This is a genomic window from Nocardia coffeae (genome assembly GCF_019890715.1).
In the GTDB taxonomy this organism is placed as follows: domain Bacteria; phylum Actinomycetota; class Actinomycetes; order Mycobacteriales; family Mycobacteriaceae; genus Nocardia; species Nocardia jiangxiensis.
Map to the genome: position 1 here is coordinate 56,239 of NZ_JAINZY010000007.1, position 114,737 is coordinate 170,975.

The window sequence follows — 114,737 nt, forward strand, 5'->3', positions numbered from 1 at the left end:
ACAGCCCGCGTCCGATCGTGCGGTGCTGACCGGTGAATTGAACGGCCACCCGGTGAGCATCACGCTCGAACACCTCGACGCGGACCGGTTGCCGTTGCGCAGCACCGGATTCCGCTGGGTCCAGAACAATCCGCGGCACCCCTGACGCAGCGAGCCGACGTGCGGGGCCGAGTCCGCCCGGAGGTCCCGGCCGCGATCCGCCCGGTTCGACACGCAGACGACACAGCGTCGGGAATTCCGTTGCGGTGCGCCGGGTTCGCTCTCGATATGACAGCCGACTTCTCCGAGAACCTGAAAAAACTCCTGGACGACACCGCCGTCTTCGCGACCCTGGCGACCGTCGGCCGGGACGGACAGCCACACCTCACCGTGATCTGGCTCGAACGTGACGGTGGCGAACTGGTCTACTCCACGACCGTCGATCGGCAGCAGTACAAGAACATCGTGCGCGACCCGCGGGTGACGGTCATGATCGTGCCGCCGGGCGACCCGTATGTCTACGCCGAGATCCGCGGCAGCGTCACCGTGACTCCCGACACCGCCCGGGAGCTGCCGGATCGGTTGTCGCACAAGTACACCGGCAAGCCCTACGCGGAGTTCAACCCCGCTTCGGTCAACGACGGTGAGCGGGTGATCGTGCGCGTCACCCCCACGGCGGTGCGTGGACGTCTCTGAGCGGCGCCGCCGCGGGTCGTGGGTGGTTGCCGGGTTCACACGCGCGGGCCGTAGGCTCGAAACTTGTGCCGAACACGCAGGACGACCAGCAAACAGGTGACCCGAACTATGTCGTCGGGCTCGATCTCGCGGGCCGCCGCGTCGTCGTCGTGGGCGGCGGCTCGGTGGCCCAGCGGCGGCTCGGGCTGCTGATCGCCTCCGGGGCCGATGTCCGCGTGATCAGCCGGACCGTGACCCCGGCCGTCGAGGGGATGGCTTCCTCGGGTCAGATCGGCCTCGAATTGCGCGACTACGCCCCGGGCGACCTCGACGGCGCGTGGTACGCCGTCGCCTGCACCGACGAGCCCGAGACCAATGCCGCGATCGTCGCCGAGGCGACCGAGCGGCGCATCTTCTGCGTGCGCGCCGACAACGCCCGGTTGGGCACGGCGGTCACGCCGGCCACCGCCCGGTACGACGGTATGACTCTGGGCGTGCTGGCCGGGGGACGTCATCGTCGCTCGGCCGCGGTGCGTAACGCGCTGCTCGAGGCGTTGCAATCCGGTGTGGTGACCGGTGATTCCGAACCCGCCGCTCCCGGTGTCGCACTCGTGGGCGGCGGGCCCGGCGATCCGGATCTGATCACCGTGCGCGGAAGGCGTTTGCTGGCGCGCGCGAATCTTGTTGTCGCCGACCGGCTCGCACCGCCGGAACTGCTCGCCGAACTCGCTCCCGACGTCGAGGTGATCGATGCGGCGAAGATCCCGTACGGCCGGGCCATGGCCCAGGAGGCGATCAACTCCGCACTCGTCGAGGGCGCCAAGGCCGGGAAATTCGTGGTGCGGCTCAAGGGCGGTGACCCGTACGTGTTCGGGCGCGGCTACGAGGAACTCGAGGCGTGCGTGGCCGCGGGTGTTCCGGTGACGGTCGTTCCCGGTGTCACCAGCGCCATTTCGGTGCCCGCGTTGGCCGGGATCCCGGTCACCCATCGTGGCGTGACGCACGAATTCGTGGTTGTCAGCGGCCATATCGCGCCCGATCACCCGGATTCGCTGGTGGATTGGCCGGCGCTGGCGCGGCTGCGCGGCACGCTGGTGCTGTTGATGGCGGTCGAGCGGATCGAGAAGTTCGCGGCAGCGCTCCTGGAGGGTGGCCGCCCGGCCGATACGCCCGTCACCGTGGTCCAGGAGGGCAGTCTGCGCACCGAGCGCGTCCTGCGCGCGGATCTGGCCACGGTCGCCGAACGGGTACGCGCGGAGGGCATCCGTCCGCCCGCGATCATCGTCATCGGCCCGACCGCCGGTTTCGATGCGGCGATCCCGGACTCCGCCCGGACCGCGGCAGCGGAGTAATCCTCGCCGAGTATTGCGGCAGGCCAACGGATTTCGCCTGCGATCAGCGGTTATGTCCGCGTCATCGCGAATTCTCGCGGTTTTCGGGGCGGCATTGTACGACCAGATTTCTGTGTGACATGGATCACATATTCAGTTGTGTCAGACTCGCCACAACGCGAGGTAACCGGGTTACTGTGTGATCGGTAGATTCCCCCGTGGGGCGATGCGGCGCTACGGTCACCAGCCCTGACCTGCCGCACACTCTTCGGTGCGATCCCGGTATTGCGAGTGACCCCCACCCCCGGTGGAGGCTCGTCGAGCATGCCGGTCGTCGCGACGGCGGGGCGCTGCGTTGTGGCCCGGCCCAAGGACCTGCCGCGATCTTCACGTTCGAGAAGCGGGATGGAAATATGGCTGTTCGTTCTGTCGATCCCATTGACCGAGGTGTCTGGGAGGTTGCCCGCTGGCGGGCTCATGTACGTAGGCATCCGTTGCGCTACCACCTGGTCGTCATCGCGCCGACCGCCGCGGAGGTGGTCCGGTACGCGGGCGGGTGGGTGTTCGACCGGGCGAGCGCCGGTTGGGAGGTGACCGCCCTGGTCGCCGAGTGCTCGAATGTCCGCCCGCTCGGAATCCTCGGTGCGACGGTCCTGGACCTGGAGCAGGCGCTGACCGTCCTCGAGCGTGATATGCACCCCAATGCGGTCGCGGTGGCCTCACAGACGTATCTGTCCGACGACCGAGTGTGCGCCGGTGTGCACGAATATCTCGACAGCCGGCCCGTCGAGGTCGCGCTGTGGGGGGAGGGGTTGCCGACGGAACTGGACGACCGGATCGAGCCGGTGTCCCATCGAATGAGCAACGCGGCGCGGGTGTTCAAGACGTGCGCGTTGGCCGCGGCGGGTTTCCCGGGTGAATCGCCCGAGCAGACCGAGGCGTTCCGCACTCGCGAGTTGCCGCCGCCGAGCTGTCGATACGACGGAGATCTCGTCTCCGCCAAGTGAATTCGCGGGATAATCCCGCAATGTCCTTGTGCCCGTGTCCAGATGGCGTTCGCGTTGTCCGGTAGCGGGTCGGGATCGGCCGTGTGACCGATCGCCCCGGTACTGCTGTGCCGGGGCTACCGGTTTTTGTAATCCCTTGTTGCCGAAGGCTATTCGCTATCGCGCCTGAGGTCGGGCCGCGTGCTCTCGGATGTCGTGAGAGCGGTGGTGCGTGACCGGGCACGCTGACACATGTCACTGAGAAATGATATTCTCGCCCACGAGAATCAAACTTCCATTCCGTAAGAGTGAGGTACTGCGATGACGTTGCAGTCGGTATTGGACGATCTACGCAAGCTGCCCGGTACGGGTGAGGTCATCCCGGTCATCGATCCGGTGACCGAGGAGCCGATCACCGAGTTCACCGATTGCGGGCCGGAGGCCGTCGACGAGGCGGTGTCCCGGGCGCGGGCGTCCTTCGAATCGGGCGTCTGGCACGCCATGCCCGGCCGCGAGCGCGCGAAGATCATGTGGCGCATCGCAGATCTGATGGACCACTACGCCGAGGATCTGGCCCAGCTGGATTCGCTCAATACGGGTATGCCGCTGGCACAGGCGCAGATGATCGTCCCCACCTGCGCGGAATTCTTCCGCTACTACGCGGGCTGGTGCACCAAGGTCAACGGCACCGCGCACGAAGTGCAGATGACCGGCGGAATCTCCGGCGCCTACGCCGATATGCACGCCTACACGCTCAAGGAGCCCTACGGCGTGGTCGGGCTGATCTTCCCGTGGAACGGTCCGGTGTTCAACGCGTGCGCCAAGATCGCTCCGGCGCTGGCCGCGGGCTGCAGCAGCATCGTCAAACCCGCCGAGGAGACGCCGCTGTCGGCCCTGCTGCTGGACCGCATCATCGCCGAGGCCGGGGTGCCCGAGGGCGTGGTCAACCTGCTCAACGGTTACGGCTACACCGCGGGCGCGGCGCTGACCGCGCACCCGGACGTGGAGAAGATCGCCTTCACCGGTTCGACCGAGGTCGGCAAGGAGATCGTGCGGGCCTCGGCGGGCAATCTGAAGAAGGTCATGCTCGAACTCGGCGGGAAGTCGCCGGTGCTGATCTACGACGACGCCGATCTGGACATGGCCATCATGATGGCGGCGATGGGCATCTTCATCCACTCCGGTCAGGGATGTGTGTGCGGATCGCGGATCTTCGTGCAGCGTGGGGTCTACGAGCGGGTCGTGGAGGGCATCGCGACGGTCGCGAAGAACCTCAAGCTCGGCGGGCCCAAGGAAGAGGGGGCCATGATCAGCCCGCTCATCAGCGCCAAGCAGCTCACCCGCGTGCTGGGATACCTCGATGAGGGCAAGCGGGACGGTGTCGAGATCGTCACCGGCGGCGAGCGGCTCGATCGGCGCGGCTACTTCGTCCAGCCGACCGTGCTCACCAACGTCGACCCCGCGACCAGCCGCCTCTACAAGGAGGAGATCTTCGGACCGGTGGTGACGATCCTGCCGTTCGACGACGACGACGAGGCGGTGGCGCTGGCCAACGACACCACCTACGGTCTGGCCGCGACCGCCTGGACCACCAACCTCGGCCGCGCCCATCGCATCGCCAAGCGCCTGCAGGCGGGCACGGTCACGCTGAACTGTCAGCTGGTCTTCGACCACGCGGTGCCGTTCGGCGGGTACAAGCAGTCCGGTTGGGGGCACGAATTCGGTCGCGAGGGCATCGAGGCGTACATGCAGACCAAGTCGGTCTGGGCTCAGCTGTAGTGAATTGCGCCAACGGTCCGTCCCCGTTCGTTGTGAGCCGGGACGGACCGTCGGCGTGTGCGGAGTTGCGTGTCGTGTGCAACCGGTGCGATGGTGCCGGGATGCTGGAGGAATGGGAGCCGAAAGTGGCGCATGCGGCCGGAACTGGCTCGTTTTTGACATGGCCGGTATCGGTTACAGTGGCTCACTGTGCCAGATAACCCCGCTGCGACGATGGACCATCCGATGACCCAGCGGGCTTTCGGGCTGCCGATTCTGATCCTCAGCGGGTTGAATCTGATGGTGATCCTGGACGGGACCATCGTGATCCTCGCGCTGCCCCGGCTGCAGGAGCAGATGGGGTTGTCGAGTTCGGGCAGCGCCTGGACGGTGACCGCATACGGTCTGACCTTCGCCGGACTCATGCTGCTCGGCGGACGGATCGGAGATCTGTTCGGGCGCAAGCGAGTTCTGATGGTCGGCGTGGCGGTGTTCACGATCTCCTCGCTGGTGTGCGGGTTGGCGCAGGACGAGATCATGCTCATCCTCGCCCGCGGTGTCCAAGGGATCGGCGGTGCGATCGCGGCGCCCTCGGCGATGGCTCTGGTGGTCAGTACCTATGCGGCCGGTCAGGTGCGCACGCGGGCGATCGCGATCTTCGGTTCGATGCAGGCCATCGGTTCGGTCGGCGGATTGGTGATCGGTGGTGCGCTCACCCAGCTGAACTGGCGGCTGGTCTTCCTGATCAACGTGCCGATCGGAATCCTGATCGTGCTCGGCGCGATTCTCGTGCTCCGCGATACCGAGCATCACCGGTCGGCCCTGGATGTGCCCGGGTCCGTGCTCGGAACCGCGGCCTGCGGTGCGGTCGTCCTCGGCGCCACCGAAGGCCCCAACTGGGGGTGGACGAGTCCGGTGATCCTCGGTTCGCTGATCGCGGGGGCCGTACTGTTCGTGGCTTTCATCGTCGTGGAACGCTCCGCGGAGAATCCGGTGTTGCCGCTGTCGCTGTTCAAGAATCGTGACCGGTCGGTGACATTCGTCGCGCTGCTGCTCGGATCGGGCGTACTCGGTGGCATGACCTACTTCGTCGCACAGTTTCTCCAGAACGTCGTGGGTTACAGCCCGCTGATCGCGGGTGTGGCTTCGATTCCGTTCACCCTGGGGGCGGGCATCGGCACGGGTGCGGCATCCAAGGCCGTCGTCATGGTCAAGCCGCGCTGGTTGCTGGTGCTGGCGGGAGTCTTCCTCGCCGCCGCGGGTATCTACGGATCGACGCTCGACGGCAGTGTCCAGTACTGGCCGACGCTGCTGATCCTGTTGCTGGCGGCGGGCTTCGGCGTCGGGATGGTGATCGTCACCGGACCGCTGTGCCTGCTGGTCGGTGTCCCGGTCGCCGAGATCGGTCCGCTCTCGGCGATCGGCCAGATGATCTTCGCCCTGGGCACGCCGCTCTCGGTCGGCATCCTGACTCCCATCGCTGCCTCGCGCACCCTGTCCATGGGCGGGCGTACCGGCCGGGTGGCGTCGATGACCGCCGATGAGATCAACGCGCTCAGCAGCGGCTACACCCTGGTACTGCTGATCTGCGGCGTCTGTGCGTTCGTCGTCGGCCTGATCGGCTTCACTCTGCGATACACACCCCAGGAGCTCGCGCTGGCTCAGGATGCCGAAAAGGAATCGCAGCAGACCTAGGGGTTCGATGTCGCACCCTTTTCCGGTGGACGCACCCGATGCGTGGCGGTGTATCCGGCAAGTCGTTGCGTAAGAGGTGCGGCTGTGGATCGGTGCTGGTCGGGGGCCGTTGGGTGCGGTTAGGGTGGGGCCTGTCGGGGGAGTCGGCCCTCGCGCAGGGGATGGAGGGGACGATGTCCGTGGGGATGATTGCCGGTGAGTTCGGCGAGCAGTCGCAGCTCGAGCGGGGCGGGTGGTCCTGTGCGCAGCTGAGTGCGCTGGATCCGCCGTACGAGTGGGAGCTGGTGGAGGGGCAGGTCGTGGTGCGCGGCCGAATCGGCTACCGGCACAGACTTGTTCGTGATGCGCTGGTGCGTGCGTTGGGGTCGGCGCGGCGCGCGCCGTATGCGGTCCATGCCGATCAGCGCATGGCGCTCGGCGAGTTCAGTGTCCTGCGACCGGATGTCGTGGTGGTCGACGAGTCGGCCGTCGAGATGTATGCCGCCGACGGAATTCCGGCCGCTGCCGCGGTGCTCGTGGTGGAGATCGTCCCGGACGATTCCCGAGGAGACGACTGGTACCGCACGCCGCGGTTGTACGCCGATGCGGGGATCGCCAATTTCTGGCGGGTCGAGCGTGGGTGGGACGATCGCCCGATCGTCTATCAGTACTGGCTCGATCAGGAATCGCACGGGTACGTCCCGGCGCCTACGCCGATCCACAGCGGCACGCTGTCCACCGCGGTGCCGTTCCCGGTGCGGGTCGACCTCTCGGCGATCTACACGCCCAGGCCGGATGGGCGCGCGTCGCGCGGGTCCGGTGGTCGTGGAGCGTCGGTGCGGCCGGGTTCCGGAGCCGGATGCGTTGGCGGACAACGGTATCCGGCCGCGTCGCTTACGTCCCGGCGGTGAGTGCGAATGTCGCGGCGATCAGGGAGCGAGCCGGACCACGGCGATCGCGGACTCGGCGAGGCTGCTCAGGTACAGGGTGCCGTCTCGTTCGGCGACTCCGGTGACCATCGCATAGGGATCCGCTTCGCGCTGCAGATCGTGGACCAGCGCGCCGTCGAAGTCGAATGCCTGCACCCAGGCGGTGCGCACGGGTTTGGGCTGCAGTCCCGCCGGTATCGCCCAGACCAGTCGGCGCAGGATGCCGGGCAGCGGAAGGAGCATGTCCAGCAACGGATTTCGCGGTGTGACCAGGGCGACCCAGATCAGTCCGTCGCTGCCCAGGCCCATGTTGTCGGGGAGTCCGGGCAGATTCTCGACCAGGTAGTCCGAGGTTCCGGCCTGTGGACCGGACAGGTGGTACCGCGCGATGCGATAGGCCGCGGTTTCGGCGACCAGCACCTGCGAGCGGTCCGGGGACAGGACGATGCCGTTGGCGAATTGCAGTCCGTCCACGAGGGTTTCGACCCGGCCGTCGGGTGTGCGGCGGAACAGTCGTCCGGTACCGGAATGCTCGAAGAAATCGCCCAGATAGTCCTCGAACGAGTATCGGCGGGTGGAGGCGGAGAAGTAGATCGTGCCGTCCTCGTCGGCGACGACGTTGCTGGCGAAGGTGAGCCGCTCCCCGTCCACCTCCTCGACCAGGACCTCCAGCGTCGCGTGCGGTGCGCTCAACCGCAGCAGCCCGCGTTCGGAATCGCAGATCAGCAGGGAGCCGTCGGGATCGGCGTGCAATCCCAGCGGCCGTCCACCGGTGTCGGCGATCTGCTCGACCGCGCCGTCGCGCGGATCGACCGCCAGGATCGCCCCGCCGCTGATCCCGGTCACGAGTCGGCCGTCCGGCGCGAGCACCACGTCCTCGGGGACGGCGCCGGGCAGGTCGATCAGCCGGGGTTCGGGCATCGGCGGCGTGCTGCGGCTCTGGCGGGCGCGCGGGGTGGCCTTCGGCGGCGTCCAACGTTGGGGGCGGAGCGGCATAGCCGAACCGTACCGCCCCGATGGTGGGCGGCGGTGCGTTTCCTGTGTCCGAGCGGAACTCAGGCGGCGTGTGCGTCGGCCAGGGTGAGTGCTTCGTCCAGGATCGCCAGCCCTTCCTTCGCCTCGGCCTCGCTGATCGTGCACGGCGGCACGATGTGCAGGCGGTTGGCGTTCACGGCCAGAAGGAGTCCGGCCGCGCGGCAGGCCGCGTCCACCTCGCGCAGCACGGTCGCGGCGCCGCCGAAAGGCACCAGTGGTTCGCGGGTCTGCTTGTCGCGGACCAGCTCCAGAGCCCAGAACACGCCGAGGCCGCGCACCTCGCCGACGCAGCGATGACGTTCGGCGAGCTCGCGCAGCCCGGGGCCGAGCACCCGCTCGCCCATCTCGGCGGCATTCTCGACGATGCGTTCCTCGGCCATCGCCGTGATGGTCGCCACGGCAGCCGCCGTGGCCAGCGGGTGCCCGGAGTAGGTCAGCCCGCCGGGGTACACGCGGTCGTCGAAGGTCGCCGCGATATGCGGAGCGATCGCGACGCCGCCCAGCGGTACGTACCCGGAGTTGACACCCTTGGCGAAGGTGAGTAGATCCGGAACGACCGCGCCGGATTCCCTAGTAGCGGAGGAGGATTGGGCAGCATGTTCGATGGCGAACCATCGTCCGGTACGCCCGAAACCGGACATCACCTCGTCCGCGACGAAGACGATTCCGTAGCGATCGCACAGCTCACGGACTCCGGCCAGATATCCCGGCGGTGGCACCATGATCCCCGCGGTACCCGGGACCGACTCCAGGATGACCGCCGCGATCGTCTCGGATCCTTCCAGCAGGATCGTCTGCTCCAGGTGCTCGAGCGCGCGTTCGCATTCCTGCGCATCGGATTCCGCATGGAACTGCGAGCGGTACCGGAACGGCCCGTGAAAGTGCACCACTCCCGCAGCGCCGCGATCATTGGGCCAGCGTCGCGGGTCGCCGGTCAGATTCACCGCCAGATCCGTCCCGCCGTGATACGAGCGGTACCGGGCCAGCACCTTGGTTCGGCCGGTATGCAACCGCGCCATCCGCACCGCGTGCTCGACCGCGTCGGCGCCGCCGTTGGTGAAGAAGATGCGGTTCAACTCGCCCGGGGTCCGCTCGGCGACGAGCCGGGCCGCCTCCGATCGCGCCGCATTGACGTGCTGCGGCGCGATCGTGCACAGCTTGGCGGCCTGTTCCTGCACGGCGGCAACCACTTTCGGATGCTGATGACCGATGTTGGTGTTCACCAGCTGCGAGGAGAAATCCAGCAGGCGATGGCCCGCACCGTCCCAGACATAGCAGCCCTGCGCGGCGCTGATGGTCATCGGATCCAGCTGCCGCTGCGCCGACCAGGAGTGGAAGATGTGCCTGCGGTCCAGCTCGTAGGCGCGCTCGGCCTCGGCGCGGGCGGCGGTGATGCTCAGGCCGTTGGGCAGCGGTGTGTCCGCGATCGGTGTGGTGTCCTGCGTCATCGTCCGGGATTCTCCTCTCGGTGGTCAGCTGTTCTGCGGGAAGCCGAGATTCAGGCCGCCGTGACTGGGATCGGGCCAGCGGGAGGTGATGGCCTTGGTCCGGGTGTAGAAGTGCACCCCGTCCGTGCCGTGCGCGTGGGAGTCGCCGAACAGCGACGCCTTCCAGCCGCCGAAACTGTAGTAGGCCATGGGAACCGGAATCGGCACGTTGATGCCGATCATGCCGACCTCGACCTCGTTGTGGAACCGTCGGGCCGCGCCGCCGTCGTTGGTGAAGATCGCGGTGCCGTTGCCGTACGGGTTCGCGTTGATCAGCGTCAGCGCCTCGTCGTAGGTCGCGACGCGGACCACCGAGAGCACGGGGCCGAAGATCTCGTCGGTGTAGACGCTCATCCCCGGTGCGACGTTGTCCAGCAGGGTCGGTCCCAGCCAGAACCCGTCCGCTCCACCGTCGGGCTGCACATCCCGGCCGTCGAGCGCCACCGTCGCACCCTCGGACTCGCCGGCGGTGATGTAGGCGGCGACCTTGTCCCGGTGCGCTCGGGTCACCAGCGGGCCCATATCGCTGTCGCGGGTGCCGTCGCCGGTCTTGATCGTCCTGGCGCGCTGGGTGATCCGCGCGATCAGGTCGTCGGCGATCTCGCCGACGGCCACCAGGACGCTGATCGCCATGCAGCGCTCACCGGCCGAGCCGAACCCGGCGTTGACCGCGGCGTCGGCGGCCAGATCCAGATCGGCGTCGGGCAGCACCACCATGTGGTTCTTGGCCCCGCCCAGGGCCTGTACGCGCTTGCCGGCGGCGGTGCCGCGCTCGTAGACGTAGCGGGCGATCGGCGTGGAGCCCACGAAGGAGACCGCCTTGATCGCCGGATTGTCCAGCAGTTCGTCCACGGCGGTCTTATCGCCCTGGACCACGTTGAACACCCCGTCGGGCAGGCCCGCCTCGGCCCACAGTTGCGCGAGCCACAGCGCCGCCGAGGGATCCTTCTCGCTCGGCTTGAGCACCACGGTATTGCCCGCCGCGATGGCGACGGGGAAGAACCACATCGGCACCATGGCCGGGAAGTTGAACGGCGAGATGATCGCCACCGGGCCCAGCGGCTGTTGGAGCGAGAAGATGTCCACCTTGGTGGACGCGTTCTCGGTGAAGCCACCCTTGAGCAGATGCGGTATGCCGCAGGCGAATTCGACGACCTCCAGGCCGCGGGTCACCTCGCCGAGCGCATCGGAGAGCACCTTGCCGTGTTCGGCGGTGATGATCGCGGCCAGATCCTGCTTGCGCTCGTTGAGCAGTTCGCGGAAGCGGAACAGGATCTGGACCCGTCGGGTGAGCGAGGTGTCGCGCCACGCCGGGAACGCCGCGGCGGCCGCCTCGACCGCCACCCGGACATCGGCGGTGTCCGCCAGCGAGACCTGACCGCTGACCTGACCGGTGGCGGGATTGGTCACCGGCGCGGTCGCCTCGCTGGTACCGGCGAACGGCTTGCCGTCGACCCAATGCGGGATGGTCTGCATATCTCTCCTCGAATCCGGACCGGACTGATGCTTCCACTGTGTCCCGGCGCGACCGGAATGGCGACCGACGAAATGTCGGCTTCGAGACCGGATGTATTACGATTCGTCGATGTTGCCCACCGTCGCGGAAATTCTCGACATGCCCGTGGTCCAGGCCGGAGAACCTCGGGTGATCGGCGGCGCACAGGGCCTGGGCCGGCCGGTGCGCTGGGTGCACGTCAGCGAGACCGCCGATCTGGCCACCCTGGTCTCGGGCGGAGAGCTGATCCTGACCACCGGCCAGCCGCTGGCCTACGGCGTACCCGCGACGGGCGCCTACCTGGAATCGCTGGCCGCGGCCGGAGTGGCGGGGCTGGTCGTGGAACTGGGCCGATACGTCACCGAACTGCCGACCTTCGTCGCGACCGTCGCCGATCGGCTCGGGTTACCGGTGGTCGCGTTGCGGCGGATCACTCGATTCGTAGAGGTCACCGAGGCGGTGCACCGGATGATCGTGGCCGACCAGTATGCCGAGCTGGAGTTCGCCCATTCGGTGCACGAGACGTTCAGCACCCTCAGCGTGCGCCGCGCATCGCTCGAGGAGATCGTGAAAACCGCTGCGACCCTGCTGGATTCGTCGGTGGTGCTGGAGGATCTGGCGCATCGGGTACTGGCGGTCTCGGCCCGGGGCACCTCGGCGGCGGCGCTGCTGGAGAACTGGGAGACCACCTCGCGCATGCTGCCCGACGATGTGGACAGCGCCGTCCCGGTCGGCCCGCACACCCAGCGCTGGGGGCGGCTGCTGCTGCGCTCGGAGAGCATTCCCTCGGCCAGGGCGCGGATGGTCCTGGAGCGGGCCGCGCAGACGCTCACCCTGCACCGGATGATCGAGAAGGATCGGTTCGGGTTGCACAGCCAGGCGCAGACCGGGCTCATCGAGGATATGGTCGCCGGCCGGGTCATCGACGAACAGGAGGCGGTGGCCCGCGCCGCGACACTGGGTCTGGCTCGCCGCGCCCGCTACGTACCGGTGACAGTGCGGGTGGCCGCGGTGAGCGAGCCGGATCCGGTGGCCCGGCAGCGCCGCGCGGCAACACTCCTGGACGCCGCCGGTCACGGCGTGGCACTGAGCCGGGCGACCGCACTGAGCGCGGCAGACGAACAACAGCTCACCCTCATCCTGGGCATCGGCAGGGACGGCGAGCTGGACCCTCGGCTGGAGCAGGTCTGTGCCGCGCTGGCCGCGGAGTTGCGCCGCACCGACGGCGTGCAACGGATCGCGGTCGGGGTGGGCGCGGATTCGGAATCGCTGCTGGACGCGGCGCGCGAACTCGCCCACGCCGCGCACGTCGCCGAAATCGCGTTGGCACTGGAATCGACCGCGCCGCGCGCGTTCTACCGCAGCGGCGATGTGCGGCTGCGCGGGCTGCTGTCGCTGATCCGCAACGAACCCGGCGTCCAGCGTTTCGCCGAGACGGAGCTGAGCGCACTGCTGCGCCACGACATCCGTCACCGCGGCGACCTCACCCCGACGCTGCGCCGATTCCTGGATCTGGCGGGTAACAAGACCGAACTCGCCCGGCGGATGAACATCTCGCGCCCGGCCCTGTACGACCGGCTGGCCCGCATCGAGCGCATCCTCGGCGTGGATCTGAACGACGGCGAGATCCGCACATCGCTGCACACCGCCTTGCTGATCCGCGATCTGACCGCAGGGTCCGGCGAGTCATGAGACCAACCACCGGACCGTGACCGGCGACCGGTAGGGCAGCATGAGCTTCATGATCACCGCCGAACGCATGCTGGACGTAGCCATCGAACAAGCCCGGCTCGGGCTGTCGCAGGGCGGCATTCCGATCGGAGCCGCACTGTTCGACTCGGAGGGAAATGTCCTGGGCCGCGGGCACAATCGGCGGGTGCAGGACGACGATCCGAGCCTGCACGCGGAGACCGTCGCATTCCGCGATGCCGGGCGGCGACGGGACTACCGCGACACCGTCATGGTGACCACGCTCTCGCCGTGCTGGTACTGCAGCGGTCTGGTGCGGCAGTTCGGCATCGGCGCGGTGATCGTCGGGGAGTCGCGGACCTTCACCGGCGGCCACGATTGGCTCGCCGAACACGGGGTGTCGATCACGCTGCTCGACGATCCGCGCTGCGTGGACATGATGACCAGCTTCATCGCCGAGCGCCCGCAACTGTGGTTCGAGGACATCGGCGTGACGCAGTAGCGCTCACCGATCGAGGAGAGCGAGGTGGCACCCGGCGGCTTTGCCATCCGCCGGGCGCCGTGGTGCCGCCCAGTTCGCACTCGGACGATGCGGGAACGGATCAGGTTCTCGGCGACGCGTCCTACCGTTGGACCACCTCCGCATGAGAGCGCGGAGAGCCGGAGATGAGCCGGCACCTCGTCGCGGTCGTCCGTATCCCTGCATCCTCGAGTTCGGCGGCGAATACTCAATCTGGAGCGAGAGTCTGAGCTTGTTGCGGCTGCCTCTACCGATTGGGCTACCCGGACCCGTGCCCGGGGCGGGGTTCGAACCCGCACTGATACCGCGAATCAGATTCATGTTCAGTTTGAGCTTTGCGCTCCTCGCGCTTCCCCCGCCTACGAGGCGGGGGAATTCCGTGGGGATCCGGGCAGGCCCGGATCCGGTACTAGCGGAACAGATACCCGAACACGACCTCACCGACCTTGCGGTCGGTCACCTCCGTCGCGTTGGCCTCCTCGCGGGCGAATTGCACTGCCTGACGCAGCTTTTCGATCCGGTCGGCGAGCTCGTTGACGCGCCGGGCGGGCAGTGCGCCGGAGAACTTGGTCGTGGTCCAGTATCCGATCGCGATGTCCTCGTAGTACACCTCGACCTGGGCCGGGTGCTTCTCGGTGGCCTCGGCCTTGACGTGGTTGCGCGGCACCTTCTTGGTGCGGATCGTGCGCACCGCATCGGTTCGCCAGGTGTCCGAGGAGTCGTCGAACACCCACGCCTCGGCGGCATCGAGCACCGGCAGCTTCTTGGTGAAGGTCAGCAGTTCGCCGAGCTGCTTCTCCAGGAACAGCAGGTAGGTGACCGGAACGTCGCGCAGCAGCGTCTCGCCCTCGACGGTCACATCGGCCGTGGCCTGGCAGTTGGTCCAGTCCTTGGTCGCGGTGACGTCGAACAGTCGGGTCAGGGTGTCGGCCGTGCGGCGCAGCACATCCTCCGACTTCAGTTGCACGCGAGTCGATTCGGGCGGCAGCTGCTCACCTTCCTCGTCCTTGGGCTGGTAGGACCGCGAGATACCGGCCAGCAGGGCCGGCTTGTGCAGTCCGGACTGCACCTCGGCCAGTTCGCGCAGCGCGCCGCCCTTGACGCCCTTCTCCACCGCGATGATCTGATTGAGCTTGGTCATGATGATGCCTCCCTCCGCACCGTTCTCGTACCGTGCAGCAGTCGTCGGAAAACCTTGTGCCACACCTGGAGTCATTACCGAGTGCGAGCGACGAACAGACGGTACGCCGAACCGCGCGAGGGGCGCATCCGAATTATCGGACCACGATCATCGGATCGGGTGCGGAGGGTCAGTTGTAGGCCCGCGCCACGCCGTCGAGCAGATGCTGCAGGGTGTCGTAGCTGGGCGTATCGACCACATCGACCACCTGCGGGGTGACCGGGGCGTGGTATTCGGTTGCCACCGAGGCGAACTGGGCCGGATCGCCGGTGCGGAAGCCGTGTTCGGCGGCGAGCTGCTGGAGTTCGGGATCGGTGGACAGCAGCTTGCCGAGACGGTCGCCCTCGGTGTTCAGCGGTACCAGGGTGTGCCGGGACAGCACCGTCGGTGACGGGTACATCAGCACCATGTCGGGGGTGATCCTGCCCGCTACCGACGCCTCCACGAACTGCGCCTCGTAGATCAGCACCATGGGCGTCGGGCCCATGCCGCCGGACAGGTACTCGTCGAACGGTCCCTTACTTGAATTATCCGAATAGCCCTGGCCGACAAAGAGTTTGGATACCTTCTGCACCGCGTTGTCCTCGGCGGTGGCGCCGCGCACGATCGTGTTGTCGTTGGCCACGTAGCTGGCGATCGCCAGATACATCGCGGCGGAGTTGGAGCTGCGCGGGTCGGTGGTGGAGACCAGGATGTTCTTCGGCACCGGATAGGTGGTGTTGCCGGGCAGCTGATTCCACTGCGTCCCGGTGCCGACCAGATCCAGATAGCGCTGCATGTCCAGGGTGGGCACCGGGCCGGGCCGCACGACACCGGCTGCGGTGAGCAGATCCACGATGGGCTTGAAGGTCGCGATCGCCATCGGCGAGGAGAAGGGCGTGTACCGGGTGGTGATGTTGCGTTCGCGCAGAATCACTTCCGCCGCAGGAGTACTCGACGGGAAGGCGAAGTCGAACTTGTTCAGGTCGACCGACGTGGCGATCTGGCGCGACCCGGCCGGTTCGACGTGTACCCGCAGGCCGTGGCGGGCCAGTTCGGAGACCACCTTCGGGTCGTTGAAGTAGGCGAGCTTCTCCGAGCCGATCACGCCGTGCAGGGTCGTCACCGAAGGTGTTGCGGCCGTGGTGGATTGGTGTGATCCACCGGTGCCGAAGGCGAGCGCCACCACGACCACGACGACGATCGCCGCGGCGACCGGGCCGATCAGATTGCGTCCGCTCCAGGGCGGCGGGAGCAGATCCATTGCCGCGGAACGCAATCGGTCCGCGATGCCGGATCCGGCGGTCCGCGGTGCACTCGATTCCTGTTCGGCCTCCGTGGGCCCGGCGCCGGGTTCGGGCTCGCCGTCCAGCGATCGGCGTGCGACGCGCTCGACCAGGATCGGGACGAAGTCGCGGATGGCGTGCCCGTCGAAACGACTGCGCGCGGCGCCGATCGCGGTGTGGACATCCTGCTCGGCATGGGTGTCCGTATAGTCGGCGACCAGTCGATCGGTCAATTGCCGCAGTGCTTTGTCTTCGCGTTCGCGTGCGACCTTGTCTTCACGTAGGGAATGGGTACCCACGCCGAGCTCCTCGACATCACAGGGAATGAATGCGCGGCATTATCCGGTGCGTCCCGGAGACATTACGGCACAAACGCTGCCGTTCCCAAGCGAGACAATAAGTTACGCGGCAGTTGCTGCGGAAATGCCTGCATACTTTGGCATTTCGCGAGAATAGTTGCGTTTTCCGATGTGCCACGTTCAATTTCGCGATACCGGAAATTCATCTCAGGTGAGGACGAGGAGTTCTGTGGAGGAGGCGATTTCGATACGCAGTCCCGCTTTTTCGGCGATCCGTGCCAGACCCGCGATATCGGTGGGCTCGGCGCGGCTCAGGATCAGCGCGCGGGCCAGCAGGCCCTTGTGATGCTTGTTGAAGTGACTCACCACCGTGCGGCTGCCGTCCGGACGTTCGGTGAGCACGGTCGCGGTGACCGCACCGGGAACGCGGCCCAACTGCTGATAGGTGCCCGAGCGCAGATCCACGACCAGCTGCCCGGCGGCCTCCTCCCGCAGCGCGGGAGTCAGCGCCGGTTTCCACAGCGAGGCCAGTGTCGCCATCCCGGGTAGCTTGGATCCGCCCGAGAGGCGGTAGGCCGGAATCGGATCACCTGCCCGCACCACGCCGAACAGTGCCGAGCCGATGGCCAGGCGGGCACGGGCCTTGCCGCGCTGCGCGGAGGTGAACGCTCCGGCATCGAGCGCGTCGTAGAGCACTCCGGTATAGCGCTCGAGCGCGGGCCGGGTGGGCGAGGTGCGCAGCGCGGCATTGCGCGCGATCTCCGTATCGGCGGCTTTGCCCAGGCCCAGGGCCGCACGGGCAGCGGCGGGGTCGGCGGCCAGCTCGACAAGGTGGGTGATCAGCTTGTCGCGCACGGCGGTCAGCTGCGGCAGGGACAGCTCGTTCAGGTCGAGCGGACCGAGTTTTCCACCGTCGGACTTGGTTTCGGAGGGAGGCAGCAGCACCAGCACGAGCCGATACGGTACCGGCGCGCAGCGCGGGCGTGGGGAGGGGAGTGGCTCGCCGATCCGCGTGGCCGGAGCACGGTCTACTCTGTGCATCCGTGATCACCCGTCTCTCACACCTGTTCCTGCGCACCCTGCGTGACGATCCCGCCGACGCCGAGGTGCCCAGCCACAAGCTTCTCGTCCGTGCCGGATACGTCCGCCGGATCGCGCCGGGCGTCTACTCGTGGCTGCCGCTGGGGCTGCGGGTGCTGCGCAAGGTGGAGCAGGTGGTGCGCGAGGAGATGGACGGTATCGGCGCGCAGGAGATCTCGCTGCCCTCGTTGTTGCCGCGCGAACCCTACGAGGCCACCAATCGCTGGACCGAATACGGTGACGCGCTGTTCCGGCTGCAGGATCGCAAGAAGGCCGATTACCTGCTCGGGCCCACCCACGAGGAATTGTTCGCCCTCACCGTGAAGGGTGAGTACAACTCCTACAAGGATCTGCCCGTCACGCTGTATCAGATCCAGACCAAGTACCGCGACGAGGAGCGCCCGCGCGCCGGAATTCTGCGCGGCCGCGAATTCGTCATGAAGGATTCGTACTCGTTCGATCTGGACGAGCAGGGTCTGCGGGCCAGCTACGACGCGCACCGCCAGGCATATCAGCGAATCTTCGACAGGCTCGGGGTCAGCTATGTGATCGTCGCGGCGACTTCCGGGGCGATGGGCGGCAGCGCGTCGGAGGAATTCCTGGCCGACAGCCCCGTCGGCGAGGACACCTATGTGGTCTGCCGCGAATCGGGATATGCCGCGAATGTCGAAGCGGTGATCACTCCCGCGCCCGCGGCGATTCCGCTCGACGGGCAGCCCGCTGCGCAGGAGCACGACACTCCCGGCACCCCCACCATCGCCTCGCTGGTCGACTGGGCGAACGGCGCCGGGATCGGCGAACAGTACGGGCGGCCCGTCACCGCCGCGGACACGTTGAAGAACGTCATGGTCAAGCTGCGTCACCCGGACGGCAAGACCGAGATCCTGGGCATCGGCGTGCCGGGTGACCGCGAGGTGGACGACAAGCGCCTGGGCGCCGCGCTCGAACCCGCCGAGGTCGAACTGCTCACCGAGGACGACTTCAAGGCAAACGCCTTCCTCGTGAAGGGTTACATCGGCCCGAAGTCGCTGCAGGCCAACGGTGTTCGTTATCTGGTCGACCCGCGCGTGGTCACCGGAACCGCCTGGATCACCGGTGCGGACTCGCCCGGACGCCATGTGGTCGGACTGGTCGCCGGACGCGATTTCACCCCCGACGGCACGATCGAGGCCGCCGAGGTCCGCGACGGCGATCCCTCGCCCGACGGCCGCGGCACGCTGGTCGCCGCGCGGGGTATCGAGATCGGGCACATCTTCCAGCTCGGCTACAAGTACACCGACACCTTCGAGGTCGATGTCCTGGGCGAGAACGGCAAACCGGTCCGGCTGATCATGGGCTCGTACGGCATCGGCGTCTCGCGCATGGTCGCGGTGCTCGCCGAACAGATGCACGACGACAAGGGCCTGCGCTGGCCGAGCGAGGTGGCCCCCTTCGACGTGCACGTGGTCATCGCCAACAAGGATGCGGGTGCTCGCGCCGGTGCGGAACAGGTTGCCGCCCAACTGGATTCGGCCGGTCTCGAGGTCCTGCTCGATGATCGCACCGCATCGCCCGGAGTGAAGTTCAAGGACGCCGAACTCCTCGGCATGCCCCTGGTCCTGGTCGTCGGCCGCGGCTGGGCCGACGGCAAGGTCGAACTGCGCGACCGCTTCGCCGGAACCGGTGACGAGATTCCCGCGCAGGACGCGGTTCAGGTGGTCCTGGACAAGGTGCGCGGCTGAGAACTGCCGGTCGATGCCCCGGTCCGGTCGTAATCGACGAGGCCGGGGCCCGGATCTAGCTCTGCGTAGGTCTGCCCGGGAACGCCACCGTGGCCGGATTCGTGCCCAGGATCTTCTGCCAGGTGGCCAGGCGCACCGAGCACTCGGTCAGGGCTTCGGTGCCGGTGCGGCGGACGGCCGGGGAGTCGGCGCGTTCGATGGCCGAGCGCCAGGCGATCGCGGTATCGGTTTCGACCGTGACGGCGAATTTGGCCGCCGGGATCGGATCGTTCACCGTGAACGGCGGCGGGTAGGCCGCGGCGGGGCCGGGGACCGACGCCCCGGTGGCCTTCAGCGCGTCGATGGTGGCGTCGCGGCGGGCGCGGTGGGCCGCGGTGAAGTCGACGACGATCTGGTTGCGGTCCGCGGCCGCGTAGGCCGAGATGACGCCGTAGGCGTAGACGGCGGCGTATTCGGCGTTGAGCGCAGCGGTCAGCACCTGCTGATCGGCGGTACTCATGGCAGCAGAACCTCCACGTGGGCGGCGCAGGACGCGCTGATCGAGGCCAGCAGCCCGGCGCGGTAGGCGGAATTCGTCGACGCCGCGTCGGCGGCCGACTTCTGTGCCGTGGCGATCCGGGTGCGCACGGCGTCGACGGTCGGTGGCGGCGACGGGGCGACCGGGGGCGTGACCGGCGGGCTGGCCGACTTCGGTTTGGTGCCGTCGCCGTACAGGCCGATGGCTCGATCGATCTCGGCGCGCAGGGCGTCGGCGTGGGCGGTGCGCTGGGTCGCGATGACGGTCAGCGCGGCCGCCTTGTCGGGTGCGGTGGCCGCGGCGGCCTTCGCCCACACCGCGTCGGTGCGAGCCGAAACCTCGTGCGGCAGTAGCGCGTCCGGCTCGAGCGGCTTGTCCTTGGCACAGGCCGCGGCGCTCAGGGACATGATCGCGAACGCACCGCCGCCCGCGACGCGCAGCAGCGCCCGGCGGTCGAGTGCGGCGGTCCGAATTCCCGCATCGGCGGCGGGTGGTGCGGAACTGCCGGGGGGATGGACGCGATGACTGGTCGGCACGCGTACATCGTGCCAGTCATCGTCCCGACCGGGGACGGCGGGCGCGTCGCGGCGCGCGGCGACGACGCCGAGCCGACTCTCGTCCGGTCCGGAGCGGGTTCGCTGTGCGGATTCGCGCCCGAAGCGGCGAACCGGGCCGACGAGGCCTCGCGGCGGCCGCTGTGAGCACGGGAAACCTGAGAACGCCGGCTGGTCCTTTACACTCTTCCAGCGCGTTACGCTAGACCTCCGGTGGAGTATTCCGCCGACGCCACGCGCCGACCATGCTCGACCAGGACCGATACCGACAACTACACCCCGCCACAACTGAACCAGGAGCCGCCCCACATGCCGATGCCGACCGAGGAAAGGGTGAGCCAGCTCGTTGCTGAGCTCGTCGAGAGTCGAGGGTTCGATCTCGAGGGCGTTGCTGTGTCGGGCGCGGGCAAGGACCAGGCACGAGTCGTGGTCACCATCGATAGCGATGCCACCGTCGATCTGGACGCGGTGGCGGATCTGAGCACCGATGTCTCCGAAATCCTGGACGAGACGGGTGATTTCGGTGAGACCCCGTATCTGCTCGAAGTCACCACACCCGGGGTGGACCGTCCGTTGACCCATCCACGCCACTGGCGCCGCGCTCGCGGCCGCAAGGTGCGCATCACCCTGCGACCCGATGCGCCCGTTCCCGAGGACAGCGGGAAGTTCGAGGCCCGAGTCGGCGAGACCACCGACACCGAGGTGGCTCTGGTACTCGGCGGACGGCGAAAGCCCCACCGCGTCCACATCCCGCTCGCCGATATCGAGCGGGCCGTGGTCCAGGTGGAATTCTCCGCGCCGGGCGCGGCGGAGATGGAACTCGCCGGGGGAGTCGCCCCCGGACGCCCGGCGCCCGGGGCACAGGACGACCAGGGAGCAATCCAATCAGCGCCAGCTTCGACCGAAGGGACCATGGCATGAACATCGAAATCGAAGCCCTGCGCGCGATCGTCGCGGACAAGGGCATCGCGATGGAGACCGTGATCTCCGCGATCGAGTCCGCCCTACTCACCGCCTATCGGCACACCGAGGGTCACGAACCCAACGCGCGCATCGACATCAACCAGAAGTCCGGTGTGGTGCGGGTGATGGCTCGCGAACTCGACGCGGACGGCAACGTCATCTCCGAATGGGACGACACCCCCGAGGGGTTCGGGCGCATCGCCGCGACCACCGCGCGTCAGGTGGTGCTGCAGCGGTTGCGCGATGCGGAGAACGAGAAGTCGTTCGGCGAATTCTCCACGCACGAGGGCGATATCGTGGGCGGCGTCGTGCAGCGCGACGCCCGGATGAACGCCCGCGGAACCATCGTGGTGCGGATCGGCAGCGAGGCGCACGGAGCCGAGGGGCTGATCCCGCCCGCCGAACAGGTGCCGGGGGAGAAGTACGAGCACGGCGATCGGATCAAGTGCTACGTCGTGGGCGTCTCGCGCGGGCCGCGTGGTCCGCAGATCACGCTCTCCCGCACGCACCCGAACCTGGTGCGGCGGCTGTTCGCGCTGGAGGTGCCCGAGATCGCGGACGGCTCGGTGGAGATCGTCGCGGTCGCCCGCGAGGCCGGGCACCGCTCCAAGATCGCCGTGCGCACCACCGTGTCGGGCGTGAACGCCAAGGGCGCGTGCATCGGCCCGATGGGCCAGCGCGTGCGCAACGTGATGAGCGAGCTGGCGGGCGAGAAGATCGACATCATCGACTACGCCGAGGATCCGGCCACGTTCGTCGGGAATGCGCTGTCCCCGTCGAAGGTTGTCTCCGTCACGGTCGTCGACGAGGAGGGCCGTGCCGCGCGGGTGGTCGTCCCGGATTTCCAGCTGTCGCTGGCGATCGGCAAGGAGGGGCAGAACGCCCGCCTGGCCGCGCGCCTGACCGGCTGGCGGATCGATATCCGCAGCGATGCGGCGCCGGATCCGGCTGGTCCGATGCGTTCGGAGGCCCAGCGCGGGTGAGAGATTTCTCGCACGGGATGACAGGTTGGTAGCTAACCAGAGGGCTGGATGCGGGGTTCCGGACATGACAGCGGTACAGTGGACGTTGGCTCAGCGCGAGTCTTCGGCACCACCGCGCACCGGACCCGTCCGGACGTGCATCGGATGTCGGAAACGCGAGCTGGCCGCCGATCTGTTGCGGATCGTGGCGCAGACGTCCGGAACGGACAGCGTTGCGATCGTTCCCGATCCGCGGCGCAGACTTCCCGGAAGGGGTGCCTGGTTGCACCCCTCATCGGCTTGTCTGAGCAATGCGGAACGGCGTCGATCGTTCGGCAGAGCACTACGAGTGTCCGGAAAACTGGATATCTCAGCCCTGGAGCACTACCTCGAGAACAGGCACGAGCACTCATGAGCACACCGTGAAGTACCAGCGATGAACGTCCATCGGAGATAACCCGAGGTCGTGCGGGCCACCCGTCCACAGGTGACGGGCTGCCACGCTCGACCTCTCAGTGAGGAGAGCAGTGGCAGGCAAGGCCCGCGTGCACGAGTTGGCCAAAGAACTCGGTGTCACGAGCAAAGAACTACTCGCAACGCTCAAGGAGCAGGGCGAGTTCGTGAAATCGGCGTCGTCGACGGTGGAAGCACCCGTCGCGCGTCGTCTGCGGGAATCGTTCGCATCCAAGTCCGCGCCGGCCAACGGCAGCGGCAAGTCCGGCGGTCCCCGTCCCGGCCCGGGACAGTCCGCGCGTCCGGGTCCCAAGCCGTCGTCCGGCGCGACGCCCGGTCCCCGTCCGGGACCGCGTCCCACCCCGGCGCCCGCTCCGGCCCCCGCGCAGCAGCCCGAGGCTCCGGCCGCCAAGGCGCCGGCGCCGGCTCCCCGGTCCGAGAACGCTCCGGCCGCCAAGCCGGGTCCCTCGGTGAAACCGGGTCCGGCCGCCAAGCCCGCGCCGCAGGAGCACGCTCCGCGTCCGGGTGCGGATCGGTCCGGTCAGCGTCCGGCTCCCGGTGGCCCGCGTCCGGGTCAGCAGCAGCGTCCGGCCGCCGCGCAGGGCGGTGGCCCGCGTCCCGGTGGCCCCAAGCCCGGCCCGAAAACCCCTCGGGTGGGCAACAATCCGTTCTCCTCGGCGCCTGAGCGGCCCGCGCCGCGTCCGGCTCCCGGGCCCGGTGGCCCGCGTCCGGGTCCGTCGCAGGGCGGCGGTCCCCGGCCGACGCCCGGTCAGCGTCCCGGCCCCGGTCAGGGCGGTCAGCGTCCGGCTGCGGCGCAGGGCGGCGGTCCGCGTCCCGGTGGTCCGCGTCCCAGCCCCGGCTCGATGCCGCCGCGGCCGAATCCGGGTGCGATGCCGCAGCGCGCGGCACGTCCGGGTCCGAGCGGCGCCGGTCGTCCGGGTCGTCCGGGCGGTGGTCCCGGTGGCGGCGGCGGTCGTCCCGGTGGCGGCGGTGGCGGTTACCGCGGTGGCGGTGGCGGCACCGGTGGTCCCGGTGGCGGCGCGGGTGCCGGTGCGGGTGCTCCCGCGGCCGGTGGCTTCCGGGGACGTCCCGGTGGCGGCGGTCGTCCCGGTGGTCCGGGTGGTCGCGGCGGTGCCGCGGGTGCCTTCGGACGTCCCGGTGGCGCGCCGCGTCGCGGCCGCAAGTCCAAGCGGCAGAAGCGCCAGGAATACGACTCGATGCAGGCGCCCGCCGTCGGCGGCGTGCGGCTGCCGCGCGGTAACGGCGAGATCATCCGGCTCGCCCGCGGCGCGTCGCTGTCCGACTTCGCCGAGAAGATCAACGCCAACCCGGCCTCGCTGGTCCAGGCGCTGTTCAACCTCGGTGAGATGGTCACCGCGACCCAGTCGGTGAACGACGAGACGCTCGAGCTGCTCGGCGGCGAGATGAACTACGTCGTGCACGTGGTCTCCCCGGAGGACGAGGACCGCGAGCTGCTGGAGAGCTTCGACCTCACCTACGGCGAGGACGAGGGCGGCGAGGAGGACCTGCAGGTCCGTCCGCCGGTGGTCACCGTCATGGGCCACGTCGACCACGGTAAGACCCGACTGCTGGACACCATCCGCAAGACCAACGTCCGCGAGGGCGAGGCCGGCGGCATCACCCAGCACATCGGCGCGTACCAGGTCCTGACGAACGTCAACGACGAGGAACGCCTGATCACCTTCATCGACACCCCGGGTCACGAGGCGTTCACCGCCATGCGTGCCCGCGGTGCGAAGTCCACGGACATCGCGGTCCTGGTGGTCGCCGCCGACGACGGCGTCATGCCGCAGACGGTGGAGGCGATCAACCACGCGCAGGCCGCGGACGTGCCGATCGTGGTGGCGGTAAACAAGATCGACAAGGAGGGTGCGAACCCTCAGAAGATCCGTCAGCAGCTGACCGAGTACAACCTGGTGGCCGAGGAATTCGGCGGCGACACCATGTTCGTCGACATCTCCGCCCGGCAGAACATCAACATCCAGGGTCTGCTGGAAGCGGTCGTGCTGACCGCGGACGCGGCGCTGGATCTGCGGGCCAACCCGGACATGGACGCGCAGGGTGTCGCCATCGAGGCGCACCTGGACCGCGGTCGTGGTCCGGTGGCCACGGTGCTCATCCAGCGCGGCACCCTGCGGGTCGGCGACTCGATCGTCGCGGGCGATGCCTACGGGCGTGTGCGCCGCATGGTCGACGAGCACGGCGAGGACGTCGATGCGGCCCTGCCCTCGCGGCCGGTCCAGGTCATCGGCTTCACGTCGGTGCCCGGCGCGGGTGACAACCTGCTCGTCGTCGAGGAGGACCGCATCGCGCGGCAGATCGCCGACCGCCGCAATGCGCGCAAGCGCAATGCACTGGCCGCGCGCAGTCGCAAGCGGATCAGCCTGGAAGATCTGGATGCCGCTCTGAAGGAGACCTCGGAGCTGAACCTGATCCTCAAGGGCGACAACTCGGGTACCGTCGAGGCGCTCGAGGAGGCCCTGCTGGGCATCGAGATCAGCGACGAGGTGCGCCTGCGGGTCATCGACCGCGGTGTCGGTGGCGTCACCGAGACCAACGTCAACCTGGCCTCGGCGTCGAACGCGATCATCATCGGATTCAACGTTCGCGCGGAGGGCAAGGCGACCGAGCTGGCCAACCGCGAGGGCGTGGACATCCGGTACTACTCGGTGATCTACCAGGCCATCGACGAGATCGAGAAAGCCCTCAAGGGCATGCTCAAGCCGATCTACGAAGAGGTCGAGCTGGGGCGTGCGGAGATCCGGGCGATCTTCCGCTCCTCGAAGATCGGCAACATCGCCGGTTGTATGGTCACCGCCGGGTCGGTCAAGCGCAACGCCAAGGTGCGCCTGATCCGCGACAGTGTGGTGGTCGCCGAGACGACGTTGCAGTCGTTGCGCCGGGAGAAGGACGATGTCATGGAGGCTCGCGAGGGCTTCGAATGTGGTATCACCCTGGGCTACAACGACATCAAGGAAGGCGACGTCATCGAGGCCTTCGAGCTTCGAGAGAAGCCGCGGGACTGAGCGGATCCAGTACCTGTCACATCGTCGTCGTTCCGCGCCTGCGGCCGGGTCTTCCGGCCGCGGGCGGCGGGACGGCGGCGGTGGGATCGGCACCGCTGAAAAACAAAGAGGTGAGCCCTTGTTCATCGGAGCGCTCGAGTTCGACATCCTGCTCGGCGACGTTCATTCGCTGAAGCAGAAGCGTTCCGTCATCCGCCCGGTCGTGGCCGAGCTGCAGCGCTTCGGCGTCAGCGCGGCCGAGGGCGGAGAGCACGACAAACATCGCCGTACTCTGCTGGGCGTCGCCCTGGTCAGCTCCGAGATGGGTCATCTCACCCAGGTGCTGGACAAGTGCGAACGCCACGTGGCGGCGCGTCCGGAGTTAGAGTTGCTGGCAGTACGCCGCAGGATCTTCGGGCCAGAGGACTGACCGGCGGCATCGTGTCCGCCGCTAGTGGATACTTCAGGAGGACGCCATGGTGGATCAAGCCAGGGCACGCCGACTCGCGAAGCGGATCGTCTCGATCGTGGGTACGGCGATCGAATACGAGATCAAAGATCCGAGACTGAGTTTCGTGACGATCACCGACGCCAAGGTGACCGGTGATCTGCGCGAAGCGACCGTCTACTACACCGTGCTGGGCCAGAACCTGCAGTCCGAGCCCGACTACGCGGCCGCGGCCGCGGGTCTGGACAAGGCGAAGGGCGTACTGCGCTCCAAGGTCGGTGCGGCGACGGGGATCAAGTTCACCCCCTCGCTGGCATTCGTGCTGGATACTGTGCCGGACGCGGCACGCGAGATGGAGGAGCTGCTGGCTCGGGCCCGTGCGGTCGACGAGCGGGTGGCTCAGGTCGCCGCGAACGCGACCCATGCCGGTGACGCCGATCCCTACAAGACCGAATCGGACGAAGAAGACTGACTGCGGTTTCGTGGTCGCCGCGGTGGGAAGCTGGTCTTATAGCGGTGCTCGGTGTGATCGCACCGGGGCCGCCCCACCGCCAGAGGAAACGTGGTCGAGACCATGACAGCAGTAACGCCGGCGGCCGATCTAGCTGCGGCCGTGCAGGTTCTGGACACGGCGCGGTCGGTGACCGTGCTGTGTCACGTTCAGCCCGACGCCGACACCATCGGCAGTGGGCTGGCACTCGCGCAGGTGTTGCACCGGCGCGGGACGCCGGTGCGGGTCTCCTTCGCCGCGCCGGCCGAATTACCGGTCTCGATGCGTTCGCTGCCGGGCACCGAACATCTGGTGCCGCCGGAGCAGGTGCCGGCCGAGGTGGACGTACTGGTCGCCGTGGATTGCGGCAGTGTCGGTCGACTCGGCGCGCTGGCCGGCCGGATCGCCGGTGCGGCAACGACTCTGGTGCTCGACCATCATCGTTCCAACACCTGTTTCGGCTCGGTGAACGTGGTGGATCCGACCGCGGAGTCGACCACCGCGCTGTTGGCCCGAATCCTCGACGCCTGGGGTGAGCCGATCGATCGCGACATCGCGTTCTGCCTGTTCGCGGGTCTGGTCACCGACACCGGATCGTTCAAGTGGGCGGGCCCCGGCACGCACAAACTTGCCGAGAGATTGCTGGCAACCGGTATCGACGGTGCGGGCATCACCCGGACGTTGATGGACACCCATCCGTTCGGCTGGCTCGGCATGCTCTCCCGGGTTCTGGGCACCGCGCGGATCGAACCGTCCGCCGCAGACGGCGCCGGCCTGGTCTACGTCTTCGTGCGCCGCGAGGATATGGACGGGGTGCGTTCGGAGGAGGTCGAGAGCGTCATCGACGTCATCCGCACCACGGCCGAGGCCGCGATCGCGGTGGTGTTCAAGGAATCTCGCACCACCGCCGAACTCTGGACGGTCTCGCTGCGCTCGCGTGCCTCGGGCATCGGCGCGGACGACGGCGTCGACGTGGCGCGCGTCGCGACGGTCCTGGGCGGCGGCGGCCACCGCTACGCGGCCGGTTACACGACCACCGGAACTCCCGAACATCTCGTGGCAGCCCTCCTGACAGCGCTCGACGCTGCCGGTTAGCCAACCGGATTCCATTGCGTCGACCGGGATAGTGCCCGGTAGCGGACTTGTCGGACCCCTGTGCGATCGTGGTGTCGGCTTTGTCGGGCGTTCGGGAAGGGCTGTGGTGAACTCGATCGGAGGGGCGCTGTCCGGTGGTCCGGATGGGTGCGTCGATTGTGTGAGGGGTGGGCTCGGTGTCCGGTGACGCGGTGCGTGAGCAGGTGACGGGGCAGGACGCCGCACAGGCCGAACTCCCGGCGGCCGGTCCGGGGCGGATTCTGCGGATCGCGATTCCGACGTTGGGCGTGCTGGTCGCCGAGCCGATCTATCTGCTGTTCGATATGGCGGTGGTCGGGCGGCTGGGTGCGCTGGCGCTGGCGGGGCTCGCGGTCGGCGGGCTGATTCTCGGACTGGTCAGCACGCAGCTGACGTTCCTGAGCTACGGCACCACCGCGCGGGCGGCCCGGCGGCACGGGGCGGGAGATACTTCCGGGGCCGTGGGCGAGGGAGTGCAGGCCAGTTGGCTGGCGATCGGGATCGGTGTGGCGATCATCGTGGTGCTGCAGATCTTCGCGGGGCCGATCACCCACGCGGTCGCCGGGCGGGCCGATATCGCGGACGAGGCGGTGCGCTGGGTGCGCATCGCCTGCTGCGGCGTGCCGATGATCCTGCTGGCCAATGCCGGGAACGGCTGGATGCGCGGAGTGCAGCGGATACGTCGTCCGCTGGTGTATGTGATCGCGGGACTGGTGATTTCGGCTCTGCTGTGTCCGACACTGGTGCACGGTCTGTTGGGCGCGCCGCGGATGGGGCTGGCCGGATCGGCGACGGCGAATCTGGCCGGGCAGCTGGTTTCCGGCGGGTTCTTCCTGAGTTCGCTCGTGCGGCAACGGGTTCCACTGGCTCCACAGCCGGAGATCATGCGCGATCAGTTGCGGCTCGGCCGGGATCTGATCATGCGCAGCTTCGCCTTCCAGGCGTGTTTCGTCTCCGCGGGCGCGGTGGCCGCACGATTCGGTGCGGCCTCGGTCGCGGCGCATCAGCTGGTGTTGCAGCTGTGGAACTTCCTGAGCCTGACGCTGGACTCGCTGGCGATCGCGGCGCAGACGCTGGTGGGCGCGGCGCTGGGTGCGGGCCACGCGGCCGGTGCACAGCGGCTGGCGCGGCGGATCACGGCCTGGTCGACGCTGTTCGCGGTCGTGCTCGCGGTGATCTTCGCGGCGGGCAGCGTCCTGGTGCCGGAGTTGTTCACCGGTGATGCGCAGGTCCTCGATCGCGTGCACGTGATCTGGTGGTTCTTCGTTCCGCTGATCCCGGTGGCCGGGGTGGTCTTCGCCTTGGACGGTGTGCTGCTCGGCGCGGGCGATGCGGCCTATCTGCGCAACACCACGATGCTGGCCGGTCTGCTCGGTTTCCTGCCGATGATCTGGCTGTCACTGGTGTTCCACTGGGGGATCGCCGGAATCTGGGCGGGGTTGAGCGGTTTCATCGTCGCGCGCCTGGTAGCGGTCGGTATTCGGGCGGTGTCGGGCCGCTGGGCGCGGGTCGGTGCGGAGCTGCCGTCGTAGCACGGTTGGCCCGCGGGCCCGGGGGCATGGGAATGTGGAGGGGGACAGCCGCGGTTACGCAGGGGACGCGGGCGAGCAGAGAGGTGTGTGCCGGGTGGTTCCGAAGCTGATGGCGGTGAGCGATATCCATGTCGGGCATCAGGGCAACAAGCCAGTGGTCGAGGCGATTCGCGCCGACTCACCAGAGGACTGGCTGATCGTCGCCGGGGACGTCGGGGAGCGCAGTGACGATATTCGCTGGGCGCTGAGCGTTCTGCGGGAGCGGTTCGCCAAGGTGATCTGGGTGCCCGGCAATCACGAACTGTGGACCACGGCAAAGGACCCGGTGCAGATGCGTGGCGCGGCGCGCTACGACTATCTGGTGTCGCTGTGCCGTGACCTCGACGTGCTCACGCCGGAGGATCCGTTCCCGGTGTGGGAGGGCGAGGGTTCGCAGGAGTTCGGCGGTCCGGTGACGCTCGCGCCGATGTTCCTGCTCTACGACTACTCCTGGATGCCCGAGGGCGCGTACACCGCGACCGACGCGCTGCGCATCGCCCGGGACCGCAACGTCGTGGCCACCGACGAGTTCCTGCTCTCTCCGGATCCGTACATCACCCGCGACGCCTGGTGTGAGGCCCGGGTGAAGTACACCCGCCGTCGTCTGGACGATCTCGAATCCGGCACCCCGGTCGTGCTGATCAACCACTTCCCGCTGAACCGCGAACCCACCCGGATGCTGTTCTATCCGGAATTCGCGTTGTGGTGCGGCACCGAACTGACGGCCGATTGGCACACCCGCTACAACGTGGTCTGCTCGGTCTACGGCCACTTGCACATTCCGCGCACCACGTATTACGACGGCGTGCGCTTCGAGGAGGTCTCGCTCGGATATCCGCGCGAATGGAAGCGTCGCGGTCTGCCCGACAAGCTGCTGCGCCAGATCCTGCCTGCCCCGCATTACGGCCCGGATGATCTGAACCAATGGGGCGGCCACTTCAAGGTCACCCCGGAGATGGCCGAGGCCGCCGAGAAGATGCGTCAGATGGCCGAACGTCGTCGCGGCCTCGCCTGATCGGCACAGCCCAGGCGGTTCCACTGTCCCGAGTCATCGTGACGGATCGGCCTCCTTTCGGAGGATGTATGCCCGGACAGCGGATCCGGGCTCTCGGCTAGGCTCGTGGAGCAGGTGAACAGCGATTCAGGAGGCGGTCATCGAGGAGTCGGCGAGCGAGATGCGTGAGGCAGGCAGCGTGTCCGATCACGGTGGGGCCGGTGAACGTACCGAACGCGGCGGGTCCGCACGCATACTCGGCAGAATCCTGCCCAGCGGTGTGGCCACGGCGGAACTGTTGCAGTATCCCGAGGGTTTGCGGGTGCATCCGGGCGAGGAACATCTGATCGCCAAATCGGTGGAGAAGCGGCGTCGGGATTTCATCGGCGCTCGGTACTGTGCCCGGCAGGCGCTGGCGCAACTGGGTGAGCCGGAGGTGGCGATCGGCAAGGGCGAGCGGGGGATGCCGCTGTTCCCGCGCGGTGTCGTCGGCAGCCTGACCCATTGCGACGGATATCGGGCCGCGGCGCTGGCACATCGGTTGCGCTGGCGGTCGATCGGGATCGATGCCGAACCGCACGGTCCGCTGCCCGAGGGCGTGCTGGACTCGGTCAGCCTGCCCGCGGAACGCACCTGGCTCGCGGGTGCGCTCCCGGCGACGGGCCTGCATCTGGACCGGCTGCTGTTCTGCGCGAAGGAGGCCACCTACAAGGCGTGGTTCCCCTTGACGTTGCGCTGGTTGGGATTCGAGGACGCGCACATCACCTTCACCATCGATGACGACGGCTCCTCCGGTGGTTTCCACACCGAACTGCTGGTCCCCGGGCAGACCACCGACGGCGGCGCACCGCTGCTGTCCTTCGACGGACGCTGGCTGATCGCCGAGGGGCTGATCCTGACCGGCATCGCGGTCGGCTGATGGGGCGCGAACCCGCACTGGTGGATGCGCTCGGCGGCCTCCTGGTCGTGGACAAGGCGGGCGGTATGACCAGCCACGACGTGGTCTCCCGCTGCCGAAAGATCCTGCGCACCCGCAAGATCGGCCACGCCGGAACGTTGGACCCGATGGCGACCGGCGTGCTGGTGCTGGGTGTCGAGCGCGCCACGAAGATGCTCGGTCTGCTCAGTCTGACCACCAAGGCGTATTCCGCGACGATCCGGCTCGGACAGTCCACGGTGACCGACGATGCCGAGGGCGAGACCCTCGCCACCACACCGGCCGCTCATCTCGCCGACGCCGATATCGCTTCCGGCACAGCACGATTGACCGGCGATATCGAACAGATCCCCGCCACGGTCAGCGCGATCAAGGTCGACGGTGAACGCGCCTACGCCCGCGCCCGCGCCGGAGAAGAGGTGCAACTCGCCGCGCGCCCGGTCACGGTCTCCCGCTTCGACCTCCTTGCTCGACGCGATATCGACACCGGCACAACCACATTCGTGGACCTGGACGTCGAGGTCGAATGCTCTTCGGGCACCTACATTCGTGCCCTGGCCCGCGATCTGGGCGAAAGTCTCGGCGTCGGAGGTCATCTCACCGCCCTGCGCCGGACCCGAGTAGGTCCCTTCACCCTGGACCACGCCCGCACCCTGGAATCCCTGGCCGAGGATCCGACTCTCAACCTCGACATCGATTCCGCTGCGCGCCTTGCCTTCCCGCACCGCACCATCACCCCCGAACAGGCCGAATCCCTCCGCGACGGCCGCTGGCTCGACCCGATCGGCCAACCCGGCGTCCACGCCGCCCTCACCGAGGACGGCCGGGCGATCGCGCTGCTGGAAGAGAAGGGCAAGCGCTCGTCACCGGTTCTGGTGGTCCGGCCGCGTGGCCTGATCGACTGAGCCACAAGGATATTCCAGCCCGGCCGGATCTGCCGCGGCCTCCTGATCGGCACGGAACGCAGCTGTTGCGATCCACGCTCGACGGGAGTGCGGATCGGTCGGCGGCCCATGCCGGACTTCGCCCGCAAGGGGATCGAACGGAGCCCGCGCGTTGTGCCGCTACAACTTTCAGCTCACGTCCGGCTGGACCTCCGGCTCGGGCTGCTGCAGGGGACGGAGGCGTTCGACCGCGTCGTGCATGTGTTCGATCAGCAGAGTGCGGGCGCGGGCGGGGGAGCCCTCGCCGATCGCCTCGCGCAGCTCGACGTGTTCGCGGGACTGATCGCGGACGTCCGGGTAGGCCGTTTGCAGGGCGCCCAGGCACATGCGGGTCTCGATCAGCAGGGTGCGCGCGGCGCGGGTGAGGCGGGTGCTGGCGGCGCTGTCCACCAGCGCCTCGTGGAATGCCTGGTCCGCGGCGGAGACCCCGACGGGGTCACCGCTTTCGGCGCAGGTCAGCATGTCGGCGACGCTGGGGCCGAGGGCCTCGTAGGCGATGGTGCGACGTCCGTCCAGGATCAGTTCCAGCGCACCGCCTTCGATGGCGGTGCGCGCTCGGTAGACGTCGATCACGTCCTCGGGGGTCAGCTCGATGACGAAGATGCCCCGGTGCCGGACGCTGTGCAGCAGACCCTCGGATACCAAGCGCTGCATGGCTTCTCGGACCGGACCGCGGGAGACGTCGAACTGTGCGGCGAGATCGGCCTCGACCAGCTGTGCGCCGGGGCCGAGGCTACCGTGCATGATGGCGTCGCGCAGCCGGTCGGCGATCATCTCGGCGGTGGACTGCCGATTCACCGGCTCGAATTCAATGACCGACATGAATCAGCCTTTCGGACAATAGCTTTCCCAGCCCCGACGGTTCGATGACGGAGTCCGGTGTGGCGGCACCGGGCGGCGCTGCGGTGTCGGGAGCATATCCGGCCAGGCGCAGTCCTTCCCAGATGGTCACCTGATTGGCCGTGAGCACCGGTTTGCCCAGAGCTGCCTCCAGCTTCGGCAACACCTCCAGGGTGTGCATGGCGGTATCGGGAATCAGCAGCGCCTGCGCCTCGGGATGATCGTTGGCCACGGCCAGCTCGAGGACCTGTTCGGGGGACAGCGTGCCGACCTCCGCGGCGGTGTCGATACCCGCACTGGACATCGACAGGACCCGAATCCCTTCGGCGGCAAGGAAATCTACGAACAGCTGAGCTACGTCGTCGGGATAGCTCGCGCACACCGCGACCCGCGTCACCCCGATCGCCCGCGCCGCGTTGACGAACGCGAAGCTGGTGCTGGACGCGGGCACTGCGGCGGCCTCGGCGAGCCCGCGGACCTGCTCGCGCGCGCCGTCCGGTCCGTAGACGAAACTGCCCGAGGTGCACGCCCACACCACCGCGCTCGGCGCGTACCCGGCCAGCAGTGCCGCCCCTTCGCGCAGCCGGGCCGGACTGCCCAGGTCGAGCAGTTCGGGCACCGCGTGCAGGTCGGTGCCGTAGATGTGCGCGACGTGCAGGTCGACGCCCAGTATCGCCGCGGCGCGCGGATAGTCGTCCTCGGCGGCGTGGTCCGGATAGATGAAGCCGATCGCTGGTGTCATGGGTCTCCTTCGGTCAGAAAACGTTCCGGAGCCATTTGCCTGGCCCCATCATCGGCAGTTTCATCCGGCCCAGGCACGCCCACATGGTGAGCTGGTTCGCGGTGAGCACGGGTTTGCCCAGCGCCTGTTCGAGCGGTTCGATCAGGTCGTAGGTGGGCAGATTGGTACAGCTGACGAAGATCGCCTGCGCCTGCGGGTCGTCGGCGTTGATGATGCGTTCGGCGATGGTGCGGTAGCTGACCTTCCAGATGCCGCCGCCCAGGCCGAGATGGTCCGAGCGGATGACCTCGCAGCCGGCTTCGTCGAGGAAGTCGTGCAGTTTGTGGGTGAGCACCTCGTCGTAGGGGGTGATCACCGACAATCGGCCGATCTCGAGTTTGGTGATGGCCTCGACCAGTGCCCCGGACGTGGTCACCGCGTCGGCGGCTCCGGCGCGGCAGATGGCATCGACGAGCGACCGCTCGTACTCCAGCCCCTTGATGAAACTGCCCGAGGTGCACAGATAAGCGATGACCTCCGGATCCACATGCAGCACGTTGCGGGTGGCTGCGGTGAGATGTACTGCGTCGGAAACCAATTCGGCCATCTCGACCGAAACCGGCACAGGTTCGTACGGGGTGCGCGCGAGGTGCAGGCTCACCTCGAGCGGCGCCCAGCGCCATAGTTCGCGCTCCAGCGCGAGATCGAACGGCGCGATGATGCCGATGCCCCGTTGGGCCACGGGCCCGTCGAATTCGGGCAAATTCAGTTCCACGAGGGCCCCTCTCGCGTCCAGCCTGGTAGTCCTCCGCACACGATCGGATTGTTGACAATCATACGATGTGTTTTTAGTCTGTCAATGTGAAAGAGGGCCCAATAGTCACCGTTCTGCACGATGGCACTCGGCCCGATGCGCAGCTGATGCGCCCCGTCGAAGGGCGGGCCGAGGTTCGCTACACGGCTGCGGATGGGTTCGCCGAGGCGTTGCGCGGTGCCGAAGCACTGTTCGTCTACGACTTCCTGACCACGGCGTTGCCGGGCGCATGGCCCGCAGCGGACCGCCTGTCATGGTTGCATGTCGGCGCGACCGGTGTCGATTCGGTGCTGTTCGACGAGCTCATCGCCAGTGATGTCACCGTCACCAACACTCGCGGCGTTTTCGACACCCCCATCGCCGAATACGTTCTCGCGCAGATACTCTCCTTCGCCAAGGACCTGCCCGAGTCGCAGCGCCTGCAGCGCGATCACCGCTGGCGTCATCGCGAATCCGAACGGATCGCCGGTGCGTCGGTGCTGATCGTCGGTACCGGATCGATCGGCCGGTCGATCGCGCGGCTGCTGCGTGCGGTGGGTATGCGGGTACGTGGGCTGGGGCGTCGCTCGAGCACCGACGACCCCGATTTCGGCACGGTCGGCACCGATCTGTATGCCGAACTTCCCGCGGCGGATTATGTGGTCGCGGTCACACCGCTGACCACGCAGACCCGGAACATGTTCGACGCTCGAGCTTTTACGGCTTTCAAATCACATGCCCGTTTCATCAACGTCGGTCGTGGGGAATCTGTAGTGACAGACGATCTCGTCGCGGCACTGCGGGCCGGTGCGCTGGCCGGTGCGGCGCTCGATGTCGTCGATCCCGAGCCGCTGCCACCCGGCCATGCGCTGTGGGATCTGCCGAATGTTCACCTCACGCCCCACAATTCCGGTGATTTCGTCGGATGGCGTCGCGAGATCGTCGCGGCGTTCGCCGCCAACTTCCGGAAGTGGATCGATGGCCGGCCGCTGGACAACGTGGTCGACAAGAGGCTGGGTTACGTGCCCGCCTGAAGGGAGTCAGCATGACCCACCCCGATATCGATATTCCTACCGAGCCCGCCGCCATGACGGCGGTCGAGCTCGTCACGGCATATTCGGCGGGTGCGTTGTCACCGGTGGAAGCGACCCGCGCGGTCCTGGATGCGATCGCCGCTCGCAACGATTCGGTCAACGCGTACTGTCTGGTCGATCCGGACCGCTCCATGGTGCAGGCCAAGGAGTCCGAGGCACGCTGGCATTCCGGGCATGTACAAGGTCTGCTGGACGGGGTGCCGATCTCGATCAAGGACATCTTCCTGACCGAGGGCTGGCCGACCCGCCGCGGTTCCACCTCGATCCAGGCCGATGTGCCGTGGCCTGTGGACAGTCCGGTGGCCGCGCGGCTGCGCGAGGACGGCCTGGTGTTCGTGGGCAAGACCACGACCCCGGAGCTGGCGTGGAAAGGGGTCACCGACAGTCCACTGACCGGTATCACCCGCAATCCGGTGGATCCGTCCAAGACCGCGGGCGGTTCGTCGGGCGGTAGCGCCGCGGCGGTCGCCGCCGGCATGGGCCCGATCTCGGTCGGCACCGACGGCGGTGGCAGCGTGCGGATTCCGGCCTCGTTCTGCGGCATCGTCGGATTCAAGCCGACGCACGGGCGCATCCCGCTGTATCCGGCGAGCCCGTTCGGCCCGCTCGCGCACGCGGGCCCGATGACCCGGACCGTCGAGGACGCGGCGTTGCTGATGGACATCCTGTCGCTGACCGATCCGCGCGATCCCACGGCCCTCGCGCCCACCGTGACGACGTTCCGCAGCCATCTGTCCCGCGATGTGCGCGGCTGCACGGTCGCGTATTCGGGCACGCTGGGATACGTCGACGTCGATCCGGAGGTTGCGTCGGTCGTGGAGGCGGCGGTGCGTCGCCTGGACGAGGCGGGCCTGCGCGTGGTGGCCGCGGACCCCGGATTCGCCGATCCGCTGGAGGCTTTCGAGCTGCTCTGGGCCGCGGGCGCGGCGACGATGCTCTCGAAATTCCCCGAGGGCACGCGCGAACGCGTCGATCCCGGCCTGGGCGAGGTGTGGGACCAGGGCAACACCTACTCCGCGGTCGACTATCTGGACGCTCGCGCCGTCGCCGCCGAGATCGGCATCGTGATGGGCGCCTTCCACACCGCTCACGACGTGCTGATCACCCCCACCATGCCCATCCCGGCCTTCGAGGCGGGGCACGACGTTCCTCCGGGCAGCGGCCTGCGCAGTTGGCCGCAGTGGACCGGCTTCAGCTACCCGTTCAACATGACTCAGCAGCCCGCGATCTCCATCCCGGCGGGTACCACGGCCGCGGGGCTGCCGGTGGGCCTGCAGATCGTCGGCCCTCGTCACTCCGATGATCTGGTGCTGGCCGTGGCCCGCTTCGCGGAGACGGTTCTGGCCTCCTGATCTTCGCCGAAAAGCCCGGCCCGCCGATATCGTTGGCGGGCCGGGCTTTTCGCGTGAATGTCCTCGTCACTCCGCGCGGGCGAAGGACAGGGTTTCCCCCTCGACGCCACGCAGCCACAGGTTGTTGCAGGCGGTGGCGAGGGCGGGCAGGCCCTCTTCGATGGTGGCGAAGACGTTGCCGGGGACCCAGCCCACATCCCCGTTGATCAGCAGGTTGTTGCGGCCGTAGAAGAGGGCCAGATCCGTTGCGCCCTGGGCGTGATGCGCTTCGGAGCCGGGTTCGTAGCCGTAGGCCGGGTTGCCGATCTCCCAGGGTTCGAAGTCGAACAGGCAGACGTCGCCCGGGATCGGGGTGATGGTCGGGTTTTCGCGGTGGGGTGCGGCGGTGATGCGCGGGACGAGGGTGTAGACCTCGTTGCGGGCGTACTTGGCGTGGAACGCGTCGCCCTCCTGGGGCAGGGCATCCCACACCGCGGCGCAGGTGAGCGGGGCTTCGTCGTCGAGAAGCCTTGCACGGCAGGAGACTCCGGCCTTGGTGAGGGTGATGGTGAGATATCGCGCCATGGAATCTCCTAGATCTCGTCGAGGACGTCGGACCACAGGGCCAGTGCGTCGTCGACCTGGCTCTCGGACACCACCAGCGGCGGAATCATCCGCACGACGTTGCTGTACGCGCCGCAGGTCAGCAGCAGCAGGCCCTTCTCCGCGGCCAGCCGCTGCGCCGCGCTCGCGGTGGCGGTGTCGGGTTCACCTGCGGGCGTGGTGAATTCGGAGCCGACCAGCAGACCCAGACCGCGCACGTCGCCCACCGCCCCGGTGGCGGCCTTGCGGACGCCCTCGATCAGCTGACGCCCGCGCACCGCCGCATTGTCCACCAGCCCTTCGGATTCGATGACCTCGAGCGTCGCGACGGCCGCGGCGCAGGCGACCGCGTTGCCGCCGTAGGTGCCGCCCTGCGAACCGGGCCACGCCTTGCTCATCAACTCCTCCGACGCGGCGATACCCGAGAGCGGGAAGCCGCTGGCCAGACCCTTGGCGATGGTGATCACATCGGGCCGAACGTCGAAGTGCTGGTGGCCGAAGAACTTCCCGGTGCGCCCGAATCCGGTCTGGATCTCGTCGAACACCAGCAGGATGCCGTGCCGGTCGGCGCGCTCGCGCAATCCCTGGAAGAACGCGGTGTTCCCCGGGATGTAGCCGCCCTCGCCGAGCACCGGCTCGACGATGAACGCCGCGGTCTCCGCGGGAGCGCTCAGCGTCTGGAACAGGTAATCCAGTTCGCGCAGTGCGAATTCCGTCGCCTGCTCCTCGGACCAGCCGTAGCGGTACGCGGTGGGGAACGGCGCGACGTGCACCCCGCCCATCAGCGGGCTGAATCCGGCCGAGAACCGGGTGCCCGAGGTCGTCATGGTCGCCGCGGCGACGGTACGACCGTGGAATCCGCCGTGGAACACGATGACGTTCGGCCGCCCGGTGGCCTGCCGGACCAGACGCAGTGCGGATTCGATCGCCTCACTGCCGGAATTGGCGAAGAACAGCGAGTCCAGGCCCGCGGGCAGCACCGTGCCCAGCTTCTCGGTGAGTTCGAGCAGCGGACGATGCATGACGGTCGTGTACTGGCCGTGGATGAGACTGCCGACCTGTGCGCGGGCGGCCTCGACGACCCGCGGGTGGCAGTGCCCGGTACTGGTGACCCCGATGCCGGCGGTGAAGTCCAGATACCGGCGGCCGTCGGTGCCGTACAGGTAACACCCTTCGCCGTGGTCGACCGTGACGGGAGTGGCTTGCTTGAGGACGGGGGAGAGCTCGGACATGGTAGCCGCCTCGGAAAGTCGGTCGGATTGTCTGTTGTAGGATTGTTGACAATATGAATATCATGGCGGGCAGGGCCGCAGCAACGGTCTGCGGGGATTGAGGAGCGCGCAGTGACACACACCAGCGAGGATGTGAACGAGACCGAGCGTCTGGCCATCGAGAGCGTCCCCACGGGACTGTTCATCGGCGGTGGCTGGCGCCAGACCGCCGCACGGCTGCCGGTCGAGGATCCGGCGACCGGTCGGGTGCTGTGCGAGGTGGCCGACGCCTCGCCGGATGACGGCCTGGACGCCCTGGCCGCGGCGGCCGACGCGCAGGCCGACTGGGCCCGCACCCCGCCGCGTGAGCGCAGCGATCTGCTCATGCGCGCCTACCGCCTGCTGCTCGAGGAGACCGACCGCCTCGCGCTGATCATGACTCTGGAGATGGGTAAACCCCTCGCCGAGGCGCGCGGCGAAATCTCCTATGCCGCAGAGTTCTTCCGCTGGTTCGCCGAGGAAGCGGTCCGGCTGGACGGCGGCTACATGCCCGCGCCCGGCGGCGGTTCGCGTTTCCTGGTCACCCGTCAGCCGGTCGGGCCGAGCCTGCTCATCACGCCGTGGAATTTCCCGCTCGCCATGGGCACCCGCAAGATCGGCCCGGCCCTGGCCGCGGGCTGCACCTGTGTGGTCAAACCCGCCGAGCAGACCCCGCTGTCCATGCTGGCCCTGGCCGATGTCCTGGTCCGTGCCGGACTGCCCGCGGGCGTGGTGAACGTGGTGACCACCTCGGATCCGGCCGCGGTGATCACGCCGATGATCATGGACGAGCGCTCCCGCAAACTCTCCTTCACCGGATCCACCGCCGTGGGCAAGATCCTGCTCGAGCAGTGCGCCCGCACGGTCATGCGGACCTCGATGGAACTCGGCGGCAACGCGCCGTTCGTGGTGTTCGAGGATGCCGATCTGGACGAGGCCGTGGAGGGCCTGCTCGCGGCGAAGATGCGCAACATCGGTCAGACGTGCACTGCGGCCAATCGAATTCTGGTACAGCGCAACGTCATCGACGACTTCGCCCGCCGCCTGACCGAGCGGATGGCCGCCCTGCCGATGGGTCGCGGCACCGAGCCGGACGCGGTGGTCGGCCCCCTGATCGACAGCGACGCGGTGACCAAGGTGACCGATCTGGTGGCCGATGCGAAACAGCGCGGCGCCACCGTGCTGCTCGGCGGCGAGGCCGACGGCCGTCCCGGAAACTTCTATCCCGCAACGGTTCTCACCGGCGTCCCGGACGAGGCCGCGATGTGCCACACCGAGATCTTCGGTCCCGTAGCGGCTCTGACCGCCTTCGACACCGAGGCCGAGGCGGTCGAACGCGCCAACGACACGCCCTACGGCCTGATCGGCTACGTCTACACCGAGAGCCTGCGGCGCGGCCTGCGCGTGAGCGAGGCGCTGGAAACCGGTCTGGTAGGACTGAATCAGGGCGTGATCTCCAACCCCGCGGCCCCGTTCGGCGGGGTGAAGGAGTCGGGCCTGGGTCGTGAGGGCGGATTCACCGGAATCGACGAGTTCCTCGAGACCAAGTACATCGGCGTGAAGGTGTGAGCGTCGCGAACAGTACGCAGGAATACATCAGTGACACTGTGAGGGAGATTCGTTGAGTACCTACCGAATCGCGACCATCCCCGGCGACGGCATCGGGGTCGACGTGACCGCGGAGGCCGTGCGCGTCGTGGACGCGGTACTGCCCGGCATCGAGTGGATCGAATTCGACTGGTCGTGCGAGAACTATCTGCGCACGGGGTCGATGATGCCGCCGGACGGCCCGGTCCGGCTCGCCGGATTCAACGCGATTCTGCTGGGCGCGGTGGGCTTTCCGGGAGTGCCGGACCATATCTCGCTGTGGGGCCTGCTGATTCCGCTACGCCGCGCCTTCGGGCAGTACGTGAATCTGCGCCCGGTGCGGCTGTTGCCGGGCACCGAGTCGGCGTTGCGCGACCGCACCGCCGAGGATCTGGACATCCTGATCGTCCGGGAGAACTCGGAGGGGGAGTACTCCGAGATCGGCGGCATCCACAATCCGGGCCGCCCGGAGGAATTCGTGCTGCAGGAATCGGTGTTCACCCGCGCGGGTTGCGAGCGGATCATCCGATACGCGTTCGAGCAGGCCGCCCAGCGCGGCGGGCGGTTGTGCTCGGCCACCAAATCCAACGGCCTGATCCATTCGATGCCGTACTGGGACAGCGTCTTCGAACGCATCGCGACCGAATATCCGGCGGTGCAGACCCGGCAGATGCACGTCGACGCGCTGGCCGCGGAGATCGTGCTGCATCCCGATCGCCTGGACGTCATCGTCGGGTCGAACCTGTTCGGCGACATCCTGTCCGACCTGGCCGCGGCCGTCACCGGCGGGCTCGGGCTGGCCCCCTCGGGCAATATCAACCCCCAGCGCGATACGCCCTCCATGTTCGAGGCCGTGCATGGCAGCGCACCCGACATCGCGGGACAGGGCATCGCCAACCCGGTCGCCCAGATCCTCGCGGCCGCAATGATGCTCGATCATCTGGGCGAACGCGCGGCCGCGGCCGCCATCGACCGCGCGGTCTGCGATGTATTGGCCGAGGGCGCGATCCGCACGCCGGATCTCGGCGGAACCAGCACCACCACCGAGATCGGCACGGCGATCGCCGAACGCGCGGTGAGCCTGATTCCCTGACCTCGCCGCGCGTGTCGCCGACGGGCCGCTCAGTCCGTCGCGATATCGGCCAGGAACAGCTTGACCCGGGCTCCGGCCACGCGCGCGGCCAGCGGCAGCCCGGGTCCGGCCTCCTCGCGGTCGACGATGCGGGGATTGACGATTCGCCGCCGGCGACCGAGGATCCGCACCTCGGCCTCGTCGGCGGCGAGTACGTTCCTCACCCAGTCGGTGCGGCCGTGCCCGAGGGCGACGCACAGTTTGCCGTCGAAGCGGAAGGCGTTGACCGGCGTCGAATACGTCCGGCCGGATTTGCGGCCCCGATGTTCGACGACGGCGAACCAGGGCAGGTAGGGGGCCAGCGGGCGCACCACCGGATTCACGTACCGGGTCTGGATGCGATCCAGCCATTCGGGAAACAAGCTGATTTCGCGGTCTGGAGTGGACATACAACCACCTCGTCGGTGTGGGCGCGGGCGTCCGCGCCGAATTTTCGAGTCCGATGAGAAAATACGGCAGATCCACAACGACCGCAGCACCGAATACCTGATGGTGTTCGGTGGCTGCCTACGGGCCTGCCGGGCACTATCTCGGATACGACCGCCGCCGGTTGCTCGAGAAGCATCTGAGCCGCTTTCGGGCACCGGCGGCGGCGAGTCCTGTCGCCAATTCGCTGATGGCGCAGCGTGATTCCCGCAGTGAGTCGATTCCCGCATCCTCGCGGCAAATATTGAGATTGCGAGAACACCGCCCTAGCGGCACAACCGTCTCGTTATGGTGAGGTGAACAGAGCGCTGCACAGGACTCTGTACGCAGGCTCGGTGCGGACCGAGGGGGGACATGACCATCGGCACGGCGCATCATTCGGGCTTCCGTTCGGTCACCGGATGGTTGCTGGAAAATCTACTCGCCCGGCCGGATCGACGCAGCCGGGCGATGCCGATCGTGGTGGCGCTGGGCCCGCGCGGCACCGGCAAGACCGCGCTGCTGCAAGAGGTGCAGCGCCGATGCGAACGAATCCCGCACGTCTATCTGGACTTCGAACGCGACGATATCGGCACCCGGGAAGCGCTGGGCCGGTTGGCCTTCGGGCTGAGCAAGGCCGTCCCGCAGTTCGGCCGGATCGCCTTTCCCGAACTGTGGCTGTGCATGCTCGTGGTCGGCAGTTCGGTCCACATCAACGCCGGTGACCGTCGCCAGGCCCTGAGTCAGTTGCGCAGCATCCTGTCCCGCAATCAGCCGATCGAGCAGAATCGGGAAGCGGTCATCGAACTGGTCGAATTCGCCGGTGAGGTCGCCAGCGGTCAGAGTCTGCCCGGCTGGGCGGCCCCGGCCACCGATTGGCTGCTGCGCGGTCTGGGCCGGGCCGATCGCTGGCGGATGTTGCGGCACATCGACAAACTCTCCACCACGCGGGGCAAACCCGAGGATGCGCTGATCGATATCGCGAACTGGGCGACCGACGGCGACGCGAACGAACAGGCCGACGCCGACGCCATCTTCTGCGAGGCGTTCCTGGCCGATCTGCGCCGCGCGTACTCCGGCTTCAATCGCAGCCGCCGAACGCTCGATTGCGCTGTGCTGCTGGACAATGTCCACACTCCGGGCGGACAGCGGTTCCTGTTCGCGCTGCAACAGGCGCGCGACCGCGCCGCGGATCCCGATCCACTGCTGGTATTCGCCACCAGTCGCAGCTGGATCCGGTACTGGAGTGTGAGCTGGCATCGGCCGGGTGGATCCATCGATGACGAGAGCCGTCGGCCCGACACGCACCGCACCGGCGGACTGGACTGGCCGTCGCCGCGCCCGCCCGGTGTGGTGGACGAGGACTGGCGGCACGGCAGTATCGACGAATCTCCTTGGAATCCTTGGTATCTGCTGGACATCAGCCATCTGCCCGCTCCGGATGTGGTCGATATGGCCGGATACTACGGCGTTCATCGCGAGGCCAAGCTGACCGATTTCGTCGGTCGGCTGACCGGCGGACATCCCGGGGCGGTGGTGGACGTGCTGGCCGCGGCCTCGAGTATCCAACCACCGGACAGCCTGCGCCGAATCTTCGATTGTGCACTGCCGCAGCAGGTCTGGACCGATCCGAACTCGCTGCCCGATACCGTCGGGATGCACAGCGAGGAGCAGGTACTGCAGGATTTCGTGGAGCCCACCGATCTGCGGGATCTGATCACCGCCAGCGCTGCCCGCAATATGGATCTGCTGTACCACCCGGAGATCCTGGACTCGGCCGCGCCCAACGGCGAGGCCGTGCTCGAGGCGCTGCGCAACGACCTGTGGATTCGGGAACGTCCGGGCGACGATCCCGATTTCGAACTGCACCCCTGGCTCCGGCGAATCCTGTTGCGCGCTTTGGCAGCCCGCGAGCTGTCCGATCCGCGCAACTGGACCCGCACACACACCCTGTGCCGGGAGGTGTATCAGCGTGACGGACAGGTGGCCGCGGCGCTGTATCACGATCTGGCACTGGGCAATATCGCCGCCACGATCGCCTATCTGCGGCAGCCGTTCGATGTCGGCGGCGCCGAATTCGACGTCCTGCTGGCGCGGGAGTGGCTCACGGAGCTGGATCTGATCACCTCCGCACCCAATCGCCTGCCACTCGACGACGCCCCGATCGATCAGGTGCGCGAACTGGTCGGCGAGCAGGACGACGAACTCGGCGCGAGTCTGGCGTGGCTGGTCGTGGCCCTGTGGGTGACCAGCGACCCGCTGGCGGATCCCGAGCAGGCCCTGTACGCATCGATCGACGGCGAGTTCCGGCAGCTGGCCAAGGGGCGCGGCCGTGGCGCGATGCTGCTGTACGAACGGGCGGAGCGATACCGATGAGCGTTGTGACACAGCCGATTACGCCACCGCCGCCGGTGTGGCGACGGTGGGTCTGGGCGGGCGCCGGGGTCGTGGTGGTGGTGCTGGCGCTGGTGGCGGCCTTCGTGCTGGTGCCCGCGATCCTGTACGCGGCGAAACGATGTGATGCGGGTGTCCGCCAGCAGGGGCCGCACAGCGAATGCGTCGGGGTCACCGATGGCACGTATGTCTTCGATCCGGATCTGGCCAGGGTGGAGTCCTTGATCCGCGACGAGAATCGCGCGGTGGTCGCGTCGAATGCGGCGTATGTCAGCGTGGCGGTGATGCTGCCGATGACGTTGTCCGCCGATGACGATGTCACCGTCGAATGGGTTCGTCATCAGCTCGAAGGTGCCTATCTCGCACAGATGGAGGCGAATCGCAGCCTGCTCTGGCGTGGTAACACCCCGAAACTCCGTGTGCTGCTGGCAAATCCGGGCAGCGGACTACAACAGTGGCGTCCGGCGGTCGACGAGATCGAGCACGAGCAGGCAAGCCGGCATATCGTCGCGGTGACGGGTATCGGACTGAGCGTGCACACCGCTGTCCAGGCCATGAAACGGCTCTCGCAGTTGAACATCCCGGTCTTCGGTTCCACTCTCACCGCAGACGACATCGGCGCCATCCGGGGCTTCGCGCGCGTGTCGCCGTCGAACTTCGAACAGGGCCAGGCCGCAGCGGAATACGTGAAACTCCAGGGGAAGCACACGGCGGTGGTGGTGAAGGACCAGAATCGCAACGACCTCTACCCGAGCACGCTCGCCAAAGCATTCGAAGACCGTTTCTTCGATGCCGATCACGTCTCCCGGGGCACCGAGACCTATCTGTCCCAGGACGCCGGTGCGGACAATCTGCTGTCTCAGATGGGTGCACAGATCTGCGTCGACAACCCCGACGTCATCTACTTCGCCGGCCGAGCCCGCGAGGCCAGGGTCCTGATCCAATCCTTGTCGGGACGACCGTGTCCGCAGACGAAGTTCACCGTCGTGACCGGTGATGATCTATCGCTGCGCGCCGTCGGCGACGGCACGGTGAAGAACGCATTGGATTCGGGTGTCGACGTGATCTTCACCGGACTGGCCCATCCCGCGGCCTGGGATGCGACTTCGCAGGCCTTCGACGGGAGGGTCGTCGCGGACTTCAAGGACTCCGGGTCGGACCCCGGGCATCCGTGTGGTCCGTGCTTCAAGGATCTGTTCCCGGCCGAGAATCTCGATGACGGAGTGGCGATCATCAGTCACGATTCGGTGGCCGCGGCGGTGTCGGCCGTCCGCCGGGTGGTGTCAGGAGGTAGCCAGGCAGCGACAGCAGACGATGTCGTGCAGATGCTCAAGGGGATGCATGGTGTGAACGGTGTGCGCGGCGCCAGCGGCAATATCTCCTTCGATCCGGAGAACGGCAATCCGGAGGACAAGCCGATCCCGATTCTGCAGCTACTGCCCGGCCAGTCGCCCACATTCGTCCGGTTGATCTGCCCTGCGGGTGGTATGAACTGCACAGTGAGCCTTCACTGACGCGGCAGCACGACCGGGCCGTGCCCGCCGATGCACTCCCACCGACCGTTCTGCTCGTGCGGGAACTGCCAGGGCGTATGGCAGTGCAGCGTCGGCGGGGGAGCGGGAATCATCGGACCGGCGGCGGCCGAGCCTGCCACGCACAGGGAAGCGGCCAGGCCCACGAAGGCGGCGACGGATCGACGAGTCATGATCGATATGTCGTGTCGGCCCGCGCATTCGTTTCCCGGCGTGGGCCGCACCCACCTCAGGACGTGAGCCAGATGGCCTCGGCGGCAGGGCTGCCCAGATCCACGGACTGATCACCGATCTGCACCGCGATGGTGCCCGCGAAATCCCGGCGCTCCACCACCGTGATCGGCGTGTCCAGCGCGATTCCGACCGAGTCGAAGTACCGCAGCATCGCCGGGTCGAAATCGGAAATCCTTGCCACGCGGCCGATTTCACCGGCCTGGAAATCGCTGAGCTGCCGGGCGGGCGGAGTGGGCACCGCACCGTCCACCGACGGGATCGGATCACCGTGCGGATCGCGGTCGGGATGACCGAGTTTGGTGTCGATACGTTCCATCAGCGTCTCGGAGACCGCGTGCTCGAGCACCTCGGCCTCGTCGTGCACCTCGTCCCAGCCGTAGCCGAGTTCGTTGACCAGGAACGTCTCGATGAGCCGATGGCGGCGCACCATCGTGATGGCCGCGCGGCGGCCCTCCTCGGTCAACGTGATCGCCCCGTAGCGGGCATGTTCGACCAGGCCCTGATCGGCGAGTTTGCGGACCGCCTCGGACACCGTGGACGCCGAGACGCCGATGCGCTCGGCCAGCAGTTTGGTCGTCACCTTCTCCTGCGACCACTCCTGCGTGGTCCAGATCACCTTGAGGTAGTCCTGCGCGACCGAGGACAGCACCGGCGCGATACTTCCCCCGGATCCGGCCTCGGCGTGCGGGGAGTTCTGGGATACCGGTGACGCGGCGGGGGCGACGAGCTCACGTCGGGTGGCGATATCTCGTTTTCCGGGCACATATCGAGCTTAGCCGGGCAGGTCGGAACGACCGAGTCGCAGCGGCGTGGGCGCAGGGGCGATCCCAGCGGGAGATGGCGTGAGCGTGACGCCCGACGGATCTGCGTCCGGCGCGGCTGTGAACATCCACACCGCGGAATGCCCGTCCCGAGCGGGCGTGACTAGGCTGCGGTGTGTGCAGAGATGGCGAAGTCTCGAGGAGATGCCCGCTGACTGGGGCCGGTGTGTCCTGACGATCGGGGTGTTCGACGGCGTGCACCGCGGTCATGCCCAGTTGATCGGTCGCGCCGTGAAATCCGCAGCCGTGCGCGGTATTCCCTCGGTCCTGATGACCTTCGATCCGCACCCCATGGAGGTGGTCCGCCCGGGTTCGCATCCGGCGCAGCTGACCACGCTGACCCGCCGCGCGGATCTGGTGGAGGAACTCGGCGTCGACGTGTTCTGCGTGATGCCCTTCACCCACGAGTTCATGAAGCTCACCCCGGCGCGCTATGTGCACGATCTGCTGGTGGAGAAGCTGCACGTGTGCGAGGTCGTGGTCGGGGACAACTTCACCTTCGGCAAGAAGGCCGCGGGCACCGTGGCGACCATGCAGGAGCTGGGCGGGCGTTTCGGCTTCGAGGTCGACGGGGTCAAACTGGTCGGCGAACACGCGGTCACCTTCTCCTCCACCTACATTCGCGCCTGCGTGGATGCCGGTGACATGGCCGCCGCGGCCGACGCGCTGGGCCGCCCGCACCGGCTCGAGGGCGTCATCGTGCACGGTGACGGCCGTGGCCGCGATCTGGGTTATCCGACCGCCAACGTGGCCCCGCCCATGCACGCGGCCATCCCCGCCGACGGCGTGTACGCCGGATGGTTCACCGTGCTGACCCCCGGCGCGGTCGTCGGCACGACCCAGCCGGGCAAGCGGATGATGGCGGCGATCTCGGTCGGCACCAATCCGACCTTCTCCGGCCGCACCCGCACGGTGGAGGCGTTCGTGCTGGACACCGACGCCGATCTGTATGGGCAGCACGTCGCGGTGGATTTCGTGGAGCATCTGCGCCCGATGCGCGCCTTCGCCTCGGTCGACGAGCTGACCGCCGAGATCGCCCGAGACGTGAACCGCACCCGCGAGCTGCTCGCCGAACCCGGACGGTAGTCCGCTACCGGCGGTCTCCAAAGCCGTTCACGCCGAGATGAATTCGGCGATATCGGCATTGAGCTGCGCCGCGTGGGTGACGTAGAGCCCGTGCCCGGCGGTGGGGTATTCCTTCAGTTCGGCGTCCTTCAACAGCTGCACCGCGACATGGCTGGTCGGCCCGATCGGGATGGACTGATCGGCCAGGCCGTGCAACAGCAGCACCGGAAGGGTGATCTCGGCCAGATCGGGACGCAGATCCGAGTCGCCGATCGCGCGCTGCATCGTCTTCGCGGCCCATGGGGCGGCCGACAGACAGCGGCGTACCTCCTGGTCGATGAGCGCCGGGGACACGTCGTTGCCCAGGTGTGTCGCGAAATAGCCCTGTGCTCGATCGGCCATCCACTTGGCCCGGTCGGCGCACAGCGCCGCGATGGAGGCGTCGATCGCGGCCTGCGGAATACCGGCGGGATGGTCCGGGCTCCAGCTCAGCTTCGGCACCGCCGCGGCGACCAGCACCAGCCGCCGAATCCGGTCCTGACCGTGGCGAGCGAGGTAGCGCACCGCTTCGGCGCCACCACCGGAGTGCCCGATCAGCACCGCATCGCGGATGTCGAGGTGTGCCAGCAGCGCGGCGACGTCGTCGGCGCGGGTGTCGTTGTCGTAGCCGTCGGCGGGCCGATCGGAGCGGCCGTGTCCGCGTCGGTCGAGCAGAATGCAGCGGTAGCCCCGCTCGACGAAGTGCGGCACCTGGTGCTCCCACATATCCGCGTGCAGCGACCACCCGGCCAGGAACACGATCGGTGCGCCGGACCCGTACACCTCGTAGGCGAGGGTGGTGTCGTCGGTGCTCTGGAAGTACGGCATCGTCATCTCCTGTTCTGTGGTGTGCCACTGATATTCGCGGTCGGAGGGAATGAACGCGATTACCTCCGGAGTAATCGTCGCGACCGATCCGGTGGCCGCTCCGGACGCCGATTCGGATCGCCGCAGGTGATCCGGTAGGCTGGCTCGTCGGGTTTGCTGTGGTTCGCGGCGGCGCCCGCCCGGGATTCGGTTCCCGGTCCTCGAGCGCGGACTGAAACATCAGGAGTGATTCGTGGCTCTGACCACCGAGCAGAAGTCGGCCATCCTCAAGGAATACGGCCTGCACGAGACGGACACCGGTTCGCCGGAGGCCCAGATCGCGCTGCTGTCCAAGCGGATCTCCGACCTCACCGAGCACCTGAAGGTGCACAAGCACGACCACCACACCCGGCACGGCCTGCTGGCCCTGATCGGTCGTCGTCGTCGCCTGTCGAAGTACCTGCAGGCCAAGGACATCCAGCGTTACCGTTCGCTGATCGAGCGTCTGGGCCTGCGTCGCTAGGACTGTTCGCGATGTCGGAGATCGCCCGGTTTCCGCAGCGACACAGTGAGGCACTTGACAAGGCAGCCGACGGGGAGGCTTACAATCTCCCCGTCGGCTAGTCGTGCATGCGGACCTCGTGGGGTTCCGGTACGGCGGTGCCACATGCCGTACGCATCCGTCCTCGTGGCGTCGGTCCTCGGTAGTGGCCTTTCGGCAGGAGAAGAATCCGCCGTGGGGCTTCGATCGATGGCCGCCTCCGCGTCGCCGCTTCCAAGGGGGAACCGGTCGGGTGTACGCGTAGCAACCAGGAGGGTTGTGGCGCGCCCAAGCCTGGGTACGGCCTTATCCCTCAGCCGGGGACATGGCTGAGGGCTGAACAGTCGGATCGCGCTCACGTGCGCTGGATCCGGCGAAGACGAGAGGTTGAGAAGAGAAAATGACAGACACAGTGAGCTCGGCCGTAGAGGTCGAACCGGGTGTGTTCGAGTCGGTCGCACTGATCGACAACGGGTCCTTCGGCACCCGCACCGTCCGGTTCGAGACCGGACGCCTCGCCAAGCAGGCCGCCGGTTCGGTCGTCGCCTACTTGGACGACGAGACCATGCTGCTCTCGGCCACCACGGCCGGTAAGCAGCCCAAGGACCAGTTCGACTTCTTCCCGCTGACGGTGGACGTCGAGGAGCGGATGTACGCCGCGGGCCGTATCCCCGGTTCGTTCTTCCGCCGTGAGGGCCGTCCCTCCACCGACGCGATCCTGACCTGCCGCCTGATCGACCGGCCGCTGCGCCCGTCCTTCGTCGACGGCCTGCGCAACGAGATCCAGGTCGTGGTGACGGTCATGTCGCTGGATCCCAAGGATCTGTACGACGTGGTGGCCATCAACGCCGCCTCGGCGTCGACCCAGATCTCCGGACTGCCGTTCTCGGGTCCGGTCGGCGGCGTGCGCGTCGCGCTGATCGAGGGCCAGTGGGTGGCGTTCCCGACCGTCGAGCAGCTCGAGGGCGCCGTGTTCGACATGGTCGTCGCGGGCCGGGTCGTCGACGGTGACGTCGCGATCATGATGGTCGAGGCCGAGGCCACCGACAAGGTCATCGCGCTGGTCGCCGACGGCGCCCAAGCGCCCACGGAAACCGTTGTGGCAGAAGGCCTCGAGGCCGCCAAGCCGTTCATCGCCCGGCTGTGCCGCGCGCAGCAGGATCTGGCGACGCTGGCCGCCAAGCCCACCGAGGAGTTCCCGCTGTTCCCGCCGTACGGCGAGGACGTCTACACCGCCGTCGAGGGCACCGCGAAGCGTGAGCTGAACGAGGCGCTGTCCATCCCCGGCAAGCAGGAGCGCGACGACAAGACCGACGAGATCAAGCTCGCGGTGCTGTCCAGCCTCGCCGAGGATTTCGAGGGCCGCGAGAAGGAGATCGGCGCGGCGTTCCGCTCGGTCACCAAGAAGCTTGTGCGCCAGCGCATCCTGTCCGACGGCTTCCGCATCGACGGTCGCGGCCTGGCGGACATCCGCGCGCTGTCGGCCGAGGTCGCGGTGGTTCCGCGGGCGCACGGTTCGGCGCTGTTCGAGCGCGGCGAGACCCAGATCCTGGGTGTCACCACGCTGGACATGGTGAAGATGGCCCAGCAGGTCGACTCGCTCGGCCCGGAGACCAGCAAGCGCTACATGCACCACTACAACTTCCCGCCGTTCTCCACCGGTGAGACCGGTCGCGTCGGTTCGCCGAAGCGTCGCGAGATCGGCCACGGCGCACTCGCCGAGCGTGCGCTGATTCCGGTGCTGCCCTCGCAGGAGGAGTTCCCGTACGCCATCCGTCAGGTCTCGGAAGCGTTGGGCTCCAACGGTTCCACCTCGATGGGTTCGGTCTGCGCCTCGACCCTGTCGCTGCTGAACGCCGGTGTGCCGCTGAAGTCCCCGGTCGCGGGCATCGCGATGGGTCTGGTGTCCGACGAGGTCACCGACGAGTCGGGCAAGACCGAGACCCGCTACGTCGCGCTGACCGACATCCTCGGCGCCGAGGATGCCTTCGGCGACATGGACTTCAAGTGCGCCGGCACCCGGGACTTCGTCACCGCGCTGCAGCTGGACACCAAGCTCGACGGCATCCCGTCCAAGGTGCTCGCGGGTGCGCTGAACCAGGCCCGCGACGCGCGCCTGACCATCCTGGACGTGATGGCCGAGGCCATCGCCAGCCCGGACGAGATGAGCCCGTACGCCCCGCGCGTCACCGCGATCAAGATCCCGGTCGACAAGATCGGCGAGGTGATCGGACCCAAGGGCAAGGTGATCAACCAGATCACCGAGGACACCGGCGCCAACATCTCGATCGAGGACGACGGCACCGTGTTCGTCGGCGCGACCGACGGCCCGTCGGCGCAGGCCGCGATCGACGCGATCAACGCCATCGCCAACCCGCAGCTGCCGAAGGTCGGCGAGCGTTTCCTGGGCACGGTCGTCAAGACCACCGCCTTCGGCGCGTTCGTCTCGCTGCTGCCGGGCCGCGACGGTCTGGTGCACATCTCCAAGCTGGGCAACGGCAAGCGCGTGGGCAAGGTCGAGGACGTGGTGAACGTCGGCGACAAGCTGCGCGTGGAGATCGCCGACATCGACAACCGCGGCAAGATCTCCCTCGTCCCCGTCGAGGAGGAAGAGGCCACCGAGACTCCGGCCGCCGACGAGAGTGCTGCGGTCGAGGCCGGTGCCGAGTAAAAACTCTGGTGTGACGAAGAAGAACGCTGCGGCGCTTTCGACCCCCTTGCTCGTGGACAGCGAGCAGGGGGGTTCGTCTCTGCTGAAGACGACTCTCCCACCGCCCGGCGACAGCGGAGTGCGGCGCACCGTGCTGCCGGGCGGGTTGCGCGTGGTCACCGAACATGTGCCCGGGGTGCGGTCCGCATCGGTCGGGGTGTGGGTCGGCGTCGGTTCGCGTGACGAGGGGCCGAGCGTGGCCGGCGCCGCGCATTTCCTGGAACATCTGCTGTTCAAGGCGACTCCGACTCGCACGGCGCTGGATATCGCGCAGGCCGTGGACGCGGTCGGCGGTGAACTCAACGCGTTCACCGCCAAGGAGCAGACCTGCTACTACGCGCACGTGCTGGACGAGGATCTGCCGCTGGCGGTGGATCTGGTGTCCGACGTCGTGCTCAACGGGCTGTGCCGGGCCGAGGACGTGAACGTGGAGCGTCAGGTGGTGCTCGAGGAGATCTCGATGCGCGACGACGATCCGGAGGACCTGGTCGGCGACGCGTTCCTGACCGCGCTGTTCGGCGACCATCCGGTGGGTCGTCCGGTGATCGGCACGGTCGAGTCGATCGAGTCCATGACCGCGAATCAGCTGCGCGGGTTCCATCAGCGTCGCTACCGTCCGGACCGGATGGTCGTCGCGGTGGCCGGGAACGTCGAGCACGAGCACGTGGTGGAGTTGGTGCACCGGGCGTTCGCGGGTCGGCTCGATCCGGTTCGCGAGCCCGCTCCCCGGCGCGAGGGCCGGTTCCGCACGCACACTCCGCCGCAGTTGCAGTGGACGTACCGGGACAGCGAGCAGGCTCATCTGGTGTTCGGCGTCCGCGCGTTCGGGCGGCACGAAGGCGAGAGGCGCTGGCCGCTGTCGGTGCTGAACACCGTGCTCGGCGGCGGTCTGTCCTCGCGGCTGTTCCAGCGCATCCGGGAGGAACGCGGTCTGGCGTACTCGGTGTACTCCAGCGTGGACACCTTCGCCGACACCGGCGCGTTCTCGGTCTATCTGGGCTGCCAACCCGAAAACCTGGGCCAGGTGGCGTCTTTGGCGCGTGAGGTTCTGGAAGAGGTTGCCACGGAAGGGATCACCGACGCCGAGTGCGCCCGCGCCAAGGGGTCGCTGCGCGGCGGTCTGGTTCTGGGCCTGGAGGATTCGGGTTCGCGGATGAACCGCATCGGCCGCAGCGAACTCAGCTACGGCAACCACCGCAGCGTCTCGGAAACCCTCACCCGCATCGATTCGGTCACCACCGCCGAGGTCTCGGCAGTGGCCCGCACCCTGTTGTCCCGCCCCTTCGCGGTCTCGGTCGCGGGCCCGTACCGCCGCGCCCGGGATCTGCCGGTCTCGGTACGCCGTCTGGCGGACTGATCACCCGGAGGATCGTGGTCCCGGAAGACCGCCGGAATATTCACTGCCGGTTGGTCTTCCGGGATTTTTTCGCGATCGGTCCGGGGCGTGGTTCGTATTCGACCCTGATTCTTGTCGGTGGTGCCCGTTATGGTGAGCGGACAGCAGTACCGGGCGGCGCGTAGACGGAGGGTGGCGACGTGGCCAAGCAGGTGATCATCAATCTGATCGATGACTACGACGGGGTGTCGGTGGCGGACGGGACGGTCGAGTTCTCCTTCGAGGGGGTGGACTACGAGATCGATCTGTGCGAGGGGAATGCGGCGAAGCTACGTGCGGTTCTGTTGCCGTGGATCGAGATGTCCCGTAAGGCAACGCGTTTCGATGATGACGAGGATGAGGACCGGGAGGAGAGCGGTGTCGAACCGGCCGCGCCGGTCTTGCTGCGGTGGACGGATCGGAACATCGTATTTCCCAGGGATTCCAGCGGTGCGCCCTTCGGGTCCAGGTACACGCCGGGGCTCGAGGTGCACGGCGGCGACATGTGGTGTCTGTTCGTCCGCAAGAGTGACAACCGGCTCTACTACGCCCGTGGTAATCAGGAGGCGTGGGATGCGCCTCGGCTGTTCTCCGGCGATGCGGCTCCGACCGTCGTCAGTGCGCCCCAGCTGGCCGAGGTGGCCGGTGAGCTGCACGCGGTGTTCAGCGAATACTCCAGCGGCAGAATCGATCTGGTGCACTATCGATACGACGATGCGGCAGGCGATTGGGCATACCGCTGCGGCTCGGCCCAGCACGCCGCGGGCGCACCCGCGCTGGCGGCGTACGAAGGTCGGTTGTTCTGCGCCTACGTAGCCGACGGTCCGTCCAAGGAGCTGCTGTTCACGACCTGGGATGAGTACCACGGCTGGAGTCGCCCGATGTCGTGCGGCGGCGAGAGCAGTTGGGGCGCATCGGCATTGTTCGTCATGGGCGACGAGCTGCATCTGCTGTTCGCCTCGAACGACCAGGGCCGCGAGATCGTCGACATGGTCTACTCCGAACCCGAGGGCCCCGGTTCGGGTACGTGGGCGCGCACCGTGCACCAGCCGAACGAGTTCGCGAACGCCGGTGTGGCCGGTGCGGGTTCGGCAACGAACGGATACCTCGGTTTCCTCCGACGCGACGCCGGTAACCTGCTGGTATCCACGCTGGGTCCGAATGGCTGGAGTGGCCACGAGGTCCCCGGTGCCTACGCCTGGGAGGCTCCGGCAGTCGTCGTCCACGACGGTTTCGTCAATCTGATCTTCAACGCGCGCAACGAGATGAGCGATCTGCTCTGGCTCGAATTTCCTGTGCCGCAGCTGCATTCGGTGTCCTGAACGATACATCCGAGTCGCGTCTCGGCCTCTGCTTCACGGTCGGCCGGTTCAGTGATGGTGGTGCACGTGAGGATGATTCACGCCGTTGACAGTGCTGTCCGCTTTCACGCGGATCGGCTGAAGGTATGGGTGTCGGGGTCAGCTGTCGAGCCATGTTGCGATGGCGTCGAGGGTGGGGGCGGTGTGGAGGGGGTGGTTGTCGGTGGGGTCCAGGAGGTGCCAGTGGTGGGAGTTGGGCCAGTTCTGGACCAGGTGGTAGCCGGCCTGGGCGGCTCGGACGGCCAACTCGTCGAAGCGATCTGACTCATCGGATTCCGTTGTGGTGCTGTGGTTTCGGGAATTCTGCGGCATGGTCTCGGCCTCCTGGATCAGGGGCGGTGGTGAGGGCGGGTGGAGTCGGGGGTTATGCGGCCTGCGGCTACGAGGGTGGTGAAGGCGGCGTGTTTTCGCGGGCAGTCGTGATCGCGGTGTAGCTGCATGCAGCGGTGGGCCTGAGCGAGGGTGAAGGGGGAAAGTGGTGCGGTGCAGGTCCATTCGGCCGGCCAATGGACCGGGCGCAGGGGGCATCGGGATGGTCGTGCAGCCTGCCCGGAGGGGGCATCGGCGGTGGAGGGGCGGGAGTGCCGGTTCCGTCGGGGCGAGGGCCAGAGGCAGCCCAGGGTCAGCAGGGTCACGGCGGATCCGGCGATCACGGTGATGATGTTCGCGGTGGCGTCCCAGGCGGACAGGGGGCTCACCTCGGATCGCCGTTCTCGCGCAGTTCGCGGATGATTCGGTCGAGGTTGTCCAGAATTCTCTGAAACGGTTGCGGTTCGGCGGTATTCGAGATCGTTGGTTCGCTCGGCCGCGTCGCCTGATTGCCGTATGGTGTCGGGAGGGTTTTCATGGGCTCGTTCCGGTACTGGATGAATGATTCTGGAATATCCAAAAGCTGTTGCACTGCTTGATAATCAACCATTTCTCTGAGTTCTCGTTTGTCGGCGAATGGTTGCTTGTCATCGGTTGCTGAATCCTTTAGCATCGTGGCGACAACTCCGAAAGTGGTTGTGAGAACAGGGGATTGGGTCGTCCGGCGGCCGGGGACGGGATGCCGCTCCGGGAGATCCGTGTCAGGTGAGCGGAAATGGTGGTCGACCCGGCCGCCGGGCGTATTCCCATGAGACTCCCGCATAAGTTCTGCCGCAATGCTTTACGACAGCGGTTCGCGGAAAATTTGGCGTCGTTTCAGTTGGCAACACATTCCCGTTCGAGTTGAAGCACCTTTCGCAAACAAGATCCGAGGAGGTCCACCCATGGCATCCCCCACCACCGACAGCAACGTCGCCCGCCGCATGCTCGGCCTCACCCTGGAGACGATGCGCGTGAAACAGGGCATCAGCCGCGAGAACGCGGCCGAGGCCATCGCCATCGCCCGCTCCACCCTCTGGAAAATCGAGACAGGACAAGCGGTTCGGCTGAACCCGGTCCTGATCAAGCACCTCTGTGACCTCTACGAATCCGATGCCCAACAAGCCCAGGTGGTCTTGGAACTGGTCAAGGAGACCAAGGCCAAGGGCTGGTGGCAGGCATTCGCCGAGGACGCGATCCCGAAGGAGTTCGGCCTGTTCGTGAGCTTGGAGGATGCGGCGGAGCGGATTACGTCGTACCAGACGGTCTTCTTGCCTGGGCTGTTGCACACGGTCGAATACCGACGGGCTCTGAGCTGGATCGAGTTCCCGGACAAGTCATCCGAAGAACACGAACGCATGCTCGAGGTCAGTCTCAAGCGGCAGCAACGACTGGTGGGGGATGGCAAGGTGCTGACCCTGAATGTGCTGATCGATGAGACCGTGCTGCGGCGGGTCACGGGCAGCGCGCCGATCATGCAAGCGCAACTGAGACATCTCTTGGAGGTAGGCAAGCTTCCGAATGTGTCGATTCGAGTGGTTCCGTTGAAGGCAGGTACCTACCGTGGGTTGACGATCGGAACATTCGTGATCTTGGACTTCCCGGCACATCCGAAGGCGGAGTTGACGATGCCGCCAGTGGTGTACGTGCAGGGCTTTCTGGGGGATCTGTACCTTGAGCAGCCGAGTGAAGTCCGGCAATATCGTGAAGTAGTGCGTGCCGACATCGAGCGCGTCGCACTGGATGAGCCGGACAGTCGTGCGCTCATCCTCGAGATCGCAAGGGAGTATGCCGCATGGACGTAGACCTTTCGCAAGCTCAGTGGTTCAAGAGCAGCTTCAGCACAGCGTCGAAGGACTGTGTCGAGGTAGCGTTCCTCGATGGCGGCTTGGTTGGCCTACGCGACAGCAAAAACCCTGCTGGCCCCGCGCTCGTCTTCGCGCCGAGTGAGTGGGACGCGTTCGCCGCCGACATCAATGCCGGAGAACTCGATAGCTGACCAATCCGAACTCGCCCCGCGACGGCCCCGCATCGACGGGGCCATCGGCATACCTCGACCATCCGGAGAACGGCTGTGAGCAAGCAGACGAGCCGTACCCGCTGGTAGTGCCACCACTCTACGGACCATGATTATGATCAACTGGCGCAACAGGTTTCGTCGGCAAAGGAGGCGGTTGATGAGCTTCGTCCGGACATCGCTGCTGCTGAGACGCGCCTCGGCGCCCGCTTCGACGATCAGTACAAGCAGTGGCTGCGTCACGTGAACGGGTGGGTGTCATTTTCCGGCGCCGACGACCTAGCTCGGTATCACCTCGTTCGATGAGCTGATCGTCGGCGGCGGCTCTCTGGACGGTAGCGCCAACTTCGTCGCACTGCAGCGAGCGCCCGCTTCCGGCGCGCGGAGGATGCCCGTGTACGCCTTCTCAGGTGGTGACTTCGTGAGGTACGACAACTTCGAGGCGTTCATCCAAAAGCAAATCGAGCTTCTCGAAGAACAGTAGATCTCACCCAACCGACAATTGCGTCGAAACGGTCGAACAGGGCGCTGAATTCGCGAGGTTTGCGAAGTTTCGGTCGAAAAGCTCGACATTCGCTACATGATTGCTGTATACCCGTGCGTGATCGGTGTGAAACCAAATGAATCCAGCTGTCGCGGGTCGTTGGGCCCGGGAGGAGAGGATTGCACATGGCTAGTCTCCGACAAGGACATCTCCGTCGTATCGCCGCGAAGACCGTGGTGACGGGCGTATTGGTCGCTGTTCCGCTCATCGGGATGGGTGCGAACGCGAATGCGGCTCCGGATCAGCAGTCCGGCCCGCCGTCGCAATCGCAGCCGCAACGGCAGTCGCGGCCCCAGCAACAACAGCAGCGGCAGCCGCAGCCGTGCGACTTCTACCGCTGCCAGCCGCGGACGGATGCGCCGCCGCAGAGCCAGTGGCACCACACGTATTACCCGCCGCAGGGATTCCGGGACGACCCGCGGGCGCCCTCGTACCCGCTCGGCGGCTACCCGCCGGACCTCTGGTGGCAGGTCCTGCAGTCGCTGGGCTGGGCGTAGCTCGCGCTGCTCGATATCACAGGGCTGTGGCCCGATCGGTCGCCGATCGGGCCACAGCCCTGTGTCCGGGACATCGCGTCGCGCGCGAAAGTCATTGCATCAGTACGACATGCGGATGGCCGTAGGACGCCGGGCAGGTCAGGATGATCGTGCTGTGACCGCGGCCGACGGTGACACCGGTCGGCACAGCTCCTCGCTCGCGCGAGGGACCGGGCCCGCGACTCCCCGACTTCTTCGAATTACTGTGCGCCGGCCTGGATTCCGGCGTTCACCTCATTGATCGCCTGCTGTACGAGGCGCTCGGCGTTGACCCGATGTCCGGCCTTGTCCGGGATCGCCTGCTGCAACTCGCCCTGAGCGGATGTCAGGTCGCCGCGGGCGGTGAGCATATGCGGCTGGAACGCGTAGGCCGCGCCCGCACCGATTCCGGTGAACGCCACTGCTCCGACGATGGCGGCAATCCCCAACCGCAGCTTGGAAATTCGCATCCGGGTACCTCCTGTGTGTTGGATGAGACGCTGGTGAGCGTAGTCAGTACCGGATGCTGCCGCAGGCGTCGCGAAACGCCCGAAAAACGCTGTTCCACTTGGGAAAACAGTGTCGAAACGAGGTGAAACAAGCCCCTCGATCTTCAGCTGATCTTCAGTCCCATCCGGAAGTGTTGGAACACGGCCGGATCCACGCGGGAATGAATACACCCGCTGCTGCTGCGTGCGGGGCTCGGCCGCGATGTCAGTCGCCGAGAACGTCGAATACCGTCTCGGCGCGATCGCGCTTGCGGTACATCTCCCAGGCGGTTTCGGCGAGCTCGTCCGGATTGAGCGTATGGGCTTGCGCGCCACCGAATGTCGACGGATCCGCGGTGACCATGGCGTGGATGTCGCCGCGTTCGACCAGGCCGCCGATGGTGAGTGTGCCCGCGTAGACGCCCTGGTCGGCGAGTGCGGCGTTGAGGGTGAGCGCGTAATTGCGCAGTGCCGCGACCACGAGTGCGAGTTGGCCCAGCATCGGCAACGGGCGCACGCTGGACAGTCCGCCCGAGATCATCACTCCGCCCGTCCCGCGTTCCACCATCCCCGGCAGCACTGCCCCGACCACCTGGATCGCGGGCCAGACCCAGTCGAACGCCGTCCGCGCGGTGGCCACGTCGACCTGGGTGATCGGGACCGGGAGTTGTGCGGGAGTCGGTCCGTAGTAAGCGAATTCGATGTCACCGGCCGCGGCGATCTCGGCCAGCACCGCGGCCAACCGGTCCGGATCGGTGACGTCGGCGGTGTGCGCGGTGGCTTCGATGCCCAGGGCCGACAGATCGGCCAGGTAGTCGCCGTGCCGGGCATCGCTGCGGGAGATCAGGGCGACCCGGTATCCCTCCCGGCCGAATTTGCGGGCCATGGACATGCCCAGGCCGGGGCCGACGCCGATGATCACGGCCGTGCGTGTGGTGTTCGTCATTGTCATCTCCAGAATATTGAGGCCCCCCTCAGTTTTGGAGGCTAGCACTAGACTGAGGGGGTCCTCAAGTTTTGTATGATGGTCGTGTGCCCCGACCGATGCGCCGCGATGCGGCCCGCAACCGCGACAGGCTGCTGCAGGAGGCCGCGGCCGTGTTGACCGAGCAGGGGCTGTCCGGGTCGCTGGAGGAGGTCGCGCGGCGCGCGGGGGTCAGCATCGGCACGCTCTACAACCACTTCCCGAACCGGGACGCGTTGATCGACGCGCTCGTTCCGCAGCGAGTCGCAGAGCTGGATGAATTCGCCGAACGGGCTGCGGCCGAACCGGATTCATGGATCGCGCTGAGCGAATTCGTGGAGAACATGCTGAGCCGGTTCACCGCGGACCGGGCGCTGTTCGAGGCGTTCACCGTAGAACATCCGGCCACGTCCGGGCTGGTTCAGGCGTGTTCGCGGGGGATGACGGGGTTGTCGGCGGTGCTGGATCGCGCGCGGCGGGACGGGGTGCTGCGCGCCGACGCCACCGATCTCGATGTGGTCAATCTGATGTGGGCGCTGTCGCTGCTCGGGGAGAGCGTCGGGTCGCCGGCCTGGCGGCGGTCGCTGACCTTCGTGCTGGACGGGTTGCGCGCGCGGTGATCAGTCGGTGCGCGCGCGGTTGGCGGCGGCGATGATCGAGTCGAGCAGGCCGGGGAGTTCGGCGTCCACCTCGGTGCGGCGCAGGCGCGCGTAGACCTGACCCTCGTCGACGATGCGCTCGGTGAGACCTGCCTCGCGCAGGGTTTTCAGGTGGTGGGTGGCGGTGGATTTGTTGATGGTGTCGTAGAGGACGCCGCAGCGCTGCGCGATACCGGCGTTCGCCAGGCGACGCACCATCTCCAGGCGTACCGGGTCCTGGAGTGCGGCCAGCACGTCCTGGACCGAGCCCACGGGGAAGGACTCCACGGTCGCTGTCGTATTCACCATGACCCACCTCACTTTAGGTTTGATGGGAATCAAACCGCACCGACGGTCGTTGAGTTCGATCATAATCAAACTTACCTGATGGGGAGCGAGACATGGCAGCGACTGCGGCGGTAGCCCCGACCCCTGCGAAAGGGGCCGTGCAATCCTGGGCGTACGCATTGATACTGCTGGCCACCGGTGTGGCGCTCGGGGTATCCGGTGCGCCCGCGCCACTGTACGGGCTGTACCAGAAGCAATGGCATTTCTCGGCGTTCACCACCACGATCGTGTTCGCCGTCTACGCGGTCGCGGCGTTGGCGGCGGTGCTCGTATCCGGGCGCATCTCCGATGTGGTGGGCCGAAAACCGGTGCTGCTCGGGGCGATCGGGATGATGATCGCCGGACTGGTGGTGTTCGTCTTCGCGGACAATGTGGCGATGCTGGTGCTGGCGCGGGCATTGCACGGTCTCGCGGTCGGATCCATGGTGGTGGCCGGGGCTGCCGCGCTGCTGGATCTCAAGCCCGCACACGGTGCGCGGACCGGGCAGCTCAGCGGGGTGTCGTTCAATGTCGGTATGGCCGTGGCGATTCTGGGTTCGGCCGTGCTGGCGCAGTATGTTCCGCATCCGCTGCGGACCCCGTATCTGGTGATCACGATCCTGTGCCTGTTGATCGGGGTGGGCGTGCTGGCCATGCGCGAGCCGCACACCGCGCGCGTTCCCGGACGGGTCCGGATCGCGAAACCCGCGGTACCGCAGGAGATTCGAGCGGACTTCTGGTTCTCTGCCCTGGGTGTGATGGCGGCCTGGTCGGTGCTGGGCGTGCTGCTGTCGCTGTATCCGTCGCTGGCTTCGTCGAAAACCGGTGTGCACAATCTGATCTTCGGGGGTGCGGTGGTGGCCTCGACCGCGACGGCCGGTGCGCTGGCCCAGCTGTTCGCCACCGGGATCCCGGCCCGGCGCGCGGCCATCGGCGGCGATCTGGGCATGGCCGTGGCGTTGCTGCTGACCATTCCGGCACTGGCAACACGCAATTGGGTGCTGGTTCTGCTGGCCGGGGTGGTGCTGGGCGCGACCTTCGGACTCGGTTTCGGCGGATCGCTGCGGCATCTGTCCGATGTCGTTCCGCAGCATCGGCGCGGAGAGACCATGTCGGCGTACTACCTGCTGGCATATACGGCGATGGCGTTGCCGACGGTGCTGGCCGGGTGGGCGGCGACGCAGTGGGGGATGGACGCGATCTTCCCCTGGTTCGTGGTCGTGGTGGCGCTGGCCTGCGTGGGCGCTGCGGTGATCGGGATCCGTGGTCAGCGGGCCGAGCGGGTTCGGCTCGAGCGTCGGGACGAGATCGCGCGGGCGTGATCGACGAGCCTCGCGCGGCATGAGATGTATTGGGCGGTAACCACAGATCGCACTCGCACTGCCGCGAGCGGCGATTTGTGGTTACCATGCCGCTATGCGGTGGCGGGGGAGAACCCGAGAACGTTTCACCGGCAGGCTACAGCGGTCCGCGTTGTTGTTGTCGGTGGTGTTCGTGGTGTTGGGCGGACTGGGTATTGCGGTTCTGGTCTGGTGGGTGCTGTGGATTCTGCTGGGCGCCAAGGCACAGACGCCCGATCAGGTGGATTTGACCAAGATCGCGTTGTCGGTGGCCGCGGGAGTGGGCGGTGCGGTCGCATTGGTGGTCGCCTATCGCAAACAGCGCGATGGCGAACGCGGACGATTCGTCGAATTGTTCGGCGCGGCAGCACGACAGCTCGGCGACGCCGATGTGGCGGTGCGGATCGCCGGGGTCTACGCCATGGCCGGAGTGGCCGACGAATTCAGCGCGCCGAGTAGACGACAACAGTGCATCGATGTGCTGTGCGGATATCTACGACTGCCCTACGACCCGGATTCGGGGGCCGATCATCTGGCGCAGCGCACCGAAACCGTCGAGGAGGCGGGCGTCAAGCGGGAGCTGCGATATCAACTGCGGCAGAACGACCGCGAGGTGCGCCGAGCGGTCGTCGACGTGATCGTCGCACATGTGCGCGCGTCGGCCGAGGTATCCTGGTCGCAGTACAATTTCGACTTCTCCGGTGCGGTGCTGGAGGATTCGGATTTCCGGTACGCGGTCTTCGCGGGTGAGCGCACCTATTTCGCGCGAGCGGTGTTCACCGGAAACCGGGCCACCACCTTCGAGCACGCGCGATTCCTCGGGCAGTACATTTCGTTCCGCCGCTGCGTTTTTCGCGGCAATACCACGTTGTTCCGGGATGCGGAGTTCGCTCCCGCCGAGCGAGCCGGGTCCGAACTGCCCGGCGCCGGAACTCGTTTCGAGGGCGCGGTATTCGATTCGCCGGTGTCCTTCGATCGAACCGTATTCCGCGGGCCCGCGGCGATATTCGGTGACGTGGCGTTCACCGGTGACCGGACCTCTTTCGCGGGGACGGTATTCCGCACGGAGAGAACCGAATTCGGCGGAGCTACCTTCGAGGGCGCTGCGGTGCGTTTCGAGGGGGCCGAATTCGACAGTGCCCGGATATCGTTCACTCGCGCCCGCTTCTACGCCGCGCGAGTGGCCTTCGACGGAGCGCGATTCGGTGTTCGCTCGCGCTGGCGGCGCAGCCCTACGGTGGCCGTCGATTTCTCCGCCGCCGAATACCACGGCGCGATCTCCTTCGACGACACCGTCTTCGACGGGCGCGAGGCCGATTTCTCCGATGGCGACTTCTTCGGTGAGATCACGTTCCGCAGAGCGCGTTTCGAGTCGCAGCGCACCCGCTTCGATACTCCGAAAGCCTGGGTGGGCGTCCGCGTCGACTGGGATGTCGACCCGACCTACAAACCCTCCCGAATCACTCCCGGGACCTGGCCTCCGGCCCCCGCGCCACCGGCTGCGAGCTGAGCTGCACAGGCGCTGCACAGGTTCCACCTGGCAGTTAACATCGCGACGTGTCTTCTCCGCTATTGATATTCGGTGCTGGTCAGCGCTGCGGCAGCACGCTGGTGCAGCGGCTGATCTCGTCCCATCCCGAGGCGTTCATCTGGGGTGAACAACACGGACGGTTCGGAGAGCTCCTCGATGCGTTCGAGAGTCTGATCGGTCACAGCGCCGAGTACGGCGAGGCGGGGCGCATCGAATTCGCGGTGCACGGATATCAGGGATTTCTGGCGAACCTCATGCCGGAACCGGCGGAGATGCAGGGGGCGTTCACACAGTTCTGCACGCGGCTTTTCCAGGCGCCCGATGCCCGGGTGTGGGGATTCAAGGAAGTCCGGTTCGATCGGGCATTCGCCGAGCGGTTGCAGCGGTACCTGCCGGAGGTTCGGGTGATCTTCATCGTCCGCGATCCGCGGGACGTGCTGTCCAGCCTGGACGAGTGGGAGGCGCGCGGGTGGTGGACCCGCGCGGATACCGAGCAGTCGTTCGAGAACTGGAAGCGGATCGCGGCCTCGTTCCTGGAGACCGGCTCGGTGCCGGTGCTGTCGGTGCGCTACGAGGATTTCATCGCCGATCGGGAGGCCGCGGCCCGCAGCGTCGGCGAATTCGCCGGGCTGGATGTCGCCGGCTTCGATATGTCGGTCTTCGACCGCAAGGTGCACAACCTGGGGCTGTGGGACGAGCGTGAGCTGCGGCCCTGGCAGGATATGGCGATCGACCTGCGGTATCTGTTGTTCGACGAGGGTCTGCGAGCCACGGCCGAGGCGTACGACTACCACCTGTAGGCCCAGCGCGGGTCGTGCCGAGATCGCGGTTGATGCGTGGACGTGAAGCGGTAGCGTGCGAATCATGAAGATTCGTGGCGCAGTTCTGGAACGCATCGGCGCGCCCGCGCCCTATGCCGAATCGGCCCCGCTCGTGGTCGGTGAGCTGGATCTGGGCGAGCCCGGTCCCGGCGAGTTGCTGGTGCGGATCGAGGCGGCCGGGTTGTGCCATTCGGATCTGTCCGTGGTGGACGGGAACCGGGTGCGACCGGTGCCGATGCTGCTCGGACACGAGGCGGCCGGGCGGGTCGAGGCGATCGGTCCGGGGCAGAGCGATCTGCGGGTGGGGCAGCGGGTGGTGATGACGTTCCTGCCGCGCTGCGGGGAATGCGAGGGGTGTGCGACCAACGGCCGCACCCCGTGCGTACCGGGCAGCGTCGCGAACAATGCCGGTGAGCTACTCGGCGGCGGGCGGCGGTTGCAGCGTGACGGTGAGACGGTCCAGCACCATCTGGGGGTGTCCGGATTCGCCACGCATGCGGTGGTCGACCGGCGTTCGGTGGTGCCGGTGGACGACGACGTCCCGCCGGAGATCGCCGCGGTACTGGGGTGCGCGGTGCTGACCGGCGGTGGGGCACTGTTGAATTCGGCGAAGCCGGGGCCGGGTGAGCGGATCATGGTGGTCGGGCTCGGCGGGGTCGGGATGGCGGCGGTGCTGGTGGCGGCCTCGTTGCGCGCGGAATTGGGCAGCGAGGTGATCGCGGTCGACACGCTGTCCGAAAAGCTGTCTCTGGCAACCGAACTCGGTGCCGATCGGGTGTACACCCCGGCGCAGCTGGCGGAAGAGGGGATCGCCGCGGAGATCGTGGTCGAGGCCGCGGGCAATGTGCGGGCCTTCGAGACCGCGGTCGCCGCGACCGCGCCCGGCGGCACCACGGTGACCGTCGGATTGCCCAATCCTGAAGCACGGGCGAGTATTTCGCCGCTGGCGCTGGTCGCTCAGGGGCGTTCGATCGTGGGCAGTTACCTCGGGTCGGCGGTGCCCGCCCGGGATATTCCGACCTATGTGCGGATGTGGCGCGAGGGCCGGTTGCCGGTGGAGCGGCTGGTTTCCTCGCGGCTGCGGCTCGAGCAGATCAATCACGGGATGGACGAGCTCGCGGCCGGGCACGGGCTGCGTCAGGTCATCGTCTTCGACTGAGTCGCGACGGCGCTGCGATCGCGCGGTGTCCGTGCGGCCATCCTCGACCCTGCCGATCGGCGACCCTGCGCGGATGCCGCTCGGATGCCGCTCGGATGCGGGCGTGGGATGAGCCGGGATCGCGGACCGGTCTCAGGCCCGGCGAGTCCGGCCGCGCAGAGCCCGATCTCATCAGGCGGCGGGCGGGGCTCGGGTGAGCCGCCGGTGGCTTCGGTGCGGTCGCGGGTGTGCCTGGGACCACTCGCCGCACAGGGGTGTGGGTTCGGCGGTGGTCCAGCGCAGTAGGCTCGGCGGAGGTTGTCGACCGGCATGTGAGGAGTCAAGGGTGAGCGCGAACCGGATCCGGGTGGGTGTGCTCGGCGCGCAGGGCAAGGTCGGACAGGCGATCTGCGCGGCGGTCGAGGCGGCGCAGGATCTGGAACTGGTCGCCGGACTCGACAAGGGGGATGCGCTCGACGGATTCACCGACGCCGGTGCGCAGGTGGTCGTCGATTTCACTCATCCCGATGTGGTGATGCCCAATCTGCAGTGGCTGGTCGAGCACGGGATTCACGCGGTCGTGGGCACCACCGGATTCGACGAGGCCCGGCTCGCGCAGGTGCGTGCGTGGCTCGCGGACCGGCCCGAGGTCGGGGTGCTGATCGCGCCGAACTTCGCGATCGGGGCGGTGCTGTCGATGCGGTTCGCCGAACAGGCCGCGCGCTGGTTCGATTCGGTGGAGGTCATCGAACTGCATCATCCGAACAAGGCCGACGCGCCCTCGGGAACCGCGTACCGCACGGCGGGCATCATCGCCGAGGCCCGCAAGAAGGCCGGTGTCGGCCCGAGCCCCGATGCGACCAGTACCGAACTCGAGGGTGCGCGAGGTGCGAGCGTCGACGGGGTGCGGGTGCATTCGGTGCGGCTGGCCGGACTCGTCGCGCATCAGGAGGTGCTGTTCGGCACGCAGGGCGAGACGCTCACCATTCGCCACGACTCGCTCGACCGGACCTCCTTCGCGCCGGGTGTGCTGCTGGGTGTGCGGCAGATCGGCACGCGATCCGGGCTGACCGTCGGCCTCGACCCCCTGCTGGATCTGTGAGCGGGCGAGGGACTGTGTATGTCTGCGGAGTCGGCCGTGAGTGAGACGAACGACAACGGGCGTCTGGTGCGGACCGTCGGGACCATCGTGTTCCTGGTGGTCGCCCTGGTGGTCTACTTCCTGCTGCTGGGCCGGATCGCGGTGGCGCTCATCGCATCCGGGAATGCCGCCGGGATCGCGATGGGCGTCGGGGTGTTCATCCTCGGGCTGATCGGTGTCTGGGTGGTGGCGACGAGTATCCGTGCGGCGCTGGCGCATCAGCATCTGGCTCGGCGGATCCACGAGGAGGGGCGTGAGCTGGACGTCTCCGATCTGCCGCGTCGCCCGTCCGGCCGGATCGAGAAGGACGCCGCCGACGCGCTTTTCGAGCAGGTCAAGTCGGAATGGGAAGCCGCGCCGGATGATTGGCGCAACAACTACCGCGCCGCCCGCGCCTACGACTACGCCGGGGACCGCACCCGCGCCCGCGAGGTCATGCGCCGCGCGGTCGCACTCGAGCGCGCGGAACGGAATCGGCAGAAGTAGACCACCGCAACGGAATCCGCGGATCGTGTGCGGTGCCGTGCGATGTCGCCGTGGCAGTCGGCCGGACTCGTCGTGCGTCGGACGTGAGTTCAGGAGAGTGGGGCCGACCCGGGCGGGTGCGTCCTTGCCCAGTGTTCGGCGATGTCGATGCGGCGGGCGAGCCAGACCTTGTCGTGGGATCGGACGTAATCGAGGAAACGCTCCAGGGCGCGGGTGCGGCCTGGGCGGCCGACCAGGCGGCAGTGCAGGCCGACCGAGAGCATCTTGGGGGCGCCGGCCGCACCCTCGGCGTAGAGCACGTCGAAGGCATCACGCAGGTAGGTGAAGAACTCCTCGCCGGTGGCGAAACCCGCGGCGGAGGAGAACTTCATGTCGTTGGTCTCCAGGGTGTACGGCACGACCAGGTGGTCGTGGTTGCGCACGCGGGTCCAATAGGGCAGATCGTCGGCGTAGGAATCGGAGTCGTAGGCGAATCCGCCGTGCGCCACGACCAGATCGCGGGTCTGCGGGGAGTCGCGGCCGGTGTACCAGCCGCGCGGAGGCGCACCCAACAGGTCGGTGATGATGCGCACCGCCTCGGCCATATCTCTACGTTCGGTTTCCGAATCGACGAGCTGATAGGACTTCCAGCGCAGGCCGTGGCAGGCGATCTCGTGCCCGAGCCGCTGAAACGCCGCCACCGCTTCGGGATTGCGTTCCAGCGCTCGCGCCACCGCGAAGATCGTCAGCGGAATGTCGCGTTGTTCGAAGGTGCGCAGCACTCGCCACAGCCCGGCGCGCGAGCCGTACTCGTAGAGCGACTCGATACTCAGGTGCCGATTCGGAAAAGCCTGCGCCGGAACCATTTCCGAGAGAAACGTCTCGGACTCCCCATCCCCGTCCAGCACGCAGTTCTCCGCGCCCTCCTCGTAGTTGAGCACGAACTGCACCGCGATCCGCGCCCCTCCCGGCCACTGCGGATCCGGCGGCGTCGGCCCGTACCCGACCATGTCCCGGGGATAATCGCGCACGGCATCCTCACTCATCGTTGCGCCCCACGTTGCTCGAGCCGGGGTACTCCGCGGCGGCGGACTCTGTCGGCCTGGCTGCCCAGGACGACTGTCGTTCGGTGTGTTCGTGCACGGCTGCTTCACATCCTCTCTGACATGGATTCCACTGCGCTGCTGTGTAATTTGATGCTCAGGCGTCCGGCTTGCCGCCGCGACCGCATTGGATCATTCCGTGCCGCTGCCCAATTCGTCGCGCGCAGCGTCGGTGAGGGTGCCGTAGAGGCGTAGCCGGGCCAGGCCGCCGTCGGGGTAGACGTCCAGGCGCACTTGCTCGATCGGTTCGGCGGGGGTGAGGGGGAAGCGGTGCCTGGTGTCGGGGAGCAGATCGGTGCGGGGGAGTAGTTCGATCTCGGTGCCGTCGGGGCGGATGCCGGTGAGTGCGGCCGCGCCGGGGCTGTTCGACAGGAAGTAGGAGGTGTCGATCTCGGCCGAGGTGAGCACGCCGGTTCCGGCGAGGCGGACGCGCACCCAGTCGTTACCGGTGGCGCGGCGGCGGGCCGTTTCCCAGCCGTCGCCCATGAGGCGGGCCCGGCCGGGCATGAGGAGATTCTGCGGATGGGAGTAGAAGCGGTTCGAGCAGTCCGCGACCCGGCCGCCGTTCTCCAGCGCCGCCAGATCGAACGGGCCCGAATCCAGCCATCGCGGATCGGGTTTCGCCTCGCCGTGCACGCGCAGCCGGGCCACGCCGCCGTCCGGGTGGATGCGCAGGCGAACGTGAGTGAAACGCTGATCCGATTCGACCGTGAACGCGTTGGCCGTATCGCCGCCGACTTCGGCGCGCGCCACCAGTGTGGTCCAGTCGTCGCGTGCGGCGATCTGGTCGGCGGGCGGATATCCCTGCACCGCAAGGGCTTCCACCGAGATCTCGGGCGGGTAGTTGCCGGTGAACCACGCGGTGTCCACGATCACTCCGCGCACCACGCCGGGGACGCCGAGACGCACGATGGCGATATCGCAGTCCTCCGGTCCGGGGGCCGCGCCGTGCGGGCGACGGCGACGTCGCGTCTCCCACCCGTCGTACACCTGACCCTTGTGGCCGAATGTGGCGGCCTGATGAGTCGCGGCCTCGGGCCGGATCAGATTCTCCTTCTCGGCGAAGGATTCGTCGTTCGCCCAGATCACCGCACCGCCCAGGGTGCGCACCGCCAGGTCCGGCAGCAGGGTGAATTCCGTTGGTTCCGTGGGGCTCACAGTTCGGGCACCTTCCTCTCGCGCAACTGGGTGAGCACCTCGACCGATGCGTCGGGGGCCAGTGCGGTGACGTCGTCGGGGTCGAATGCGCCGCAGTCCAGGCCGCGCAGCACCACCGTGGCCAGGGCCTGCGCGGTGGCCGGTTCGTCGATCACGGCTCCGCCTCGGCGGCGCAGGTAGTCGTCGATTCGCGGCGCCGCGGTACGCAGGGCGCCGCGGAAGAAGGCGAAGGTGGCCGCCCAACGGGTCACCAGATGGCCCGGATGCATGTCCCAACCCTGGTAGTAGCCGCGTTCGAGCGCCCGGGTGACGAGCCGGAAATGCCGCTCGAGCGCCGCCGGAGCGGCATCCCCGACCGGAAGCACCTGCGTCGAGCCGTCGCACACCCACACCCCGGTCTGTGCGGCCGCGGCCTGCATGACCGCCTTGGCGTGATCGGCGACCGGATGCTCGAGTGATTGGAATTGCGGGGCGATACCGCATGCCGCGCTGTAATCGTAAGTGCCGTAGTGCAATCCGGTGCAGCGCCCGGCCGAGTGCTGGATCGCTCGCGCTACCGTCGCGGAACCGTCGGCGGCGATCACCGCCTGCGGACTTTCGATCTGCAATTCGAAACGAAGTGTGCCCGAGGCGATCCCGTGCGCCTTCTCCAACGCCTCACACACCTGCACGGCGATGTCCACCTGCTCGACGACGCGCAGCTTCGGCACGGTGAAAACGAATCCCTCGGGCACGCCGCCCGCTCCGTCGAGGACGAGTTCGAGCGTGCGCACAGCGCGTTCGTACTCCGCAGCGGTCAACCCCTTGATGCGCACACCCCGGGAGAGCACCGCCGAGGGCAGTGCGGCGAGTACCTGCCCGGCTCGCTCGGCATCGGCATCCTCCACCGCGTCCGCGCGAGTGCCGTACCCGTCCTCGAAGTCCAGTCGAAGATCCTGAATTGGTCTTCGCACCAACGTGTCCCGAGCCCGTGCCACCGCCTCGGCCCCAGCCAGACCGAGCAGGAGATCGCTATGTCGATCGGCCGATTCGACTGCCGCCGTACCCCATTCGTCAGGCAGGTTCGCCGCCGCATCGGCCGCGCCGACATAGACGGTGTGCACCGGCTGTCCGGGCCGGTCGCCGGGATACCGCCGCCCCAACTCCGCCTCGACTCCGCGCAGCCGCTCACCGATGCGGCCGAGTTCGCTGTGCGGAATCATCACCGGGCCCTTTCGATGCCGAAAGCGTCTGTGCCCATTGGTCGAGCAGGTCGGCCGTGTACGGGTTCGGCGCGCAAAGCCGATCGACCGGTCCCGGGCGCTGCGACTCGGCCTCGATCCTGCGGCCGTCCGTACATGACGGGCGATGTCGTCGCCCAGCTCGGTGGGCACTGAAAGTGGTTGTGCCCACGAAAGATCGGATCGGCGATCGGGTTCGAACGCATGCACGCAGACGTGTGCGCGGGCCGCCGACGGCACGGTATCGCTTCGGTCATCTCACACATCCGATCGTTCGGCCCGCGGGGCGAGCGGCTGACGGTGGTGACGGTATCGAGTCGATATTGCGTGATTGTTGCCCGAAGCGTATACGTTTCGGGCCGCGCTGTTGGAGCCCGGGAAATCAGTGCGGATTCGCCGGGGTGGTCTCCCGGGAATCGGGGTGGGGCCATGCCCGGCCGTCGAGGCTTTCGATATCCATGTTGAAGCGGCGCAGGTAGGTGGCGAAGGCGGTGATGTCCTCGTCGGACCAGTCGGCCATCACCCGGGTCATGCCCTCGACGTTGACCGCGCGAGCGGCGTGCAGGCGGCGACGCCCCGCCTCGGTGAGCTGGAACTTGCGCGCGATGCCGCCGTCGGGGTCGGCGATTCGCTCGACGAGCCGGTCCCGCAGCATCGCCCGGGTCTGGCGGTTCAGGGTCGAGGCGTCCAGGCGCAGCGCGTCGCCGAACTGCCGGATGGACTGCGGCCCGGCCAGCTCGATGCGGCTGAGCAACAGGTAGGCGCTGCGCTCGAGCAGGCCGTTGCCGCTACGGAAGCGTGGGTTGAGGGTGTACTTCGTGAGCAGCATGCTCTCGAATTCGACCAGGTCCACCGGTCCTTTCATGCTGAACTCCCTTCCGCCGTGCTCGCTGTCGGGCTGTCAGCGAGACGGACGACACATCCTTGTGCACTCAGCAAATGTTGTGCAGTACGCACATAGTATGCATACTACATATCAACGGCGTGACTCGTAAGGAGATTGACGTGGCCGAAACTAAAGCTGCCGCCCGCTCCGGCGGCATCCTGGCGGTGCTGGCGATCGCCGGCATCGTCGCGTCATTGACGCAGACATTGGTGATTCCGCTGCTGGGCCAGATGCCGCAGCTGCTGCACACCTCGACGGCGAACGCGACCTGGGTGGTGACCGCCAGCCTGCTGGTCGGCGCGGTCGTCACACCGGTCGCCGGACGTCTCGGTGACATGTACGGAAAACGTCAGGTACTGCTGTTCTCGACCGTCCCGCTGATCGTGGGTTCGGTGGTGTGCGCGCTGTCCTCCTCGCTGTGGCCGATGATCATCGGGCGTGGCCTGCAGGGCATGAGCGTGGGCATCATCCCGGTCGGCATCGCCGCGCTGCGCGATCTGCTGCCGCCCCAGCGGCTCGGGTCCGGTATCGCGCTGATCAGCTCGTCGCTGGGAATCGGCGGTGCGCTGGGTCTGCCGCTGTCCGCGGCGGTTGTGCAGTACAGCAACTGGCGTGTGCTGTTCTGGGGTGTCGCGGTGGCCGGGGTGATCGTCGCGGCGCTGATGTACTTCGTGCTGCCAACGATCGCGCCCACCGGTTCGGCCGGACGCTTCGACGTGCTCGGTGCGATCGGATTGGGTGCCGGACTGGTGTGCCTGCTGCTCGCGGTGTCCAAGGGCGGCTCGTGGGGTTGGGGTAGTGCGAGCATCATCGCTCTGTTCGTCGGTGCGGTCGTGGTGCTGCTGCTGTGGGGCTGGTGGGAGTTGCGCAGTAGCGCGCCGCTGGTCGATCTGCGCACCACCGCGCGTCCGCAGGTGCTGATGACGAACATCGCATCGATCGGGATCGGCGTCGCGATGTACTCGCAGTCGCTGATCGTCCCGCAGTTGCTGCAGCTGCCCAAGATCACCGGTTACGGCCTGGGCCAGTCGATGATGGCGATGGGCCTGTTCATGGCGCCGGGCGGTCTGATGATGATGCTGCTGTCGGTGCCCAGCGCCAAGCTGTCGGCACTGCGCGGGCCGAAGGTGACCCTGACCGTCGGCGCCCTGATCATGGCCGTGGGCTACGGCCTGTCGATGGTCCTGATGGGCAACCCCTGGACGCTGATGATCGTGACGATCATCATCAGCTCGGGCACCGGGTTCGCCTACGGCGCGATGCCCGCGCTGATCATGGGCGGTGTGCCGGTGTCGGAGTCGGCCGCGGCCAACAGCTTCAACACCCTGATGCGCTCGATCGGCACCTCGGTGTCCTCGGCCGTGATCGGTGTGGTGCTCGCGCAGATGAGCGTCAGCTTCGCCGGGCGAAGCATCCCCACCGAGAGCGGATTCCGCACCGGCCTGCTGATCGGCTGCGGCGTCTCCATCGTGGCCGCGATCATCGCGATCCTCATCCCGGTGCGCCGCAAGGCGGCCGCCGCGGCGGAGGCAGCGGTCGCGCACACCGTGGGCGAGGCCGATCTGATTGCCGCGGAAGTCGATTCGCTGCCGGTCGCCGGGATCGTTCCGGCCGCCGTGCAGGTTGCGGCGGACCGCTACGTGGGCGAGACGATCGCCGAAACCGTCACCGGCCCTTCGATCTACGGCCGGGTGCGCGATGCGGGCGGGCCCGTGGTGTCCGGTGCGACGCTGACGCTGATCTCGACGTCGGGCAGTCAGCTGGGCCGCGCGACCACGCGCCAGGACGGATACTTCGAATTCGCTGTCCCGGCCGCGGGTTCCTACGTCCTGATCGCCTCCGCGGAGGGCCGTCGCCCCGACGCTTCGACGGTGTCGGTGGGCCCGGTGCCGACCGCCTGCGAGGTGACCCTCGCCGGGATGGGCACGTTGGCCGGAACCGTCACTCGCATCCCCGGCGACGACCCGGTGCCCGAGGCCCGCGTCGCGGCACTGGATCCGCGCGGTGAGGTGGTGGCCTCGGCCGAGACCGACATCCTGGGCCGGTTCGGTCTGTCCGATCTGCCCGAGGGCGAATTCATCGTCGCGGTGAGCGCCGACGGGTTCCACCCCACGGCCGTTCCGGTGCTGGTCAGCGGTGCGGGAATCACCGAGATCGCGGTGCTGCTGCGGCCCGGTGCGCGGCTGAGCGGTGTGGTCCGGGTCCGCTCGGACGATCGGCCGCTGCACGACGCACAGGTGACGCTGATGGATCCGGCCGGGCACGTGGTGGACACGATGACCACCGGCCCGGACGGCGGCTACACCTTCGCCAACCTGTCCGACGGCGACTACACCGTCGTGGTGAGCGGTTACGCGCCGGTCGTCATGCAGGTCAGCGTGCACGGTGACGCCGTGCAGGGTGTGGACGCGCACCTGGGTCACGACGGCCCGGCCGTTCCGGTGATCTCCTCGATGGAGCAGAGCCCGGTTCGCTGATCGCCGACACACGAACTCCGGTGCCCGAGAACGATTCGGGCACCGGGGTTTTCGTTATGCCTCGTTCGCTACCTCCGCACCGCCGGTGGCAGGGCTGCGACCGTGCCGCATCAGCACGGCGACGATCAGCGCGACGATCGTGGTGGCCAGCACCACCCAGAAACTCAGCGTGTAGCCGCGGTCGGCGAAGACCTGTGGAATCGTCTGGACGCTGGAATGTCCCATCACGTCGATGTGCGCCTTGACCGGATGGTTGTTCAGCAGGGCGGTGGTGATCGCCATGCAGACGGCCGAACCCATACTCATGGTGACACCGAGCATGCCCGCGCTGATGCCCTGCTGTTCCTGTGGCACCGCGTCGATGATCAGGTTGGGGCCCGCGGCGTAGAAGAAGCCGAATCCGATGCCCGCCAACAGATACAGCACGAGATACGTGATCCAGCTGTAGTGGAACACGACGAATCCGATACCCGAGATCGTCAGGATCGTGAAGGCGAGAATCGCGGGAATCCGCGCGCCGAACCGCCGGGCCATCGCACCGGCGAACGGACCGATGACCATGCCGAGCAGACCGGCCCAGATGCCCACGTGCACTGCGTATCCGAGCATGCTGAAGCCGTTGCCGTAGGTGTAGCCCGGATCGAAGTTCACGTGCACCAGATTCGCCGGGAGGGTCAGCCCGGTCATCTGATGTGCTTGTGCCACAACGCCTTGCACGACGTTCTCGCGCAGTCCGTCCACATTCGGGGTCTGCGTCATGTAGCCCAGGGCCAGCGGCTGCACCGCGGTGATGCCGACGCCGAACGCGGTCATCAGCAGAGTGAGACTGACTTTCGGGTTGACCAGGAGTTTCATATCCATGATCGGCCGGGAGACGCGGAATTCGACCACCACGAACAGCACCAGCATGGCCAGGCCGACGACGAGCCAGGCCAGCGCCGACGGGCGGCCCCAGCCCCAGGTCTGGCCGTTGTCCAGGTAGAGCAGGGTGAACAGCGCGCCCGCGGACAACAGGATCGCGCCGAACGGGTCGATGCGTTCGCGCACACGCAGTTTCGTCTCCGGCACGATCCACATCACCAGCGGCGTCAGCACGAGGGTGAACGCGGCCAGGAACCAGAACATCGCTCGCCAGTCGAAGTGGTCGACCAGGAAGCCGCCGATCAGCGGGGCGATGGCCCCGGAGAAGCCCAGTCCGGCCCCGATCATGCCGACGCCGAGCGGAATGTACTTGCGCGGGATGAGATCTCGGATCAGGCCGTAGGCGACGACCTGGCTGGCGATGGAGAACGCCGCGAGGCCGCGGCCGATCAGGAAGATGGTCCAGTTGCTGGTCAACGCGCAGATGACGCAGCCGACGAAGAAGCACAGGCCGGTGGCCAGGAACAGTTTCTTCTTGCCCCAGGCGTCGCTGGCCTTGCCGATCAGCGGCGTCGCGGCCGCGCCCACCAGCCCCAGGATGATGACCGCCCAGTTGATGTTGCCGCCGACGGTGGTGAACGTCTTGGTCATCTTCTGCAGGGCCGCCGAGACCATCGTGTACTGCAGCGGGACGACCTCGGTGTACAGGACGATCACGACCAGGATGGAGAAGATCCGCAGACGGGAGGCCCCGTCCAGGCGGCCGGTGTCGATCTCGGCAGAGCTGTCGAGGTTGTCCGGCGGGGGACTGGTTTCGGTGGTGGACATGGAAAGCTCCTGAAGCAGGGCGATATGAAGGCGAGCCGTCGAATGTGATCGGCGTCTCGCTAGGCATTTATGGTAAGCAGATTCTCCAATTGCACAAGTGGCATTTTCAGATCGTGTTCGCACTGCTCTCGTGCGGGCCCGGACGCGCGAGAGCCGCGGGGCATCCATGCAGATGCCCCGCGGTCCGCCAGGGTGCTGTCGGGTCGGGCGGTGTCCCGCTTACTGTTCGGCGTTCTCGGCCAGAATCGGCCCGGCAATCCGGAACGCCTCGACTCCGGCGGGGACTCCGGCGTAGACGGTCGCGTGCAGCAGTACCTCACGGATTTCGTCGGGAGTGACGCCGTTGGTCAGCGCCGCGCGCACGTGGGTGGCGAATTCGGTGGAACGGTTCAGCGCGGTGAGCATGGCCAGGGTGAGCATCGAGCGGGTGCGGCGATCCAGGCCATCCCTGGTCCACACTGCGCCCCAGCAGTATTCGGTGACCAGATCCTGTAGCGGCCGGGAGAAGTCGGTCGCCGCGGTGAGGGCGCGCTCGACGTACTCCTCGCCCACCACCTCCCGGCGGACCTGAAGTCCCGCGTCGTAGCGTTCGGCGGGAGTGTTGTCGATCGGCATGTGTGCCGGCTCCTTCAGTCGAGGAACATGTCCGGTGTGGGGTTCGGGCCGCCGCCGTAGCGCGACAAATCGCTGACCCCGGCGTAATGCGCCAGAGCGTCGGCATCCAGGAAGCAGTTGCCGGTGGTCTTGCGCGCGGGGCGGGACAGGATCGCCACCGCGGCGTCGGCCATGATCTCCGGGCTGCGTGCGGCGGCGAGCTGTTTCTCGCCGTCCCGGAGGTTCGCCACCGCGGAGGTGGCGATGTACGTCTGTGGCCACAGGCAGTTGAAAGCTATTCCGGCGTCGGCGAATTCGGCGGCCCAGCCCTGTGAGAGCAGAGTCATCCCGTACTTGGACAGCGTGTAGGACGGGTGCGCGCCGAGCCAGCGCGGATTCATGTTGACCGGCGGGGCGATGGTCAGCACGTGCGGCTCGGCGGACTTGCGCAGATGCGGCAGGCAGGCCTGGGTCAGCAGGAAGGTGCCGCGCAGGTTGATATCGGTCATCAGCGCGAACTTCTTGGCCGCGAGCTGCTCGGTGGGTTCGGTCGCGATGGCGCTGGCGTTGTTGATACAGATGTCGACGCCGCCGAAACGTTCCACCGCGGTGTTCACCACCCGCTCGACATCCTCCTCGCGACGCACGTCACCGACCACGGCCGCGGCTTTGCCTCCGGCGGCCTCGATCTCGGCGGCCGCGGTGTGCACGGTGCCGGGCAGGCGCGGATGGGGTTCGGCGGTCTTGGCCAGCAGGGCCACATTGGCCCCCTGCCGGGCGGCGGCGATCGCGATAGCCAGGCCGATGCCGCGGCTCGCACCGGAGATCACCATCGTGCGATCGGTCAGCGGTAGGTGGTCGGACATCGTGCTCCTCGGTCGCAACAGGTTCGTGATCAGGCATTCACTCCTGATGGTATTGGCATTCTCTTTTTTGGCAAGTACCGTATTCACTGATGAACAACGAAGTGCAGACCTCGTCCGGTATCCCGCTCGAAGCGGTGTACGGACCGCAGGATCGGCGAGCCGATCCGCCCGCGCCGGGCGAGTACCCCTTCACGCGCGGGAATTTCGCCTCCGGCTACCGGGGGCGGCTGTGGACGTTTCGGCAGTACTCCGGATTCGGCACCGCCGAGGAATCCAACCGGCGCTATCGCTACCTGCTCGAACAGGGCGGGACCGGTCTGTCGGTGGCACTGGATCTGCCGACCCAGTGTGGTTACGACTCCGACGATCCCGAGGTGAGCGAGGAGGTCGGCCGGGTCGGCGTCGCGGTGGACACCCTCGCCGACGCCGAGATCCTGTTCGACGGCATCCCGCTGGACAAGATCTCCACCAGCTTCACCATCAACGGCACCGCCGCGATCCTGCTCGCTTTCTACGTCGCGGCCGCGGAGAAGAAGGGTGTCCCGCGCGAAAAGCTCACCGGCACAATCCAGAACGACATCCTCAAGGAGTACGCCTCGCGCGGCACCTGGATCTGGCCGCCCGAGCCGTCGTTGCGGTTGATCGCCGACACCATCGAATTCTGTGCCGCGCAGGTGCCGCGATTCAACGCGATCTCGGTGGCGGGCGCGCACTTTCGCGATGCGGGCGCGACGGCGGTGCAGGAGATGGCCTTCACTCTCGCCGACGGCGTCACCTACTGCGACACCGTCGTCGAACGCGGCCGGATGAGCATCGATCAGTTCGCGCCGCAGGTCTCCTTCTTCTTCTACACGCACGGCGACTTCTTCGAGGAGATCGCGAAATACCGTGCGGGACGGCGTCGTTGGGCGACCATCGTGCGCGAGCGGTACGGCGCGACGAAGGACAAGGCATCGATGTTCCGGTTCGGCTGCGTCTCCGGTGGTGCGTCGCTGTACGCGCCGCAGGCGCAGAACAATCTGGTGCGCATCGCCTACGAGGCGCTGGCCTCGGTACTGGGCGGGGTGCAGTCGATGTTCACCGCGGCCTGGGACGAGCCGTTCGCGCTGCCCAGTGAGGAATCGGCGACCATGGCGCTGCGCACCCAGCAGATCCTGGCCTACGAGACCGGCGTGACCCGGGTCGCGGATCCGCTCGGTGGTTCGTACTTCGTCGAGGCGCTGACCGACGAGACCGAGGCGCGCATCGTCGAGATCATGGCCGATCTGGACCAGCACGGCGGGATGGTGCGCTGCATCGAGGACGGCTACCTGCAGGGCTTGATCGCCGACGAGGCGTACACGGCGCACCAGCAGATCGAATCGGGCGAGCGTCCGGTGGTCGGGGTGAACCGGTTCGTCTCCGATGAGCCCGCACCCGATATCGGCACCTACGAACTCGACGCGCAGGGGCGCGAGGTGCAGTTGCAACGCCTGGCCAAGGTCAAGGCGGAAAGGGATTCCGCCGCAGTGGAATCCACGTTGGCCGCGCTGTCGCGCGCGGCCGAGGGAGACGAGAATCTGATGGACCGCCTGATCGACTGTGCCAACGCCTACTGCACGGTCGGGGAGATGACCACCGCGCTGAAATCGGTGTGGGGCGAATTCCAGCAGCCGGTGGTGTTCTGATGACCGCGCGGGTACTGGTCGCCAAGCCGGGGCTGGACGGGCACGATCGCGGCGCGAAGATCGTCGCGCGCACCCTGCGCGATGCGGGATTCGAGGTGATCTACACCGGAATCCGTCAGCGTGTGGAGGACATCGTGTCGATCGCGCTGCAGGAGGATGTGGCCGTGGTGGGGCTGAGCATCCTGTCCGGCGCGCATCTGGCATTGACCAAGCGGGTGGTGGACGCGCTGCGGGCGGCGGACGCCGGAGACATCGCGGTGGTAGTGGGCGGCACGATTCCGCAGGCGGATGTGTCGCGGCTCGCGGAGGCCGGAGCCGCGGCGGTGTTCCCGACCGGTACGGCGCTGGAGGTCCTGGTCGCCGAGATCCGCAAACTGACCGGCACACCGGCGTCGTCCTGAACACGCTGTCGGCGAATCGCGCTGTGAAAGTGCCTGGAACTGGAGGAAAATCGTGCGTACCGGAGTGATGATCGGCCCGGAGAAGGGCGATGCCGCGCGCAAGCTCGATCGGATGCTGGCCGATATCGAATGGGCGGAGGCGGCCGGTCTGGACACCGCGTGGATTCCGCAGATACCCACCGATTTCGACGCGCTGATCACCATCGCGCTGATGGGTCTGAAGACCACGCGCATCGAATTGGGCACGGCCGTGGTGCCTTTGCAGGCGCAACATCCGATCGCCCTTGCCCGGCAGGCACTTTCGGCCCAGGCCGCAGCGAGCGGTCGCCTCGCACTCGGGGTCGGCCCGTCGCATCACTGGATCGTGCGGGACATGCTGGGCCTGCCCTACGACAAGCCCGCCGCCTACACCCGCGACTATCTCGACGTGCTGAATCCCGCACTGCGCGGGCCGGGTTCGGTGGATGTGCAGAACGAGACGTTCGCCGTGCACAATCCGCTGGATCTGGGGCCGGTGGCCCCGATCCCGGTGCTGGTGGCCGCGCTGGGGCCGGTGATGTTGCGCATCGCGGGGGAGCGGGCGGACGGCACCGTGCTGTGGATGGCCGACGAGCGCGCGATCGCCGACCACATCGCGCCGAAGATCACCAAGGCCGCCGCCGAGGCGGGCCGTCCGGCTCCGCGCATCGTGGCGGGACTGCCGGTGTGCCTGTGCCGTCCGGACGAGGTGGATCAGGCCAAGGAACGGGCCAACCGCATCCTCGCCGAGGCGGAGGTCTCGCCGAATTATCAACGGCTGCTGGATCAGGGCGACGCCCGCAATGTCGGCGATATGTGCATCGCGGGTGACGAGGCGGCGATCGAGGCCGGGCTGCGCCGGTACGCCGAGGCGGGGGCGACGGATGTGTCGGTGCGGTTGCTGCCGATCGGGGACACGCTCGACGAGCTGCGCGCATCCAAGCGCCGCACCCGCGAGATGATCGCCGAGGTCGCGCAGAGGTTGCGTTAGTCCTTGCCCAGCAAGGGAATTCGGATCGGAACGTCGGCCGGATCGCGCGTCGGCGGGGTTCGTGGAGAACGGGTGATGCAGATGCGAGCGGATGGACGAGTGTCGCCGGAACCGGGCACGACCGGTGACGGCCCGCTGGCCGGGGTCCGGATCCTGGAGGTCGGCACCATGCTGGCCGGGCCCTACGCGACCATGATGCTGGCCGATCTGGGTGCGGAGGTGACCAAGCTGGAACCGGCCGCGGGGGAGATCTCCCGGCAGGTCAGCGACACCTATTTCGCCAGCCTCAATCGCGGCAAGCGGAGCCTGTGCATCGATCTGACCTCGCCGGGCGGGCAGCAGCGTCTGGGGGAGCTGGTCGCGGAATCGCATGCGCTGCTGGTGAATCTGAAGCCCTCGGCGATCCGGCGGCTCGGGCTGACCTACGACGCGCTGCGCCGGTGGAACGACCGGATCGTCTGTGTGGCCGTGACCGGATTCGGTCTGGACGGCGGTGATGATCCGGCCTTCGACTACGTCGTCCAGGCGTCGACCGGAATCGCGGCGATGACCGGTGATCCGGACGGTCCGCCCACGTTGCCCGGATACTCCTCCGCGGACAACTCCACCGGTCTGACCGCCGCGCTGGGCCTGCTCGCGCAGATCGTGTCCGGCCGGGGCGGACAGGTCGACGTATCGCTCTACGACGTGATGCTCTCCCAGCTCAACTACCACGCCGCCGCCTATCTGGGCACCGGCGCCGAACCTCGCCGCCGCCCGTTCGGTGCGCATTCGTATTACGTTCCGGCGCAACTCTTCCCGACCGCGGACGGCTTTCTGGCGCTGTTCATCACGCACGACGGATTCTGGAAGACCTTCGCCGCCGAGGCCGGGGTCACCGGTTTCGAAACCATGGCCGAGCGTGCCTCCCGGCGCGAGGAGGTCCTCTCCGCGGTCACCACCGCCTTGGCCGCGGATACGGCCGTTGGTTGGCAGAACCGGCTGCGCCCCTTGGGAATTCCCGCTGCGGCGGTGCGCACTCTCCCCGAAGCGCTGGCCGCGACCCCGGAGGCGATCGTCACCGCTGGCGACTTCCGGCTGATCCGCAACCCGATCAAGATCGCCGGATATGCGCCCGAGTACGGCCCGCCCCCGGTGCTGGGCGAAGCCGGTCGGTGAAAATTCGCCTCGTGCAGCAGGACTCCGGGTACCGGATGAATCTGAGCCGACGGCCCGGTTCTGTTCTGCTGCGGCATGATTCGACGAATACAGCGCGGCGTGATGCGGACGATGAAGCTATCCGGCGGCGCGACGGGTGAGACTCCCGGTACGCGCGAGGCCCCGCGGGCGGATCGGCTGGGATCCGCTTCGCGGGGCCGGGCTGGAGGGTGTGCGCGGATCTCACTCGTAGTCGACGGTGATGGAATCGGTGTCGGGGACCGCCTGGCAGGTCAGGACGTAGCCCTCGTCGAGTTCGTCATCGGTGAGCGCGTTGTTCTGGCGCAGCGTCGCGTGTCCCTTGATGACCTTGGCCATGCAGGTGGCGCAGTTGCCCGCCTCGCAGGAGAACGGGGGAGTGAGTCCGGCTCGGCGCGCGCTCTCGAGCAGGGTCTCGCCGTCGTTGCGGGGAACGGTCTTCTTCTTGCGGTTCAGGATGATGGTGACGGTGCCCTCGCCCGAGGGGGAAGGTTCGGCGGGAGCGGCCGAGGCCGGGGTCGTCACGGTATCGGGGGTCTCGGCGCCGGGCAGGACCGGCGCCGGAGCGCCGAACCGCTCGCTGAAGATCAGCCCGGGTCCGGGCAGGGCCTTCTCGATCATCTCCATGAACGGTTCGGGCCCGCAGATGTAACTGTCGGATTCGCCGTCGGACCCGACGAACTCGGCGATCGCCTCGGGGGTGAGGAATCCGCTGTCGGAGTCCAGATGCCGGATGACACCGAGTCGTCCGGGATACTGCGCGGCCAGGTCGGCCAGCGCGGTCTCGAAGATCACCGACTCGCGATCGCGGTCCGCGCACAGCAGCCGTACCCGCCGGTCGGTGGTGGCCAGGGCGCTCTTGGTGAGCGACAGGACCGGGGTGATGCCGCTGCCGCCGGTGAATCCGAGCAGCGGGGCCGTTGTCTCACGCAGGCAGAATCGGCCCGCGGCCTGGGACATCTCCAGTTCGTCGCCCTCGACGACGTTGTCGTGCAGCCAGTTCGAGACCGCGCCGCCGGGCACCCGCTTGACCGTGGTCATCAGCTCGCCGTCGGTTTCGGGAGCGCTGGACATCGAGTACGAGCGGAACAGGGCCCGGCCGTCCACATTCACCCGGAACGTGCAGAACTGTCCCGCTCGGTACGTGATCGGCCCATCGTGCGGGGCCAGCACGAAGGTGCGTGCGTCCGCGCTCTCCTTGCTGATCCTGGTGACGGTCGCGCGCTGGAACATCGGTGGTCTCGCCATGAACTACCCTCCTCTGGTATTAAGATTCTAGTATAGAGAGAATTAGATTCTCATCAATGAGATTGGAAGGTCGCGATGGTGTCGTGCACCACTCGGGTGACGCCGTGAGCGCGCCGGGCGATACCGCGCCGCTGCGCGCCGATCCGGTCGCGCTGGTCTTCGAGGGACGCGAGTACACCCGGCAGGAGCTGGACCGTCTCGCCGCGGGCCTGGCGGCCGAACTGGCCGAACGCGGTGTGCGGCCCGGTGACCGCGTCGCGCTGATGTCCTCCAACCGGCCGGAATTCGTGATGGCGGTCCTCGGACTGTGGCGGCTGGGCGCGACGGTGGTGCTGATCAGCCCGGCCTGGAAGCGGACCGAGATCGACCATGCACTGGCATTGACCGAACCCGTTCTCGGCGTCGGCGATTCGCCGTTGCTCGCGCAGGCGCTGCCGATGCGGCATCTGGACGAGCCGATCACCCCGCGCCCGCATCCGGTCACCCGGCCCGATCCACAGTCCGATGCGGTACTCGTCTTCAGTTCCGGCACAACGGGTCTGCCCAAGGCGGTGCGGCATACGCACGCCTCGATGGACGCGGCCGTACAGCACTGGATCAGCGTGCTCGAGCTGAATTCCTATGACCGCCTGCAGATCCTCACCCCGCCCTCGCACATCCTGGGCCTGCTGAACATCGTCACCGTCCTGCGGACCGGCGCCTGGATGCGGCTGCACCGGCGCTTCGACCTCGAACGCATGCTGAGCTGCATCGCCGAGGACCGGATCACCGTCGAAATGGCCGTGGCCCCCATCGCTCTGGCACTGGCCGCCCACCCCGGACTCGAGTCCTACGATCTGTCCTCGCTGCGCTACATCATGTGGGGTGCGACCCCGCTCGCCCCCGGCGTCGCCGAAACCGTCACCGCCCGAGCGGGTGTGCCGTGGCTGCCGGCGTACGGGGCCAGTGAGCTGCCGGTGATCGCGTGCAGCCCGATCGGCGGCGCGCGTCTGGACAGCGTCGGCAAGGCCGCGCCGGGAGTGCAGCTGCGCGCGATCTCGCTGGAGACCCGAGAACCGTTGGGGCCGGGGGAGATCGGTGAACTACAGGCACGCTCGCCCTCGCTGATGGCCGGATATCTGCCCGACGAGGCGACCGCCGACGCATTCGACGACGGCTGGTACCGCACCGGCGACGTCGGCAGTATCGACGCCGACGGCTGGATCCGGCTCACCGACCGGTCCAAGGAGATGATCAAGGTGCGCGGCTTCCAGGTCGCACCGGCCGAGATCGAGGCCGTACTGCACGCGCACCCGGCAGTGGCCGACTGCGCGGTGTTCGGCGTGGCCGACCCGGGCGACGGCGAGGCGATCGTCGCCGCGGTCACCCGCGCCGCCGAGGTCACCGCCGACGAACTGGCCGCGCTGGTCGCGGACCGCCTGGCCGGGTACAAGCGGCTGCGCCGCGTGGTCTTCGTATCCGAGATCCCCCGCCTGCCGTCGGGCAAGGTGTTGCGCCGAATTCTCAAGGAGCAGTATGGACGTCAGATACACGAGTGAACAGCGGCAGCTGCGTGACGCCGCCGCGAAACTGGCCGACGATCTGGGACCGGGCTCGGTGCTGGGGCTGGACGACCAGGCCCGGGTGCGCAGGCTGGAGTCGACGGTCGCGCAGACCGGTTGGCGGGCGTTGCGCTCGGACGGGGCCACCGGCGTCGAGGTCGCGATCGTCGCCGAGGAGTTCGCGCGCGGGCTGGTGGACGTGCCGTTCCTCGGCCCGGTCCTGGCCGATGACCTGCGTGGACAGTCCGGCGAGGCCGATACGCGCTGGACCGTGGCCGTCGGGGACCGGGCCATCGATGCCCGCGATGCGGATCGGGTGCTGATCGTGGACGGGCTCCGGCTGCTGGCCGCCGGTATCGGCGAGGATTCCCCCGGTGCGGACCTGACCGGACACGACGCACTGATCAGCGGCGCCCCCGAACCGCTGGGCGAACTCAGCGCCGACCAGCTCGGCCACTGGCAGGCGCTGGCGCTCACCGCGACCAGCGCGGACCTGGTCGGATGTGCCCGTGGCGCACAGGCTCTCGCGGTCGACTACGCGAAAGTGCGTGAGCAGTACGGCAATACGATCGGCTCCTATCAGGCCGTCGCGCATCTGCTCGCGGAGAGTCAGGCGCTGATCGAGGGGTCGATCAGTGTGCTGCGGCATGCGGCGTGGGCGGTGGACGAACTCACCCCCGACGAGGCCATCCGGGCCGGGCAGATCGCCAAGCTGTACTGCGCGCGGTCCGCGTTGACGGTGTGCGAGACGGCCATCCAGGTGCACGGCGGCATCGGCAACACCTGGGAATGCCTGGCGCACGTCTATCTGCGGCGCGCGATGAACTCGACAGAACTGTTCCCTGTGCGTCTGGAGGAGATCGACTGTGGACTTTCGTGATTCACCCGAAGAGGCCGAATTCCGGTCGCGTCTGCGCGACTGGCTGGCCGAGACCGCCGGACGCTTCCCGACCTCGGGCGATGAGTACTGGGCGCGGCAGGGCGAATGGCATCAGGCCCTGTACGCGGCGGGATTCTTCGGTGTGACCTGGCCGCGGGAGTTCGGCGGGCAGGAGCTGCCGCCGGTCTTCGACGTCATCCTGGACGAGGAACTGGCGATCGCCGGAGCGCCGCCGCGCCCGAGCCTGGGCTATCTGGTGCAGGGGCTGGGGCGGCACGGCAGCAAGGAATTGCAGCAGCGCTTCCTGCCCGGGATGATCAACGGCACCGAACGCTGGTGCCAGGGCTTCAGCGAACCGGGTGCGGGCTCTGATCTGGCCTCGCTGACCACCACCGCCACCCGCGAGGGCGACCACTACGTCATCCACGGTCACAAGATCTGGACCAGCTACTCCGATGTCGCGGACTGGTGTCTGCTGCTGGCCCGCACCGATGCGGATGTGCCTCGGCACAAGGGGATTTCGGCGTTCATACTGTCGATGCACCAGCCGGGCGTGGAACAGCGGCCGCTGAAGATGATCAGCGGCGTCACCCGCGAATTCGGGCAGGTCCGCTTCGACGGCGCGACGGTCCCCGCCGACCAGATCGTCGGCGAACCCGGTGACGGCTGGAAGCTCGCCATGACGGTGGTCGGGCATGAACGCGAACCCTCCACCCTCGGATTCGCCGCGCGATACGGAAAGCTGGTGCGCCAGTTGGCTTCCCGCGTGGACGGCCCACCGCCGGCCGAACTCGCCTGGGCCGCGGTGCAGACCGAGATGCTGCGGCTGCACGTACGCCGCAGGCTCTCCGAACAGCTCGACGGGGTGACCCACGGTCCGGACGGATCGCTGGACAAACTGCTCATGACCTGGGTCGATCAGTCGGTCGGACATGCCGCGCTGAGTGTGGGCGGCAGCCGCGATCCCGAGCTGCTCGGCTCGTACATGTACAGCCGGGCGCAGAGCGTCATGGGTGGCACCTCGCAGATTCAGAAGAACATCATCGCCGCACGCATCCTGGGATTGGGAGTTTGACATGTACGACATGCCCGCCGAAATCGACGTCCGCGCCGAGGGACCGGTCCGGATCGTCACCCTCAACCGTCCCGATGCGCTCAACGCGGTCAACGATTCGCTGCATTCGGGCCTGGCCCGGCTCTGGCCACGCCTGAGCGCGGATCCCACCGCGCGAGTCGCCGTGCTGACCGGCGCCGGGCGCGCGTTCTCCGCGGGCGGGGACTTCGGCTATCTCGACGAGCTGAGCAACGACCGCGAGTTGCGCGCGAAGTCCATCGCCGACGGCCGCGACATCGTGCTGGGGTTGGCACGCTGCCGGATCCCGGTGATCGCCGCGGTGAACGGGCCCGCCGTCGGATTGGGTTGCAGCCTGGTCGCGCTGAGCGATCTGGTCTACATCGCCGAGACCGCGTACCTGGCCGATCCGCACGTGCAGGTCGGTCTGGTCGCCGCCGACGGTGGCCCGCTGACCTGGCCGCTGCACACGAGCATGCTGCTGGCCAAGGAGTACGCCATCACCGGCGCGCGCATCCCCGCCGAGCGGGCCCGCGAGATGGGACTGGCCAACCACGTCGTCGCCGATCCGGTCGCCGAGGCCCTGGCCTGCGCGCAGCGCATTCTCGAACTGCCCCAGCAGGCGGTGGAGAGCACCAAACGCCTGTTCAACATGCAGCTCGAGCACACGGTGCTGCAAACCCTCGATTTCGCCCTCACCGCAGAGGATCTGACGTTCCAGAGTGAGGATTTCCGAGCCAATATCGCCAGGCTCACCGCTGCCAAACGCTGAGTCGAGCCGCTCGGCCGGCGTGGTCGGTCAGTCCATACCGCGCTTGCCGGGCGTCCAGAACGGCTTGGTGACCACCGCCCGACGAGGCCAATGCCGTTCGCGGACAAGATATCCGGCGATCATCTGAATGGTGCGGGCCTCCCCGGCGAGATAGGCGACACCGGGTTCGGCCGGGAGGTCGATCGCGCGGACCGCGTCGAGCAGCGTCTGCGACCGGGCGGCCGAGGCGGTGCCGCGCAGCGGGCGGGTCAGGGCCACGGCGCGGTGCAGGGGGAGCCGGTCGGTCTCGGTGGCGGTTTCGATCGCGCCGTAGACCGGGACGTGGCCGGGGACCGCGCGCAACATCGGGCCGAAGGCGGCCGAGGCGGTCTCCTCCCCGGCGAACAGGTGGTACGGCGCGTCCGGACGAAGGGTGAACGAGCCCTCGGGGCTGCGGAAGCGAACGGCGAGACCGGGTTTCGCCTCGCGGCCCCAGGTGGCTCCGGGGCCCTCGCCGTGATCCATGACGCAGATGTGGATCTCGGCGGCGTCCGGATCGTAGTGCCAGACCGAATAGGTGCGCAGATCGCCGATCCGGCCCATGACGCCCTCGGCGTCCGGATCGCCGGTGGCGATCCGGATCTGTTGTCCAGGAGACCAATTCAGGCTGCGCAGGGCCGATCCGCCGATGCGGATGCGGCGCATGCGCGCGGCGATCTGTTCGGTCTCGAGGACCTGGCCCTCCAGAAAGAAGCGGTCCATCAGGCGGTTCCGCAGGCCGCGGGGCGAGCCGGTCGGCGGGGTCGCCTCGGCGATGGTCGTGTGCGCGGGAGTGTCGTTGTGCGCCATGGGAATACCTTCGTATCGGGAGATGCGATCACTCGGTGCGGCGGCCGCGACGCCGCTGCTGATGATGAGCCCGGTGTGCGTGTTTGATCTCGGTCTTCAGCTGCCGGAGCTCGCCGGTGGCCTCGGTCAGGACCGCCCGGACCCGGTCGACGACCTCCGGGTCGCCGTGTGAGTGCACGATCACCGAGACCGCGGTCTTGAACAGACGCAGTGCGGGGCCGACGATCTCGGCGGCGTCGGGATCGCGGAACATGCCCCACTCACCGCGTTCGGTGGCGCGGTCCCAGATCTGTTCCACGGTCTCGCCATGCGCGTCCACCTCGGTTCGGCCCGCAGCGGTGATGTGGAAAACCTTTCTGCCGCTGTCGATCTCGAGCGTGGCCAGACCCTCGTCCTCCAACTGCTGGAGGGTGGGGTAGACCGCGCCCGCGCTCGGGCGGTACGCGCCGCGACAGCGATCCTCCAGCCGGGACATCAGTTCGTAGCCGTGGCCGGGCTGCTCGGAGATGAGCGCGAGCAATGCCAGCCGCAGCTCACCGGGCCCGAAGAACCGCCCCGGCCCCGGGCCGATGCCGCCTGGAATAGGAGGTCGTCGTGGACTCACGCTCTCAAGCTATATCGTAAGATATAGCGAAAGCAAGACCTTCGATTCGCCCGGCCGCTGTTCACAGGCGCGAGAATGGTGTGTACATTTATTGAGAATGTAGTTTTCAAGCAGGTTCGAGCCCGTTGTACCGCAAAGGGTTCCGACGAAGAGGAGCCGTGATGCAGATTCGGTCGGGTCAGGTCGCCGTCATCACCGGCGGCGCCAGCGGTATCGGCTACGGCCTGGCCGAGGCGCTCGCCGCCCGCGAGGTCCGCCTGATCCTGTCGGACATCCGGCAGGACGGCCTGACCGACGCCGCGGACGCACTGCGCGACGCCGGAGCCGAGGTCACCGCTGTGGTCGCCGACGTGAGTGACGAGTCCTCGGTCCAGGCGCTCGCCCAGGCCACCATGACCGCCTACGGTCGTGTGGATCTGGTCTGCAACAACGCCGGAGTCGTCTGCCCCGCGGCCCCGATGTGGGAGCAGGACGCGCGCACCTGGCAGCGCATGATCGGCATCAAGATGCTCGGAGTCATCCACGGCGTCAAGGCTTTCGCGCCGCTGCTGATCGCCCGGGGCGCGGGACACATCCTCAATACGGCCTCTTCCGGCGGCCTGACCCCGCTTCCGGATCGCACCCCCTACACCGGCACGATGCACGCGGTGGTCGGCCTCACCGAAACCCTGGATCTGGAACTGAAACAGGCCTCACCGAATCTGGGCGCGACCGTCCTGTGCCCCGGGCTGGTGGACACCCCGCTCGGCCGGAACTCGGCCACCCTCGGTGCGATCACGCCCCCGCCCGCCGACGCCCCCGCTCCCTCGATGCGCACGCTTGCCGCGGCCCGCGGTGGAATCCTCTCTCCCCGAGAGGTAGCCGAGGCGGCGCTCACAGCAGTGGAACAGGGTCGCGTCCACGCCGCACCCGGCGCGGGTGTCGCCGACCGGGCTCAGGCCCGGGTGGACACGCTGCTCGCGGATCTGGCAGCCGGCAGCCACTAGCTTCCGGGGCGACCGTCTGTAGTGTGGGACGTTGCGCCGCAATCGAATCGGCGCTCAGGCCAGTGTCGTGATGATGTGCGGTAGGTCCAGTGTGGTGCGGATGCCGGGTTCGGCCGCGCACACCGCGGGGACGGCGTTCACCGCGCGATTGGCGGTGTAGGCGGGGGAGATCTCGGCCATGCGGTCCAGGGGGACCGGGAAGTGGAGCGTGACCTCCAGCGGGGCGTCGCCGTCGACCGAGATGTGCCAGCCGGTGTCGTGCAGGTCCCAGACGGGGTCGATGTCCTTGCCGCAGTACCAGGTGGCGCGGAAGCTCAGCAGCGGTTTGCCGCCGACCAGTCCGGTGATCGTGGTGCGTTGTGCTGCAACGGTTCCCCGCTCGATCGTGCCCGCGGCGATGTCGAACGTCTCGCGCGCGGTGGCGACCTCGCCGTGTGCGGTGAGCGAATCCACCGGCAGGTTCAGCGCGTCACCCAGCAGGCGCAGCGACGGGCCGAAGCTCGCGGCGAGGTATTCGGCTCGGGCGGGATCGAATTCCGTCGGCGGGCGGCCGAAGCCCATGATGTCGAACAGCATGGCCGCCGAATCCCGCTGGGACAGATCGGCGTACTCGTCGATCGCCAGCCGGTCCAGGCGTCGCTGAATCGAGGACAGCACGAGCGGCACGGCCTCGCTGATGAATCCGGGACTGCTCCCGGTGCTGTGCACCGAGGACCGCCCCAAACCGCAGGCGTGTTGCACCTGATGGCGCAGTGCGGGATCCATACTCGCGGGATGGTGGAAGGCGCCGCAGGTGGTCACCACATTCGCGCCGGCGGTGAGCAGCCGGACCACGGTGTCACCGTCGAAGATCAGCGGCATGTAGAGCACGCAGTCCGCGTCCAGATCGATGATCCGCTCGATGTCGTCGGTCGCTAGAACCCCGGTCGGCGGCAGCCCGCACAGTTCGCCCGCATCCCGCCCGGCCTTGTCGGGCGAGTGCGCCAGCAGGCCGACGAGTTCCAGATCGGGATGTTCGATCACGCCGCGCAGCGCACGGGTGCCGATCGTGCCGGTCGCCCACTGCACCACCCGGTAGCGAGGCTTGGCCGGGTCGCGCTGAGAGTTGTTGTTCAGCAACGTATTCGCTTCCATACTTCACTTCACCGCCGACTCGGCGTCCGGTTGCGGGAAGCGCACCATGGCCTCCTGCGCGTAGGAGGCGACCAGTTGCCCGTCCTCGGTGAGTACATCGCCGCGGCCGAAACACCGGCCGCCGGACATGATCGGACTGTCCTGGCGCAGCAGCAGCCATTCGTCGGTGCGGAACGCCCGATGGAACCACAGGCTGTGCGAGGTGACCGCGGAACGGAAGGCGGTTCCGTTGCCGCTCTGGCGAATTCCCTCCAGGGGACGCAGGGCCGTGCCGATCAGATTCAGGTCGGTGGCGTAGGCCAGGATCGCCGGGGCGAGATCCGGGGACACCTGCGGCGTGCGCATCCAGAACTCGAATTCCGGTGGCCCGGAAGCGGAGTCGTCCAGATCGGCGGCCGCGCGGGTCTCCCACGGCAGCAGGCCCCACTCCACCTTGTGCTCGTCGCCCAGCAGTGCGGCGGGCGCGGGCACGCTCTGCCGCTCCGGGCCCTCCTCGGGCGCGTGCAGCGAGAGCGAGGCGGTGGCCGCGACCCCGGAGTCCTGCTCGGCGACGATGCTCACCGTGGCGAACGAGCGGCCCTCGTGATGGCGGCGCACCCGGTACCGGATCGGCTCGTCGGTGCGGCCCTCCCGGGCGAACAGGGCGTGCACCGATTTGACCGACTTGTGTGGACAGCTCAGCGCGGCCGCGCGGACGAACTGGCCCAGTAGCTGCCCACCGAACACGCGGTAGTACTCCAGCTGCTGGTTGGCGCCCTCGAAGACGGTCTCGTCGTCGAGGGACGACCGGGTCGACAGTTCGAGGCAGGCGAGAAGATCACTCCACAGGTCGGGCATACACCCGAGTGTAAGTGAAACTCTCGAAGATTGAGAATAAGATTCTCATTTACGTGCGAAGCCGTGCGCGCAGAAGCTCCAGACCTCGCTCGCGCTGATCGGGTGCGTGGTCTCCTCGTCGGTGCCGCCGTTGGACTGCGCGGTGAACATGACCGTCTGCATCACCATGGCCGCCACGCGGCGCGGATTGGCGTCGCTGCGCAGTTGCTTGGCCTCCTGCGCCTGCTCCATCAGTTCGGTGAACAGTGCCAGCACCGGCGCGTGCGCCACCTTGACCTGAGCGGGATGCGAGACCAGCAACTGTGGCGCGAAGTCGGTGAACAACGGGCGCTGGGCATTCGGATCGGGACGGCACAGCTCGTACAGCAGCTCGACGGTGACCTGCAACTGCTCCAGCGGATCGCTCTTGGCGTCCGCGGCGGCGCGCAGCTGATCGGCCGTGCGGTTCAACGCATCCTCGAACAGTGCCAGCAGCAGCTCGTGTTTACCGTCGAACTGCAGATAGAAACTGCGCAGCGACTGCCGGGACCGGTCCACGACCTCCTGGACCGTGAAGTCGGTGGTGCCCTTTTCGGTGATGATCGCCTGGGCGGCATCCAGGAACCGCTGTACGCGCTGCTCGGCGCGCAACTTGGCGGTGCGCAGCGAACGCTCGACCGCGCGCTGCTTCCAGGCGGGCTCTTCGCTGGGGCTACTCACAGTGTCACCTCGTCGGCGTCGGACGCCCACGGCTGTGTCGTCGGTGTGCTCGCGCGCTTGGTCACGGGCTCACTGCTCCTCGGTTATGTGAAGAGAACATGACTGCACTGTACCGGAGAACGTGTTTCCATCGGGTTGCTGGGTGGCGTGTTTGTCGACATAGTGGAGACTATTACTTCCACTGAGCGAGAATGTTATTCTCGCTAGAGAACGATGGCGAGCAGGGCCGTCGATCGAGCGTGGGCTCGCATCGGCGCCCCTGTCCGCGAGGAATCTGTCGGCAAGGAGGCTGTCCGCGATGCTTTTGGAGTTCGACTCCGACCAGCGGCTGTGGCACGACACGGTGCGCGAGGTGCTGGCCAAACAGTGCCCCCCGGCGCTGATTCGGGAGATCGCCGACAAGGGGGCCGATAGTGATGCGTTGTGGCGCAACTACATCGGCCACGGGTGGACCGAGCTGACCGATCCGGCGGCGATGGTCGAGCTGGGTATCGTGCTCGAGGAGCTGGGATACGCCACCGATCCGACCCCGTATCTGGCCACCATGACCCAATTCGTGCCGCTGGCAGCGGATTTCGCGCAGCCGGAAGTCTCCGGCACAGCGATCTACGACGGGATCACCGCCTTCCGCGACGCCGGGGGATGGGTGCTCACCGGGACCGCGCGGCACGTGCTGGACGGTGATCGCGCCGAGCGGTTCGCTGTGGTGACCGAGGCCGGGGTGTTCGTGGTGCCCGCGGCCGAGGCCAGTACCCGTCGCAGCATGGTGTTCGATCCGGTACTGCACGTCGGTGAGGTGAGTCTGGCCGGTGTGCGGGTGCGGGAGGAGAACTATCTGCGTTCGGACACCGAGCGCGCCCGTCACGTGGCGTTGACCGGGATGGCCCTGACCATGGTCGGCGCGTGCCGCCGCGTCCTGGATCTGGTGCTCGACCATGTGCGCACCCGCGAACAGTTCGGGGTGCCGATCGGTTCGTTCCAGGCCGTCAAGCACAAGGCCGCCGATATGCACATCGCGATCGAAAGGGCCCGTGCCCTGGCCTATTTCGCGGCGCTGACCATCCGTGAGGACGATCCGCGCCGGCGGCTTGCCGCGGCCATGGCCAAGGCCGCGGCGGGGGAGTGCCAGGCGCTGGTGTTCCGCCACGGCATGCAGCTGTTCGGAGCGATGAGTTTCACCTGGGAGAACGACCTGCAGTTCGCGCTCAAACGGGCCAAGTCCGGCGAGCTGCTGCTCGGCGGCGCCGCCGAGCACCGCGCACTGATCGCCGAGGAGTACCGTGCAACTGAGTTTTGACCCCGAGGTCGAGGAATTCCGGGCCGAATTCGCCGCCTTCCTCGCCGAGAATCTGCCCGACGAGGTCGCCGCGGCGGCGGATCGGCCGATCTCCAGCGCCGAGGTTCCGCCCTGGGCGCGCGAGTGGCAGCGGCTGCTGTTCGACAACGGCTGGCTGCTGCCCGGCAACCCGCCCGAGTTCGGCGGCCGCAACGCCGGAATCCTGCAGCAGTACGTCCACCTGCAGGAACTCTCGTACCGCCGCATCTATCCCAGCTTCAACCCGCAGGGCCTGGGCATCATCGCCGCCTCGCTGCTGTCCTTCGGCACCGAGGAGCAGAAAATCCGTTGGGCGCGAAGGATTCTGCGCGCGGAGATCACCGCGGCGCTGGGCATGAGCGAACCCGGTGCGGGCTCGGATCTGGCCGGACTGCGTACCCGTGCGGTGCGCGACGGCGAGGAATTCGTGGTCAACGGGCAGAAGGTGTGGACCTCGGGTGCGCACGACGCCGACGTGCTGCTGACCTTCGTGCGCACCGACCCGGATGCGCCGAAGCACAAGGGCATCAGCGTCCTGCTGATCCCCACCGATTCGCCCGGTCTGACCCGGCGGCCGTTCGCCTCCATCTGCGGTCCGCACGATCTGGACTTCAACGAGGTCTTCTTCGAGAACGTCCGGGTGCCCGCGGAGAATCTGGTCGGTCCGCTGAACGGCGGATGGGGTGTGGCCAACGGCTCACTCGGGCACGAACGCACACTGTTGTGGCTGAGTTTCGCCGATCGGCTGCAGGAACTGCTCGAGGACTTCCGGCCGAAGACGGCGCTGGACCGGGACCGTTACGCGACGCTCGCGATGGACAATCAGGCGCTGCGGCTGCTGGGTTCGGCGGCGCTGGCCCGGGAGGCGCGCGGTGAACAGGACGTGGCCTCGCTGTCGGTACTCAAACTGCTGGGTTCGGAGGCGGTGCAGAGCGCGGCCGACTCGGCGTTGTACGCCAAGGGGATCGACGGCCTCGACCATCCAGCGATGACCGCGCCGTTCAATCCGCTCAACAACGATAATATGGTCAGCAGCTGGTTCGAACGGTATGTGCGCAGTTTTGCCGGGACCATCGCCGGTGGCACCTCGGAAATTCAGCGCAATATTGTGGCCGAGCGTGTACTCGGCCTCCCCCGATAGGTGAGGAGCCCGAATTGTTGATCCGCTACGACGTCGCCGACAAGGTCGCGACCATAACGCTGAATCGCCCCGAGGTCGCCAATGCGCAGAACCCGGAGCTGCTCGACGAACTCGATCAGGCATGGACGCGCGCGGCGGCCGACGAGGACGTGACGGTGATCGTATTGCGGGGTGAGGGTAAGCATTTCTCCTCCGGGCACGATCTGCGCGGCGGCGGACCCTGGCCGGACAAGATCACCCTCGACATGATCTACACGACCGAGGCGCGACGGTATCTGGAATATTCACTCCGTTGGCGCAATGTCCCGAAGCCGTCGATCGCGGCGGTGCAGGGGCGGTGCATCTCCGGCGGGCTGCTGCTGTGCTGGCCGTGCGATCTGATCGTGGCCGCCGAGGACGCGCTGTTCTCCGACCCGGTGGTGCTGATGGGTATCGGCGGAGTCGAATATCACGGCCACACTTGGGAATTGGGGCCGCGCAAGGCCAAGGAGATCCTGTTCACCGGACGTCCGGTCACCGCGCGGGAGGCCGAGCAGGTGGGCATGGTGAACAAGGTGGTGCCGCGCGAGGAGCTGGACTCCGAGACCGCCGCGCTGGCCCGGCACATCGCCACGATGCCGCCGTTCGGACTGCGACAGGCCAAGCGCGCGGTCAATCAGACCCTCGACATCCAGGGTTTCTACGCCGCGATCCAATCGGTATTCGATATCCACCAGACCGGTCACGGCAATGCGCTGAGCCATACCGGCATGCCGATTCTGGCGCATCTTGCCGAGATGAAGGAGAAGTTGAAATAACCGGAATTATTTTCGGCGGAATCGGGAGATCCGTACACGTCGGACCGGTATTTGGCTAATATGGCAGCTGTCGGCATTCTACTCGAATTCACCGGCAGCGCTTCGCCATACGTGACACGGCAGCGAAGCAGTCGAATACACGAATCTCGGGTCGGCGATGCGCCGGATCGGTGCTCGCGGCTCGTATCGACCGCACAGATCGATTCCGCCGAAGCACCCGCGGTGGAATATTCACCCACCCCGAAATAACTTCCGGAAAGAAATACACCCATGCGCGATACCCTTTTCCGCCGGACCGCGATGTGCGCCGCTCTGGTGACCGTCGGCGCCTCCGTCCTCGCGGGCTGCGGCTCGTCGAACAGCACGACGAGCAGCTCGACCACGGCCGCGGCGGCCAGTTCCGCGGCGGCGACCACGTCGAGCGCCGGAACCAAGGCCGACGCCGCGACCACCCAGGCGATCACCGAGGTGTTCACCAAATTCTTCGACGCCAAGACCTCCGCCGCCGACAAGGCCACTCTGGTGGAGAAGGGTGATGCGTTCGCGCCGGTGTTGCAGGCTCAGGCGAGCAACCCGCAGGCGCAGGGCACCTCGGCCACCGTCTCCGCGGTGACCCTGGACGATCCCACCCACGCCACGGTGACGTACTCGATCGTCATGGGCGGAAATCCCGTGCTGCCCAACCAGGCCGGCAAGGCGGTGCAGGATGCCGGCAAGTGGAAGGTCGCCGCGGCCACCTTCTGTCAGCTGATGACGATGCAGGGCGGCAAGTCGGCAGCTTGTGGCTGAGTTGTAGGCACAGACGGTGAAGGGCCGGTGCGATTCGCACCGGCCCTTTCCGATGTTCTACAGCTGTGCCAACCGGGGCGCGGAGCCTTCCGCGCGGATGTGCGCCCCGGCCTCGCGGGTCAATTCCCTTGTGCTGCCGAGCAAGCCGTCCAGCACCAGCACCCGACGGATGTGGCCCTGCAACTCGTGTTCGGCGGTGAACCCGATCCCGCCGAGCGTCTGCTGACAATGTTTCGCGGCCAGCAGAGCCGCCCGCCCCGCGGCTGCCTTGGCCAGTAGTGCGCCGAACTCGTCGTCGGCGGTGCTCAGCGTCGCCTCGGCGCCGTCGAGTGCGACCAGCGTCTCCGCCAGGCGATGCCGGATCGCCTGGAACGAGGCCACTGGACGTCCGAACTGCTTGCGGTCCAAGGCATGTCGTCGCGCCAACGCCAGCATGGTCCGGCCGCTGCCGATCAACCACCAGGCCAGGGCCCGCCGGCCCGCGCCGAGCGGGAGATCCGCACCCTGTGTCGCCGGATGCAGCGGCAGATCCTCGTCGACGGTGCCGCCGGGGCGATCCGAACGTTCCCAGATCACCCACGACCCGCCCGCGAACGGCAGGGATACCGTGCCGCCCAACGGGTTTCCGGCAGCCTGCGCGAGCACGTCGTTGAGCACCGGCGCATGCGCACCGGTCTCGCCGAGCAGCCGGAACACCAGAGGTATTGCGACATCGGGCATCTCGGCAAGCATCTCCGCCCATCCCAACTCACCCAGCGCGCGATCGAGCGCGGCCCCCGAGCCCGAGCCCATCGCCTTACGCAAGCTCTCGGCGATCAGCTCGATCTCGGCGGAATCGGTATCGGTCATCGGAGGTTCCTTCCTCATTCCTTGCCGAGATCCAGCAGTCGCCGGGCGACGATGTTGCGCTGGATCTCGGCGGTGCCGCCGTAGATGGTGGCGGCGCGGGAGTACAGGAATTCGGTGCGCCACGGGGAATCCTGGAGTTCGACCGCGCCGGGGAGCAGATCGCGGGCGGTGTCCAGGAGTTGCTGTTCGGCGGTGGCCAGCAGGATCTTGTCCACGGAGGTCTCCGGGCCCAGCGATGCGCCGGATGCCAAGCGCTGCTGGGTTTCCCGGGATCGGCAGCGCACGGTGTGCAGGGCCAGGTAGGCCGAGCCGAGTTCGGCGTCGTCGGGAATCGTGGTCTGGTCGATCACCCGGTCCAAGCGGGTGAACAGGTAGGCGATGCGGTGCCAGAAGCAGGTCGAGCGTTCGTGCGGGAGCAGATCCATCGCCACTCGCCAGCCGTCGCCCGGACGTCCCAGCATGCGATCGGCGGGAATGCGGACGTCGTCGAAGTACACCTCGGCGAATTCGTCCACGCCGTGCATGGTGCGCAGCGGGCGCACGGTGATGCCGGGGGTGTCCATGTCCACGAAGAAGGCGGTGATCCCGTCGTGACCCGGCGCGGTGCGGGTGAGCAGGACGCAGCGCGCCGCGTACTGTGCCAGGCTGGTCCACACCTTCTGCCCGTTGACCACCCAATCATCGCCGTCCGGAACGGCTTTCGTGCTCAGCGAGGCCAGATCGCTGCCCGAGCCGGGTTCGGAGAACCCCTGACACCACTGCTCGCGCCCGGACAGCAGCCGCGGCACCATCTCCGCGGCCAGTTCGGGGCGCGCGTAGGAGATCATCGTCGGCGCGAGCACCTCGATCATCGAATAGTTCCCGGGTTCGGCCAGGTCGCGCGTGGCGACCTCCTCACCGAGAATCGCCCGGAGCACGGCCGGTCCACCGAGACCGCCGACCTCGGCAGGCCAGCCGTACCGCATCCACCCCGCGTCGTACAGCGCACGACGCACCCGGCACAGCTGCTCGAGCTCGGCATCGAGCGAGTGATCGGGGCCGGGCGTCAGGTCGTTCTCATCGAGCCAGGCACGCACTGCGGCGCGAAACTCGTTGATATCCATAGTGTTCAGACTCTCTCGAGAGCTACCGGGAGCTCGGATGGCACGGTTCCCAACCGGCGGACTCCCGTGCGCCCTCGAAGGCGTGCGGGCCGCCGGAGCACAGTCGAGCACGTTGCGGGCGGCCGAGGCGTCGTTGACCCGGCCGCCCGCACCGGCGTCATTGCCGGGTGCTCTCGAAGGCGTGCGGGATGCCCGAATCGTGGTTCCCGTTGCGCCGGATGAACGTCATCCGCCGGGTACGCAGCCGCCAGCCGTCCTCGGTCCGCACGAGCGTGTCGCTGTAGTAGCCGATCCGCATGTCGTGCGTGCTGTGATCGATGAAGCACAGCGGCTGGGTGCCGGTGGCGGTGTCCCCGTCGATATCGAGAACCGGTGTGCCCGTGAGGAACAGGCCCTTGGGCGCGGCGGCCACCAGTTCCGGGAACAGGTCCAGGGTGTAGGTGTCGCCGAAGGCGCTGTAGGTGCCGTCGGGGGTGAACACCGAGACCACGCCGTCGATATCGCCCTGGGTGATGGTCACCGCGTACTTGGCCAGCAACTGCTGGATGTCGAGGAGATCTTCGTATCGTGAACTGCTACCGCTGGACAAAGACCTTGCCGCCTTTCATCACGAACCGCACGTCCTGGGTGACGGTGATGTCCTGGATCGGATCGCCGGGCACGGCGATGATGTCGGCCAGCAGTCCCTCGGCCAGCCGTCCGCGGTCCTCGGCATCGATGAGGTCCGCGCCGTTGACGGTCGCCGCGCGCAACACGTCGAGGGGATCGAGCCCACGCGAGACCAGCGCGACGAGTTCGTCCGCGTTCTTGCCGTGCGGAATGGCCGGCGCGTCGGTGCCGACCGCGATCCGCACACCCGCCTTGTAGGCGGCCAGGACCGAACTGTGCGCCTTCGGAAACATCTCGGCCGCTTTGGCTTTGAGCGCTGGGTCGGCGTGCGAGATGTCCATGGCGTCGGTGAGCCGGGTGGTGGGCACCAGCCAGGTGTTGTGCTCGACCATCATGTCGATGGTCTCGTCGTCGATGAGGAATCCGTGTTCGATGCAGTCGATTCCGCAGTCGACCGCGTGCCGGACCGCTTCGGCGCCGTGCGTGTGCGCGGCGACCTTGAGTCCGCGCCGATGCGCCTCGTCCACGATGGCGCGCAGCTCGTCGTCCGAATAATGCTGTGCGCCAGGGGATCCGGTGAGCGACATGACGCCGCCGGAGACGCAGATCTTGATCAGCTGCGCGCCGTACTTGATCTGGTACCGCACCGCCTTGCGCACCTCGTCCACGCCGTTGGCGATGCCCTCCTCGAGGGTCAGCTTCAGCACGTCGGGGGCGAAGGCGGAGAACATGGTCGGATCCAGATGCCCGCCCAGCGGGGTGATGGCATGTCCGGCGGGCACGATGCGGGGCCCGTCGATCCAGCCGCGGTCGATCGCCTTGCCCAGCGCGACGTCGAGCAGATATCCGCCGGTCTTGACGAACAGGCCCAGGTTCCGGACGGTGGTGAAACCCGCACGCAGCGTGCGGCGGGCATTGCCCACCGCACGCAGCATCCGCAGTGCGGGATCGTCGGTCACACTCGAGGACAGGCCGGTCTCCCCGCGACCACCCATGAGCAGATTGACCTCCATGTCCATCAGCCCGGGCAGCAGCACGACATCACCGAGGTCCAGGACCTCGCCGCGCGCCGGACCCCCCAGCCCGACGATGCGATCGCCTTCGACGTGCACGATGCCGGGCCGGATGATCTCGCCGGTGTCGATGTCCAGCAGACCGGCCGCTTGGAGTGTGAGCATGAGTTACACCACCGGCTCGGAGATCACATCGAGGTAGGCCGCACCGGAGTCCGGCACCCGGGGCTGCTTCCAGACCTCCACGGGGAAGGACACCATCACCAGCGACTGCAGCAGGTGGAACAGGTGGCGCTGCTCGTCGGGCAGGTCGTTCCAGTCGAATTTCTCGATGTGATCCAGTGCCTCCTGCAAGTGCGGGAAGACGGTCTCGTAGAGATCCTGCATCTGCTCCATCGAGGAGGCCAGGCGCTTGGTGTAGCGCTCGGGCTCGGTGGCCAGAATCCAGTCCGAGAACCGTTGCAGGTCGGCGAATTCGGCGGGCAGGGTCTTGGTCTCAGCTTGCTCGGCCATTGCGGTACTCCTTCACGATGTTCTGGACGGTGATGTGCAGGTGGCGCAGCAGCACCTCCTGGTCATTGAGCGGGAATTCGGTGATCGCACCGGTCTCGAGCATGGTCTGGGTCGCCTCGAGGGTGTTGGCGTCCTGCAGCGCGTACTCCTTGAAGGTGACCCCGGCCAGTTCCTGGCGCAGCCGCTCGCGGGCGTTCTTGGGCGGTACGAAGTACAGGTTCGCCTCGAAGATGTGCTTGTTCACCGCGGTCGGCCAGTAGTGGTAGGTCAGGTACCAGCCCGGCGCCCAGATCAGGATGCCGAAGTTCGGGAAGACCTCGAATTCGTCGACGCCCCAGGCCTTGTGGCCCGCGGGGTTGATGCCGGTCGGCAGCGGATCCAGACCCTCGATGTCGGGGCGGTCCCAGGGGCCGAACAGGCCGCTGCGCAGTTCGCGCTCGATCGGCTTGACCATGCCCGGGTCCTTCGGCGGGGCCATGCCGCCCCATGAGGAGACCATCGAATGCGGTGTCCAGCACTCGTAGTGCAGCGCCTCGAAACCGACCTCGAGCAGCTTGTCGGCCTCGTCCTTGACCGCCTGCTTCATGTGCAGCACCGGTGCGTGGTAGAACTCGGCGAACGCGTCGATGAACAGCTTCCAGTTGGCGCCGATCTCGGCACGGTAGCTGTAGACCTCGGTCATCTCGTGGAAGGGGTAGCCCTCCAAACCTTTCGCCCACGCGCCGAGGTAATCCTCGAGAGGCTGGGCAGCGTCGTCGAGGTTGATGAAGATGAACCCCTCCCACACCTCGCAGCGCACCGACTTGAGCCCGAACTTGCTCTTGTCGATGTCGAAGAATTCCTTCTCCTGCTGGACGAAGGTGGCCTCGCCCTCGAGGCTGTACCGCCAGGCGTGGTACTTGCAGGTGAACTGGCGGCAGACCCCGGCGGTCTCCTCGCCCGGGTAGTCCTCCCAGACCAGCTTGTTACCGCGGTGGCGGCAGATGTTGTAGTACGCGCGGATCTGCTTGTCGTGATCCTTCGCGATGACGAAAGAGGCGTTCACACAGGCGAGTTCGCGGGTGAAGTAACTGCCCACCTTCGGCAGCCGCTCGACGCGGCCGACGTTGAGCCAGCTCTTCTTGAAGATCGCCTCCTGCTCGTCGGCGTAGAAGGCGGGATCGGTGGAGTCGGTGAAGTCGACCACCTCGGTACCCAGCTCGGGGTAATTCTCCGTCCAGCTGCCGGCAGCCGGTTTTGTGAAGTGTGGCAAGGGATTACCTCTCAGTGATCGGTCTTGACGCCGAAAGTGTTGAGTGCCATGGACATCGCGATATAGCCGCCGATGGTGAAGACCAGGTCCATGCGCTGTTTCTCGTCGAGACGCTCGGCCAGGGCGGACCAGGTCTCGTCGGACAGTTCGGATTTCGCGTCGAGTTCGTCGACGCAGGACAGGATGAGGCGATCGAAGTCGTCGGTCCCCTCTCCGCGGGTGACGGCGTCGATCTCCGCGGCGGTCAGTCCTGCCTCCTGAGCGAACTCGAGGTGGTGCACCCACTCGTACTCGCAGCGGCGATTGTGGGCCACACGCAGGATCACCAGTTCGCGGGCGCGGGGCGGCAGGGTGGACCGGAAGAGCAGATGGACGCTGAAGCCGAGGAATGCCTCGGTCAGGTCCGGGTGCCAGGCCAGCGGTGCCATGGCGGGACCCGCGGATTCGGGATTGCGCATCGCGCGGGGCAGCAGGGCGCGGAACGCGTCGCGGGTGCGGTCGTCCCACTGGTCCGCCGGTAGCGGCGGCAGGCGCATGCCGACCTCCTCTCGTGAGAATCTGATTCTCTAAAACTGAAGACTAGATTTCCATGAACCCGTGCGATAGTCAACGCCAGGGCTGCGGCCTGGGAAAATTGCGGCCGCCGAGAGTGGGTCGCGACCAGCTGCGCTGCTGGCCCGGCCCTGCCTCCCGTCGGATCGGATGGTGATTCTCCAAATAAGAGAATATAGTTTCCCTAGCGTTGCGCCCGGCCTGTCGGCGGGCCCGAAGTCCGAAGCGTCCGGCCCCTGGTGGGCGGAAAGGAGTCCCACGATGACGAGCTGCGGCATGAATTTCGAGCTCACCGAGGACCAGGAGCTGATTCGCACGACCGTCGCGGAGCTGTGCCGCAAGTTCGACGACCAGTACTGGATGACCAAGGATCAGGCACACGAGTTCCCGACCGAGTTCTACGAGGCGATCGCCAAGGGCGGCTGGCTGGGCATCACGATTCCCGAGGAGTACGGCGGGCACGGCCTGGGCATCACCGAGGCGACCCTGCTGGCCGAGGAGGTCTCGCGTTCGGGCGGCGGGATGAACGCCGCCACCTCCATCCACATGTCGATCTTCGGCATGCATCCGGTGGTGGTGCACGGCTCGGACGAACTCAAGCAGCGCACCCTGCCGCGGATCGCCGACGGCGATCTGCACGTGTGCTTCGGCGTCACCGAACCCGGTGCCGGACTGGACACTTCGCGGATCACCACCTTCGCCCGGCGCGACGGCGACCACTACGTGGTGAACGGGCGCAAGGTGTGGATCTCCAAGGCGATGGAGTCGGAGAAGATCCTGCTGCTGACCCGCACCCAGCGCTACGACGAGGTCAGCAAGAAGACCGACGGCATGACGCTGTTCCTCACCGATCTGGATCGAGCGCACGTCGACATCCGGCCGATCGCGAAGATGGGCCGCAATGCGGTCACCTCCAACGAACTGTTCATCGACGGGCTGCGCATTCCGGTCGAGGATCGGGTGGGAGAGGAGGGGATGGGCTTCAAATACCTGCTCGACGGCCTGAATCCCGAACGCATGCTGATCGCCGCCGAGGCGCTCGGGCTCGGGCGCGTGGCCCTGGATCGGGCCGTGCGATATGCCAAGGAGCGTGTCGTGTTCGACCGGCCCATCGGCATGAACCAGGGGTTGCAGTTCCCGCTGGCCGATTCGCTGGCGCGGCTGGATGCCGCGGAACTGGTGTTGCGCAAGGCGACCTGGAGTTACGACCAGGGCAAGCCCTGCGGCCGGGAGGCGAACACCGCCAAATACCTCTGCGCCGACGCGGGATTCACCGCCGCGGACCGGGCGCTGCAGACCCACGGCGGGATGGGATACGCCGAGGAGTACCACGTGGCGCGGTACTTCCGCGAGGCGCGCGTGATGAAGATCGCGCCGATCAGTCAGGAGATGATCCTGAACTATCTGGGTTCGCACACGCTGGGACTGCCCCGGAGCTACTGAGCCGCAAGACATTCCGCGCGAGCAGAGATCGCCCGGAACACGGAACCACCGACAATCACGAGACATCAGGAGCTCACCGATGCCAGATACCAATACCCTGTTCGATCTGACCGGCCGCTCGGCGCTGGTCACCGGCGCGGCCGGGGGCATCGGCTCCGCGGTCGCCCAGGCCCTGGCGGCCCAGGGGGCGGCGGTGCTGGTCACCGATGTGAACGGCGAGGCGGCCGCGGCGGTCGCGGAGAAGATCGTCGGAAACGGCGGCACCGCAGCAGGTTTCGCCCTGGACGTGTCCGATCGCGAGGTCGCCGACGCCGCTGCCGCCCGCGCGGCCGAATTGGCCGGGGGCACACTGCACATCGTGGTGAACAACGCTGGTGTCACCGATCCGCACATGTTCGCCGATATCACCGCGGATTCGGTGCGGCGGCTGCTGGAGATCCACACCATGGGCACCTTCAACTGCGCGCAGGCGGCGCTGCCCTATCTGCCGACCGACGGCACCGGGCGGATCATCAACGTCACCTCCTCCGCCGGCATCGTCGGCACCCTGGGGCAGGTGAACTACTCCGCCGCCAAGGCCGCCATCATCGGCATGACCAAATCCCTGGCCCGCGAACTGGCTCGCAAGAACGTCCTGGTGAATGCGCTCGCGCCGCTGGCGGCCACGCCGATGACCGAGACCATCCGCACCGACGAGAAGTTCGCCAAGCAGATGTTGAACCGGATTCCGTTGCGGCGCTGGGCCGATCCGCAGGAGATCGCGGGCGCGTTCGTCTTCCTGGCCACCGATGCCGCCTCCTTCATCACCGGCCAGGTGTTGCCGGTGGACGGCGGCATGGTGATGTGATGCAGGATCCGACAGCCGGTCCGCTGGCCGGAATCACCGTCGTCGCACTGGAACAGGCGGTGTCCGCGCCGATGTGCACGCGTGCCCTGGCCGATTTCGGGGCCCGGGTGATCAAGGTCGAGAATCCGGCGGGCGGTGACTTCGCCCGCTACTACGACGATGTGGTGCATGGGCAGGCCGCGCATTTCGTCTGGTGCAACCGGGGTAAGGAATCGCTCACCCTCGACCTGAAATCCGAGGCGGGCGTGGAACTTCTGCACCGGCTGCTGGATCGCGCCGATGTGCTGGTGTCGAATCTGGCGCCCGGGGCGACCGCGCGGCTGGGCCTTTCCCCGGAGGATGTGTCGGCGCGGCATCCGGATCTGATCGCGGTGGAGATCGACGGTTTCGGCGCCGGCGGGCCGCTGTCCCACAAGCGTGCCTACGACCTGCTGGTGCAGGCCGAGTCCGGGGTATGTGCGGTGACCGGCACGGCCGAGGAGCCCGCCAAACCCGGTCCGCCGATGGCGGATGTGACGACGGGACTGTATGCGGCACTGTCGATTCTGGCGACGCTGTGCGGCCGGTTGCGCAACGGGCCCGGCCCGGGCACGAATATCGCGGTGAGTCTGTTCGACATGATGGCCGAGATGATGGGGTACCACCTCAACTACGCGCGGTATTCCGGCGTGGATCTCGTGCCGCTGGGGATGAGTTCTCCGGCCGTCGCTCCCTATGGGGCCTATCGCACCGCCGACGATCAGACCGTTGTCCTGGGCACCACCAACGACCGGGAGTGGCAGCGCCTGTCCCGGGACCTGCTGGGGCGGCCCGATCTGGCCGACGACGCTCGTTTCCTGACCAACCCCGGCCGCTGCGAACATCGCGAAGAGCTCGACGTGGCCATCGGAAGCTGGTGCGCCGCCCACGATCTGGCGCACATTCAGAAGGTCGCCGACACCGCGGGTATCGGCAACTCGCGCTACAACCGCCCGACCGAGGTGATCAACCACCCGCAGTTGGTCGAGCGCCACCGCCTGCGCACCATCGACACGCCGGGCGGCCGCATCGTCGCGGTACTTCCCCCGGCGGTGATCGACGGCTTCGAACCCCCGATGGGGCCGGTGCCGGGGCTGGGCGAACATACCGACAGCCTGCTCGCCGAACTCGGTTGCAGCGCAGCGGAAATCGCCGGTTTGCGCGGGAGCGGCGCAGTCGGTGCACGGTACGAGCCGCCGCTGGAGACGACATGACGGCCGTGCGGGACCTCGCTGAGATGATGGCGCGCCGGTCCGTCGCGGTCCGCATGTCGCGGGACATCGCTCGCTCTGGCTTTGCGCCGAGGCGTGCGAATATCTCTGCGCTGCAACGATTCAGGGAGATGTGATGCCCGGCGAACCTGTCCTGCTGGTCGATGACACCGCAGGCGTGCGTACCTTGACGTTGAACCGCCCCCGGCGCAAGAACGCCATCGATCACGAGCTGTGGATCACCCTCGCGGATGCGTTGCGGGACATCGCAACCGATCGTTCGGTACGTGCGGTGGTGATCACCGGTGCGGGGGGAGCGTTCTGTTCCGGCGCGGACATCTCCGCCCCCGACAACAGCCATCCGGTGTATCGCATGCGCGAGCTCACCGACGTCGCGCTGCTGCTGCACGAGCTGCCCGTGCCGACGGTGGCCAAGGTGCGTGGGGTCGCGGTCGGCGCGGGCTGGAATCTGGCCCTGGGCTGCGATCTGGTCGTCGCATCGCCGCAGGCCAGGTTCTCGCAGATCTTCGCCCACCGCGGGCTGTCGCTGGATCTGGGCGGTTCCTGGCTGCTGCCGAAACTGGTCGGCCTGCAACAGGCCAAGCGGCTGGCGCTGCTGGCCGAGACCATCGATGCGGCCCACGCCCGGGAACTGGGCCTGGTGACGTGGCTGGTGCCCGAGGACGAGATCGACACGTACGTCAGCGATCTCGCCGCGCGTCTGGCCTCGGGCCCGCCGATCGCGCTGGCGCAGACCAAGGCGCTGCTCAATGCGGGCGCCGGTCAGACGCTGCGTGAGGCGCTGGCCGGTGAGGCCGCCGCGCAGGGACTCAATTTCGCCACTGCGGACGCCCCCGAGGCGTTCGCCGCCTTCGCCGAGAAACGCGAAGCGCAATTCACCGGTCGCTGGACCGTGCACCGACCCGCGATGCGCGGCCGCGACGACTCCGAGAACACCAGGGGAGCAGATGCGTGAGGTAGTCATCGCCGGGGCCGTGCGGACCCCGGTCGGCAAACGGAACGGCGGCCTGTCGGAGATGCACGCCGCGGACCTGTCGGCGGTCGTGCTGAACGAGCTGGCGCAGCGCACCGGCATCGATCCGGCCGTCGTGGACGACGTGATCTGGGGTTGTGTATCCCAGGTGGGCGATCAGTCGAGCAATATCGGCCGGTACGCGGTGCTGGCCGCGGGCTGGCCGGAGACGATTCCGGGGACGACGATCAACCGGGCCTGCGGATCGAGTCAGCAGGCGCTGGATTTCGCCGCGCAGGCCGTCGCCTCCGGGCAGCAGGATGTGGTCGTCGCCGGTGGTGTCGAGGTGATGAGCCGGGTGCCGCTGGGATCGGCGCGCGCCACCGGCATGCCGTATGGGCCGAAAGTGCTTGCGCGGTATGAGGATTTCTCGTTCAATCAGGGCATCTCGGCCGAATTGATCGCGCAGAAGTGGGGTTTCACCCGCACCCGCCTGGACGAGTATTCGGCACGATCGCACGAGCGGGCGGCCGCTGCTCAGGACCGGGGCGCCTTCGAGGAGCAGATCGTCCCGGTCACAACGGATTCCGGGAAGGTCACCGTCGATGAGGGTATTCGTCGCGGCACGACCGTCGAGAAGCTCGCTGGTCTGAAGCCCGCGTTCCAGGACGACGGCGTGATCCACGCGGGCAGCTCCTCGCAGATCTCCGACGGCGCCGCGGCGCTGTTGGTGACGACCGCCGAACGGGCCCGCGAACTCGGACTGACCCCGCTGGTGCGGTATCGGGCGGGTGCGGTGACCGGAGCCGATCCGGTGCTCATGCTGACCGGGCCCATCCCCGCGACGGCGAAAGTGTTGCGCAAGGCCGGAATCGGCGTCGCCGATATCGGTGTGTTCGAGGTGAACGAGGCGTTCGCGCCGATCCCGCTGGCCTGGCTCGCCGAGACCGGCGCCGATCCGGCCGCGATGAATCCGCTCGGCGGCGCCATCGCCCTGGGGCATCCGCTCGGCGGCTCGGGCGCGGTGCTGATGACGCGCATGATTCATCACATGCGCGACAACGGAATTCGCTACGGCCTGCAGACCATGTGCGAGGGCGGCGGAACCGCCAACGCCACCATCGTCGAACTAGTTTCCTGAAGGAGCCGTCGTGCGCCGTACCCTCTACACCGCCGATCATGAGGCATTCCGGGAGCTGGCAAGGAATTTCATCGATAAGGAAGTGGTCCCGCACTATCCGGACTGGGAGCGCGCGGGTCGGATGCCTCGCGAAATCTTCGAGCGGATGGGCGAACTCGGGCTGCTGGGCACCGCGATCCCGGAGGAGTACGGGGGCGGGGGAGTGCGGGACTACCGGTTCAACGCGGTCCTGCAGGAGGAGGCGTATCGGGCGCTGGTCACCCTCAGCACAGTGCGCACCCAGATCGATGTGATCCTGCCGTACTTCCTGGAGTACGCGAACGAGGAGCAGCGTCGCCGGTGGTTCCCGGGATTGGCGGACGGCACGTTGCTCACGGCGGTCGCCATGACCGAGCCCGGCACCGGCTCGGATCTGGCGGGTATCCGCACGACCGCGGTGCGTGACGGCGAGGACTACGTCATCAACGGCGCGAAGACCTTCATCACCGGCGGCCTGCTCGCCGATCTGGTGATCGTGGTCGCGCGCACCGACACCGATCCGGACAACCGCCGCGCGGGCCTGAGCCTGATCGTGGTGGAGAGCGGCCGTCCCGGATTCACCAAGGGCCGCATCCTGGACAAGCTGGGCTGCAAGGTGCAGGACACCGTGGAGCTCTCGTTCGAGGATGTCCGTGTGCCGCAGTCGAATCGGCTCGGCGAGGAGGGCAAGGCGTTCGGCTATCTCGGCCACAATCTGGCCCAGGAGCGGATCACCGTTGCGGTCGGCTCGGTCGCCCAGGCGCGTTCGGCGATCGCCGCGACGAGCGAATATGTGAAGGAGCGCAAGGCATTCGGCCAGCCGGTTGCCTCGTATCAGAACACCAAGTTCGAGCTCGCCGCCATGTCGTCGGAGGTCGAGGCGGCACAGACGATGATCGATCGAGCCGTGCTGGATCTGGTCGAGGGCGAGTTGTCCGGCGCCGACGCCGCCCGAACCAAACTGTTCTGCACCGAAGTTCAAGCCCGCGTGGTGGACCGCTGCCTGCAATTGTTCGGCGGCTACGGCTACATGCTCGAATACCCGATCGCCCGGCTGTACGCCGACGCCCGCGTGGCGCGCATCTACGCCGGGACCAGCGAAGTCATGAAGACCATCGTCGCGAAGGATCTCGGCCTGCGCTGACTGTGCGCGGGAAGTCGTGTGCGCCGGCCCATGTGGACGGCGTCGTGTACCTGACCCCGACTCGCTGATCTCGCGTCGGTTGTCTGCCTTGACCCTGCCCCTGGGACACGGTGTGCAGTGGTTGCCGGTAAGACCAACTGCGAGTGAGGTCGGGGTGCGCACAGATGGATCGGAAACGGAATATTCGCCGGGGCTCGGCACTGCTGGCTGTGCTCGGTCTCGCCGGTGCGTTGGCCGGGGTGCCGGTGGCCTCCGCGCAGGGCGGCGAGGCCGTGGCGCAGGTGCGGTGGGGTGCGTGTCCCGAGGATGTCCGGGCAGAGGCCCCGCAATTGCAGTGCGCCACAGTGCCGGTGCCCCTGGACTACAACGACCCGGAGGGCGCGCAGCTCGAGATCATGATCTCCAAGCTGGGCAGCAAGAACCCGGACAAGCGGCGCGGTGTGCTGCTGCTGAATCCGGGCGGTCCGGGTGGTTCCGGGTTGGCGCAGTCCGAATTCCTGGTTTCCAAGGGCCTGCCGCCCAGCGTTCCGGACAGTTACGACCTGATCGGGATGGACACCCGCGGGATCGGGCACTCGTCGCCGGTGAGCTGTGGCTTCACCACCGACGGGGCCTATCGCGGCAACATCCCGCCGTACGCGGTCGATGACGCGGCCGTCACTGCGCAGGCGAGGACTGCCCAGCGAGTGGCCGAGCAGTGCGCGGCGAACGACCGCGACGGACGGCTGCGGCACGTGTCGACCGCGAACATGGCCCGCGATCTGGATCGGATCCGGGTCGCGCTCGGTGAGAAGAAGGCGAGCTATCTCGGCTACTCCTACGGCGCGTCGCTCGGGGCCGCGTACGCCTCGATGTTCCCCGACACCGTCGACCGGGTCGTGCTCGACAGCAACTACGGCGATACCCACCTCGACCGTGACGGCCTGCGCAGGTACGCCCTAGGGATGGAGCAGGCGTTTCCGGACTTCGCGAAATGGGCTGCCGCGCACCAGGACTCCTACGGTCTGGGCCGCACGCCGGACGAGGTGCGCGCGACCTACTTCACTATCGCCCGACGTCTCGACAAGGCCCCGGTGAACGGAGTAGACGGTGCTCTGTTCCGGTTGAACAGCTTCGTGGGGCTCTACAGCAAGGTGTCGTACGATCGGATGGCACAAGCTTGGCGGTCACTGCTCGACGCCAAAGAGGTTGCGCCCGGGGGTAATCCGCCGACAGGCACGGCGGCGCCCGCACCGAACGACAACGCGTGGTCGGTCTTCCTGGCGGTGACCTGTAACGACGTCGAATGGCCGCACGACCTCCAGACCTACCGGCGCGCCGTCGCCGAGGACCGCGAGAAGTACCCGCTCTTCGGCGCGGCCGGTGCGGACGTCCTACCGTGTGCGTACTGGCGGCATCCGGCCGAGGCGCCGGTCCGGGTCGAGGACAAGGGGCCGACGAACGTTCTGATCGTGCAGAATCAGCGCGATCCGGTCACCCCGCTGCGCGGTGGTGAGTTGCTGCACGAGAAATTCGGCAGCCGGTCGCGTCTGCTGCGCGTGGACGGGAGCGGGCACGGGGTGTATGTGCTCGGCGGCAATCCCTGTGCGTCGAGCGTCACCACGAGTTATCTGGTCGACGGCACGATGCCCGAGCGGGACGTGCAGTGCGCGGCGTCCGGGACTCCGGGCTGAGCAAGAGCCGCGGGGGTGCACGAGGACGATCCTGCGGCTCCTGCCGTGGTCCGCGAGTTGACTGTGCCGCAACGGCATGGTGTTGCCTCGGAGTCGTGCGGCGAGAACCCATCGCCCGTGCGCTCGACCGAGCGCACCGTCCCGCCTCTGATTGGAGCTCGGATGACCGAGGTGTATGAGCGAGAGTCCCTGCCCGAGTCGATCGACGTCGAGCAGTTCGTCGCGGATCCGGAGTTCTCCGGCGCGTCGATCTCACCGGACGGGACGCGGATCGCCTATCTGGCACCGGAATACGGCCGGACGAACGTGTGGGTGCGCGGCGTCGACGAGGACCACGACGACGCCGTCTGCGTCACCCACGACGCCCGGCGCGGCATCAAGACCTACCACTGGACCGATGACCCACGGTGGCTGCTGTACCTGCAGGACACCGACGGCAACGAGGACTGGCACCTCTACCGGGTCGACCTCGACGCGCCGGAGCAGCCCGCGGTCGACCTGACACCGATGGCGGCGGGATCGCGCGTGGTCGGGGTGGAACCGATCGGCCCGGTCCCCGGCAGTGTGTTCGCGTGGATGAACCGCAGGCCGATGTTCATGGACCTGTTCCGGATCGACGTGGCCACCGGCGAGACGATCCCGCATCTGGAGCGGTCCGAACCGATGGGCACCTTCGTGGTCGACCGCGACGGCGAGGCGGCGTTCTACGTGTTGCAGACCGACGACGGCACCCACGAGTTCTACGCGATCGACCCCGGCGGCGAACGACGTCTGCTGGGTCGGCGGGGCGGCCCGGAACACCCGATGGGCGTGCTCCCGACGATGGCGACGCCCGATGGAGAGGGCTTGCTGATCGGCGATTACCAGGACTCCGACGACCTGCGGCTCGTCCGCATCGACCGGGAGACCGGCGCCCGGACCGTGATTGCCGCCGTGGACGGGCACAGCCTGTGCACGATGGGGCTGGTGTCGCCGGTCCTACCTCCCATCGTGTTCACCAGCCGCCGGACCGGTGAGGTCATCGCGGCGCGCTTCGTCGGTGACCGGCCTGTCATCGAGGTGCTGGATCCGCACTTCGCCGAGGTGTACGCCGCGCTGTCGAAGCTCTCGGACGGTGTGCTGCACTCGGTGTCCTCGGACGAGTCCGAGCAGCGCTGGGTCGCGACCTTCGTCCACGACCGCGAACCGGAGGTGACCTGGTTCTACGACCATGGCACGGGAGCGAGCCGGATCCTGTTCCGCGGGTACCCCGACCTGGACCCGGCGCACCTGGCGCCCATGACCGCGGTCGAATTCCCGGCCCGCGACGGACTGTCACTGCACGCATTCCTGACGCTGCCGGTCGGCGTAACACCGCAGCGTTTGCCGCTGGTACTGCTGGTGCACGGCGGTCCGTGGTGTCACGACACCTGGACCTACTCCTCGCTCGTGCAGTTCCTGGCCAATCGCGGCTACGCGGTGTTGCAGGTCAACTTCCGCGGCTCCTCGGGCTACGGCAAACGCCACATCACCAGCGCGATAGGCGAATTCGCGGGCACGATGCACGACGACCTGATCGACGCCGCCGAATGGGCTGTGGCGCAGGGGTACGCCGATCCGGACCGCATCGGCATCGCCGGCGGCTCCTATGGCGGCTACGCGGCACTCGTCGGCGTCACGGTCACGCCCGACTATTTCGCTGCCGCAGTGGATTACGTGGGCATCTCCGACCTGGCCAACTTCATGCGCACCCTGCCCGCGTTCGTGCGGCCGGGCATGGTCAACAACTGGTACCGCTACGTCGGTGATCCCGAGGACCCCGCCCAGGAGGCCGACATGCTGGCCCGATCACCCATCACCATGGTCGATCGGATCCGCACGCCGCTGCTGGTTGCCCAGGGCGCCAACGATGTTCGGGTGGTGCAGGCGGAGTCCGACAACATCGTCGGATCGCTGCGGGCTCGCGGCGTCCCCGTCGAATATCTCGTCGCGCAAGACGAGGGACACGGTTTCGAGAACCCGGAGAATCAGGCTCGGCTCTTCCGTGCGATCGAGCGGCACTTCGCCGAGCATCTCGGTGGGCGGCGAGTCGCGGAGCGGTCGTAGCGCGGCGTCCGGGTCAGAGCGTGTCGGTGGCCTGTTGCAGGAGAGTGTTCAGGCGCTGCAGGACTCGTAGCTGGGCGGGGTTGTAGAACTCGGCCACCGCCTGCGCCATCGTGTTCGTGGCCGGCTCCACCCCTCGGGGCGAGTCCGCCGCCGGGTTCTGCAAGCGCGGGTGCTTCGCGTGCTTTTCGCGGATCACCGGAAGCATTCGCTCGGCGAGGTTCTCGATCGCGGCATCGTCGGCGTTCGCGGGGAGGGATTCGAACTCGTCCTCGGTGTCGTCCGGCACGGAGATCATTCGACGGAATTCCGCCATGGTCTCCTCGCTGAACACGGTCGAGTAGGCCAGGAGCAAGGACTGTTGCGCTTGCGAGAGTTGTCGGGAGATCGGCGCGAATTCGGGCGGCACGTGCATCGGTGCACGATGACGCCGGAGGGCGGCAAGTTCCGTGCGCACGCGGTCGATCCGCTCGGCCGTTGCCGCCAACTCGGCATCGAGCACCCGGATCGCCTCGTCCGGATCCTGGTCGGCCCGCTCCATCTCCGCGATCCGGGACAGCGGCACCCCCAGGTCGCTCAACCTCTTGATCTGCATCAGCCGGACCAGATGCGTGATCTTGTACTGCTTGTACCCGTTGGAGGCGCGTTCGGGCACATCGAGCAGGCCGATCTCGTGGTAATGCCGGATGGCCTTCACCGTCGAGTCCGCGAGTTCGGCGAGTTGCCTTGTGCTCCATGCCATTTCCGTCTCCTTCGGCCGTTCACTCGGTGCCGCGTGTGACACCGGCGCGGACGATGGCCAGCAACCGGTCGATCTGGGGGGCGTCGGCCGCGGCGCGTCCGATTCCGTTGGCCGCGGCGAGCAGGTCGGCCACGTCGAGGTCGGCATTCAACGAGCCCGCGAGCTGTGCTCGGTGCAGCAGATCGGCTGCGGCGGTGTGCATCGTCTCGTGCCATTCTCGGTACAGCGCCGATCGTTGTCCGGCGTCGTCGTCCGGAATTGCCAGGGGGAGTTGACTTTTCGTGGAGACGTGCGCGATGAAAGCCCGGAGCCAGGTGAACAGCGCGTCGGCGGGCGAGGGATCGTCGAGCAGGGTTCGGCCCAACTCGCCCAGCGCGGTGACCTCCTCTGCGTAGACGGCGATGACCATGTCCCGGCGGGTGGGGAAGTGGCGGTACATCGTCGCATTCCCGACCCCGGCGCGCCGGGCGATCTCGTCCAGCGGGGCGCTCACCCCGACTTCGTCGAACACCTCCCGCGCGGCCGCCAGCACCAGTTCGTAGTTGCGGCGCGCATCGGCGCGGCGTGGGCGGTCGGCCATGATTCTCCTTGCGAAGTGGGGAACTCCCCGGTTAGTGTATCGAGCCATAAACGGGGAGTCCCCCACTTATATGAGAGGCGTTCGAATGTTGGACATCACCGCGGCGGATCGCATCGCGATTCACGAGACGATCGCGCTGCACGGACATGTGGCCGACGACCGCGACTGGGATCGATGGGGTGAGCTGTTCTCCGACGATCTGGTGCTGGACCTGGAGGATTTCGGGCTCGGCACGACGAACGGTATTGCGGCGCTGAAGAAATTGTCCCGCGACAACCAGGACGATCCGGCTCAGCCGCTGGGGCATCACGTCACCAATATCGTTCTGGTCGCACAGGACGGCGACCGGGTGCGGGCGCGTTCCAAAGGACTGGCGGTCAATGCGGACGGCACGAGCGGGACGGTCGTCTACGAGGACACGCTTCGCCGGGAACCGCAGGGCTGGCGCATCTGTCACCGCAAGATCCTCGCGCGCCGCGCACCCGTACGGGCGTAGTCGAGAACTGCGCGGAAGTCTTCAGCGGGACTCGTAGTCGGACGAGTTGCCCCGGGCCAGGATCGGGGCGGCGAGGTCGTAGGATCGCCTGGAGTGCAAGTGCCTGTAGGTCACCGGTCGGCCGGGATCACCGAGCGGCTCGGCAGAGCAAGAGCGAATGGATCACGCTGCTTTCTCGATCGTCCAGACAACGTTCGAAAGTGCCACTGTTGCAGAAAGGTTCGGAACCATGCGCTTGTCCCGCTTCGTCCTGGCCGCCGTGATCTCGGTGCTGTCTCTCGCCGTTCCAGCCGTTCCGATGGCTGCCGCGGCGCCCGGCGAGAGCATCGTCGACCGAGCGATCACGTTCTCGGTCCGCAACGTGAACACCTCGGGGGTGCCGTGCGGAACCGACGGCCGAACCTACACGGTGCACGGGCATCTCACCGGTCCGGCGCGGGCGCTGGCAGGGCGCACCGCCACCAGTACGGCGCTGTATCTGCACGGTCTCGAGTTGGGGGAGTGGTTCTGGCGGTTCGGCGCCGTGCCCGGCTACGACCACGTGCGGGAGATGGCCGCACGCGGGCATGTATCGGTCACGATCGATCGGCTCGGCTACGGCG

General features: G+C 67.4%; 111 protein-coding genes and 1 pseudogene (2 of these 112 only partly in view). 68 read left to right on the plus strand and 44 right to left on the minus strand.

All coding sequences use genetic code 11. From position 1 onward, the window contains the following. The 7 genes from K7711_RS24835 to K7711_RS24865 all read left to right on the plus strand — a co-directional run. Positions 1-145, plus strand: partial view of a DoxX family protein gene (locus K7711_RS24835; RefSeq protein ID WP_235747750.1) — the 3' end only. 1,208 nt of this gene lie to the left of the window's left edge; 145 of the gene's 1,353 nt are visible here — the last part of the coding sequence; its start codon lies beyond the left edge, outside the window; its stop codon occupies positions 143-145. A 122-nt stretch (positions 146-267) separates the two neighbouring features. Continuing rightward, on the plus strand, positions 268-675 hold the full coding sequence (locus K7711_RS24840; RefSeq protein ID WP_222971864.1) for a PPOX class F420-dependent oxidoreductase: 408 nt from the start codon (positions 268-270) through the stop codon (positions 673-675). A gap of 65 nt (positions 676-740) precedes the next feature. After that, positions 741-2,006 (plus strand): uroporphyrinogen-III C-methyltransferase, encoded by a 1,266-nt coding sequence (gene cobA, locus K7711_RS24845; protein ID WP_222971865.1) that lies wholly within the window; start codon positions 741-743, stop codon positions 2,004-2,006. Positions 2,007-2,398: 392 nt separating this feature from the next. Beyond that, positions 2,399-2,992, plus strand: coding sequence for a hypothetical protein (locus K7711_RS24850; RefSeq protein WP_235747751.1), 594 nt, complete (start codon positions 2,399-2,401; stop codon positions 2,990-2,992). A 300-nt stretch (positions 2,993-3,292) separates the two neighbouring features. Then, a complete protein-coding gene (locus tag K7711_RS24855) occupies positions 3,293-4,750 on the plus strand; it encodes an aldehyde dehydrogenase family protein (protein WP_222971866.1) in 1,458 nt (485 codons plus the stop codon). 213 nt (positions 4,751-4,963) lie between these two features. Further along, positions 4,964-6,424 carry an MFS transporter gene (locus K7711_RS24860; protein WP_222972176.1) on the plus strand — a complete coding sequence of 487 codons (1,461 nt, stop codon included), beginning with the start codon at positions 4,964-4,966 and terminating at the stop codon, positions 6,422-6,424. A 173-nt stretch (positions 6,425-6,597) separates the two neighbouring features. Continuing rightward, positions 6,598-7,314, plus strand: coding sequence for a Uma2 family endonuclease (locus K7711_RS24865; RefSeq protein ID WP_222971867.1), 717 nt, complete (start codon positions 6,598-6,600; stop codon positions 7,312-7,314). Positions 7,315-7,332: 18 nt separating this feature from the next. Here the strand turns inward: K7711_RS24865 and K7711_RS24870 are convergent, their stop codons facing one another. Genes K7711_RS24870 through K7711_RS24880 form a run of 3 tightly spaced genes read right to left on the minus strand, consistent with a single transcriptional unit; the run spans position 7,333 to position 11,330 of the window. Then, complete coding sequence (locus K7711_RS24870) at positions 7,333-8,328, minus strand: SMP-30/gluconolactonase/LRE family protein (RefSeq protein ID WP_235747752.1); 996 nt, start codon at positions 8,326-8,328, stop codon at positions 7,333-7,335. 59 nt (positions 8,329-8,387) lie between these two features. After that, on the minus strand, positions 8,388-9,815 hold the full coding sequence (locus K7711_RS24875; protein ID WP_222971868.1) for an aspartate aminotransferase family protein: 1,428 nt from the start codon (positions 9,813-9,815) through the stop codon (positions 8,388-8,390). Between the two features lie 24 nt (positions 9,816-9,839). After that, entirely contained in the window at positions 9,840-11,330 is a 1,491-nt protein-coding gene (locus tag K7711_RS24880; protein ID WP_222971869.1) for a CoA-acylating methylmalonate-semialdehyde dehydrogenase, read from the minus strand. A gap of 109 nt (positions 11,331-11,439) precedes the next feature. Here K7711_RS24880 and K7711_RS24885 point away from each other — a divergent pair, with 109 nt between their 5' ends. Both K7711_RS24885 and K7711_RS24890 read left to right on the plus strand, forming a co-directional pair. Continuing rightward, positions 11,440-13,041 (plus strand): PucR family transcriptional regulator, encoded by a 1,602-nt coding sequence (locus K7711_RS24885; protein WP_222971870.1) that lies wholly within the window; start codon positions 11,440-11,442, stop codon positions 13,039-13,041. 40 nt (positions 13,042-13,081) lie between these two features. Next, a complete protein-coding gene (locus K7711_RS24890; RefSeq protein WP_235747753.1) occupies positions 13,082-13,540 on the plus strand; it encodes a nucleoside deaminase in 459 nt (152 codons plus the stop codon). Between the two features lie 427 nt (positions 13,541-13,967). On the opposite strand, the gene K7711_RS24895 is transcribed toward K7711_RS24890, so the two are convergent. The 3 genes from K7711_RS24895 to yaaA all read right to left on the minus strand — a co-directional run bounded on the left by K7711_RS24895 (position 13,968) and on the right by yaaA (position 17,253). Beyond that, on the minus strand, positions 13,968-14,699 hold the full coding sequence (locus tag K7711_RS24895; protein WP_040826054.1) for a DUF7873 family protein: 732 nt from the start codon (positions 14,697-14,699) through the stop codon (positions 13,968-13,970). A 169-nt stretch (positions 14,700-14,868) separates the two neighbouring features. Then, the gene (locus K7711_RS24900) at positions 14,869-16,302 is read right to left on the minus strand and encodes a three-helix bundle dimerization domain-containing protein (protein ID WP_308014932.1); all 1,434 of its coding nucleotides are present in this window, start codon (positions 16,300-16,302) and stop codon (positions 14,869-14,871) included. 207 nt (positions 16,303-16,509) lie between these two features. Beyond that, positions 16,510-17,253 carry a peroxide stress protein YaaA gene (gene yaaA, locus K7711_RS24905; protein WP_222971871.1) on the minus strand — a complete coding sequence of 248 codons (744 nt, stop codon included), beginning with the start codon at positions 17,251-17,253 and terminating at the stop codon, positions 16,510-16,512. 92 nt (positions 17,254-17,345) lie between these two features. Between yaaA and K7711_RS24910 the strand changes: the two genes are divergently transcribed. Next, a complete protein-coding gene (locus K7711_RS24910) occupies positions 17,346-19,103 on the plus strand; it encodes a proline--tRNA ligase (protein WP_222971872.1) in 1,758 nt (585 codons plus the stop codon). A 55-nt stretch (positions 19,104-19,158) separates the two neighbouring features. On the opposite strand, the gene K7711_RS24915 is transcribed toward K7711_RS24910, so the two are convergent. Then, complete coding sequence (locus tag K7711_RS24915; RefSeq protein ID WP_222971873.1) at positions 19,159-19,602, minus strand: ferritin-like domain-containing protein; 444 nt, start codon at positions 19,600-19,602, stop codon at positions 19,159-19,161. After that, complete coding sequence (locus tag K7711_RS24920; protein ID WP_308014933.1) at positions 19,599-20,156, minus strand: hypothetical protein; 558 nt, start codon at positions 20,154-20,156, stop codon at positions 19,599-19,601. The genes K7711_RS24915 and K7711_RS24920 overlap by 4 nt, the downstream gene beginning before the upstream one ends. Between K7711_RS24920 and K7711_RS24925 the strand changes: the two genes are divergently transcribed. The 12 genes from K7711_RS24925 to truB all read left to right on the plus strand — a co-directional run bounded on the left by K7711_RS24925 (position 20,142) and on the right by truB (position 32,036). Beyond that, positions 20,142-20,321 carry a hypothetical protein gene (locus tag K7711_RS24925; RefSeq protein WP_222971874.1) on the plus strand — a complete coding sequence of 60 codons (180 nt, stop codon included), beginning with the start codon at positions 20,142-20,144 and terminating at the stop codon, positions 20,319-20,321. The two genes, K7711_RS24920 and K7711_RS24925, sit on opposite strands and share 15 nt — an antisense overlap. A gap of 162 nt (positions 20,322-20,483) precedes the next feature. Then, a complete protein-coding gene (gene rimP, locus K7711_RS24930) occupies positions 20,484-21,095 on the plus strand; it encodes a ribosome maturation factor RimP (protein ID WP_222971875.1) in 612 nt (203 codons plus the stop codon). Next, positions 21,092-22,120 (plus strand): transcription termination factor NusA, encoded by a 1,029-nt coding sequence (nusA, locus tag K7711_RS24935; RefSeq protein WP_222971876.1) that lies wholly within the window; start codon positions 21,092-21,094, stop codon positions 22,118-22,120. The genes rimP and nusA overlap by 4 nt, the downstream gene beginning before the upstream one ends. A 64-nt stretch (positions 22,121-22,184) precedes the next feature. Continuing rightward, positions 22,185-22,514: a YlxR family protein gene (locus K7711_RS24940; RefSeq protein WP_083895838.1), complete on the plus strand. Its 330-nt coding sequence runs from the start codon at positions 22,185-22,187 to the stop codon at positions 22,512-22,514. A 112-nt stretch (positions 22,515-22,626) separates the two neighbouring features. Then, entirely contained in the window at positions 22,627-25,599 is a 2,973-nt protein-coding gene (gene infB / locus K7711_RS24945; protein WP_222971877.1) for a translation initiation factor IF-2, read from the plus strand. Between the two features lie 118 nt (positions 25,600-25,717). Beyond that, positions 25,718-26,008, plus strand: coding sequence for a DUF503 domain-containing protein (locus tag K7711_RS24950; RefSeq protein WP_040825781.1), 291 nt, complete (start codon positions 25,718-25,720; stop codon positions 26,006-26,008). Positions 26,009-26,054: 46 nt separating this feature from the next. Further along, on the plus strand, positions 26,055-26,498 hold the full coding sequence (gene rbfA, locus K7711_RS24955; RefSeq protein WP_222971878.1) for a 30S ribosome-binding factor RbfA: 444 nt from the start codon (positions 26,055-26,057) through the stop codon (positions 26,496-26,498). A 102-nt stretch (positions 26,499-26,600) separates the two neighbouring features. Then, on the plus strand, positions 26,601-27,611 hold the full coding sequence (locus K7711_RS24960) for a DHH family phosphoesterase (protein WP_222971879.1): 1,011 nt from the start codon (positions 26,601-26,603) through the stop codon (positions 27,609-27,611). A gap of 203 nt (positions 27,612-27,814) precedes the next feature. Next, on the plus strand, positions 27,815-29,161 hold the full coding sequence (locus tag K7711_RS24965) for an MATE family efflux transporter (protein ID WP_372460194.1): 1,347 nt from the start codon (positions 27,815-27,817) through the stop codon (positions 29,159-29,161). 94 nt (positions 29,162-29,255) lie between these two features. Beyond that, the gene (locus tag K7711_RS24970; protein WP_222971881.1) at positions 29,256-30,215 is read left to right on the plus strand and encodes a metallophosphoesterase family protein; all 960 of its coding nucleotides are present in this window, start codon (positions 29,256-29,258) and stop codon (positions 30,213-30,215) included. A 232-nt stretch (positions 30,216-30,447) separates the two neighbouring features. Then, positions 30,448-31,113 (plus strand): 4'-phosphopantetheinyl transferase Npt, encoded by a 666-nt coding sequence (gene npt, locus K7711_RS24975; RefSeq protein WP_222972181.1) that lies wholly within the window; start codon positions 30,448-30,450, stop codon positions 31,111-31,113. Beyond that, positions 31,113-32,036, plus strand: coding sequence for a tRNA pseudouridine(55) synthase TruB (gene truB / locus K7711_RS24980; RefSeq protein WP_222971882.1), 924 nt, complete (start codon positions 31,113-31,115; stop codon positions 32,034-32,036). Before npt ends, truB begins: the two co-directional genes overlap by 1 nt. A gap of 168 nt (positions 32,037-32,204) precedes the next feature. Here truB and K7711_RS24985 read toward each other — a convergent pair whose 3' ends face one another. From K7711_RS24985 to K7711_RS24995, 3 genes are read right to left on the minus strand one after another with little or no spacing between them, the layout of a single operon-like run. Beyond that, positions 32,205-32,897, minus strand: a complete 693-nt coding sequence (locus tag K7711_RS24985; RefSeq protein WP_222971883.1) for a GntR family transcriptional regulator — start codon at positions 32,895-32,897, stop codon at positions 32,205-32,207. Then, entirely contained in the window at positions 32,884-33,657 is a 774-nt protein-coding gene (locus tag K7711_RS24990; RefSeq protein WP_222971884.1) for a maleate cis-trans isomerase family protein, read from the minus strand. The genes K7711_RS24985 and K7711_RS24990 overlap by 14 nt, the downstream gene beginning before the upstream one ends. Before the next feature lie 13 nt (positions 33,658-33,670). Continuing rightward, positions 33,671-34,411 carry a maleate cis-trans isomerase family protein gene (locus tag K7711_RS24995; RefSeq protein ID WP_040825770.1) on the minus strand — a complete coding sequence of 247 codons (741 nt, stop codon included), beginning with the start codon at positions 34,409-34,411 and terminating at the stop codon, positions 33,671-33,673. Positions 34,412-34,497: 86 nt separating this feature from the next. Between K7711_RS24995 and K7711_RS25000 the strand changes: the two genes are divergently transcribed. Together K7711_RS25000 and K7711_RS25005 are read left to right on the plus strand one after the other, a co-directional pair. Further along, positions 34,498-35,463 carry a D-2-hydroxyacid dehydrogenase gene (locus K7711_RS25000; protein ID WP_222971885.1) on the plus strand — a complete coding sequence of 322 codons (966 nt, stop codon included), beginning with the start codon at positions 34,498-34,500 and terminating at the stop codon, positions 35,461-35,463. Between the two features lie 26 nt (positions 35,464-35,489). Then, positions 35,490-36,875 (plus strand): amidase, encoded by a 1,386-nt coding sequence (locus K7711_RS25005; RefSeq protein WP_222972182.1) that lies wholly within the window; start codon positions 35,490-35,492, stop codon positions 36,873-36,875. Between the two features lie 66 nt (positions 36,876-36,941). Here K7711_RS25005 and K7711_RS25010 read toward each other — a convergent pair whose 3' ends face one another. Then, on the minus strand, positions 36,942-37,439 hold the full coding sequence (locus K7711_RS25010; protein ID WP_222971886.1) for a DUF3830 family protein: 498 nt from the start codon (positions 37,437-37,439) through the stop codon (positions 36,942-36,944). 8 nt (positions 37,440-37,447) lie between these two features. Beyond that, entirely contained in the window at positions 37,448-38,689 is a 1,242-nt protein-coding gene (locus K7711_RS25015) for an aspartate aminotransferase family protein (RefSeq protein WP_222971887.1), read from the minus strand. Positions 38,690-38,866: 177 nt separating this feature from the next. Here K7711_RS25015 and K7711_RS25020 point away from each other — a divergent pair, with 177 nt between their 5' ends. Continuing rightward, positions 38,867-40,276, plus strand: coding sequence for an NAD-dependent succinate-semialdehyde dehydrogenase (locus K7711_RS25020; RefSeq protein WP_235747794.1), 1,410 nt, complete (start codon positions 38,867-38,869; stop codon positions 40,274-40,276). A gap of 52 nt (positions 40,277-40,328) precedes the next feature. Beyond that, positions 40,329-41,387: a tartrate dehydrogenase gene (locus K7711_RS25025; protein ID WP_222971888.1), complete on the plus strand. Its 1,059-nt coding sequence runs from the start codon at positions 40,329-40,331 to the stop codon at positions 41,385-41,387. Positions 41,388-41,416: 29 nt separating this feature from the next. Here the strand turns inward: K7711_RS25025 and K7711_RS25030 are convergent, their stop codons facing one another. After that, complete coding sequence (locus K7711_RS25030) at positions 41,417-41,815, minus strand: nitroreductase family deazaflavin-dependent oxidoreductase (RefSeq protein WP_222971889.1); 399 nt, start codon at positions 41,813-41,815, stop codon at positions 41,417-41,419. A 391-nt stretch (positions 41,816-42,206) separates the two neighbouring features. On the opposite strand from K7711_RS25030, the gene K7711_RS25035 reads away from it, so the two are divergent. Both K7711_RS25035 and K7711_RS25040 read left to right on the plus strand, forming a co-directional pair. After that, positions 42,207-44,207 carry a hypothetical protein gene (locus K7711_RS25035; RefSeq protein ID WP_222971890.1) on the plus strand — a complete coding sequence of 667 codons (2,001 nt, stop codon included), beginning with the start codon at positions 42,207-42,209 and terminating at the stop codon, positions 44,205-44,207. Beyond that, complete coding sequence (locus K7711_RS25040) at positions 44,204-45,739, plus strand: type 1 periplasmic-binding domain-containing protein (RefSeq protein ID WP_222971891.1); 1,536 nt, start codon at positions 44,204-44,206, stop codon at positions 45,737-45,739. Before K7711_RS25035 ends, K7711_RS25040 begins: the two co-directional genes overlap by 4 nt. Here the strand turns inward: K7711_RS25040 and K7711_RS25045 are convergent. Both K7711_RS25045 and K7711_RS25050 read right to left on the minus strand, forming a co-directional pair. Continuing rightward, on the minus strand, positions 45,733-45,930 hold the full coding sequence (locus K7711_RS25045) for a hypothetical protein (protein WP_222971892.1): 198 nt from the start codon (positions 45,928-45,930) through the stop codon (positions 45,733-45,735). The two genes, K7711_RS25040 and K7711_RS25045, sit on opposite strands and share 7 nt — an antisense overlap. Positions 45,931-45,986: 56 nt before the next feature. Beyond that, on the minus strand, positions 45,987-46,649 hold the full coding sequence (locus tag K7711_RS25050) for a metal-dependent transcriptional regulator (RefSeq protein WP_308014956.1): 663 nt from the start codon (positions 46,647-46,649) through the stop codon (positions 45,987-45,989). A 280-nt stretch (positions 46,650-46,929) separates the two neighbouring features. Here K7711_RS25050 and K7711_RS25055 point away from each other — a divergent pair, with 280 nt between their 5' ends. Next, the gene (locus tag K7711_RS25055; protein WP_222971893.1) at positions 46,930-47,898 is read left to right on the plus strand and encodes a bifunctional riboflavin kinase/FAD synthetase; all 969 of its coding nucleotides are present in this window, start codon (positions 46,930-46,932) and stop codon (positions 47,896-47,898) included. Between the two features lie 27 nt (positions 47,899-47,925). Here K7711_RS25055 and K7711_RS25060 read toward each other — a convergent pair whose 3' ends face one another. Further along, positions 47,926-48,744, minus strand: coding sequence for an alpha/beta fold hydrolase (locus K7711_RS25060; protein ID WP_222971894.1), 819 nt, complete (start codon positions 48,742-48,744; stop codon positions 47,926-47,928). Between the two features lie 232 nt (positions 48,745-48,976). Between K7711_RS25060 and rpsO the strand changes: the two genes are divergently transcribed. From rpsO to K7711_RS25080, 4 genes are all read left to right on the plus strand, one after another. Continuing rightward, positions 48,977-49,246, plus strand: a complete 270-nt coding sequence (gene rpsO, locus K7711_RS25065; protein WP_040825746.1) for a 30S ribosomal protein S15 — start codon at positions 48,977-48,979, stop codon at positions 49,244-49,246. A gap of 418 nt (positions 49,247-49,664) precedes the next feature. Next, positions 49,665-51,935, plus strand: a complete 2,271-nt coding sequence (locus tag K7711_RS25070; RefSeq protein WP_222971895.1) for a polyribonucleotide nucleotidyltransferase — start codon at positions 49,665-49,667, stop codon at positions 51,933-51,935. Positions 51,936-52,014: 79 nt separating this feature from the next. After that, positions 52,015-53,331 (plus strand): M16 family metallopeptidase, encoded by a 1,317-nt coding sequence (locus K7711_RS25075; protein ID WP_235747796.1) that lies wholly within the window; start codon positions 52,015-52,017, stop codon positions 53,329-53,331. Positions 53,332-53,510: 179 nt separating this feature from the next. After that, positions 53,511-54,671: a histone-like nucleoid-structuring protein Lsr2 gene (locus K7711_RS25080; protein WP_222971897.1), complete on the plus strand. Its 1,161-nt coding sequence runs from the start codon at positions 53,511-53,513 to the stop codon at positions 54,669-54,671. A 138-nt stretch (positions 54,672-54,809) separates the two neighbouring features. Here the strand turns inward: K7711_RS25080 and K7711_RS25085 are convergent, their stop codons facing one another. Together K7711_RS25085 and K7711_RS25090 are read right to left on the minus strand one after the other, a co-directional pair. Beyond that, entirely contained in the window at positions 54,810-55,022 is a 213-nt protein-coding gene (locus K7711_RS25085) for a VOC family protein (RefSeq protein WP_222971898.1), read from the minus strand. Positions 55,023-55,404: 382 nt separating this feature from the next. Next, the gene (locus K7711_RS25090) at positions 55,405-55,692 is read right to left on the minus strand and encodes a hypothetical protein (protein WP_222971899.1); all 288 of its coding nucleotides are present in this window, start codon (positions 55,690-55,692) and stop codon (positions 55,405-55,407) included. A gap of 271 nt (positions 55,693-55,963) precedes the next feature. On the opposite strand from K7711_RS25090, the gene K7711_RS25095 reads away from it, so the two are divergent. The 3 genes from K7711_RS25095 (at position 55,964) to K7711_RS25105 (ending at position 58,116) form a co-directional block, all read left to right on the plus strand. Continuing rightward, positions 55,964-56,863, plus strand: coding sequence for a DUF5753 domain-containing protein (locus K7711_RS25095; protein ID WP_235747756.1), 900 nt, complete (start codon positions 55,964-55,966; stop codon positions 56,861-56,863). Next, entirely contained in the window at positions 56,854-57,057 is a 204-nt protein-coding gene (locus tag K7711_RS25100) for a DUF397 domain-containing protein (RefSeq protein WP_222971900.1), read from the plus strand. Before K7711_RS25095 ends, K7711_RS25100 begins: the two co-directional genes overlap by 10 nt. A gap of 687 nt (positions 57,058-57,744) precedes the next feature. Further along, a complete protein-coding gene (locus K7711_RS25105; protein WP_222971901.1) occupies positions 57,745-58,116 on the plus strand; it encodes a hypothetical protein in 372 nt (123 codons plus the stop codon). A gap of 239 nt (positions 58,117-58,355) precedes the next feature. Here K7711_RS25105 and K7711_RS25110 read toward each other — a convergent pair whose 3' ends face one another. Next, complete coding sequence (locus K7711_RS25110; protein WP_222971902.1) at positions 58,356-58,604, minus strand: hypothetical protein; 249 nt, start codon at positions 58,602-58,604, stop codon at positions 58,356-58,358. 244 nt (positions 58,605-58,848) lie between these two features. Further along, complete coding sequence (locus K7711_RS25115; protein WP_235747757.1) at positions 58,849-59,568, minus strand: SDR family NAD(P)-dependent oxidoreductase; 720 nt, start codon at positions 59,566-59,568, stop codon at positions 58,849-58,851. Positions 59,569-59,654: 86 nt separating this feature from the next. On the opposite strand from K7711_RS25115, the gene K7711_RS25120 reads away from it, so the two are divergent. Continuing rightward, entirely contained in the window at positions 59,655-60,206 is a 552-nt protein-coding gene (locus tag K7711_RS25120; protein ID WP_222971903.1) for a TetR/AcrR family transcriptional regulator, read from the plus strand. Here the strand turns inward: K7711_RS25120 and K7711_RS25125 are convergent, their stop codons facing one another. Next, entirely contained in the window at positions 60,207-60,533 is a 327-nt protein-coding gene (locus K7711_RS25125; protein ID WP_222971904.1) for an ArsR/SmtB family transcription factor, read from the minus strand. 92 nt (positions 60,534-60,625) lie between these two features. On the opposite strand from K7711_RS25125, the gene K7711_RS25130 reads away from it, so the two are divergent. From K7711_RS25130 to K7711_RS25155, 6 genes are all read left to right on the plus strand, one after another. Next, positions 60,626-61,873: an MFS transporter gene (locus K7711_RS25130; RefSeq protein WP_222971905.1), complete on the plus strand. Its 1,248-nt coding sequence runs from the start codon at positions 60,626-60,628 to the stop codon at positions 61,871-61,873. 94 nt (positions 61,874-61,967) lie between these two features. Next, a complete protein-coding gene (locus tag K7711_RS25135) occupies positions 61,968-63,401 on the plus strand; it encodes a pentapeptide repeat-containing protein (protein ID WP_222971906.1) in 1,434 nt (477 codons plus the stop codon). A 47-nt stretch (positions 63,402-63,448) separates the two neighbouring features. After that, positions 63,449-64,222 carry a sulfotransferase family protein gene (locus tag K7711_RS25140; RefSeq protein WP_222971907.1) on the plus strand — a complete coding sequence of 258 codons (774 nt, stop codon included), beginning with the start codon at positions 63,449-63,451 and terminating at the stop codon, positions 64,220-64,222. Between the two features lie 64 nt (positions 64,223-64,286). After that, complete coding sequence (locus K7711_RS25145) at positions 64,287-65,402, plus strand: alcohol dehydrogenase catalytic domain-containing protein (RefSeq protein WP_222971908.1); 1,116 nt, start codon at positions 64,287-64,289, stop codon at positions 65,400-65,402. Between the two features lie 325 nt (positions 65,403-65,727). Further along, positions 65,728-66,483, plus strand: coding sequence for a 4-hydroxy-tetrahydrodipicolinate reductase (gene dapB, locus K7711_RS25150; RefSeq protein WP_308014934.1), 756 nt, complete (start codon positions 65,728-65,730; stop codon positions 66,481-66,483). Positions 66,484-66,501: 18 nt separating this feature from the next. Then, positions 66,502-67,008: a hypothetical protein gene (locus K7711_RS25155; RefSeq protein WP_222971909.1), complete on the plus strand. Its 507-nt coding sequence runs from the start codon at positions 66,502-66,504 to the stop codon at positions 67,006-67,008. Positions 67,009-67,097: 89 nt separating this feature from the next. Here the strand turns inward: K7711_RS25155 and puuE are convergent, their stop codons facing one another. The 4 genes from puuE to K7711_RS25175 all read right to left on the minus strand — a co-directional run bounded on the left by puuE (position 67,098) and on the right by K7711_RS25175 (position 71,333). Beyond that, positions 67,098-68,033 carry an allantoinase PuuE gene (gene puuE / locus K7711_RS25160; protein WP_222971910.1) on the minus strand — a complete coding sequence of 312 codons (936 nt, stop codon included), beginning with the start codon at positions 68,031-68,033 and terminating at the stop codon, positions 67,098-67,100. Positions 68,034-68,222: 189 nt separating this feature from the next. Continuing rightward, positions 68,223-69,248 (minus strand): allantoicase, encoded by a 1,026-nt coding sequence (alc, locus tag K7711_RS25165; protein WP_222971911.1) that lies wholly within the window; start codon positions 69,246-69,248, stop codon positions 68,223-68,225. Further along, entirely contained in the window at positions 69,245-70,450 is a 1,206-nt protein-coding gene (locus K7711_RS25170) for a DUF6986 family protein (RefSeq protein ID WP_222971912.1), read from the minus strand. The genes alc and K7711_RS25170 overlap by 4 nt, the downstream gene beginning before the upstream one ends. A 400-nt stretch (positions 70,451-70,850) precedes the next feature. Continuing rightward, positions 70,851-71,333: a MarR family winged helix-turn-helix transcriptional regulator gene (locus K7711_RS25175; protein WP_222971913.1), complete on the minus strand. Its 483-nt coding sequence runs from the start codon at positions 71,331-71,333 to the stop codon at positions 70,851-70,853. A 140-nt stretch (positions 71,334-71,473) separates the two neighbouring features. Between K7711_RS25175 and K7711_RS47780 the strand changes: the two are divergent. Together K7711_RS47780 and K7711_RS47785 are read left to right on the plus strand one after the other, a co-directional pair. Next, positions 71,474-72,883, plus strand: a pseudogene (locus K7711_RS47780) (MFS transporter); the annotation flags it as partial. Between the two features lie 111 nt (positions 72,884-72,994). After that, positions 72,995-73,831 (plus strand): MSCRAMM family protein, encoded by an 837-nt coding sequence (locus K7711_RS47785; RefSeq protein ID WP_308014957.1) that lies wholly within the window; start codon positions 72,995-72,997, stop codon positions 73,829-73,831. Between the two features lie 54 nt (positions 73,832-73,885). Here the strand turns inward: K7711_RS47785 and K7711_RS25185 are convergent, their stop codons facing one another. The 3 genes from K7711_RS25185 to K7711_RS25195 all read right to left on the minus strand — a co-directional run bounded on the left by K7711_RS25185 (position 73,886) and on the right by K7711_RS25195 (position 76,980). Then, positions 73,886-75,520: an MFS transporter gene (locus K7711_RS25185; RefSeq protein ID WP_222971915.1), complete on the minus strand. Its 1,635-nt coding sequence runs from the start codon at positions 75,518-75,520 to the stop codon at positions 73,886-73,888. Positions 75,521-75,739: 219 nt separating this feature from the next. Continuing rightward, positions 75,740-76,135: a 4-carboxymuconolactone decarboxylase gene (gene pcaC / locus K7711_RS25190; protein ID WP_222971916.1), complete on the minus strand. Its 396-nt coding sequence runs from the start codon at positions 76,133-76,135 to the stop codon at positions 75,740-75,742. Between the two features lie 14 nt (positions 76,136-76,149). Continuing rightward, a complete protein-coding gene (locus K7711_RS25195) occupies positions 76,150-76,980 on the minus strand; it encodes an SDR family oxidoreductase (protein ID WP_222971917.1) in 831 nt (276 codons plus the stop codon). Positions 76,981-77,069: 89 nt separating this feature from the next. Here K7711_RS25195 and K7711_RS25200 point away from each other — a divergent pair, with 89 nt between their 5' ends. From K7711_RS25200 to K7711_RS25215, 4 genes are all read left to right on the plus strand, one after another. Further along, positions 77,070-78,647, plus strand: coding sequence for a methylmalonyl-CoA mutase family protein (locus K7711_RS25200; protein ID WP_222971918.1), 1,578 nt, complete (start codon positions 77,070-77,072; stop codon positions 78,645-78,647). Continuing rightward, on the plus strand, positions 78,647-79,048 hold the full coding sequence (locus K7711_RS25205; RefSeq protein ID WP_222971919.1) for a cobalamin B12-binding domain-containing protein: 402 nt from the start codon (positions 78,647-78,649) through the stop codon (positions 79,046-79,048). The genes K7711_RS25200 and K7711_RS25205 overlap by 1 nt, the downstream gene beginning before the upstream one ends. 52 nt (positions 79,049-79,100) lie before the next feature. Further along, positions 79,101-80,057 (plus strand): LLM class F420-dependent oxidoreductase, encoded by a 957-nt coding sequence (locus tag K7711_RS25210; RefSeq protein ID WP_222971920.1) that lies wholly within the window; start codon positions 79,101-79,103, stop codon positions 80,055-80,057. 99 nt (positions 80,058-80,156) lie between these two features. Continuing rightward, positions 80,157-81,215, plus strand: a complete 1,059-nt coding sequence (locus K7711_RS25215; RefSeq protein ID WP_308014935.1) for a CaiB/BaiF CoA transferase family protein — start codon at positions 80,157-80,159, stop codon at positions 81,213-81,215. Positions 81,216-81,437: 222 nt separating this feature from the next. Here the strand turns inward: K7711_RS25215 and K7711_RS25220 are convergent, their stop codons facing one another. Continuing rightward, positions 81,438-82,481: a ferredoxin--NADP reductase gene (locus tag K7711_RS25220; protein ID WP_222971921.1), complete on the minus strand. Its 1,044-nt coding sequence runs from the start codon at positions 82,479-82,481 to the stop codon at positions 81,438-81,440. A gap of 56 nt (positions 82,482-82,537) precedes the next feature. On the opposite strand from K7711_RS25220, the gene K7711_RS25225 reads away from it, so the two are divergent. Genes K7711_RS25225 through K7711_RS25240 form a run of 4 tightly spaced genes read left to right on the plus strand, consistent with a single transcriptional unit; the run spans position 82,538 to position 86,746 of the window. After that, positions 82,538-84,019, plus strand: a complete 1,482-nt coding sequence (locus K7711_RS25225) for a class I adenylate-forming enzyme family protein (protein WP_222971922.1) — start codon at positions 82,538-82,540, stop codon at positions 84,017-84,019. Continuing rightward, complete coding sequence (locus tag K7711_RS25230; RefSeq protein WP_222971923.1) at positions 83,997-84,902, plus strand: acyl-CoA dehydrogenase family protein; 906 nt, start codon at positions 83,997-83,999, stop codon at positions 84,900-84,902. Before K7711_RS25225 ends, K7711_RS25230 begins: the two co-directional genes overlap by 23 nt. Next, a complete protein-coding gene (locus tag K7711_RS25235; protein ID WP_222971924.1) occupies positions 84,889-85,977 on the plus strand; it encodes an acyl-CoA dehydrogenase family protein in 1,089 nt (362 codons plus the stop codon). The genes K7711_RS25230 and K7711_RS25235 overlap by 14 nt, the downstream gene beginning before the upstream one ends. Before the next feature lies 1 nt (position 85,978). Next, positions 85,979-86,746: an enoyl-CoA hydratase/isomerase family protein gene (locus tag K7711_RS25240; protein ID WP_222971925.1), complete on the plus strand. Its 768-nt coding sequence runs from the start codon at positions 85,979-85,981 to the stop codon at positions 86,744-86,746. Between the two features lie 27 nt (positions 86,747-86,773). Here the strand turns inward: K7711_RS25240 and K7711_RS25245 are convergent, their stop codons facing one another. Further along, complete coding sequence (locus K7711_RS25245) at positions 86,774-87,574, minus strand: siderophore-interacting protein (protein WP_222971926.1); 801 nt, start codon at positions 87,572-87,574, stop codon at positions 86,774-86,776. Positions 87,575-87,602: 28 nt separating this feature from the next. Then, positions 87,603-88,178, minus strand: coding sequence for a PadR family transcriptional regulator (locus K7711_RS25250; RefSeq protein WP_222971927.1), 576 nt, complete (start codon positions 88,176-88,178; stop codon positions 87,603-87,605). A 161-nt stretch (positions 88,179-88,339) separates the two neighbouring features. On the opposite strand from K7711_RS25250, the gene K7711_RS25255 reads away from it, so the two are divergent. Next, positions 88,340-89,164: an SDR family NAD(P)-dependent oxidoreductase gene (locus tag K7711_RS25255; RefSeq protein WP_222971928.1), complete on the plus strand. Its 825-nt coding sequence runs from the start codon at positions 88,340-88,342 to the stop codon at positions 89,162-89,164. Between the two features lie 54 nt (positions 89,165-89,218). Here the strand turns inward: K7711_RS25255 and K7711_RS25260 are convergent, their stop codons facing one another. From K7711_RS25260 to K7711_RS25270, 3 genes are read right to left on the minus strand one after another with little or no spacing between them, the layout of a single operon-like run. Further along, complete coding sequence (locus K7711_RS25260; protein ID WP_222971929.1) at positions 89,219-90,298, minus strand: NAD(P)H-dependent amine dehydrogenase family protein; 1,080 nt, start codon at positions 90,296-90,298, stop codon at positions 89,219-89,221. 3 nt (positions 90,299-90,301) lie between these two features. Further along, entirely contained in the window at positions 90,302-91,135 is an 834-nt protein-coding gene (locus K7711_RS25265; RefSeq protein ID WP_222971930.1) for an acyl-CoA thioesterase, read from the minus strand. Positions 91,136-91,180: 45 nt separating this feature from the next. Beyond that, the gene (locus K7711_RS25270; RefSeq protein ID WP_040825697.1) at positions 91,181-91,834 is read right to left on the minus strand and encodes a TetR/AcrR family transcriptional regulator; all 654 of its coding nucleotides are present in this window, start codon (positions 91,832-91,834) and stop codon (positions 91,181-91,183) included. Positions 91,835-92,132: 298 nt separating this feature from the next. On the opposite strand from K7711_RS25270, the gene K7711_RS25275 reads away from it, so the two are divergent. From K7711_RS25275 to K7711_RS25290, 4 genes are all read left to right on the plus strand, one after another. Next, positions 92,133-93,131 carry an acyl-CoA dehydrogenase family protein gene (locus K7711_RS25275; protein ID WP_222971931.1) on the plus strand — a complete coding sequence of 333 codons (999 nt, stop codon included), beginning with the start codon at positions 92,133-92,135 and terminating at the stop codon, positions 93,129-93,131. Then, on the plus strand, positions 93,115-94,290 hold the full coding sequence (locus tag K7711_RS25280) for an acyl-CoA dehydrogenase family protein (protein ID WP_222971932.1): 1,176 nt from the start codon (positions 93,115-93,117) through the stop codon (positions 94,288-94,290). Before K7711_RS25275 ends, K7711_RS25280 begins: the two co-directional genes overlap by 17 nt. A gap of 14 nt (positions 94,291-94,304) precedes the next feature. After that, positions 94,305-95,087, plus strand: coding sequence for an enoyl-CoA hydratase (locus K7711_RS25285; protein ID WP_222971933.1), 783 nt, complete (start codon positions 94,305-94,307; stop codon positions 95,085-95,087). A gap of 270 nt (positions 95,088-95,357) precedes the next feature. Continuing rightward, positions 95,358-95,876, plus strand: a complete 519-nt coding sequence (locus K7711_RS25290) for an MTB12 C-terminal domain-containing protein (RefSeq protein WP_222971934.1) — start codon at positions 95,358-95,360, stop codon at positions 95,874-95,876. Between the two features lie 57 nt (positions 95,877-95,933). On the opposite strand, the gene K7711_RS25295 is transcribed toward K7711_RS25290, so the two are convergent. The 7 genes from K7711_RS25295 to K7711_RS25325 form a co-directional block, all read right to left on the minus strand. Then, a complete protein-coding gene (locus K7711_RS25295; RefSeq protein ID WP_372460186.1) occupies positions 95,934-96,725 on the minus strand; it encodes an acyl-CoA dehydrogenase family protein in 792 nt (263 codons plus the stop codon). Positions 96,726-96,739: 14 nt separating this feature from the next. Next, positions 96,740-97,828 (minus strand): acyl-CoA dehydrogenase family protein, encoded by a 1,089-nt coding sequence (locus tag K7711_RS25300; RefSeq protein ID WP_222971936.1) that lies wholly within the window; start codon positions 97,826-97,828, stop codon positions 96,740-96,742. A gap of 157 nt (positions 97,829-97,985) precedes the next feature. Next, positions 97,986-98,417: a nuclear transport factor 2 family protein gene (locus K7711_RS25305; RefSeq protein ID WP_222971937.1), complete on the minus strand. Its 432-nt coding sequence runs from the start codon at positions 98,415-98,417 to the stop codon at positions 97,986-97,988. Then, positions 98,404-99,615 (minus strand): metal-dependent hydrolase family protein, encoded by a 1,212-nt coding sequence (locus K7711_RS25310; protein WP_040825682.1) that lies wholly within the window; start codon positions 99,613-99,615, stop codon positions 98,404-98,406. Before K7711_RS25310 ends, K7711_RS25305 begins: the two co-directional genes overlap by 14 nt. 3 nt (positions 99,616-99,618) lie before the next feature. Then, on the minus strand, positions 99,619-99,963 hold the full coding sequence (locus K7711_RS25315; protein WP_222971938.1) for a hypothetical protein: 345 nt from the start codon (positions 99,961-99,963) through the stop codon (positions 99,619-99,621). Next, positions 99,947-101,215 carry an aromatic ring-hydroxylating oxygenase subunit alpha gene (locus K7711_RS25320; protein WP_222971939.1) on the minus strand — a complete coding sequence of 423 codons (1,269 nt, stop codon included), beginning with the start codon at positions 101,213-101,215 and terminating at the stop codon, positions 99,947-99,949. Before K7711_RS25320 ends, K7711_RS25315 begins: the two co-directional genes overlap by 17 nt. 11 nt (positions 101,216-101,226) lie before the next feature. Next, on the minus strand, positions 101,227-101,751 hold the full coding sequence (locus tag K7711_RS25325; protein ID WP_222971940.1) for a carboxymuconolactone decarboxylase family protein: 525 nt from the start codon (positions 101,749-101,751) through the stop codon (positions 101,227-101,229). Positions 101,752-102,043: 292 nt separating this feature from the next. Here K7711_RS25325 and K7711_RS25330 point away from each other — a divergent pair, with 292 nt between their 5' ends. The 8 genes from K7711_RS25330 to K7711_RS25365 all read left to right on the plus strand — a co-directional run bounded on the left by K7711_RS25330 (position 102,044) and on the right by K7711_RS25365 (position 112,320). Then, positions 102,044-103,210 (plus strand): acyl-CoA dehydrogenase family protein, encoded by a 1,167-nt coding sequence (locus K7711_RS25330; RefSeq protein ID WP_222972189.1) that lies wholly within the window; start codon positions 102,044-102,046, stop codon positions 103,208-103,210. Between the two features lie 79 nt (positions 103,211-103,289). Beyond that, the gene (locus tag K7711_RS25335; protein ID WP_222971941.1) at positions 103,290-104,057 is read left to right on the plus strand and encodes an SDR family NAD(P)-dependent oxidoreductase; all 768 of its coding nucleotides are present in this window, start codon (positions 103,290-103,292) and stop codon (positions 104,055-104,057) included. Beyond that, a complete protein-coding gene (locus K7711_RS25340) occupies positions 104,057-105,289 on the plus strand; it encodes a CaiB/BaiF CoA transferase family protein (RefSeq protein WP_222971942.1) in 1,233 nt (410 codons plus the stop codon). The genes K7711_RS25335 and K7711_RS25340 overlap by 1 nt, the downstream gene beginning before the upstream one ends. A 133-nt stretch (positions 105,290-105,422) precedes the next feature. Continuing rightward, positions 105,423-106,262 (plus strand): enoyl-CoA hydratase/isomerase family protein, encoded by an 840-nt coding sequence (locus K7711_RS25345; protein WP_222971943.1) that lies wholly within the window; start codon positions 105,423-105,425, stop codon positions 106,260-106,262. Further along, a complete protein-coding gene (locus K7711_RS25350; RefSeq protein ID WP_222971944.1) occupies positions 106,255-107,400 on the plus strand; it encodes a thiolase family protein in 1,146 nt (381 codons plus the stop codon). The genes K7711_RS25345 and K7711_RS25350 overlap by 8 nt, the downstream gene beginning before the upstream one ends. A gap of 10 nt (positions 107,401-107,410) precedes the next feature. Beyond that, entirely contained in the window at positions 107,411-108,562 is a 1,152-nt protein-coding gene (locus tag K7711_RS25355) for an acyl-CoA dehydrogenase family protein (protein ID WP_222971945.1), read from the plus strand. Positions 108,563-108,726: 164 nt separating this feature from the next. Continuing rightward, complete coding sequence (locus K7711_RS25360; protein ID WP_222971946.1) at positions 108,727-110,235, plus strand: alpha/beta hydrolase; 1,509 nt, start codon at positions 108,727-108,729, stop codon at positions 110,233-110,235. 162 nt (positions 110,236-110,397) lie between these two features. Next, a complete protein-coding gene (locus tag K7711_RS25365) occupies positions 110,398-112,320 on the plus strand; it encodes a S9 family peptidase (RefSeq protein WP_222971947.1) in 1,923 nt (640 codons plus the stop codon). 13 nt (positions 112,321-112,333) lie between these two features. Here the strand turns inward: K7711_RS25365 and K7711_RS25370 are convergent, their stop codons facing one another. Continuing rightward, positions 112,334-113,059, minus strand: coding sequence for a MerR family transcriptional regulator (locus tag K7711_RS25370; protein ID WP_222971948.1), 726 nt, complete (start codon positions 113,057-113,059; stop codon positions 112,334-112,336). Between the two features lie 19 nt (positions 113,060-113,078). Further along, a complete protein-coding gene (locus tag K7711_RS25375; RefSeq protein WP_222971949.1) occupies positions 113,079-113,639 on the minus strand; it encodes a TetR/AcrR family transcriptional regulator in 561 nt (186 codons plus the stop codon). Positions 113,640-113,724: 85 nt separating this feature from the next. Here K7711_RS25375 and K7711_RS25380 point away from each other — a divergent pair, with 85 nt between their 5' ends. Both K7711_RS25380 and K7711_RS25385 read left to right on the plus strand, forming a co-directional pair. After that, positions 113,725-114,135, plus strand: a complete 411-nt coding sequence (locus tag K7711_RS25380) for a nuclear transport factor 2 family protein (RefSeq protein WP_222971950.1) — start codon at positions 113,725-113,727, stop codon at positions 114,133-114,135. A gap of 229 nt (positions 114,136-114,364) precedes the next feature. Continuing rightward, a protein-coding gene (locus tag K7711_RS25385; RefSeq protein WP_222971951.1) for an alpha/beta hydrolase crosses the window boundary here: on the plus strand, positions 114,365-114,737 show its 5' end (the start). It continues 689 nt past the right edge of the window; 373 of the gene's 1,062 nt are visible here — the first part of the coding sequence; it begins with the start codon at positions 114,365-114,367; its stop codon lies off the right edge, out of view.

Coding starts and splice junctions, on each gene's coding strand:
- K7711_RS24840 (WP_222971864.1), top strand. CDS start 268: ATGACAGCCGACTTCTCCGAGAACCTGAAAAAACTCCTGGACGACACC.
- K7711_RS24850 (WP_235747751.1), top strand. CDS start 2,399: ATGGCTGTTCGTTCTGTCGATCCCATTGACCGAGGTGTCTGGGAGGTT.
- K7711_RS24855 (WP_222971866.1), top strand. CDS start 3,293: ATGACGTTGCAGTCGGTATTGGACGATCTACGCAAGCTGCCCGGTACG.
- K7711_RS24860 (WP_222972176.1), top strand. CDS start 4,964: ATGGACCATCCGATGACCCAGCGGGCTTTCGGGCTGCCGATTCTGATC.
- K7711_RS24865 (WP_222971867.1), top strand. CDS start 6,598: ATGTCCGTGGGGATGATTGCCGGTGAGTTCGGCGAGCAGTCGCAGCTC.
- K7711_RS24870 (WP_235747752.1), bottom strand. CDS start 8,328: ATGCCGCTCCGCCCCCAACGTTGGACGCCGCCGAAGGCCACCCCGCGC.
- K7711_RS24875 (WP_222971868.1), bottom strand. CDS start 9,815: ATGACGCAGGACACCACACCGATCGCGGACACACCGCTGCCCAACGGC.
- K7711_RS24880 (WP_222971869.1), bottom strand. CDS start 11,330: ATGCAGACCATCCCGCATTGGGTCGACGGCAAGCCGTTCGCCGGTACC.
- K7711_RS24885 (WP_222971870.1), top strand. CDS start 11,440: ATGTTGCCCACCGTCGCGGAAATTCTCGACATGCCCGTGGTCCAGGCC.
- K7711_RS24890 (WP_235747753.1), top strand. CDS start 13,082: ATGAGCTTCATGATCACCGCCGAACGCATGCTGGACGTAGCCATCGAA.
- K7711_RS24895 (WP_040826054.1), bottom strand. CDS start 14,699: ATGACCAAGCTCAATCAGATCATCGCGGTGGAGAAGGGCGTCAAGGGC.
- K7711_RS24915 (WP_222971873.1), bottom strand. CDS start 19,602: ATGAGTACCGCCGATCAGCAGGTGCTGACCGCTGCGCTCAACGCCGAA.
- K7711_RS24925 (WP_222971874.1), top strand. CDS start 20,142: ATGACTGGTCGGCACGCGTACATCGTGCCAGTCATCGTCCCGACCGGG.
- rimP (WP_222971875.1), top strand. CDS start 20,484: ATGCCGATGCCGACCGAGGAAAGGGTGAGCCAGCTCGTTGCTGAGCTC.
- nusA (WP_222971876.1), top strand. CDS start 21,092: ATGAACATCGAAATCGAAGCCCTGCGCGCGATCGTCGCGGACAAGGGC.
- K7711_RS24940 (WP_083895838.1), top strand. CDS start 22,185: ATGACAGCGGTACAGTGGACGTTGGCTCAGCGCGAGTCTTCGGCACCA.
- rbfA (WP_222971878.1), top strand. CDS start 26,055: ATGGTGGATCAAGCCAGGGCACGCCGACTCGCGAAGCGGATCGTCTCG.
- K7711_RS24960 (WP_222971879.1), top strand. CDS start 26,601: ATGACAGCAGTAACGCCGGCGGCCGATCTAGCTGCGGCCGTGCAGGTT.
- truB (WP_222971882.1), top strand. CDS start 31,113: ATGGGGCGCGAACCCGCACTGGTGGATGCGCTCGGCGGCCTCCTGGTC.
- K7711_RS24985 (WP_222971883.1), bottom strand. CDS start 32,897: ATGTCGGTCATTGAATTCGAGCCGGTGAATCGGCAGTCCACCGCCGAG.
- K7711_RS24990 (WP_222971884.1), bottom strand. CDS start 33,657: ATGACACCAGCGATCGGCTTCATCTATCCGGACCACGCCGCCGAGGAC.
- K7711_RS25010 (WP_222971886.1), bottom strand. CDS start 37,439: ATGGCGCGATATCTCACCATCACCCTCACCAAGGCCGGAGTCTCCTGC.
- K7711_RS25015 (WP_222971887.1), bottom strand. CDS start 38,689: ATGTCCGAGCTCTCCCCCGTCCTCAAGCAAGCCACTCCCGTCACGGTC.
- K7711_RS25030 (WP_222971889.1), bottom strand. CDS start 41,815: ATGTCCACTCCAGACCGCGAAATCAGCTTGTTTCCCGAATGGCTGGAT.
- K7711_RS25035 (WP_222971890.1), top strand. CDS start 42,207: ATGACCATCGGCACGGCGCATCATTCGGGCTTCCGTTCGGTCACCGGA.
- K7711_RS25040 (WP_222971891.1), top strand. CDS start 44,204: ATGAGCGTTGTGACACAGCCGATTACGCCACCGCCGCCGGTGTGGCGA.
- K7711_RS25045 (WP_222971892.1), bottom strand. CDS start 45,930: ATGACTCGTCGATCCGTCGCCGCCTTCGTGGGCCTGGCCGCTTCCCTG.
- K7711_RS25060 (WP_222971894.1), bottom strand. CDS start 48,744: ATGCCGTACTTCCAGAGCACCGACGACACCACCCTCGCCTACGAGGTG.
- K7711_RS25070 (WP_222971895.1), top strand. CDS start 49,665: ATGACAGACACAGTGAGCTCGGCCGTAGAGGTCGAACCGGGTGTGTTC.
- K7711_RS25085 (WP_222971898.1), bottom strand. CDS start 55,022: ATGCCGCAGAATTCCCGAAACCACAGCACCACAACGGAATCCGATGAG.
- K7711_RS25090 (WP_222971899.1), bottom strand. CDS start 55,692: ATGCTAAAGGATTCAGCAACCGATGACAAGCAACCATTCGCCGACAAA.
- K7711_RS25095 (WP_235747756.1), top strand. CDS start 55,964: ATGGCATCCCCCACCACCGACAGCAACGTCGCCCGCCGCATGCTCGGC.
- K7711_RS25100 (WP_222971900.1), top strand. CDS start 56,854: ATGGACGTAGACCTTTCGCAAGCTCAGTGGTTCAAGAGCAGCTTCAGC.
- K7711_RS25105 (WP_222971901.1), top strand. CDS start 57,745: ATGGCTAGTCTCCGACAAGGACATCTCCGTCGTATCGCCGCGAAGACC.
- K7711_RS25110 (WP_222971902.1), bottom strand. CDS start 58,604: ATGCGAATTTCCAAGCTGCGGTTGGGGATTGCCGCCATCGTCGGAGCA.
- K7711_RS25115 (WP_235747757.1), bottom strand. CDS start 59,568: ATGACGAACACCACACGCACGGCCGTGATCATCGGCGTCGGCCCCGGC.
- K7711_RS25125 (WP_222971904.1), bottom strand. CDS start 60,533: ATGGTGAATACGACAGCGACCGTGGAGTCCTTCCCCGTGGGCTCGGTC.
- K7711_RS25130 (WP_222971905.1), top strand. CDS start 60,626: ATGGCAGCGACTGCGGCGGTAGCCCCGACCCCTGCGAAAGGGGCCGTG.
- K7711_RS25135 (WP_222971906.1), top strand. CDS start 61,968: ATGCGGTGGCGGGGGAGAACCCGAGAACGTTTCACCGGCAGGCTACAG.
- K7711_RS25145 (WP_222971908.1), top strand. CDS start 64,287: ATGAAGATTCGTGGCGCAGTTCTGGAACGCATCGGCGCGCCCGCGCCC.
- K7711_RS25155 (WP_222971909.1), top strand. CDS start 66,502: ATGTCTGCGGAGTCGGCCGTGAGTGAGACGAACGACAACGGGCGTCTG.
- puuE (WP_222971910.1), bottom strand. CDS start 68,033: ATGAGTGAGGATGCCGTGCGCGATTATCCCCGGGACATGGTCGGGTAC.
- K7711_RS25170 (WP_222971912.1), bottom strand. CDS start 70,450: ATGATTCCGCACAGCGAACTCGGCCGCATCGGTGAGCGGCTGCGCGGA.
- K7711_RS25175 (WP_222971913.1), bottom strand. CDS start 71,333: ATGAAAGGACCGGTGGACCTGGTCGAATTCGAGAGCATGCTGCTCACG.
- K7711_RS25185 (WP_222971915.1), bottom strand. CDS start 75,520: ATGTCCACCACCGAAACCAGTCCCCCGCCGGACAACCTCGACAGCTCT.
- pcaC (WP_222971916.1), bottom strand. CDS start 76,135: ATGCCGATCGACAACACTCCCGCCGAACGCTACGACGCGGGACTTCAG.
- K7711_RS25195 (WP_222971917.1), bottom strand. CDS start 76,980: ATGTCCGACCACCTACCGCTGACCGATCGCACGATGGTGATCTCCGGT.
- K7711_RS25200 (WP_222971918.1), top strand. CDS start 77,070: ATGAACAACGAAGTGCAGACCTCGTCCGGTATCCCGCTCGAAGCGGTG.
- K7711_RS25205 (WP_222971919.1), top strand. CDS start 78,647: ATGACCGCGCGGGTACTGGTCGCCAAGCCGGGGCTGGACGGGCACGAT.
- K7711_RS25220 (WP_222971921.1), bottom strand. CDS start 82,481: ATGGCGAGACCACCGATGTTCCAGCGCGCGACCGTCACCAGGATCAGC.
- K7711_RS25225 (WP_222971922.1), top strand. CDS start 82,538: ATGAGATTGGAAGGTCGCGATGGTGTCGTGCACCACTCGGGTGACGCC.
- K7711_RS25230 (WP_222971923.1), top strand. CDS start 83,997: ATGGACGTCAGATACACGAGTGAACAGCGGCAGCTGCGTGACGCCGCC.
- K7711_RS25240 (WP_222971925.1), top strand. CDS start 85,979: ATGTACGACATGCCCGCCGAAATCGACGTCCGCGCCGAGGGACCGGTC.
- K7711_RS25245 (WP_222971926.1), bottom strand. CDS start 87,574: ATGGCGCACAACGACACTCCCGCGCACACGACCATCGCCGAGGCGACC.
- K7711_RS25255 (WP_222971928.1), top strand. CDS start 88,340: ATGCAGATTCGGTCGGGTCAGGTCGCCGTCATCACCGGCGGCGCCAGC.
- K7711_RS25260 (WP_222971929.1), bottom strand. CDS start 90,298: ATGGAAGCGAATACGTTGCTGAACAACAACTCTCAGCGCGACCCGGCC.
- K7711_RS25265 (WP_222971930.1), bottom strand. CDS start 91,135: ATGCCCGACCTGTGGAGTGATCTTCTCGCCTGCCTCGAACTGTCGACC.
- K7711_RS25275 (WP_222971931.1), top strand. CDS start 92,133: ATGCTTTTGGAGTTCGACTCCGACCAGCGGCTGTGGCACGACACGGTG.
- K7711_RS25290 (WP_222971934.1), top strand. CDS start 95,358: ATGCGCGATACCCTTTTCCGCCGGACCGCGATGTGCGCCGCTCTGGTG.
- K7711_RS25295 (WP_372460186.1), bottom strand. CDS start 96,725: ATGACCGATACCGATTCCGCCGAGATCGAGCTGATCGCCGAGAGCTTG.
- K7711_RS25300 (WP_222971936.1), bottom strand. CDS start 97,828: ATGGATATCAACGAGTTTCGCGCCGCAGTGCGTGCCTGGCTCGATGAG.
- K7711_RS25310 (WP_040825682.1), bottom strand. CDS start 99,615: ATGCTCACACTCCAAGCGGCCGGTCTGCTGGACATCGACACCGGCGAG.
- K7711_RS25315 (WP_222971938.1), bottom strand. CDS start 99,963: ATGGCCGAGCAAGCTGAGACCAAGACCCTGCCCGCCGAATTCGCCGAC.
- K7711_RS25325 (WP_222971940.1), bottom strand. CDS start 101,751: ATGCGCCTGCCGCCGCTACCGGCGGACCAGTGGGACGACCGCACCCGC.
- K7711_RS25330 (WP_222972189.1), top strand. CDS start 102,044: ATGAATTTCGAGCTCACCGAGGACCAGGAGCTGATTCGCACGACCGTC.
- K7711_RS25335 (WP_222971941.1), top strand. CDS start 103,290: ATGCCAGATACCAATACCCTGTTCGATCTGACCGGCCGCTCGGCGCTG.
- K7711_RS25340 (WP_222971942.1), top strand. CDS start 104,057: ATGCAGGATCCGACAGCCGGTCCGCTGGCCGGAATCACCGTCGTCGCA.
- K7711_RS25345 (WP_222971943.1), top strand. CDS start 105,423: ATGCCCGGCGAACCTGTCCTGCTGGTCGATGACACCGCAGGCGTGCGT.
- K7711_RS25350 (WP_222971944.1), top strand. CDS start 106,255: ATGCGTGAGGTAGTCATCGCCGGGGCCGTGCGGACCCCGGTCGGCAAA.
- K7711_RS25360 (WP_222971946.1), top strand. CDS start 108,727: ATGGATCGGAAACGGAATATTCGCCGGGGCTCGGCACTGCTGGCTGTG.
- K7711_RS25365 (WP_222971947.1), top strand. CDS start 110,398: ATGACCGAGGTGTATGAGCGAGAGTCCCTGCCCGAGTCGATCGACGTC.
- K7711_RS25370 (WP_222971948.1), bottom strand. CDS start 113,059: ATGGCATGGAGCACAAGGCAACTCGCCGAACTCGCGGACTCGACGGTG.
- K7711_RS25375 (WP_222971949.1), bottom strand. CDS start 113,639: ATGGCCGACCGCCCACGCCGCGCCGATGCGCGCCGCAACTACGAACTG.
- K7711_RS25380 (WP_222971950.1), top strand. CDS start 113,725: ATGTTGGACATCACCGCGGCGGATCGCATCGCGATTCACGAGACGATC.